The organism is Chryseosolibacter histidinae (assembly GCF_018598225.1).
GTDB classification, from domain to species: Bacteria; Bacteroidota; Bacteroidia; order Cytophagales; family Cyclobacteriaceae; genus Chryseosolibacter; species Chryseosolibacter histidini.
This window is the reverse complement of record NZ_JAHESF010000014.1, coordinates 1-115343: the sequence shown is the minus strand read 5'-3', so window position 1 is coordinate 115343 and position 115343 is coordinate 1. Positions and strand designations below refer to the sequence as shown.

Annotated in this window: 107 protein-coding genes, 2 tRNA genes and 1 other RNA gene (1 of these 110 running past the window's edge); 43 read left to right on the top strand and 67 right to left on the bottom strand. The window is 49.4% G+C overall.

Annotation, left to right across the window (positions count from 1 at the left end; translation table 11 throughout):
* Nucleotides 1-474: the beginning of an Mrp/NBP35 family ATP-binding protein gene (locus KK083_RS15750; protein WP_254164404.1), read on the bottom strand. Its footprint begins 621 nt before the window's first position; 474 of the gene's 1095 nt are visible here — the first part of the coding sequence; the start codon lies at nucleotides 472-474; its stop codon lies beyond the left edge, outside the window.
* 335 nt (nucleotides 475-809) lie between these two features.
* On the opposite strand from KK083_RS15750, the gene dnaG reads away from it, so the two are divergent.
* The 6 genes from dnaG (at nucleotide 810) to KK083_RS15720 (ending at nucleotide 8384) form a co-directional block, all read left to right on the top strand.
* Entirely contained in the window at nucleotides 810-2732 is a 1923-nt protein-coding gene (gene dnaG, locus KK083_RS15745; protein WP_254164402.1) for a DNA primase, read from the top strand.
* 108 nt (nucleotides 2733-2840) lie between these two features.
* Nucleotides 2841-4058, top strand: a complete 1218-nt coding sequence (locus KK083_RS15740) for a bifunctional 3,4-dihydroxy-2-butanone-4-phosphate synthase/GTP cyclohydrolase II (RefSeq protein ID WP_254164400.1) — start codon at nucleotides 2841-2843, stop codon at nucleotides 4056-4058.
* A gap of 5 nt (nucleotides 4059-4063) precedes the next feature.
* A complete protein-coding gene (locus tag KK083_RS15735; RefSeq protein WP_254164398.1) occupies nucleotides 4064-4711 on the top strand; it encodes a hypothetical protein in 648 nt (215 codons plus the stop codon).
* Between the two features lie 74 nt (nucleotides 4712-4785).
* A complete protein-coding gene (gene surE / locus KK083_RS15730; RefSeq protein ID WP_254164397.1) occupies nucleotides 4786-5562 on the top strand; it encodes a 5'/3'-nucleotidase SurE in 777 nt (258 codons plus the stop codon).
* A 394-nt stretch (nucleotides 5563-5956) separates the two neighbouring features.
* A complete protein-coding gene (locus tag KK083_RS15725) occupies nucleotides 5957-6802 on the top strand; it encodes a fumarylacetoacetate hydrolase family protein (protein WP_254164396.1) in 846 nt (281 codons plus the stop codon).
* Nucleotides 6795-8384, top strand: a complete 1590-nt coding sequence (locus tag KK083_RS15720; RefSeq protein WP_254164394.1) for an aldehyde dehydrogenase (NADP(+)) — start codon at nucleotides 6795-6797, stop codon at nucleotides 8382-8384. The genes KK083_RS15725 and KK083_RS15720 overlap by 8 nt, the downstream gene beginning before the upstream one ends.
* A 100-nt stretch (nucleotides 8385-8484) precedes the next feature.
* Here the strand turns inward: KK083_RS15720 and KK083_RS15715 are convergent, their stop codons facing one another.
* From KK083_RS15715 to KK083_RS15695, 5 genes are all read right to left on the bottom strand, one after another.
* Nucleotides 8485-9714 carry a DUF3999 family protein gene (locus KK083_RS15715; protein ID WP_254164392.1) on the bottom strand — a complete coding sequence of 410 codons (1230 nt, stop codon included), beginning with the start codon at nucleotides 9712-9714 and terminating at the stop codon, nucleotides 8485-8487.
* Nucleotides 9701-12046: a DUF2339 domain-containing protein gene (locus KK083_RS15710; protein ID WP_254164390.1), complete on the bottom strand. Its 2346-nt coding sequence runs from the start codon at nucleotides 12044-12046 to the stop codon at nucleotides 9701-9703. Before KK083_RS15710 ends, KK083_RS15715 begins: the two co-directional genes overlap by 14 nt.
* Before the next feature lie 213 nt (nucleotides 12047-12259).
* Nucleotides 12260-14761 (bottom strand): replication restart helicase PriA, encoded by a 2502-nt coding sequence (priA, locus tag KK083_RS15705; RefSeq protein WP_254164388.1) that lies wholly within the window; start codon nucleotides 14759-14761, stop codon nucleotides 12260-12262.
* A gap of 36 nt (nucleotides 14762-14797) precedes the next feature.
* Nucleotides 14798-16831: a thioredoxin domain-containing protein gene (locus KK083_RS15700; protein WP_254164386.1), complete on the bottom strand. Its 2034-nt coding sequence runs from the start codon at nucleotides 16829-16831 to the stop codon at nucleotides 14798-14800.
* Between the two features lie 100 nt (nucleotides 16832-16931).
* A complete protein-coding gene (locus KK083_RS15695) occupies nucleotides 16932-17942 on the bottom strand; it encodes a GSCFA domain-containing protein (RefSeq protein WP_254164384.1) in 1011 nt (336 codons plus the stop codon).
* A 180-nt stretch (nucleotides 17943-18122) separates the two neighbouring features.
* Between KK083_RS15695 and nagB the strand changes: the two genes are divergently transcribed.
* Nucleotides 18123-20027, top strand: coding sequence for a glucosamine-6-phosphate deaminase (gene nagB, locus KK083_RS15690; RefSeq protein ID WP_254164382.1), 1905 nt, complete (start codon nucleotides 18123-18125; stop codon nucleotides 20025-20027).
* 236 nt (nucleotides 20028-20263) lie between these two features.
* Here the strand turns inward: nagB and KK083_RS15685 are convergent, their stop codons facing one another.
* Nucleotides 20264-20809 carry a hypothetical protein gene (locus tag KK083_RS15685; RefSeq protein WP_254164380.1) on the bottom strand — a complete coding sequence of 182 codons (546 nt, stop codon included), beginning with the start codon at nucleotides 20807-20809 and terminating at the stop codon, nucleotides 20264-20266.
* A gap of 119 nt (nucleotides 20810-20928) precedes the next feature.
* Here KK083_RS15685 and KK083_RS15680 point away from each other — a divergent pair, with 119 nt between their 5' ends.
* Nucleotides 20929-22071 carry a tetratricopeptide repeat protein gene (locus KK083_RS15680; protein ID WP_254164378.1) on the top strand — a complete coding sequence of 381 codons (1143 nt, stop codon included), beginning with the start codon at nucleotides 20929-20931 and terminating at the stop codon, nucleotides 22069-22071.
* Between the two features lie 33 nt (nucleotides 22072-22104).
* Here the strand turns inward: KK083_RS15680 and KK083_RS15675 are convergent, their stop codons facing one another.
* The 3 genes from KK083_RS15675 to KK083_RS15665 are packed head-to-tail and all read right to left on the bottom strand — an operon-like array spanning nucleotide 22105 to nucleotide 25485.
* On the bottom strand, nucleotides 22105-23049 hold the full coding sequence (locus KK083_RS15675; protein ID WP_254164375.1) for a transglutaminase family protein: 945 nt from the start codon (nucleotides 23047-23049) through the stop codon (nucleotides 22105-22107).
* 9 nt (nucleotides 23050-23058) lie between these two features.
* Entirely contained in the window at nucleotides 23059-23994 is a 936-nt protein-coding gene (locus tag KK083_RS15670) for an alpha-E domain-containing protein (RefSeq protein WP_254164373.1), read from the bottom strand.
* 42 nt (nucleotides 23995-24036) lie between these two features.
* Complete coding sequence (locus KK083_RS15665; protein ID WP_254164371.1) at nucleotides 24037-25485, bottom strand: circularly permuted type 2 ATP-grasp protein; 1449 nt, start codon at nucleotides 25483-25485, stop codon at nucleotides 24037-24039.
* A gap of 160 nt (nucleotides 25486-25645) precedes the next feature.
* On the opposite strand from KK083_RS15665, the gene KK083_RS15660 reads away from it, so the two are divergent.
* Nucleotides 25646-26329, top strand: coding sequence for an HAD family hydrolase (locus KK083_RS15660; RefSeq protein WP_254164369.1), 684 nt, complete (start codon nucleotides 25646-25648; stop codon nucleotides 26327-26329).
* A 115-nt stretch (nucleotides 26330-26444) separates the two neighbouring features.
* Here the strand turns inward: KK083_RS15660 and KK083_RS15655 are convergent, their stop codons facing one another.
* The gene (locus tag KK083_RS15655; protein ID WP_254164367.1) at nucleotides 26445-27443 is read right to left on the bottom strand and encodes a helix-turn-helix domain-containing protein; all 999 of its coding nucleotides are present in this window, start codon (nucleotides 27441-27443) and stop codon (nucleotides 26445-26447) included.
* 237 nt (nucleotides 27444-27680) lie between these two features.
* On the opposite strand from KK083_RS15655, the gene KK083_RS15650 reads away from it, so the two are divergent.
* Entirely contained in the window at nucleotides 27681-28082 is a 402-nt protein-coding gene (locus tag KK083_RS15650; RefSeq protein WP_254164365.1) for an ankyrin repeat domain-containing protein, read from the top strand.
* Between the two features lie 92 nt (nucleotides 28083-28174).
* Here the strand turns inward: KK083_RS15650 and rplI are convergent, their stop codons facing one another.
* From rplI to rpsF, 3 genes are read right to left on the bottom strand one after another with little or no spacing between them, the layout of a single operon-like run.
* Nucleotides 28175-28618, bottom strand: a complete 444-nt coding sequence (gene rplI, locus KK083_RS15645; RefSeq protein WP_254164363.1) for a 50S ribosomal protein L9 — start codon at nucleotides 28616-28618, stop codon at nucleotides 28175-28177.
* 27 nt (nucleotides 28619-28645) lie between these two features.
* Nucleotides 28646-28897, bottom strand: a complete 252-nt coding sequence (rpsR, locus tag KK083_RS15640) for a 30S ribosomal protein S18 (RefSeq protein ID WP_254164361.1) — start codon at nucleotides 28895-28897, stop codon at nucleotides 28646-28648.
* The gene (rpsF, locus tag KK083_RS15635) at nucleotides 28894-29280 is read right to left on the bottom strand and encodes a 30S ribosomal protein S6 (RefSeq protein WP_254164556.1); all 387 of its coding nucleotides are present in this window, start codon (nucleotides 29278-29280) and stop codon (nucleotides 28894-28896) included. The genes rpsR and rpsF overlap by 4 nt, the downstream gene beginning before the upstream one ends.
* A 197-nt stretch (nucleotides 29281-29477) precedes the next feature.
* On the opposite strand from rpsF, the gene KK083_RS15630 reads away from it, so the two are divergent.
* The 4 genes from KK083_RS15630 to KK083_RS15615 are packed head-to-tail and all read left to right on the top strand — an operon-like array spanning nucleotide 29478 to nucleotide 35837.
* Nucleotides 29478-32207, top strand: a complete 2730-nt coding sequence (locus KK083_RS15630) for a DUF1553 domain-containing protein (RefSeq protein WP_254164359.1) — start codon at nucleotides 29478-29480, stop codon at nucleotides 32205-32207.
* 50 nt (nucleotides 32208-32257) lie between these two features.
* Nucleotides 32258-33727 carry a DUF1501 domain-containing protein gene (locus tag KK083_RS15625; protein WP_254164357.1) on the top strand — a complete coding sequence of 490 codons (1470 nt, stop codon included), beginning with the start codon at nucleotides 32258-32260 and terminating at the stop codon, nucleotides 33725-33727.
* A complete protein-coding gene (locus tag KK083_RS15620; protein ID WP_254164355.1) occupies nucleotides 33727-35139 on the top strand; it encodes a c-type cytochrome domain-containing protein in 1413 nt (470 codons plus the stop codon). Before KK083_RS15625 ends, KK083_RS15620 begins: the two co-directional genes overlap by 1 nt.
* On the top strand, nucleotides 35139-35837 hold the full coding sequence (locus tag KK083_RS15615) for a LamG domain-containing protein (RefSeq protein ID WP_254164353.1): 699 nt from the start codon (nucleotides 35139-35141) through the stop codon (nucleotides 35835-35837). Before KK083_RS15620 ends, KK083_RS15615 begins: the two co-directional genes overlap by 1 nt.
* 133 nt (nucleotides 35838-35970) lie before the next feature.
* On the opposite strand, the gene KK083_RS15610 is transcribed toward KK083_RS15615, so the two are convergent.
* From KK083_RS15610 to apaG, 3 genes are read right to left on the bottom strand one after another with little or no spacing between them, the layout of a single operon-like run.
* Nucleotides 35971-36954, bottom strand: coding sequence for a DUF8428 domain-containing protein (locus KK083_RS15610; RefSeq protein WP_254164351.1), 984 nt, complete (start codon nucleotides 36952-36954; stop codon nucleotides 35971-35973).
* A 51-nt stretch (nucleotides 36955-37005) separates the two neighbouring features.
* Entirely contained in the window at nucleotides 37006-37779 is a 774-nt protein-coding gene (locus tag KK083_RS32660; RefSeq protein WP_254164349.1) for an O-methyltransferase, read from the bottom strand.
* Nucleotides 37780-38166 (bottom strand): Co2+/Mg2+ efflux facilitator ApaG/CorD, encoded by a 387-nt coding sequence (apaG, locus tag KK083_RS15600; protein WP_254164347.1) that lies wholly within the window; start codon nucleotides 38164-38166, stop codon nucleotides 37780-37782.
* A 161-nt stretch (nucleotides 38167-38327) separates the two neighbouring features.
* Here apaG and ung point away from each other — a divergent pair, with 161 nt between their 5' ends.
* Nucleotides 38328-38990, top strand: a complete 663-nt coding sequence (gene ung, locus KK083_RS15595; protein ID WP_254164344.1) for a uracil-DNA glycosylase — start codon at nucleotides 38328-38330, stop codon at nucleotides 38988-38990.
* A gap of 266 nt (nucleotides 38991-39256) precedes the next feature.
* Here ung and lepB read toward each other — a convergent pair whose 3' ends face one another.
* The 7 genes from lepB to pyrG form a co-directional block, all read right to left on the bottom strand.
* Entirely contained in the window at nucleotides 39257-40717 is a 1461-nt protein-coding gene (gene lepB, locus KK083_RS15590) for a signal peptidase I (protein ID WP_317195233.1), read from the bottom strand.
* Between the two features lie 92 nt (nucleotides 40718-40809).
* A complete protein-coding gene (gene dapB, locus KK083_RS15580) occupies nucleotides 40810-41517 on the bottom strand; it encodes a 4-hydroxy-tetrahydrodipicolinate reductase (RefSeq protein WP_254164342.1) in 708 nt (235 codons plus the stop codon).
* Between the two features lie 128 nt (nucleotides 41518-41645).
* On the bottom strand, nucleotides 41646-42230 hold the full coding sequence (locus KK083_RS15575) for a DUF5683 domain-containing protein (RefSeq protein ID WP_254164340.1): 585 nt from the start codon (nucleotides 42228-42230) through the stop codon (nucleotides 41646-41648).
* A gap of 48 nt (nucleotides 42231-42278) precedes the next feature.
* Complete coding sequence (locus KK083_RS15570; RefSeq protein ID WP_254164338.1) at nucleotides 42279-43193, bottom strand: ParB/RepB/Spo0J family partition protein; 915 nt, start codon at nucleotides 43191-43193, stop codon at nucleotides 42279-42281.
* On the bottom strand, nucleotides 43190-43981 hold the full coding sequence (locus tag KK083_RS15565; protein WP_254164336.1) for a ParA family protein: 792 nt from the start codon (nucleotides 43979-43981) through the stop codon (nucleotides 43190-43192). Before KK083_RS15565 ends, KK083_RS15570 begins: the two co-directional genes overlap by 4 nt.
* Nucleotides 43982-44186: 205 nt before the next feature.
* Nucleotides 44187-46043 (bottom strand): membrane protein insertase YidC, encoded by a 1857-nt coding sequence (gene yidC, locus KK083_RS15560; RefSeq protein WP_254164334.1) that lies wholly within the window; start codon nucleotides 46041-46043, stop codon nucleotides 44187-44189.
* A gap of 106 nt (nucleotides 46044-46149) precedes the next feature.
* Nucleotides 46150-47766: a CTP synthase gene (gene pyrG / locus KK083_RS15555; RefSeq protein ID WP_254164332.1), complete on the bottom strand. Its 1617-nt coding sequence runs from the start codon at nucleotides 47764-47766 to the stop codon at nucleotides 46150-46152.
* Between the two features lie 609 nt (nucleotides 47767-48375).
* On the opposite strand from pyrG, the gene KK083_RS15550 reads away from it, so the two are divergent.
* From KK083_RS15550 to KK083_RS15530, 5 genes are all read left to right on the top strand, one after another.
* Nucleotides 48376-52101, top strand: a complete 3726-nt coding sequence (locus KK083_RS15550; RefSeq protein ID WP_254164330.1) for a PKD domain-containing protein — start codon at nucleotides 48376-48378, stop codon at nucleotides 52099-52101.
* On the top strand, nucleotides 52098-53123 hold the full coding sequence (locus KK083_RS15545) for a PorP/SprF family type IX secretion system membrane protein (RefSeq protein WP_317195232.1): 1026 nt from the start codon (nucleotides 52098-52100) through the stop codon (nucleotides 53121-53123). Before KK083_RS15550 ends, KK083_RS15545 begins: the two co-directional genes overlap by 4 nt.
* Nucleotides 53124-53655: 532 nt before the next feature.
* A complete protein-coding gene (locus KK083_RS15540; protein WP_254164326.1) occupies nucleotides 53656-55077 on the top strand; it encodes a CCA tRNA nucleotidyltransferase in 1422 nt (473 codons plus the stop codon).
* Between the two features lie 288 nt (nucleotides 55078-55365).
* Nucleotides 55366-55914: an RNA polymerase sigma factor gene (locus KK083_RS15535; RefSeq protein WP_254164324.1), complete on the top strand. Its 549-nt coding sequence runs from the start codon at nucleotides 55366-55368 to the stop codon at nucleotides 55912-55914.
* On the top strand, nucleotides 55911-56435 hold the full coding sequence (locus KK083_RS15530) for a hypothetical protein (protein ID WP_254164322.1): 525 nt from the start codon (nucleotides 55911-55913) through the stop codon (nucleotides 56433-56435). Before KK083_RS15535 ends, KK083_RS15530 begins: the two co-directional genes overlap by 4 nt.
* A 7-nt stretch (nucleotides 56436-56442) precedes the next feature.
* Here KK083_RS15530 and KK083_RS15525 read toward each other — a convergent pair whose 3' ends face one another.
* From KK083_RS15525 to KK083_RS15510, 4 genes are all read right to left on the bottom strand, one after another.
* Nucleotides 56443-57150, bottom strand: coding sequence for a cell division ATP-binding protein FtsE (locus KK083_RS15525; protein WP_254164320.1), 708 nt, complete (start codon nucleotides 57148-57150; stop codon nucleotides 56443-56445).
* A 21-nt stretch (nucleotides 57151-57171) separates the two neighbouring features.
* Nucleotides 57172-57828: a fructose-6-phosphate aldolase gene (gene fsa, locus KK083_RS15520; RefSeq protein ID WP_254164318.1), complete on the bottom strand. Its 657-nt coding sequence runs from the start codon at nucleotides 57826-57828 to the stop codon at nucleotides 57172-57174.
* A gap of 102 nt (nucleotides 57829-57930) precedes the next feature.
* An RNA gene (ffs, locus tag KK083_RS15515) (signal recognition particle sRNA small type) lies at nucleotides 57931-58025 on the bottom strand.
* A gap of 233 nt (nucleotides 58026-58258) precedes the next feature.
* Entirely contained in the window at nucleotides 58259-58501 is a 243-nt protein-coding gene (locus KK083_RS15510; RefSeq protein ID WP_254164316.1) for a hypothetical protein, read from the bottom strand.
* Between the two features lie 17 nt (nucleotides 58502-58518).
* Here KK083_RS15510 and KK083_RS15505 point away from each other — a divergent pair, with 17 nt between their 5' ends.
* The 12 genes from KK083_RS15505 to KK083_RS15450 all read left to right on the top strand — a co-directional run bounded on the left by KK083_RS15505 (nucleotide 58519) and on the right by KK083_RS15450 (nucleotide 68313).
* Nucleotides 58519-59061, top strand: a complete 543-nt coding sequence (locus KK083_RS15505; RefSeq protein ID WP_254164314.1) for a GNAT family N-acetyltransferase — start codon at nucleotides 58519-58521, stop codon at nucleotides 59059-59061.
* A gap of 308 nt (nucleotides 59062-59369) precedes the next feature.
* Nucleotides 59370-59720, top strand: coding sequence for a hypothetical protein (locus KK083_RS15500; RefSeq protein WP_254164312.1), 351 nt, complete (start codon nucleotides 59370-59372; stop codon nucleotides 59718-59720).
* Between the two features lie 168 nt (nucleotides 59721-59888).
* Nucleotides 59889-60068, top strand: a complete 180-nt coding sequence (locus tag KK083_RS15495; RefSeq protein ID WP_254164310.1) for a 30S ribosomal protein THX — start codon at nucleotides 59889-59891, stop codon at nucleotides 60066-60068.
* Between the two features lie 205 nt (nucleotides 60069-60273).
* The gene (locus tag KK083_RS15490; RefSeq protein ID WP_254164308.1) at nucleotides 60274-61689 is read left to right on the top strand and encodes an anthranilate synthase component I family protein; all 1416 of its coding nucleotides are present in this window, start codon (nucleotides 60274-60276) and stop codon (nucleotides 61687-61689) included.
* Between the two features lie 51 nt (nucleotides 61690-61740).
* Nucleotides 61741-62307: an anthranilate synthase component II gene (locus KK083_RS15485; RefSeq protein ID WP_254164306.1), complete on the top strand. Its 567-nt coding sequence runs from the start codon at nucleotides 61741-61743 to the stop codon at nucleotides 62305-62307.
* Nucleotides 62308-62349: 42 nt separating this feature from the next.
* Nucleotides 62350-63339 (top strand): anthranilate phosphoribosyltransferase, encoded by a 990-nt coding sequence (gene trpD / locus KK083_RS15480; protein WP_254164304.1) that lies wholly within the window; start codon nucleotides 62350-62352, stop codon nucleotides 63337-63339.
* A gap of 18 nt (nucleotides 63340-63357) precedes the next feature.
* Entirely contained in the window at nucleotides 63358-64170 is an 813-nt protein-coding gene (trpC, locus tag KK083_RS15475; RefSeq protein WP_254164303.1) for an indole-3-glycerol phosphate synthase TrpC, read from the top strand.
* 6 nt (nucleotides 64171-64176) lie between these two features.
* The gene (locus KK083_RS15470; protein WP_254164302.1) at nucleotides 64177-64800 is read left to right on the top strand and encodes a phosphoribosylanthranilate isomerase; all 624 of its coding nucleotides are present in this window, start codon (nucleotides 64177-64179) and stop codon (nucleotides 64798-64800) included.
* Between the two features lie 18 nt (nucleotides 64801-64818).
* Entirely contained in the window at nucleotides 64819-66000 is a 1182-nt protein-coding gene (gene trpB / locus KK083_RS15465; protein WP_254164301.1) for a tryptophan synthase subunit beta, read from the top strand.
* Nucleotides 66001-66085: 85 nt separating this feature from the next.
* Nucleotides 66086-66865 (top strand): tryptophan synthase subunit alpha, encoded by a 780-nt coding sequence (gene trpA, locus KK083_RS15460; protein ID WP_254164300.1) that lies wholly within the window; start codon nucleotides 66086-66088, stop codon nucleotides 66863-66865.
* Nucleotides 66866-67876 carry a bifunctional 3-deoxy-7-phosphoheptulonate synthase/chorismate mutase gene (locus KK083_RS15455; RefSeq protein ID WP_254164299.1) on the top strand — a complete coding sequence of 337 codons (1011 nt, stop codon included), beginning with the start codon at nucleotides 66866-66868 and terminating at the stop codon, nucleotides 67874-67876.
* 92 nt (nucleotides 67877-67968) lie between these two features.
* Nucleotides 67969-68313, top strand: a complete 345-nt coding sequence (locus tag KK083_RS15450; RefSeq protein WP_254164298.1) for an ArsC family reductase — start codon at nucleotides 67969-67971, stop codon at nucleotides 68311-68313.
* Here KK083_RS15450 and KK083_RS15445 read toward each other — a convergent pair.
* From KK083_RS15445 to dinB, 5 genes are all read right to left on the bottom strand, one after another.
* The gene (locus tag KK083_RS15445) at nucleotides 68305-69075 is read right to left on the bottom strand and encodes a TIGR04283 family arsenosugar biosynthesis glycosyltransferase (RefSeq protein WP_254164296.1); all 771 of its coding nucleotides are present in this window, start codon (nucleotides 69073-69075) and stop codon (nucleotides 68305-68307) included. The genes KK083_RS15450 and KK083_RS15445 overlap by 9 nt on opposite strands.
* A 77-nt stretch (nucleotides 69076-69152) precedes the next feature.
* Nucleotides 69153-72245: a DNA polymerase III subunit alpha gene (locus KK083_RS15440; protein ID WP_254164294.1), complete on the bottom strand. Its 3093-nt coding sequence runs from the start codon at nucleotides 72243-72245 to the stop codon at nucleotides 69153-69155.
* Between the two features lie 17 nt (nucleotides 72246-72262).
* Nucleotides 72263-74626 (bottom strand): DNA helicase RecQ, encoded by a 2364-nt coding sequence (gene recQ, locus KK083_RS15435; protein ID WP_254164292.1) that lies wholly within the window; start codon nucleotides 74624-74626, stop codon nucleotides 72263-72265.
* 159 nt (nucleotides 74627-74785) lie between these two features.
* The gene (locus tag KK083_RS15430) at nucleotides 74786-75325 is read right to left on the bottom strand and encodes a 2'-5' RNA ligase family protein (RefSeq protein ID WP_254164290.1); all 540 of its coding nucleotides are present in this window, start codon (nucleotides 75323-75325) and stop codon (nucleotides 74786-74788) included.
* 174 nt (nucleotides 75326-75499) lie between these two features.
* Nucleotides 75500-76693 (bottom strand): DNA polymerase IV, encoded by a 1194-nt coding sequence (dinB, locus tag KK083_RS15425; RefSeq protein ID WP_317195231.1) that lies wholly within the window; start codon nucleotides 76691-76693, stop codon nucleotides 75500-75502.
* A gap of 198 nt (nucleotides 76694-76891) precedes the next feature.
* Here dinB and KK083_RS15420 point away from each other — a divergent pair, with 198 nt between their 5' ends.
* Complete coding sequence (locus KK083_RS15420) at nucleotides 76892-77674, top strand: XRE family transcriptional regulator (protein ID WP_254164286.1); 783 nt, start codon at nucleotides 76892-76894, stop codon at nucleotides 77672-77674.
* A gap of 3 nt (nucleotides 77675-77677) precedes the next feature.
* Here the strand turns inward: KK083_RS15420 and KK083_RS15415 are convergent, their stop codons facing one another.
* Nucleotides 77678-79237, bottom strand: coding sequence for a sensor histidine kinase (locus tag KK083_RS15415; RefSeq protein WP_254164284.1), 1560 nt, complete (start codon nucleotides 79235-79237; stop codon nucleotides 77678-77680).
* A 33-nt stretch (nucleotides 79238-79270) separates the two neighbouring features.
* Complete coding sequence (gene hemF, locus KK083_RS15410; RefSeq protein WP_254164282.1) at nucleotides 79271-80182, bottom strand: oxygen-dependent coproporphyrinogen oxidase; 912 nt, start codon at nucleotides 80180-80182, stop codon at nucleotides 79271-79273.
* Nucleotides 80183-80455: 273 nt separating this feature from the next.
* Here hemF and KK083_RS15405 point away from each other — a divergent pair, with 273 nt between their 5' ends.
* Nucleotides 80456-82450, top strand: a complete 1995-nt coding sequence (locus tag KK083_RS15405) for an alpha-ketoacid dehydrogenase subunit alpha/beta (protein ID WP_254164280.1) — start codon at nucleotides 80456-80458, stop codon at nucleotides 82448-82450.
* Nucleotides 82451-82562: 112 nt separating this feature from the next.
* Here KK083_RS15405 and tamL read toward each other — a convergent pair whose 3' ends face one another.
* Complete coding sequence (gene tamL / locus KK083_RS15400) at nucleotides 82563-85034, bottom strand: translocation and assembly module lipoprotein TamL (RefSeq protein WP_254164278.1); 2472 nt, start codon at nucleotides 85032-85034, stop codon at nucleotides 82563-82565.
* A gap of 9 nt (nucleotides 85035-85043) precedes the next feature.
* Here tamL and KK083_RS15395 point away from each other — a divergent pair, with 9 nt between their 5' ends.
* The gene (locus KK083_RS15395) at nucleotides 85044-85775 is read left to right on the top strand and encodes an RNA methyltransferase (RefSeq protein ID WP_254164275.1); all 732 of its coding nucleotides are present in this window, start codon (nucleotides 85044-85046) and stop codon (nucleotides 85773-85775) included.
* Here KK083_RS15395 and KK083_RS15390 read toward each other — a convergent pair.
* The 11 genes from KK083_RS15390 to KK083_RS15340 form a co-directional block, all read right to left on the bottom strand.
* Complete coding sequence (locus tag KK083_RS15390) at nucleotides 85772-86551, bottom strand: queuosine precursor transporter (RefSeq protein WP_254164273.1); 780 nt, start codon at nucleotides 86549-86551, stop codon at nucleotides 85772-85774. The genes KK083_RS15395 and KK083_RS15390 overlap by 4 nt on opposite strands.
* Nucleotides 86552-86645: 94 nt before the next feature.
* Nucleotides 86646-87563, bottom strand: a complete 918-nt coding sequence (locus tag KK083_RS15385) for a ribonuclease Z (RefSeq protein ID WP_254164270.1) — start codon at nucleotides 87561-87563, stop codon at nucleotides 86646-86648.
* A 103-nt stretch (nucleotides 87564-87666) separates the two neighbouring features.
* Entirely contained in the window at nucleotides 87667-88047 is a 381-nt protein-coding gene (locus KK083_RS15380; RefSeq protein WP_254164268.1) for an STAS domain-containing protein, read from the bottom strand.
* Nucleotides 88048-88129: 82 nt separating this feature from the next.
* Nucleotides 88130-89092 carry a phosphoribosylaminoimidazolesuccinocarboxamide synthase gene (locus tag KK083_RS15375; RefSeq protein ID WP_254164266.1) on the bottom strand — a complete coding sequence of 321 codons (963 nt, stop codon included), beginning with the start codon at nucleotides 89090-89092 and terminating at the stop codon, nucleotides 88130-88132.
* 198 nt (nucleotides 89093-89290) lie between these two features.
* Nucleotides 89291-90604 (bottom strand): toxin-antitoxin system YwqK family antitoxin, encoded by a 1314-nt coding sequence (locus KK083_RS15370; RefSeq protein ID WP_254164264.1) that lies wholly within the window; start codon nucleotides 90602-90604, stop codon nucleotides 89291-89293.
* Nucleotides 90605-90684: 80 nt separating this feature from the next.
* Nucleotides 90685-91863, bottom strand: coding sequence for an acetyl-CoA C-acyltransferase (locus KK083_RS15365; RefSeq protein ID WP_254164262.1), 1179 nt, complete (start codon nucleotides 91861-91863; stop codon nucleotides 90685-90687).
* 117 nt (nucleotides 91864-91980) lie between these two features.
* Nucleotides 91981-92844: an outer membrane protein assembly factor BamD gene (locus KK083_RS15360; protein WP_254164260.1), complete on the bottom strand. Its 864-nt coding sequence runs from the start codon at nucleotides 92842-92844 to the stop codon at nucleotides 91981-91983.
* Nucleotides 92841-93809, bottom strand: a complete 969-nt coding sequence (locus tag KK083_RS15355) for a vWA domain-containing protein (protein ID WP_254164258.1) — start codon at nucleotides 93807-93809, stop codon at nucleotides 92841-92843. Before KK083_RS15355 ends, KK083_RS15360 begins: the two co-directional genes overlap by 4 nt.
* A 259-nt stretch (nucleotides 93810-94068) precedes the next feature.
* Complete coding sequence (locus KK083_RS15350; protein WP_254164256.1) at nucleotides 94069-94290, bottom strand: hypothetical protein; 222 nt, start codon at nucleotides 94288-94290, stop codon at nucleotides 94069-94071.
* 27 nt (nucleotides 94291-94317) lie between these two features.
* Complete coding sequence (locus KK083_RS15345) at nucleotides 94318-94500, bottom strand: hypothetical protein (protein WP_254164254.1); 183 nt, start codon at nucleotides 94498-94500, stop codon at nucleotides 94318-94320.
* Between the two features lie 116 nt (nucleotides 94501-94616).
* Nucleotides 94617-95117, bottom strand: coding sequence for a GNAT family N-acetyltransferase (locus KK083_RS15340; protein WP_254164252.1), 501 nt, complete (start codon nucleotides 95115-95117; stop codon nucleotides 94617-94619).
* 158 nt (nucleotides 95118-95275) lie between these two features.
* Here KK083_RS15340 and KK083_RS15335 point away from each other — a divergent pair.
* From KK083_RS15335 to KK083_RS15315, 5 genes are all read left to right on the top strand, one after another.
* Nucleotides 95276-95364: transfer RNA gene (locus KK083_RS15335), tRNA-Ser, on the top strand.
* Between the two features lie 83 nt (nucleotides 95365-95447).
* Nucleotides 95448-95524, top strand: a tRNA-Arg gene (locus KK083_RS15330).
* A gap of 168 nt (nucleotides 95525-95692) precedes the next feature.
* Nucleotides 95693-96817 carry a hypothetical protein gene (locus tag KK083_RS15325; protein ID WP_254164251.1) on the top strand — a complete coding sequence of 375 codons (1125 nt, stop codon included), beginning with the start codon at nucleotides 95693-95695 and terminating at the stop codon, nucleotides 96815-96817.
* A 282-nt stretch (nucleotides 96818-97099) separates the two neighbouring features.
* A complete protein-coding gene (locus KK083_RS15320; RefSeq protein ID WP_254164249.1) occupies nucleotides 97100-97336 on the top strand; it encodes a DUF5678 domain-containing protein in 237 nt (78 codons plus the stop codon).
* A complete protein-coding gene (locus KK083_RS15315; RefSeq protein ID WP_254164247.1) occupies nucleotides 97336-97863 on the top strand; it encodes an aspartyl protease family protein in 528 nt (175 codons plus the stop codon). The genes KK083_RS15320 and KK083_RS15315 overlap by 1 nt, the downstream gene beginning before the upstream one ends.
* Before the next feature lie 137 nt (nucleotides 97864-98000).
* Here KK083_RS15315 and KK083_RS15310 read toward each other — a convergent pair whose 3' ends face one another.
* From KK083_RS15310 to KK083_RS32775, 4 genes are all read right to left on the bottom strand, one after another.
* Nucleotides 98001-98939, bottom strand: a complete 939-nt coding sequence (locus tag KK083_RS15310; protein ID WP_254164245.1) for an AlbA family DNA-binding domain-containing protein — start codon at nucleotides 98937-98939, stop codon at nucleotides 98001-98003.
* Nucleotides 98940-99006: 67 nt separating this feature from the next.
* Nucleotides 99007-99498, bottom strand: coding sequence for a type II toxin-antitoxin system VapC family toxin (locus tag KK083_RS15305; RefSeq protein ID WP_254164243.1), 492 nt, complete (start codon nucleotides 99496-99498; stop codon nucleotides 99007-99009).
* 12 nt (nucleotides 99499-99510) lie between these two features.
* Entirely contained in the window at nucleotides 99511-100287 is a 777-nt protein-coding gene (locus tag KK083_RS15300) for a hypothetical protein (protein WP_254164241.1), read from the bottom strand.
* A gap of 2 nt (nucleotides 100288-100289) precedes the next feature.
* Nucleotides 100290-100484, bottom strand: a complete 195-nt coding sequence (locus KK083_RS32775; protein WP_369074972.1) for a helix-turn-helix domain-containing protein — start codon at nucleotides 100482-100484, stop codon at nucleotides 100290-100292.
* Between the two features lie 157 nt (nucleotides 100485-100641).
* Here KK083_RS32775 and KK083_RS15295 point away from each other — a divergent pair, with 157 nt between their 5' ends.
* Together KK083_RS15295 and KK083_RS15290 are read left to right on the top strand one after the other, a co-directional pair.
* Nucleotides 100642-101259, top strand: a complete 618-nt coding sequence (locus KK083_RS15295; protein WP_254164239.1) for a hypothetical protein — start codon at nucleotides 100642-100644, stop codon at nucleotides 101257-101259.
* Between the two features lie 286 nt (nucleotides 101260-101545).
* Nucleotides 101546-101755 (top strand): hypothetical protein, encoded by a 210-nt coding sequence (locus KK083_RS15290; RefSeq protein WP_254164237.1) that lies wholly within the window; start codon nucleotides 101546-101548, stop codon nucleotides 101753-101755.
* 13 nt (nucleotides 101756-101768) lie between these two features.
* On the opposite strand, the gene KK083_RS15285 is transcribed toward KK083_RS15290, so the two are convergent.
* From KK083_RS15285 to KK083_RS15215, 16 genes are all read right to left on the bottom strand, one after another.
* A complete protein-coding gene (locus KK083_RS15285; protein WP_254164235.1) occupies nucleotides 101769-102017 on the bottom strand; it encodes a hypothetical protein in 249 nt (82 codons plus the stop codon).
* A 44-nt stretch (nucleotides 102018-102061) separates the two neighbouring features.
* Nucleotides 102062-105379, bottom strand: a complete 3318-nt coding sequence (locus KK083_RS15280) for a hypothetical protein (protein ID WP_254164233.1) — start codon at nucleotides 105377-105379, stop codon at nucleotides 102062-102064.
* Nucleotides 105380-105383: 4 nt separating this feature from the next.
* Nucleotides 105384-106562 carry a baseplate J/gp47 family protein gene (locus tag KK083_RS15275; RefSeq protein ID WP_254164231.1) on the bottom strand — a complete coding sequence of 393 codons (1179 nt, stop codon included), beginning with the start codon at nucleotides 106560-106562 and terminating at the stop codon, nucleotides 105384-105386.
* Nucleotides 106559-106741, bottom strand: a complete 183-nt coding sequence (locus KK083_RS32770) for a helix-turn-helix domain-containing protein (protein ID WP_369074973.1) — start codon at nucleotides 106739-106741, stop codon at nucleotides 106559-106561. Before KK083_RS32770 ends, KK083_RS15275 begins: the two co-directional genes overlap by 4 nt.
* A 105-nt stretch (nucleotides 106742-106846) precedes the next feature.
* Nucleotides 106847-107188 carry a hypothetical protein gene (locus KK083_RS15270; protein WP_254164229.1) on the bottom strand — a complete coding sequence of 114 codons (342 nt, stop codon included), beginning with the start codon at nucleotides 107186-107188 and terminating at the stop codon, nucleotides 106847-106849.
* The gene (locus KK083_RS15265; protein WP_254164227.1) at nucleotides 107151-107738 is read right to left on the bottom strand and encodes a hypothetical protein; all 588 of its coding nucleotides are present in this window, start codon (nucleotides 107736-107738) and stop codon (nucleotides 107151-107153) included. The genes KK083_RS15270 and KK083_RS15265 overlap by 38 nt, the downstream gene beginning before the upstream one ends.
* Nucleotides 107739-107915: 177 nt before the next feature.
* Nucleotides 107916-108212, bottom strand: a complete 297-nt coding sequence (locus KK083_RS15260) for a hypothetical protein (RefSeq protein WP_254164226.1) — start codon at nucleotides 108210-108212, stop codon at nucleotides 107916-107918.
* A 24-nt stretch (nucleotides 108213-108236) separates the two neighbouring features.
* Nucleotides 108237-108539, bottom strand: coding sequence for a hypothetical protein (locus KK083_RS15255; protein WP_254164224.1), 303 nt, complete (start codon nucleotides 108537-108539; stop codon nucleotides 108237-108239).
* Nucleotides 108540-108812, bottom strand: coding sequence for a hypothetical protein (locus KK083_RS15250; protein ID WP_254164222.1), 273 nt, complete (start codon nucleotides 108810-108812; stop codon nucleotides 108540-108542).
* A 120-nt stretch (nucleotides 108813-108932) separates the two neighbouring features.
* Nucleotides 108933-109550, bottom strand: a complete 618-nt coding sequence (locus tag KK083_RS15245) for a hypothetical protein (RefSeq protein ID WP_254164219.1) — start codon at nucleotides 109548-109550, stop codon at nucleotides 108933-108935.
* Nucleotides 109551-109731: 181 nt separating this feature from the next.
* Nucleotides 109732-110283 carry a VRR-NUC domain-containing protein gene (locus tag KK083_RS15240; RefSeq protein ID WP_254164217.1) on the bottom strand — a complete coding sequence of 184 codons (552 nt, stop codon included), beginning with the start codon at nucleotides 110281-110283 and terminating at the stop codon, nucleotides 109732-109734.
* 34 nt (nucleotides 110284-110317) lie between these two features.
* A complete protein-coding gene (locus tag KK083_RS15235; RefSeq protein WP_254164215.1) occupies nucleotides 110318-111535 on the bottom strand; it encodes an AAA family ATPase in 1218 nt (405 codons plus the stop codon).
* Nucleotides 111532-111969: a hypothetical protein gene (locus KK083_RS15230; RefSeq protein WP_254164213.1), complete on the bottom strand. Its 438-nt coding sequence runs from the start codon at nucleotides 111967-111969 to the stop codon at nucleotides 111532-111534. Before KK083_RS15230 ends, KK083_RS15235 begins: the two co-directional genes overlap by 4 nt.
* Nucleotides 111970-112021: 52 nt before the next feature.
* On the bottom strand, nucleotides 112022-112285 hold the full coding sequence (locus tag KK083_RS15225) for a hypothetical protein (protein WP_254164211.1): 264 nt from the start codon (nucleotides 112283-112285) through the stop codon (nucleotides 112022-112024).
* 79 nt (nucleotides 112286-112364) lie between these two features.
* Nucleotides 112365-113198, bottom strand: a complete 834-nt coding sequence (locus KK083_RS15220) for a hypothetical protein (RefSeq protein ID WP_254164209.1) — start codon at nucleotides 113196-113198, stop codon at nucleotides 112365-112367.
* Nucleotides 113195-114601, bottom strand: a complete 1407-nt coding sequence (locus KK083_RS15215) for a phage integrase SAM-like domain-containing protein (protein WP_254164207.1) — start codon at nucleotides 114599-114601, stop codon at nucleotides 113195-113197. Before KK083_RS15215 ends, KK083_RS15220 begins: the two co-directional genes overlap by 4 nt.
* A 530-nt stretch (nucleotides 114602-115131) precedes the next feature.
* Here KK083_RS15215 and KK083_RS15210 point away from each other — a divergent pair.
* Nucleotides 115132-115343, top strand: a 212-nt coding sequence (locus KK083_RS15210) for an RNA polymerase sigma factor (protein WP_369074971.1), incomplete at its 3' end; no start/stop codon positions are given.

The window sequence follows — 115343 nt, the reverse complement described above, 5'->3', positions numbered from 1 at the left end:
ATTCACCTGCTTCACATGCGGCTGCTCATGCTCACAGTTGAACATGGTGGGAATGGAGGGACCGAAGATATCGGCATCGATAAGCCCCACCTTGGCACCGGCCTGCGCCAGGGCAACAGCCAGGTTAGACGTTACGGTAGACTTGCCCACACCCCCCTTGCCGGAGGCGATGGCAATGATATTTTTGACCCCGGGCAGCAGCGGGGCGTTGTCGCGAAGCGATGTAACCGAGGAAGTGATATTGATTTGGATAGCCACGGAATCCCCAACCACTTTTCTTACAGCATCCTGGCAGTCCTGGCGGATCTTTTCTTTCAGCGGACATGCGGGTGTGGTGAGCACCACTGTAAAACTGACCTTGCTGGCTTCAACCTTTACATCCTTGATCATATTCAGGGTCACCAGGTCTCGCTTCAGGTCGGGATCTTCTACAGTAGAAAGGGCTTTAATGATATCGGCTTGCGTAAAATTCATGCTATCCTAACAACAATGGGGGGTAAAATCATTCAAATCGGCCGCAAGTTAATGACGAAATGGTATTTCGGAGCTTCGAATCAGGCTTTTTTAGAATTCCCCTGTTTGCCTTGTGATCGCATCTTGTGAGTCCATAGTCGATGGTCCATAGTCCATAGCCGAGCGCAGTAACTGTCACATGCCACCAATATGATCCATTACTGCAGTAACAGGGACTAAAAACAAAACTCGTCCTGCCATGGACCATGGACCATGGACTATGGACTTTTTCTATCTTTGACCCCAGGAGAATAGGGCCGGTGGCTTAATTCTGTGGCTAACACCTTGTATTTCAAATGATCACCCGCGAAACGATAGATGAAGTAAAGAACCGGATCGACATAGTTGATGTGGTGGGCGACTTCGTGTCCCTGAAACGATCGGGTCAGAATTACAAGGCCCTGAGCCCGTTCACCAACGAAAAAACAGCCTCTTTTTACGTAGTTCCCTCCAAAGGCATTTTTAAGGATTTCAGCAGCGGCAAGGGTGGCGATTCCATCACCTTTGTGATGGAGCACGAGGGCATGAGCTACCTCGAAGCCATCCGCTACCTCGCGAAAAAATACGGTGTAGAGATCAAGGAAGATGCAGGCAGAAGAGAAGAGGAGCTGGCCAGCCAAAGCGAGCGCGACAGCCTTTACATCATCATGAACTTTGCCAAGGATCACTACCGCGATCTGCTGATGAAAAGTGATGAAGGCAAAAGCATCGGGCTGAGCTATTTCCGCGAGCGTGGGTTCAACGACCGCACCATCGAAAAGTTCGAGCTGGGCTATGCCCTCAACGAATGGGATAACCTGACCCGCACCGCCACCGGCAAAGGTTACAGTGAAGACATGCTGGAGAAGGCGGGACTGCTCATCAAAAAAGACGAAGGCAGAAAATATGATCGCTTCCGCGGAAGGGTGATCTTCCCCGTGCAGAACCTTTCCGGCAAGGTGATCGCTTTCGGCGCGCGTATTCTCACCAAGGAGAAGGACCAGCCCAAATACATCAACTCGCCTGAAACGGAGATCTACCACAAGAGCAACGTGCTCTATGGACTGTACCAGGCGAAGAACGCCATCCGCAAGGAAGAATTCTGTTTCCTGGTGGAAGGATACACCGATGTGATCTCCATGCACCAGGCCGATGTGGAAAACGTGGTGGCTTCCTCGGGTACGGCCCTCACCGAAGACCAGATCAAGCTCATGCGCAGGTTCACGGAAAATGTGACCGTGCTTTATGATGGCGACGCGGCGGGCATCAAGGCGGCCCTGCGCGGCATTGACCTGGTGCTGAAAGGCGGACTGAACGTGCGCATCGTTCTGTTACCTGATGGCGAAGATCCCGACAGTTTCTCAAAAAAATCGGGCAGCACCGAATTCAAAAAATACCTGCACGACCACACGCAGGATTTTATCTCATTCAAGATCGGCCTGTATTCAAAAGAAGCGTCGCACGACCCGATCAAAAAAGCCGAGGCCATCCGTGAGATCGTGGCCAGTATCAGCGTGATACCCGATCCCATCAAACGTTCGGTCTACATCCAGGAAACCAGCATGCTGCTGAAGATCTCGGAAGCAGTGCTGTTTACGGAGCTGAACAAGATCCTCATCCAGGACCGCGACAAAAAGATCCAGGACCGTTCACGTGTGAGAGCGGAGGAGCCCCTTCCCCCGCCTGTGGTGGACATCGCCCCGGCCTCTAAAACCGATCTCGCTTCAATCATCCTGTTGCAGGAGCGGGAGACCATCCGCCTGCTGCTGAACTATGCGGAGAGTCCTTACGAGGAGCAGCGCCTGGCTGATTTTATGCTTGCCGAGCTGGAGGATGTGGAGTTTACCGACCCTGTACTGAAGGAGATCTACGAGATGTTCAAAAAGGGCATCGAACAGAATGAACGGGTAGATACGTTGTATTTTATGGAGCATGGATCCCCGGCCGTAAAAAGTGCCGTAGCCACCCTCACCACCAACCGGTACGAGGCGAGTAAACATTGGAGTGACAAATACAAGATCTTTTTCTCGCACGAAAAGGAAATTATTCACGATGTTGCCTACGCTAATATTTTGCGGCTGAAGTTCAGACTCATTCAGCGGCTCATGGAAGATAACCTGGTGCAGATCAAACAGGCTACCAATGAGGCCGACCTGGAAAAATATTTTACGATCCACGAGCAGTTGAAGGGCGCAGAGAAAGAGATCGCCGCCATCCTCGGGGTCGTGATTTCGAAATAGAACGGAACTTTAAGCGGCCCTTAAACCTTTTTACAGGGATGACATTCTTTTGAAGGAGGTCATCCCCTGAAACTTTTAACTTTAAACTTTGAATTTCAAACTTTCCCCATGAGCGATATAAAACTGGATACCATTGAAGAAGCTATTGAAGAGATCAAAAACGGCAAGGTGATCATTGTGGTAGACGATGAGGACCGTGAAAACGAGGGCGACTTCATCTGCGCGGCAGAATGCATTACACCCGAGATCGTGAACTTTATGGCCACCCATGGACGCGGGCTGATCTGCGCCCCTCTGATCGAAGACCGTTGCGAAGAGCTGGGCCTCGAGCTGATGGTGGGAAAGAACACGGCGGCTTTTGAAACGCCTTTTACAGTTTCCGTTGACCTCATCGGCCACGGCTGCACCACGGGCATCTCGGCCCACGACCGTTTCAAGACCATCCGTGCGCTGGTAGACCCTGAGACCAACCCCGAAGAGCTCGGCAAACCCGGTCATATTTTTCCGCTGAAAGCAAAACGCGGCGGCGTGCTGAGAAGGGCCGGACATACGGAAGCAGCCATTGATTTCGCACGGCTGGCCGACTTCAAACCTGCCGGTGTGCTGGTGGAGATCATGAACGAAGATGGTAGCATGGCCCGCCTGCCGGACCTCGTAAAGGTAGCCGAACGTTTTAACCTGAAGCTTGTTTCCATCAAGGACCTTATCGAATACCGCATCCGCAAGGAGTCGCTCATCAGTCGCCAGGTGGAGGTAGACATGCCTACCGATCACGGACATTTTAAGTTGATCGCATTTGAGCAGACCAATTCACAAGAAGTTCACCTTGCGCTCGTTAAAGGAACGTGGGCTAAAGATGAGCCCGTGCTGGTGCGGGTACACTCCTCATGTGTGACGGGTGATATCTTCGGTTCGTGCCGTTGTGATTGCGGCCCGCAGCTTCACCACGCCATGGAAATGGTTGACCGCGAAGGCAAAGGTGTTGTGCTGTATATGAAGCAGGAGGGAAGGGGCATCGGCCTGCTGAACAAGCTCAGGGCCTACAAGCTCCAGGAAGAAGGCTGGGATACCGTGGAGGCCAATATGAAGCTTGGATTTGACATGGATGAACGTGATTATGGCGTTGGCGCACAGATACTTCGCGATCTGGGTGTAACCAAAATCAAGCTGATCACGAATAACCCTAAAAAGCGTGTTGGATTGATGGGATACGGACTGGAGATCGTAGACAATGTGCCGATCGAGATCTCGCCCAATCCGCATAACGAAAAATACCTGCTCACCAAACGTGATAAGCTGGGGCACACCATCTTAAGGAACAAATAAACGTAGTGAAGATCTTAACCGATATTGCCACACACCACTTCAGGGCCGGACGATGGGCCGGCATCTTCTTTTTAGTTGTCAGCTTTCATTTTGCACAGGCCCAGAGTTGGCCGTTCGAGCTCTGGCATGAAGGGAAAATAGCACTGGCCTCAGGCGATACGTTGAAGGGGCTTGTGAAGTATGACCTTCAGCAGGATCTTGTACAGTATACCTACCGTGATCAGCAGCCTGAAGTTTTTACGGCGCGCAAGGTCCTGTTTTTCGAGATCTTCGAGGAGGCGATCCACAAATACCGCAGGTTTTATGCGCTGCCCTTCACCACACCCAATGGCTACCGCTCCACCATATTCTTTGAGCTGCTCGAGGAGGGAAAGATGACCCTGCTGGCACGCGAGTTTGTGGAGTACAGAACTTACAGCTCTCCCTATCTTGCGGGCTCCTATTCGCGGCTGGTGCTCGACTATAAATACTTTTTCCTGAAAGAAGATGCCACCATCGAAGAGTTCATCGGCAGCAAGAACGACCTGCTTGACCTGATGGGGAAAAAGAGCGAAGAAGTGGAGAAATACATCAAGGCCAACCGACTGAAGGTTGACGATAAGCAAGACCTCACCCGCATTGTGGATTATTATAATTCTTTGTTCGGCGGTTGACCATATCTCGAGATTTACCGTGTAGATTTACGCGTCGATCTGCACGATCGTTCCCTTAACACCAACTGAATACAATGAGCAGACCTTTGATCCTTGTGTCAAACGATGATGGAATTACATCCAAAGGCATCCTGACACTGGTAAACGTAATGAAGCAACTGGGCGAAGTGATTGTGGTGGCGCCTGACAGCCCGCAATCAGGTATGGGCCACGCCATCACCGTGGGCAACACCCTGCGACTGGAAGAGAACTTTATTTTCGAAGGTGTGAAAGCATGGGAGTGCTCCGGTACACCCGCCGACTGTGTGAAGATGGCCCGTCATTTTGTGCTGAAGGGACAGCGCCAGCCCGATGTGGTGGTGAGCGGTGTGAACCACGGCAGCAATACCTCCATCAGTGTGTTGTATTCGGGTACTATGTCGGCGGCCATTGAAGGAGCCATCGAGGGAACACCCGCCATCGGTTTTTCACTGTCGGATTTTTCGCATAAGGCAGACTTCTCTCATACGGAAGAATACATCCGCAAGATCACACAGCAGGTGCTTGAAAAGGGCTTGCCGAAAGGTGTGGCCCTGAATGTAAACTTCCCTCCGAAGCAGAACGAACCTTTAAAGGGCATTCGCATCTGCCGCCAGGCCAACGCCAAGTGGGTAGAGGATTTCGACCAGCGCCACGACCCCAACGGACGAAGATACTTCTGGATGGTAGGCAACTTTGTAAACTTCGATAAAGGCGAAGACAACGACGAGTGGGCCATCGCCAACAACTATGTTTCAGTCGTACCCTGCCAGTTCGACCTCACCGCCCACGCCGCCATTCCGGTACTCAACGAAGAATGGGAGATACTTTGAGTCCACGGTCCACAGTCGACAGTCCACAGCATGTGGTGTGATGATCGACGAGTCGCCATTCTAGAAGGAGACTGGCTTGAGTAAGCAGGGCAGGTGCACGAGGGATGCAAATTTTGGCAAGTAACAAACGCTCCTGACCATCGTGAGCATTCATGCTGCTTCGTTCAGAGCACAGCTTTTGAAGAGAACCCGGCTGCAGTGGGCTGTGGACCGTGGACTGTTGACTCACCTCATCTTTTAATAGAGGTCACCTTCCGCCCAACCTCATCATTCTTACAAAAGAATTTTTTATTCCGCAGAGCGACGAAAGTATTACGCATTATCGGTTGAATTTCACTGGCCAAAATTTTTATATTCGCTATCTCAAGCGCTGATTTCCACTTGAGCCAACTTCATGAAGCTTTACAAGACAAAAACCGGTGCGGTCATTGAAAAAGACAACGCATTTTACGTAGTGAAAAACGCAGACTGGGACACGTTCCTCAACGACGATGCCTTGTTCGAGAAGCTCACCAAAACGATTAACGGCATGTCACCTGTGGCGGATGCCGCCAGCTTGCTGAAGCAGGAGTTGCAGGCGCCGATCCAGAGTCAGGAAGTATGGGCCAGTGGCGTGACTTATTACCGCAGCAAGGTGGGGCGACAGGAAGAGTCGAAGGAGTCGGGGGGTGGTGACTTTTACGCGAAGGTGTACGAGGCGGAGCGCCCGGAGATCTTTTTCAAGGCAACCGCCAGCAGAACCGTTGGACACGGCGGCAAGGTGCGCATCAGGAGAGACTCAACGTGGAATGTGCCGGAGCCTGAGCTGACGCTGGTGGTCACCTCTTCGGGCAAGATCGTGGGTTACACCATTGGCAATGACATGAGCTCCAGGAGCATTGAAGGCGAGAACCCGCTCTACCTGCCGCAGGCCAAAACCTACGATGGCAGTGCTGCGCTGGGGCCGTGCATTTACGTAACAGAGAAACCCCTTCCGGAAGATACACGCATCGAGATCACCATATCCCGCAAAGGCAAACCGGTATTCAATGGCGATGTTACCATCAACCAGATCAAGCGTAAGTTCAAAGACCTGGTGTCGTTCCTTTATCGTGAGTGCAGCTTCCCGCACGGCAGCTTCCTGATGACAGGTACGGGCATCGTGCCATCGAGCGATTTTACATTGCACGAGGGCGATGAGATGAGCATCACCATCGGCCCCATCGGAACCCTTGTGAATACCGTTGCCACCAATGTTTAACAATGCCATGGAGCTGACAGGAAAAAATTTTATCGCAGGCCAGCGCACCGGTAGTGGCAAGGCCTTTCAGGCAGAAAACCCCGCTACGGGAAAAATGCTGGAGCAATCTTTTTATGAGGCAAGCCAGAAAGAGGTCGACGAGGCCGTTCACCAGGCGGAGGACGCTTTCAATGACTACAATAAAAAAAGCGGGAAGCAGAGAGCAGACCTTCTCGAAGCCATCGCTGACGAGATCATTGCCCTTGGCGACGTGCTGATCCAGCGATGCATGGAGGAGACCGGCCTTCCGGAAGCGCGGCTGACGGGTGAGCGCGGACGCACGGTGAATCAGCTGAAGCTTTTTGCACAGGTGCTTCGCGAGGGATCGTGGGTGAATGCACGCATCGACCTGGCAGATCCTGATCGTAAGCCACTTCCCAAACCCGATGTCAGAAGCATGTACAGGCCGCTTGGTCCGGTAGGTATATTTGGTGCGAGCAACTTTCCTTTTGCTTTTTCGGTAGCTGGCGGTGATACTGCGTCGGCGCTGGCGGCTGGATGTACCGTTGTGGTCAAAGCGCATCCAGCCCATCCGGGTACCTGCGAGCTGATAGCCAACGCCATTCAACGTGCCGTGGAGAAAAGCAACATGCCTGCGGGAACGTTCTCCATGGTGCAGGGACAATCTACTGACGTGGGACTTGCCATCGTCAGGCACCCGCTTATCAAGGCCATTGGGTTCACCGGCTCGTTCAGGGGAGGCAAGGCAATATTTGATGAAGCCAACAAACGTACAGTACCCATTCCGGTATATGCCGAGATGGGCAGCACGAACCCGGTGTTTATTTTGCCCGGCGTGCTGAAGGAGAAGAGGGAGGCCATCGCAAAAGACCTGGCTGCATCGGTCACGCAGGGCGTAGGACAATTCTGCACCAACCCAGGACTGATATTGTTGCAGCAGTCCGAAGATGGAAAAGCATTCAAGGATACGTTGTCAGGAAGTATGGCGGGATCGGCTGCGGGTGTTATGCTCAGCGCCGGTATCAGGAGCAACTATGAGCGCGGCATTGAAAAGCTTAAAGGTGCCACGGGTGTTACCGTTGTAGCCAGGGGAAAAAGTGAGGGAGAGGGTTACCGAGGTGTGCCGTCGTTGCTGGAAGCTACAGCTGACTCGTTCCTGAAAGACCATACGCTTGAAGAAGAAGTGTTCGGCCCGTCAACGCTGATGATCACCGCCAGCACACGCGAAGAGATCATCCGCGCTGCCGAAAAGCTTACAGGACATCTGACGGCAACAATCCTTGGCACCGAAAAAGACCTCGAGGATTATAAGGACCTGATCGCCATCCTGGAGCAGAAGGTAGGCAGGCTTATCTTTAACGGGTACCCCACCGGCGTGGAAGTTTGCCACAGCGTGGTTCACGGCGGACCATACCCCGCCACCACCGACAGCCGGACAACGTCTGTAGGTCCGGCCGCTATTTTCCGTTTTGCACGTCCCGTCTGTTACCAGAACTTTCCGCAAACCATGCTGCCCGACGAGCTGAAGAACAACAATCCGTTAGGGATCTGGAGGATGGTGAATGGAGAGATGAAGAGGTGATCGGTGATTTGTAATCAGTAATAGGGTAATCAGTAACCGGTGATCAGTGATCGGTGGTACATAGCGACCAAACTTCTCAAAACCGATTACCGAATACCGGTTACTGATTACCGGCACCCTTCATCATCCGCAGGGTAAAGAATCCAAGAAGCCCGATCACGACGATCATGATACCCCATAGCCAGAACTTGTTCTCGAACAGGGCGCTGATCTTTGTTTGGGGTGCTGCAATGCTCTGCTCTTCGCCGAGGGTGGCGGTGGCGGATGCCGTTGGGATCTTCTCTTCAAAATGTCTCAGCTCGTAGTAGGGTGCTGACAAGGCACGATTGCCATAGAACAGGTAAGTGTCGCCGGGCTCGAGTTCAGCGACCAGCTCCACTGCGGGGCCATCAACGTCGATGCCGGTTATTTTCAGCGGTTCATTGTCAAGATTGTTGATGATGAGTCGCAAGTGACTGGTTTGTTCGCCGTCCAGCGAGAATTCATTGGGTGTGTAAGAGGTCAGGTATCCTTCATGCACCGTGCCGTAGTTTTTTACCCATCCCTTTTCTGTTTTTACGCTGTCAATGAGCACCGCGATCTCGCAATAACGGTAGTAGTTATTTGAATTGTCTGTTTTGATGCGCAGGTTGCCCAGTGGCTGGTAGTGTTGCAGCGAGATATCGATCACGGTTTGTTTCGTCTTCTTCGAGTCGGTGATGGACCAGCGCGATGGAACGGGTGTGTACTTGCCTTCCGTTATCTGCTGATGGCGGAATACGGCGCGTTCAAAAGTAACCTGTTTGTCAGACCGCACACTCACGCGCAGATACCGGTAATCTGTAATGGGAAAATTTACCTTCGAATATTCGTAGCTGTCTACCGCATTGTCGAGCGAAAAGATGCGCTGATTTTCGCGCAGCATGAACCATTCCTTTTTGTTGTTGCTGCCTTCAATGGTAGCGAAGGCAAAATAGTTGGTCTCCTGAAATGCCAGGCTGATGAAATTTACTTTCAGGTCTTTGGGCAGCTCAAAGGTCATGTAGAGCACATCGCCTTTTTTGCTTTTGTTGATCGCGGTGAGCTCGGCTTCCTGCTCTTTTATTTCTGTGCTTCTTTTCTTGAGCAGGTATGGAACGATCGTGGTATCATTTCCAGCAATGGAATACAGCCTGAGGTCTTTGAGATCCCGGTCGCAATGAATGAAGATGTCGGGCGGTAGTGTAATGGTGTGCCATGCTTTCTGCTGAACGCCGTTTACCTTTCTCCTGTAGCTGAAGCTGTCCTGTGCAAAAACCGGAGTGTTGCCCAATAGTATGATGACGATGACAAAGAGCTTATTGTATTTCATTTCCCGTGGATCTTTTGTATTTGTTGTAAAAGAATGAAGCGGTGAGCAGCAACACACCCAGAATGATCATAACAATGGTTTTGGCGATGGTGCTCATCTCGGCCATATCGTACAGGAACAGTTTGATGAGCGTAACACCGAACAATACGATCGCTGCAAAGCGTACATATTTGAGGTCTCTGATCAATCCCAGGACAATGAGGAAGAGGGCATAAGCACCCCACAGGATGCTGAGCGCGAGCTTGAAGCTGTTCTCGATCCGGTTCATCTCCAGCCAGTGTACGAGCTCGCTGCTTAAAAAGATGAGCACCGCGAGGTGAAACAGGATGCGCTCCACTTCCCTTATTTTTTGCGGGAACATCTCGTGGCGCAGATAATGTTTATTGACGATCACCAATGGAATGATCAACGCGACGCCCAGGTAACGGATCAGGATGTTGTTGAGGTCGCGCACGTAAAACTTGTTGGCGGCATCGTTCAGGTAGCTCGACCGTAAATAGCTGAGCTCCACAAGCCCTGCGGTGAGGAAAACAGTGATAAAGAACACGTTGAGGGCCATGCTTCCGATCATCAGCCTGCGGTCTTTGATAAAACGTATTTGAATAATAGAGAGGACCAGGGCAAAGATGGCCGAGTAGCAGATCAGCCAGAGCGTCTGAAATTTCAGGATGTCGGTGTCGTACTGGTCGTAAAAATCTCCGTACTCAGTCCTCACAACGATCTTGGAAAGGGCATAGCGCTGATTCCAGAACGTTTCTACTTCCTTGAAGATGCCAATGTAAAGCACCACTAGGATCAGCAGGGGCAGGCCGAAGGCAAAGACGTTCGCGGGTAGTGTGTTGGGTTGCCAGGGCGACTGGTAACGCTGCTGTCTTCCCAGCCACATAATGAACCCGAATGCTGCCGCCACGAGCGCCGTGGTAACGAACTGGATATTCAGCAGGAACGTGAGCTTCGCATCAGTGTCGGTATAATAGTAGAAGCTTTGATAGGTGGTGTCCCAGTCATGGAGCAGGCTTCCAAACGCCAGCGCAATGAGCGGATAAGAAAGCTTTTCGTACACGGGAAATGATTTGGTGCGGCCGATCCAGAACAACAGTGCGGCTTCAACGGCCCACACCAGCGTTACCCAGTTGCCTTCTAACTGAACGGGTACTGCAAGCGTGATGAACACCAGCACCATGCCAGCTACAAAATAAAAGATGTCCCTGAACTGGCTTTGTTGCTTGTAGATGATCACACAGGCAATGAAGTGGATCACGGCCACGAACAGGGTAAACAATCCCAGGAGCTGTTCGCCACTTTCCAGGGTATCGATGGTGGAATATCCGTAACCGTAATAGATGAACGAGTTCAGCAGCATAAATGCCAGGTCAGGCTTGCTGAGCTGTTCCTTGCGGATGAGCTTGTACGCCAGGAAGGTGGTGTAGAACGTGAGAAAAAAGATGGTTGAGAAGATGAGGCTTACCGCAATGTGTTTCTCTTCAAAGCCGGCGGCATACCAGGCCATGAACGAAAGCCAGGTGAGGGCGAATGCGAGGTAGTATAAACGCTTCCAGTATTTTTTGAAGGCCAGCACAAGGATGCCGGTGTTGATGATGGTGATGTACGAGAACAGGATCACCACGCGTCCGGAGCCATCGCTCAAAAGAAACGGTACGGCATAGGCGCCAACCAATCCGATGATGCCGATCACCTCCTCGTCATACTGCGTGGCCGCAAAAACGGTGAAGGCTGTAAAGACAACCATCAGCACAAAGGCCATCGTCTGTGGTATGAGCTGGTAGAAGTCATAAGCGGCAAACGTGATGAAGTAGAGTACAGCCATGCCACCGCTCAGCAGCACAGCACTGAAGTTCTTGTGTGTCTTCTTCAGTTTCAGTGCCACCACGATCAGGGCAACGCCTGAAAGGTATCCCAGGATGATGCGTGTCAGCGGATTGATCAGGTCGTGATCAATGGAGTACTTTGCACCGAAACCAATACCGATCACCAGCACGGCGATGCCCACCTTGTTCAACAGGTTGGTGCCGATGAACTCCTCGATCGGTGTTTTTACTTTTTTTACAGGAGGCGGTGGTGGCGCCTGGGGCCGTACAGGTGGAGCGAAATAGACAGGCGGAGCCTCTACTTTTGGTGGTGGTGCTGGTGCCTCTTTTTTTACGGGTTCCGGCTCGATCCTCGGTGCCGTAGCGGGCCGTTCACCCAGGTCAAACTCAAAAACCGCGTTCTGCAGTTTTTGGATCTCTTCCTGGAAAGCCTTCTGTCGCCGTGCCAGGTCTTCGATCTTATCGTGAAGCTCCCGCAGAGCCTTGTTCCTGTCTTCGTCCATGTAAGTGGGGTAGTGTAAAGGGCAAAATAGTAAAAAGGAAGGTACGAAGTACGAGATACGAGGTACGAAGTTTGACCGTCCAGAAGTAGGCAGTAGGCAAAAGCAGTAGGCAATAGGGAGGGGTCAGATTTTCAGGTGATGTTTTGACTTCGAAAAGTAAGTGGTCTTAGTATTCAGAGCTCTTTTGCCTACTGTACCTTGCCTACTGCCTACTTAAACCGGGTCTACATCACAAATAATCCTCGCATTACGGAATATTTTCTCTTTCAGCACCTGATCAATATGCTGCTGGATAATGGTTTTTATTTGTACAAGATCACTTTTGCCGCGGGGGATCTTGATCAGCACGCTCATGAGAAACTGGTTCCTGATCTTGGAGATCATGGGCTCGCCTGGCCCCAGAATTCTGACACCCTGGAGATGCGTGCGAAGCTGTTCCGCCAGCATTACGGCAGCATCGCGACAGGCCTTTTTGTCAATGTGTTTTACCGTGATCTCGATCAGGCGACTGAAAGGAGGGTAGCTGTGCTGCTTCCGGTCATCCACTTCGCGCCTGTAGAATTCCTGGTAATGATGATGGAGAATATGCGTGAGCACCGGATGTTCAGGGCTCGAGGTCTGGATCACCACTTTTCCTTTTTTATCTCTTCGGCCCGCCCGCCCGCTCACTTGTGTGATAAGCTGATAGGCACGTTCGTACGAGCGGAAGTCAGGGAAGTGCATCATGCGGTCTGCGTTGAACACCCCAACAAGACTCACCTTATCGAAATCGAGGCCCTTGGTGACCATCTGCGTACCCACAAGCACCTGGGTCTGACCAGTCTCGAACTGTTCGATGATGGAATCGTAACCTGTTTTCGAACGCGTTGTGTCCAGGTCCATGCGCTGCACACTGGCATCCGGAAAATGAAGCTTGAGCTCTTCTTCCAGCTTCTCCGTGCCATAGCCCACCGTTGTGATCCTGGTGGATGTGCATACCGGGCAATTGCTTTTCAAAGCTTCGCGGTAGCCACAGTAATGGCACACCATGGCGTTTCGGAACTGGTGATACGTGAGGCTCACCGCGCAGTTCACACACTTGGGCACCCAGCCACAATCTTCACAATTCACCATGGGCGAGTAACCCCTGCGGTTCTGGAAAATGATGACCTGCTCTTTCAGCGACAACGCTTCGCCTATATTTTTCAGGAGCAGTCCCGAGAACTCTCCCTTGATGGTTTTTCGTTTTCGCTCTTCGCCCATGTCGGCCAGCACTATTTCCGGTAGCTGGGCGTCGCCAAAACGTTTGTCGAGTCGTACGAGGCCGTATTTGTTCTGCTCCGCATGGTAATAAGTTTCCACGGCCGGGGTGGCTGATCCGAGCAATACCTTGGCATGGTGAAGCTGTGCCATCACCAGCGCCGCGTCACGGGCGTGGTATCGTGGCGCCGGCTCCTGTTGCTTGTAGGAGGCATCGTGTTCCTCATCGATAATGATGAGCCCGAGGTTGTCGAAAGGCAGGAACACCGATGATCGTACGCCCGTCACGAATTTGAGCTTGCCGCTGAGCACGCCATTCCACACCTCTACCCGTTCGTTGTCTGAGAACTTCGAGTGATAGACTCCCATGGCCGGGCCGAATACTTTTTTCAGGCGCTGCACGATCTGTGTGGTGAGGGCGATCTCCGGAAGCAGGTACAGCACCTGTGCATCGCTTTCCAGGGCTTTTTTGATGAGATTGATGTAGATCTCCGTTTTTCCGCTTCCTGTGATGCCGTGCAGCAGGGTGATGTTGTGCTGCTCGAAACTTTTGAAGATCTCACCTTGCGCGCGCTGCTGTTCTTCGCTGAGCAGCACCACGGGCACCTCATGTGCTTCTTCAAAACCGAAGCGCGGCACCACGATCTCGAATTCTTCGAATACGTTGTTCTTGATCAGGGTATGCAGCGATGATTCGGAGATGTCGTCCGTGAGGAGATCTTTTTTTGTGATCCCGGTTTTGTTGTTCGCGTGGTCGTGCAACACGGGTACTTCCTGAAGATATTTCAGCACCACAGACTCCTGCTTGGGTTTGGATGAAAGTGTTTTGAAGAGCTCCTCGAGGGCTTCTTCTTTGTTCATTTCAGCCGTAAGCCTGATGCGCTTTTCCGTGCGGGGTTTGTATTTTTCCTTCACTTCCTCAAAGAGCACAATGGCGTTCTTTCCTGTCAGCGATTTGAGGATGCTGTAGATATATTTAACACCGAGGAACTTCGCGATCTCGGAGTAGGTGAGGGTGTCGTGCTGAAGTCTTTTGAGCAGCATCTGTTCTTTTTCAGAGAACGCGTGCTCACTTTCTTCGAGGCTGAAGGCGGGGTGCAGCTGCACCATCGATTCGCTGGAGAGCTTGAGGCCGGCAGGCAGCGCAGCATTCATCACTTCCCCCATGGTGCACATATAATAATCGGCCATCCACTGGAAGAACTTCAGCTGCACATCGGTAACGGAGGGAAATTCATCCAGCACCTCCAGGATGTACTTGGCTTCGTAATCTTTCGGAGGTGTTTCGTGAACGTTGTAGATCAGCCCCGTAAGCACTTTGCGGTCGCCAAACTGCACGATGGCCCTTTGCCCCGTTCTGACATGGTCATTGAGCTTCGCAGGCACCCTGTACGTGAACAGCTTCGGGATGGGAACAGGCAGCAGGATCTCTGCAAAAAGTGTACTCCTGGAATCCTCGGGCTCAAATATTTCCACAGAGGTAAAACTAAGAAAAAAGATACGAAGTACGAATTACGAGGGACGAAGTTGCTCCAACGCCTCCTCAAGACTATGCACTGGTCGTTGACAGGTCTTGTTAAAACAGACGTAGATCGTAGTCTTGTCCTCAATGGCAACCTTTCCTTCCAGCAGGGGCAGCTCGCTGTGTGTTGTGGTGCCCATGGTGAGCGCAAAGGGCTGGAATGACTGATGAAACCGCTCGTTAAGGCTTTCGATCTCAGCACCCACTAACGACACTTCTGCCAGTCCTTTTTTGATCTCGGTGTAAACAATGGCCCAGTTCGACATATAGTTAGGCTCAGCGGTGATGATGTGCCCCAATGAAAGGGTCATGTTCTCCGCCAGGGTCTTCCATTCTTCACGGTCAAGCATCACGCCAAGGTGCAGGAGGTTGTGTGCCATCACGGAGTTCGATGCAGGGATCACATTGTCGAAGATCTCTTTTTTATCAGCGATCAGCTTCTCGCCATACTTGCCGGAATAGAGGAAGAATCCGTCGGCGCTGTCGAGAAAGTGATCGATCGTATGGACCATGAGCAGCTCTGCACGTTTGATCCAGTATTCGCTGAAGGTAACCTGATACAACCGGATGCAGGCCTGGATCAGGTAGGCATAATCATCGAGGAAGGCCGGGATGTGTGAACGTTTCCCTTTGTAAGATCGATACAAAGTAACGCCCTCGGTCAGCTCCCGCTCGATGAACTCCATGTTCTTCAGGGCGGCTTTCAGGTAACGGCGGTCTCCTGTAGCCTTGAAGGCATCGGCCAGTCCTACCACCATCATGGTATTCCAGGCAGTGATGATCTTGTCGTCAAGGCCGGGAGGGATCCTTTTGTCGCGTACCTCCAGCAACCGGTCTTTGCTCTTTCGCAGCAGGTCCTTCCAGGCAACAGCCGTAAGGTTGTGCTTCTCCAGGAACTTATCGTCTGCCTGTGTACGGAAGAGGATATTGTTGCCATGCTCCCAGTTACCTTCTTCTTTTACAGAATAATATGCATTGATGACGGGAGCATCTGCCTTGAGAATGGCATCGATCTCATCTTTCTTCCAGACGTAGAATTTTCCTTCCACGCCCTCGCTATCGGCATCCAGCGCTGAATAGAATCCACCTTCCGGGTGCATCATTTCGCCCTGCAGCCACTCGAAGGTTTCTTCGAGCACGGTTTTGAATTCTTCATCCCGGGTAACGGCATAAGCCTCCGCATAGAGGCTCATCAGCTGCGCATTGTCGTATAACATTTTTTCGAAATGAGGAGCAAACCAGTATCCGTCAACCGAATAACGTGCAAAGCCTCCGCCGATCTGATCATAGATGCCGCCCATGGCAACGCGCTTCAACGTGAGCAATACCTGCCGCAGAGCTTTTTCGTTGCCGGTGATGTGATGATAACGCAGCAGCCACAACCAAAGGGAGGGCATGATGAATTTGGGCTCCTTCTCAAGTCCGCCCCACACCGTATCAAAGGCTGGTTCCAGTTTTGAATAGATGGCCTCGAGGTCGTTTTTCAACGCTGTTGGCTCCGGTGCCCTTTTGTAGCGACTGGTGTCCTGCTGGGCCAGGTGCTCGGCAAACTGCTGCGCGGATTCTTCCACCTCGCCACGCCGTTGGGTAAAGGCCTTATGCACACCTTCCAGAACCTGTACCCACTGCTGCGGAGGAAAATAGGTGCCGCCATAAAAAGGTTTCTGATCAGGCGTGAGAAAAACATTCAACGGCCAACCGCCATGCACCCCCATGGCCTGTACAGCGTCCATATAGATCTGGTCTACATCCGGGCGTTCTTCACGGTCTACCTTGATGCACACCAGGTATTCGTTCATCATCCGGGCGTACGTGTCTTTTTCAAAAACCTCACGCTCCATCACATGGCACCAGTGGCACGAAGAATAACCGATGCTCACCAGGATGGGCTTGTTCTCCTTTTTCGCTTTCATCAGGGCTTCCTCGCCCCATTCATACCAGTCTACAGGATTGTGCGCATGCTGCAGCAGGTAAGGAGAGGTGGAGTGGATCAGCCGGTTAGCGTTTTGAGTGCCTGTTGTCATAGTTGTTTTTTGGGTGTTTGAAATAAATCGTACCAGATAAGTAGTCGTCGGACCACTGCCATGCGCGCTGCCTTGTGCGCAGTGGTCTGACGACTATCGACTACTGCCGTGGACCGTCGTCCGTGGACTGTGGACTCTTTAGTTGCGCTTTTACCAACGCCATCTCTTCCTCAACATCGATCTTCGGTTTTAGTTCTTCCAGGCGTTTCAATGTTTCGCGCAGAAATTGCTGATGCGCCGGGGAAGCGGGATGGAAAGGTTTATGGGCAAGGGCCGAAAGCAGGGACTTCCATTGTTTCAGGAACGATCTTGTTTCGTTGGAGAAATACCGGTCGCTGAACTTTTGCCAGATGTATTCCTCCGCATCTTCCGTGGGATGCAGCATGTCTGATTTGTAGAAGCGATAGTCGCGAAGGTCGTCCATCATCATCTCATAGGCGGGGAAATATTCAACGTTCGCGAATTCTTCTGTGATGCGGTGCATGGCCACCCGGAGCACAGCTTTGCTTACACTGTTCAGCTCCAGCGTGTCTTTGATGTGGCGTACGGGGCTCAGGGTAAGAATGATCCGGATCTCCGGGTTGATCGATATCAACGCATCATAGAGCTGTTGGAACGAGCCGACGATCTCCTGCTCCGTCATCAGCGATTTGGTAAAGGTTGTGGAAGGCATCTTGTGACAGTTGGCCACGATCTCGCCCGTTTCTTTCCGCTGATACACCCATGCCGTTCCATACGTGATGAAGAGCCATCCCGCGGTTTTGATAAACTGGTGGACCGAGTCGATCCTGTTGCTGATCTCTGCGTGTAAGTTGCGTGTGTCAAGCGCCGAAAGCTCGGAGTGAAAGTCGTAGTTCAGGTTTACCTGCTGGTGCTGGAGGTAGGTGTGCTCCGGCGGTGTTTCATGGCGGATGGCATAACGCAGCACCTTGTGGATGGATGCGGGATTGTAGATCACACCGAAAGGATTGACCATGGATGGGAATTTGTACCGCACCAGGTTTCCGCCAATGGCATCGGCAAAGCACGAACCGACTGTTAAAACCGGGTTTTTAAGGCCGATAACGTGTTGAGAAGGGGTGATACTTACGTCTGTTCGGAAGCTGTTCATAAAAATATGTTACCGCAAACACTTGAAGATTTCGCACATTTTCAGGTACCTTTACCTTCGGTTCAAGGCAGTTGTTCGTTCAAAAATAGGGAAATGCCCGCCAACAGTTGCAGCAGGCAAGGAAGAATAGAAACAACCGCCATTTTGTTATAAGGAAATCAACAACTTAAATATATACTGATGAGTAACGACCTGGCCGCCTTCGAAAAGATTCCAGTAAAGATCTTCAACACGTCAGAACAAGCTTCCATTTTTGTTGCTACTGAAATTGCTGCGTTGATCAAAGCGCGGCAGCAGGAGAACAAACCCGTTGTACTGGGGCTTGCTACCGGTTCAACGCCCACGCGTGTGTATGCAGAGCTGGTGAAGATGCACAAAAAGGAAGGGCTCAGCTTCCGCAATGTTCACACCTTCAACCTGGACGAATATTATCCCATGCAGCCTGATTCACTTCAGAGCTATGTGCGGTTCATGGGTGAGCACCTGTTCGATCACATCGATATTCCGAAACAGAACATCAATATTCCTGACGGCACCCTGCCCAAAGAAAAGGTAGGCGACTTCTGCCGCGATTACGAAAAGAAAATAGACGACCTCGGTGGCATCGATATCCAGGTGCTGGGCATCGGGCGCACCGGTCACATCGGCTTTAACGAGCCCGGTTCGACAGAGCGGTCGCTAACCCGCCTTGTAACGCTCGACCAGGTAACCCGTATCGACGCTGCCAGCGATTTCTTCGGAGAGGAGAATGTTCCCCGCAAGGCCATCACCATGGGTGTTGGCTCGATCATGAAAGCGCGGAAAGTGTTCATGATGGCGTGGGGTGAAGGCAAGGCAGCCGTGATCAAAAAAGCGGTTGAAGGCCCCGTCACCGACCAGATCCCGTCATCGTTCCTGCAAAAGCATCCTGACTGTCTCGTAGTGCTCGATGAAGCATCGTCTTCGGAGCTGGTGCGCAAGAAGACACCGTGGGTACTCGACAGCATCGACTGGAACGACAAACTGATCCGCAAAGCAGTAGTATGGCTCTGCTTCAAGCTGGGCAAACCAGTGCTCAAGCTCACCAACCATGATTACATGGAGCATGGTATGGGCGACATCATTACCGAATATGGCTCTGCATACAAGGTGAACATCAAGGTGTTCAATGACCTGCAGCACACCATCACCGGATGGCCCGGAGGAAAGCCGAACGCCGACGATTCACACCGTCCTGAGCGCGCCAAGCCGTTCCCGAAAAAAGCCATCATCTTCTCGCCTCACCCTGACGACGATGTGATCTCCATGGGTGGAACATTCATTCGCCTGGTTGACCAGGGACATGAAGTGCACGTTGCCTACCAGACCTCAGGCAACATTGCAGTGTTCGATGACGATGCCGTTCGTTTCGCAGACTTTGTACGCGATTTCAACACCGAGTTCGGGCTGAGCAAAGCCGATGGTGAGAAGTTTTATCAGAAAGTGGTATCGTCGATCAAAGGAAAAGGCCCGGGCCAGATCGACAGTGCCGAGGTATTGAAGATCAAAGGATTGATCAGGAGGGGAGAAGCGAAAGCGGGTGGCCGTTACGTTGGCATCCCCGACGAGCAGATGCACTTCCTCGACATGCCGTTCTATGAGACGGGCGCTGTGAAGAAGAAACCCCTTGGTGAAGAAGATATCAAAGTGATTATGGACCTGCTCCAGAAGATCCAGCCTCACCAGATCTATGCTGCGGGTGACCTTTCAGATCCGCATGGTACGCACCGTGTTGCCCTGGCGGCGATCTTCGAGGCTGTGAACCGCCTCAAGAACGAAAGTTGGATGAAAGATTGCTGGGTATGGCTGTACAGAGGTGCATGGCAGGAGTGGGACATCGACCAGATCGAGATGGCTGTACCGCTGAGCCCCGACGAGCTGATGCGCAAACGCAGAGCAGTGTTCAAGCACCAGTCACAAAAAGACAGTGCGATGTTCCCCGGCAGCGACAAACGCGAGTTCTGGATGCGTGCCGAAGACAGGAACCACGCCACCGCCGCCGCCTACAACGCGCTCGGCCTGGCCGAATACGAAGCCATGGAAGCCTTCGTCCGTCACAAGTTTTAATTCATAGGATCCCGATAGCTATCGGGAGGACATTAGGCATTGGGGACCTCCTCAATGCCTTTTTTTATTTTTATTTCAACCCTTTGCCACTCACCCAGTCTCCGAACATCACTCCACAGGAAGATCTCACACCACTCCCTTCTGGCTCCTGGCTTCTGACTCCTGGCTCCTTACTTCTTACTCCTTTACCCTCCCTAGCTTGTGTGGGCCGGTGCGGATGAAGCGAAGGAGGGTTACTACTTACTCCTTACTTCTTTCTTTAATTCGAAAGTCGCTTTAATCCCTCCCTCCGGAACCAGATAACCGATCACCGTTTCTCTGCGCTGCTCCCCGTTAATATCATAAGCAATGGTAATGGCACAATCTCCGGGTATTTTGATCCAAACCGTACGGGAGTCATCGTTTTTCAGGTCTGTGATCTCTTTTTCCTGGCAGCCTTCTATGCGGATGATGCCCAGGTCAGTGCCGGTGGAGTTTTTAAACGTGATACGGGCATAGCTCAGCAGCCACACCATGATGTAAGCATATAAGATCCCTACCGGGATATTGAGCACGGTTACGCCCAGCGATTTCAGCAGCACGGGAATGGAGATCCTGGCTTTCAGGAAATTGAACAGGAGCACGCCGGCATAGATCCAGTTAACGATGATGGCGAGGATGGTGAACTGGTAGGCCACAAACGCAACGAACGAAGAGGGGTTGAAGTAAAACCAGATGAGAATACCTGTGCCGATGATGAAGAGACTGATGGCAAGCGCAGCCGCGAACTTGAAATTAGGCATAAAACACTCCTGAATTGTGCAGCTGGAAGTTATTCATTTCTTCGACAATCAGGCCAGCATAATAGGATAGATTTGTTAATGGTTGTTCCTTTCCCTAATTTCCACAAAAAGCTTTCCTTATGAAATATACCCTCCTTTTGTGTGCCCTGGCTTGTGCCCTGTACGGTGCAGCGCAGAAAACTGAAAGAAACGTAAACCTGATCTGGGAGGCCGATCGCCTTATCGCCAGTTACCGGTTCGATGATGCGTTGAATCTGTTGCAACAATCCACAGACACCCTTGATATCGAGGTAATCCAACGCCAGGGTTATTGTTATTTCAGGATGGGAGATTACGCCAGTGCCATCAGCGCCTTCGAAAGCGTTACAGCGATCGATTCCGCCAATACAAACGCCCTGCATCAGCTTGGGCAGCTGTATTCGAGGAACAACCAGTACAACAAAGCGGTGCAGTGTTACCAACAGATCATTGCGACAGATTCCCTGAACAGTTTCTATTATAAGCAATACGCACAGATAGCCTCTCAGAACAACGACATCAAAACCTCTATTTTTCTTTATCTGAAAGCCGTAAGTCTTAGTCCGAGGGATATTGAGGCGTATATATCGTTAGGCAATGCCTTGCTGGAAGACGAGCTGTATGAAGTGGCGGATAGTATACTCACGCATGCAACACAGATCAATCGCAGTCCGCAGCTCAGGCTGCTGCTCGCCAAGGCACAGCTCGGTGAAAAAAAATACAGGGAAGTGGTGCAGACCACGGAACAGCTGATGTCTAAAGGTGACACCATTCCCGCCTATGCACGGTTGCTGGGCATCAGTTACTTTCAGCTGGATGAGTTCGAAAAGGTGATTCCCTGCATGCGGTTTTTATCTGCAGCAGGTGTAAAAGCGGAGTGGATCTATTATTACCTCGGTGTTTCGTTCCAGCAGACCAACAGACCCGACAGCGCCGTAGCATATCTGAACAAGGCTATTGAAGAAGGAATTTCGGAGAACATCAGCACGTACTATACGCAACTGGCCACGAGCTACGAAAGCCTGAAAGATTTCAAAAGCGCCATCAAATATTATAAGGCTGCTTACGAAAGTTCAAAATCCGATATTCTGCTGTATCACCTGGCCCGCAACTACGATGTGTATTACAAGGATAAGTCGCAGGCCGTTGCCTATTACAAACGGTATCTCAGCTCCGATGATACGATCAGGATTGCACGGGAGTACACGCGGCTTCGCCTTGATGAGCTCTCTGTTTACCGCTAAGCGCGGCAAGGCAGCTTCATTTCTTCGGTTTTACTACTGCTGCATCTGCATTTCCTGATGCTTGCGGAAGGAGTTTCTGCTGATGGAAGAGACTGGAAGAGCGTCTTCCTGCACACCTGCGCTGAGCTGCCCGTTCTCATAAGAAACGGTGACAGCTACTTCAAGCGTGTGATTGGACGTTCCACGATAAGTGCCGCGAACCGGAGAACAGTCTGAAAAGTTTTTTCCGACCGCCAGCCGCACGTGGTTTTCGTTGGCGATACAGTTATTGGTGGGGTCGAGCCCGAGCCATCCATAGTCGGGGATGTAAGCCTCCACCCAGGCATGGGTTGCGCCTTCGCCACGCATACCGTTTTTGTTGGGGCAAATATATCCGCTGACATAGCGGGCCGGGATGTTGAAGAGCCGCAGGATGGCCAACAGAAAATGGGCGAAGTCCTGGCATACACCAGACCGGATCTTCCAGATCTCATCGAGCGTGGTCTCAACGGTGGTGATACCTTTCTTGTACGTGAAGTTCGTGAATACATAAGTGCAGAATTCCTGTGCTGATACCAGGGGCGAGCAGTTCTTGCAGCGCACTTCGTCCATGAGCTTTTCAACTTCGGGCAGGGCTTGAAATGGTTCCAGCCTCAGGAAGTCGATGAAGGGTATCTGGTCCTTTACCTTCTCCAGGGCTTGCCACTGCGCTTCGATGGGCAGCGCATCTTCCGGCAGCTTTTTACTTTTTGTGATCACTTCCAGCCGTGAATCGATCACGAGCTCGCGGTGCGGATGTGAATGGGTGAAAGTGCCCACTTTGTTTCCGAATATGTCGCGATGGATGTCGACATCGGGGTTGCCGGTGACGCTGATGGCATGGAGTGTTATTTCCTGGTGCTCGTCGGTGATGGGATACAACATGATCTGGTTGGCGCTGTCGCGAACGGGAACTTCATAGGTATACCGGGTAATGTGCTGGATCTTGAATTTTGCCATGCTGTACTATCAACTATATGCAAAATAGTACTGGTTCAGCGCATTACCAATGTCTTGCAGGTCGTGATTGAGGCTGGAAAGGAAATTGTGAAGGCCCACTTCCGAAACATGCTGTAAATTAGAGTATTGGATCTTGCTGCGCAGCTTTCCGATCCTGAAATTGATCGCCCGGTATCCTTCCGTGTTCAGGTCGTTCTGCAGGCGGTCGAAATAGCGCTGGAGGGCATTCAGCGAATAGAGCACCGAGCGGGGGAAGTGGGTATTGAAAATGATCTGGTTAACAATGTTGCGCGCCTCGAAGGCCGAGCGGTATGTTTTGAGGTACAGTGCGTATCCGGAGACAGAGAGCAGCAGGTGTTTCCAGTACATGACATCCGCTGTTTTCTCCATATCATAAGAGAGATCGCTGAACCGCACATCGAGGATGTCCACAGCCTGAATGGCACGTTCCAGGTATCGCCCCAGGTTCATGAACGAGAAACCATCGCCGCGGAACATGGTCGACTCAGAGGTGCCGTAATACAGCATGCTCTGGCGGATCAATATATCGAGCGTTGTTACGGGATCGTCATACTGAAGCATGATCGATAGCTTATCCTCCTTGATGAGATGGTAGAACTCGTTCAGGCATTGCCACAGCTCTTTGGTGATGTGATCCTGTACCGAGCGCGCATTCTCACGCGAACGCACCACCATGTTGTAGACGGAGTTCGGGTTCTCCTTGTCGGCCACCATGTATTGGAGCACCACGCGTGTGTCGTCTTGCATCCTGCCGATACCATCGTCGTCGAGGTAAGTGAAGATCTTGAGCACAGGGCGCCAGGTAAATTCCTGGATGTTATCCTGTGAAGAGGCGTAGTTTGTCTTGAGCATACGCATGATGCTGTCGGTGCGCTCCATGTAACGCGACATCCAGTAAAGCGAATCAGCAACGCGGCTTAGCATAGAAATTTATAGTCATACTTGAACTTTCATCTGGCGACGATCTTAAATGGCAAGCACCCACGTGTCTTTGCTGCCACCTCCCTGCGACGAATTCACCACGAGCGAGCCTTCCTTCAGCGCCACCCGGGTCAATCCACCAGGAACAATTTCGATCCCGCCAGGCCCGCACAAGGCAAACGGACGGAGATCGAGCCTTCGCGGCTGAAGTTTGCCGTTGATGTAGCAAGGTGCTGTTGAAAGGCTGATGATCGGCTGGGCGATGAACTGCCGCGGCGCTTTTACGATCTCTTTTTTGTACGCTTCGATCTCCTCTTCCGAGGCTGTATGGCCCATCAGCATTCCATATCCGCCCGATTCGTTGGTCTTTTTGACCACCATCTTCCGGATGTTGGCAAGCACATGCATAAGCTCATCCTGGTTTTCAAGCCGGTGCGTGGGAACATTCTTAAGCAACGGCTCCTCATTCAGGTAGTACCGGATCATCTCCGGAACATACGCGTAAATAGCTTTGTCATCAGCCACACCGTTGCCGAGCGCATTCACGATCGCCACGGTTCCCTTGCGGTAAGCCGAGAGGATGCCCGAGACGCCAAGCGTACTTTCCGGGTTGAATACGAGCGGATCAAGGAAGTCATCGTCAACCCGTCTGTAAATGACATCCACCTGCTGAAGCCCGTCTGTGGTCTTCATGTAAACCTTGTGATTGTCTACCACAAGATCACGGCCCTCCACCAGCTCAACGCCCATCAGGCGCGCCAGCGTGGCATGTTCGAAATAGGCAGAATTGTAAATGCCGGGCGTCAGCAGCACAACGTTGGGATTAGATACCTGCCGCGGCGACAACGACATCAGGTTGCGATGAAGGATGTTGGGATATTGTGTAACCGGTTTTACAAAGTTCTTGGGAATGAGGTCGGGAAAAAGGCGTTTGGTGATCTCGCGGTTCTCGATCATATAAGAAACACCTGATGGCGTTCTCAGGTTGTCTTCCAGTACATAAAAAGTGCCGTCATGGTCCCTGATCAGGTCGATGCCTGCAATGTGAACATAGATGTCATGCGGTACTTTCAGGCCCTGCATCTCGCGCAGGTAATGCGGACAGGTGTAGATCAGGCCGACCGGCACCACGCCATCCTTGAGGATGAACTGCTCGGAATAAACATCTTTCAGAAAAAGATTGAGCGCTTTCAGTCGCTGCTTGATACCCCTGTCGATGAAGTCCCACTCGTGGCCTGTGATGATGCGGGGAATGATGTCGAAGGGGAAGATCTTTTCGATGCCCTCACCGCTGGAGTAAACGGTGAACGTAACGCCCTGGCTCATAAAAAGCCTTTTGGCAAGCTCTTCCTTCTTGCCGAGCTCTTCCGGCGCAATGTGCGACAGGAACCGGTGAACATCCTGGTAATGTTTGCGCACCGCTTGCTGATCATACATTTCATCCCACACGGATGGTATCGAAGGATATTCCCTAAGGAGATCTGGGTTGACCATATAACAGTTCAGGTGAGGTTGCCGCGCACCGGTTTCACGGAGCACAATTCAAAATACTTATTTATGGGAACACTTTTTTAGTGTGGTTCTTTTATTTTCTATGCAATCGAATTCTATGATTGTAAATTGCGTTTAATATTCAAATAGCAGAGACAAACTGATGCAACTGAAAGTGATAGCCTTCGATGCCGATGATACCCTGTGGGTGAATGAGCCTTATTTCCGCGAGACCGAAAACCGCTTCTTTGAATTATTCCAGGATTACCTGCCCCAGCATACCGTAGCCCGCGAGCTCCTGAAGACGGAGATCGACAACCTCACGTTGTACGGATATGGCATCAAGGGATTTATCCTGTCGATGATCGAAACAGCGCTGCGCATATCGGAGAAGACCATTCCGCTGGAGGTCATCGAAAGGATCCTCCAGGAGGGCAAGGACCTGCTGCAGAAACCCGTGGAGATCATCGATGGTGTGGAGGACGTGCTCAACGCGCTGAAGGGAAACTACCGCCTGGTGATGGCTACCAAGGGTGACCTGCTGGACCAGGAACGCAAGCTGAAGAAATCAAAGCTCGAGCATTATTTCCACCACATCGAGATCATGTCAGACAAACGCGAAGACGACTATCGTAAACTGATCAAACACCTCGACATCAAGCCGGAAGAATTTCTCATGATCGGCAATTCCCTGAAGTCAGACGCCCTGCCCGTGCTCAACATCGGAGGCCACGCCATCCACGTTCCGTATCACATCACCTGGGCCCACGAGACCATAGAAACCACGATCGAGAACAAGAATTTCAGGCAGGCGGAGAAGATCAGGGATGTTTTAAAACTGCTGTGATGGTTGCCAGTTGCCGGTCCCCGGTTGCCGGTTCTGGTGAGTTGTCAAAATCGAAGCCTGGAACGTCTAACTATTCTCCGTACTAAACTGGCAACCGGTAACTGGCAACCGGCAACTAGTTCCCTACTTTAAACCTCGCCGGCGTCGTCTTATGTATCTTCTTAAACGCCGCATAAAACGCTGAAGGTGTGTTGAACCCGCTTTCAAAAGCGATGGCCTCTACCGTGTAGTTTTTATGCTGCGGTGACAGAAGCAGTTGCTCCGCTTTTTTGATCCTGTACTGGATGAGCAGCTCCGAAAAACTCTTTTTGAAAAAATAATTGATGGCCCTGGAAAGAAGGTAAGGCTGTACCTTGAGCCTTGCGGCCAGCGATGTAACCGTAAGGTTCGGATCGGTGAAGATCTGTTCTGCCTCCAGCATTTGTCGGATTTGTTTCCCCAGCGCTTCATAAGCTTCGGTATCGGTGGGTTCAGACTTTTGCCTGGGGTCGGGAAGAAAGATCCTCGCGCGTTTGATCGCCCAGAGCGAGAGCGCGTAAAATACCAGGGCTGCCGTGATGACATTGACCGCATAGATCAGGCGTTGATACACGGTGACCTGTAGCACGAACGAGCACCAAAGTAAGCTCACAGCTGCCAGCAGGTTGAGCGCCCATTTCCATTTCAGGTCGTCGGTCCTGAACAGGCTGCGATTACTCCACACCAGCCAGTAACATAGTATAATATAGATCAGCACATGCAGCGTGATGGTATAGTAGGCGGGGCCGAGGACCTTCCATCCCGACAACGGCAAGATGAAGGGAAGGAGGGCAGCGGGTAGAAAGTGCCAGTAGATATTTCTTGAAGGAGGCGACGTTACAAACAGGCTTTTGACCAGGAGCACCAGCACCGGACCGATGGCAGCCATGGCCACCACCCCCACAGCGCTCAGCTCATACACCATACCCGGCAGGAAGAACATGCCCACCACCGATTTGCCCACCCGCAGGGCCAGCAGAAAAAGCAGCAAAGCCAGCAGCCGGTTAGCCCGTTTCTTACCGATGATGAGCAGCGTCAGGGCCATGAACAGGCTGTGCCCCACGGCCAGGGTGCAGATGATGAAGATATAGTCCATTGAAGCTTTACGAATCTAAGCTAAAGCAAGTATGAAATCCCAATTCTGTAGTACTGATTCGCGAATCAGGAGTTGATTTTTCTTTCGGGAGCCTATCCTTGCCTTGTCATCAAACGTCAACCGATTATGAAAACTTCATCCGGCAACCGCAGAACCTTTTTGAAGGTGAGTTTTATCGCAGCAGGAGGGTCACTCATCGCCCTGCCTGTGTACAGCAAACCGTTAATCCACAATCATATGCAAAAAAAAGAACCGATCAAGCCTGAGCTGGTGCGCGAGTTCGTGGCCAAGTCCCATGGCGATCTTGCCAGGGTGAAAGAGCTGCTCGAGCAGGAGCCCAGCCTGCTCAATGCCACCTGGGACTGGGGCGGCGGAGATTTTGAATCCGGTATCGGCGGGGCTGGCCACATGGGCCGTGTTGACATCGCCGAGTTCCTGCTCGAAAAAGGAGCCCGTATGGACATCTTCTGTGCCGCCATGCTTGGTAAATTCGACATCGTGAAAGCCACCCTCGAAGCCTATCCACAGCTCAAAGCATCCAAAGGCCCCCATGGCCTCACGCTGCTCCACCACGCCCGCCAGGGTGGCGACAGATCAAAACAGGTGCTCGACTACCTCACTGAACTTGGCGCATCCTGAATTGGATGCTTATTCTACCAAATAAAAGAGCCGCTCGTTTCCGGGCGGCTCTTCTGTATTTCTCCTTAATTCTTACTTCTTGCTCCTTACTACTATTCTCCTACAACCTTTACTTTGATCTCGTGCTTCACCTCTTTGTGAAGGTCAAGAACAGCGTTGTAAGTACCCAGTTGTTTGGGGCTTTCTTTCAGGACCACTTTCTTGCGGTCGATGTCGAAACCTTTTGCCTTCAGGGCGTCAGAGATCTGGAGGGCTGTAACAGCACCGAAGATCTTTCCGCTTTCACCGGCTTTGGTCTTGAGCTCGATGGTGAGGTCGCCTACTTTTGCAGCAAGAGCCTCAGCATCCTGTTTCACCTTTGCAGCTTTGTGGGCAGCCTGACGAACGTTCTCGTTCACCAGACGCTTATTCGAATCGTTGGCGATCAGGGCAAAACCATTCGGGATCAGGTAATTGTTGCCGTAACCGGCTTTTACCTTTACGATATCGTTCTTATAGCCAAGTCCTGCAACGTCTTGTTTCAAAATTACTTCCATGTTCGTTTGTCTTTAAAGGTTCAACGATTACTTCAATGAATCACCAACATAAGGAAGCAAAGCCAGGTGACGTGCACGCTTTACAGCCTGAGCCACTTTCTTCTGGAATTTCAAGCTTGTTCCGGTGAGTCTCCGGGGCAGGATCTTGCCCTGCTCGTTGATAAACTTCAGCAAGAAATCAGGATCCTTGTAATCGATATATTTGATACCGTTCTTCTTGAAGCGGCAGTACTTGGGTTTGTTCTCTGCGCGCTTGATGGGTTCGTTCATTAATGTCATCGTGAAGTCTCCTCCTCTTTTTTAACAGGTTTTCTGTTTTCCTTGTTTTTGAATTCGCCTTTGCGCCTGCGCTCGTTGTAAGTTACAGCGTGCTTGTCCAACACCGTAGTGAGGAAGCGCATCACAGATTCGTCCCGTCTGTACTCGGTCTCGAGTGTGTTGATGAGGGTAGGTTCTGCCGCAAATTCGATGAGGTTGTAGAAGCCAGTAGACTTTTTGTTGATGGGATAAGCCATCTTCTTCAAGCCCCACTGCTCTGTGTTGAGGATATCTGCTTTACCCTTTTTCAACACCTTCATGAATTTTTCGACAGTATCCTTTGCCTGATCTTCAGACAAAACGGGATTTAAAATGAATACCGTCTCGTAATTGTTCATACTTATTTGTTAAGTTTTTGAGCCTGCAAAAGTAGGAAAACCTTCCGGATATAAAAACCTCACCCCTCGAATTTTAGGGGAAATAACCTCAAAAACAGCTTTTTTGACCTGCAATAGCCCTCCATCGTCATTTTTTCAAAAAAACGCCCAGTTCAAACGTTTTAGCTTTCACTAAACAGCATTTTGACCTATTTTTAAACAATATGATGCTGTGCAGCAGGAAAATATGCCTTTTTAGCCTGATCCTCGTTCTTTTTTGGGGCTGTCGCGAAGAAAAAGTCGATTTCAGTACCCAGGTAAAGCCTATTCTGAACAAACGTTGTATCAGCTGCCATGGCGGTGTGAAGCAGAGCGGTGGTTTCAGTGTGCTGTTCCGGCAGGAAGCCCTCGATACCACTGAATCGGGCAAACCGGCCATCATCCCCGGCCACCCCGAGCAAAGCGAGATGATCCGCCGGCTTACGTTGAAAGATGCCGAAGAACGGATGCCCTATAAAGAGCAGCCGTTGTCTGCCAACGAGATCGCCATCCTCACAAAATGGATCGAGCAGGGAGCCGAATGGGGTGACCACTGGGCTTACATAGCGCCGAAACCGGTAGAGGTTCCTGGCTCCGGAAAATTGCTGTCAGGCTTCGGTACCTCGGGCGAAGAGGGTCAGGGCAACGAGATCGATCGGTTCATCCGTGAAAAGCTTGAAGCCCATCACATGGAACCATCGCCCCAGGCTGACAGGTCCACACTCGTCAGAAGGGTTTACCTTGACCTGGTCGGATTACCACCCACGCCGGAACAGGCCCAGGCATTCATCAACAGCAAAGACCCCGATGCCTATGAAAAAGTTGTGAATGAGCTGCTGGCCTCCCCGCACTTTGGAGAAAAATGGGCTTCGTGGTGGCTTGATCTCGCACGGTACTCAGACACGAAAGGCTATGAGCGTGATGTATACAGGAGCATCTGGCGCTACCGCGATTGGGTGATCAGATCATTCAACGAAGACAAACCTTTTGATCAGTTCACCCTCGAGCAACTTGCAGGCGATATGCTTCCCAATGCTACTGACGAGCAACTGATCGCCACCGCGTTTCATCGCAATACCATGAACAACGATGAAGGAGGCACCGAAGATGAAGAGTTTCGTGTGGCGGCGCTGATCGATCGTGTCAACACCACCTGGGAGGTTTGGCAGAGCACCACCATGGGATGTGTACAGTGTCACAGCCATCCTTATGATCCGTTCAGGCACGATGAGTACTATAAGTCGATGGCCTTCTTCAATAACACCCGTGACGAGGATACCGAAGGAGAGCACCCCAACCTGCGCACATACCAGGAGGAAGACGAAAAGAAATTGCAGCAGATCAGGGACTGGGTGAAACAACACGCGGGCGAAGAAAAGGAAGCTGAAGTGACCCGTTTTCTGAAAACGCTGGAACCGAAATATCATCCGCACGACTTCGACCGGTTTGTGAACGGAGAGCTGATCGATACGAAATGGCTCGGCATCAGGTCAGGTGGAAGCGCCAGGCTGAAGCAGATCAGGCTCGACGGCAAAACGAGTCTGGTCATGAACTACTGGACCAAACACGAAGGCGGTGTGATGGAGATCAGGAAAGACCACCCCGGTGGAGAAGTGCTGGCCAGGGCCCCGCTCAAAAAAGTCGAAGGCCGCCAGGTGATCAGTGTGCCGTTGAAACCGCAGCAGGGACAACATGACCTGTATTTTCTGCTGAACAACACCAGGATCGGTCCGGAACAATCAGTATGTGGTATCGAGTGGTTTGCTTTCCGCGATGACCTTCCCGGAAAAAAGGATCCGGCATTCCCTCCGGTTCAGCAGGCCTTCATGCACCTGCTCAACACCAAAGTGGAGAACACGCCCGTGATGATCGAGAATACGGAAGACCAGGCGCGAACCACGGCGATCTTTGAACGCGGCAACTGGCTGGTGAAAGGAACACCGGTGGCCCCGCAGGTACCCAGGTCGTTGAATGCGTTCCCGGAACAGTTCCCCGCCACCAGACTCGGCTTTGCACAGTGGATGGTGAGCAAGGAAAATCCACTCACCGCACGCACCATCGTGAACCGGTTATGGGAGCAGGTGTTCGGTTACGGCATCGTTGAGACATTGGAGGATTTTGGTACGCAAGGTGCCCCGCCGTCGCACCCCGCATTGCTCGACTGGATGGCGCTGCGTATGATGAGCGAGCACGGCTGGAGCATCAAAAAGATATTGAAAGATATGGTGATGTCTGCCACGTACCGGCAGGATTCGCGTGTAGCCTCAGACGTGTTGCAGAAAGACCAGGCCAACCGTTGGCTGGCAAGAAGTCCGCGTGTGAGACTCACAGCCGAGCAGGTGAGAGATCAGGCGCTCGCTGTGAGCGGATTGCTCAGCAACAAGATGTATGGTCCCAGTGTGATGCCCTATCAGCCCGACGGCATCTGGCAGTCGGTTTGGAATGGAGCGCGTTGGAAACAAAGCGAGGGTGAAGATCAGTATCGCCGTGGTGTGTACACGTTCATCAAACGTACGAGCCCTTATCCTTCCATGATGATGTTCGACGGATCGAGCCGCGAGGTATGTTTGAGCCGGCGCATCCGCACCAATACGCCGCTGCAGGCGCTGGTAACGCTGAACGATCCGGTATATGTGGAGGCGGCGAAGGCTTTCGCGAAACGTATGATGGCTTCCGGCAGCAACCCCGGAGAAAGGATCCGGGCGGGTTATGCGCAGCTGGTATTCAGAGAACTCTCACCTGCGAAGCTGACCGTGCTTGACCGGTTATACCAGGATGCTTTAACCGAATATAAAACCGATCATCAGGCATCAATGGAGCTGATCGGCGAAAAGGAAGCCATGCCCGAGCTGGCGGCAATGACAGTGGTTGCTAACGCGATGCTCAACTTAGACGAAGTTATTACGAAAGAATAGAATTTTATCTGCGTTTATCCGCGGGATCAGCGGGAAATGCATTATCGAAGATGGAGAATTTTGATAAAACCAATCTGCTGCGCAACATCTCAAGAAGACATTTTCTGGCGGAGAGTGCCATGGGCCTTGGTGCATTTGCTTTTGGATCGATGCTGGGTGGTTGTGGTGGCAAAGAAACGCAGGGCTTCAATCTTGCGTCCGACCCGATGGCGCCGAGGCCTCCGCACTTTGCCGGCAAGGCCAAGCGTGTCATTTTCCTTCACATGGCCGGCGCGCCTTCGCAGCTCGAGCTGTTCGATTACAAGCCCGAGCTGAAAAAGCTGAACAACCAGCTTTGCCCACCGTCGTTGCTGGAAGGCAAGCGGTTTGCCTTTATCCGGGGTGTTCCGAAAATGCTGGGCCCGCAGGCGGAGTTCAGGCAGCGTGGACAGGCGGGCGCTTATGTGTCTGATCACCTTCCGCACTTTGCGCAGGTGGCCGATGAAGTATCGTTCTTAAAAGGCGTTTATACCGACCAGTTCAACCATGCACCGGCGCAGCTCTTTGTTCACACCGGCACATCACGGTTGGGGCGGCCGAGCATTGGCTCGTGGGTCACGTACGGGCTGGGCGCAGAGAACAACAACCTGCCTGGCTTCGTGGTGCTTACTTCCGGCGGAAAAACACCTGATGCCGGAAAAAGCATCTGGGGCAGCGGCTTCCTGCCCTCCGTTTACCAGGGTGTGCAGTGCAGATCGGAGGGCGACCCTGTGTTGTACCTCAGCGATCCACATGGTATGGACCGCGACCTCAAACGCAAGACCATCGATGCCATCAACGACATCAACCGCGAGCATTACAACGAGATCAACGATCCTGAAACACTCACCCGAATCGCACAATATGAGATGGCGTTCCGCATGCAGATCTCAGTGCCGGAAGTGATGAACATCAACAACGAGCCCGACTACATTCACCAGCTCTATGGTACAACGCCGGGAAAATCATCGTTTGCCAATAACTGCCTGCTGGCCCGCAAGCTGGTGGAGCAGGGGGTACGTTTTGTACAACTTTTCGATTGGGGATGGGACAGCCATGGCACAGATGAGAACCTGGCCATCGATATCGGCTTCAGGAATAAGTGCCGGGAAATAGACCGTCCCATGAGTGCCTTGCTGCTGGACCTGAAACAACGCGGCCTGCTGGAAGAAACACTCGTGGTATGGGCAGGTGAGTTCGGCCGTACACCCATGCAGGAAAATCGTGAGAATAAGAACAACCCCTTCCTGGGTCGTGACCATCATGTGGAAGCATTCACCATCTGGATGGCGGGGGGCGGAATCAAAAGAGGAATGAGCTGGGGCGAGACCGATGAGATCGGCTACTATCCCATTACTGGCAAAGTTTCCGTGCACGATGTTCAGGCCACCATCCTGAACCAGCTGGGCCTCGATCATGAAAAGCTTACCTATCATTTCCAGGGCAGGCCTTTCAGGCTTACGGATGTTGCCGGAAAAGTGATCAACGAAATTGTAGCGTGATGATACAGCTGTTGGGAAGGTTTCATCCTTTGATCGTGCATTTGCCCATCGGCTTCTTGTTGCTTGCTTTTCTTTTTGAATGTCTTTCGCTCACCGAGAGGTATGCGAAGCTCAAGATAGCTGTTCAGCCCGGGCTCTTCATTGGTGCAGTGTCATCCATTGTTGCCTGCATCACCGGTTATTTGCTTCGGCAGGAGGGAGGTTATGACGATGATCTGGCGGATGCCCATCAATACTTTGGCATTGCCACGGCAGCATTTGCCACCCTGCTTTTTTTCCTGCGCAGGAAATTGAAGACTTTTTATCTCAACCCCGACAAGCGCAAGCAGGTGCGCGTGATGTTGTTTGTGCCACTGGTGGTGCTGCTCTCAGCAACGGGACACTGGGGTGGTTCGCTCACCCATGGGGAAAGTTATCTTTCCTTCACGGAAGCGGAAGATCCTGAAAGTACCGATCCTGCGCATGCGATCGGTGCTATTGCAGATCCGAAGGCTGCCATCTTTTACGGAGATGTGATCAAACCTCTGCTTGAGGCGAGGTGTTACTCCTGTCACAGCGCCAAAAAACAAAAAGGCCAGCTTCGCCTCGATGGCCCTGCGTATATTGAACGCGGCGGAAAGAAGGGAGCCGTGCTCGTGACGGGCGTACCCGATTCCAGCACGTTGTACACCAGGCTCATGCTTCCACCTGATCACGACCATCACATGCCGCCCAGTGAAAAACCTCAGCTCACCTCCACGGAGATCGCCCTGATCGGAGCGTGGATCAAGGATGGCGCAAGCTTCGATAAGCCCGTTGCCGCATTCGCGGATGCCGACAAGATCGCCGGCTACCTGAGCACCTACAAGGCGGGAGGTGTGCAGGAGACGTGGATCCCCGAAGAAGAGATCGGTGCGCCTGATAATAAGATCATTGACCGGCTCAAAGCAGAAGGCGTGCTGGTAGTTCCGGTAAGCGCAACCAGCAATTACCGGATGGTAAATTTTGTGAACAGAAAAAACGTGAGCGACGAAACACTCAAAAACGTGGTGCAGCTCGGTAACCATGTGGTGTGGATGAATCTTGGATTTAGCGCTATAACCGATGAACAGTTGCGCATGGTGAGCCGGTTGTCAAACCTTCGGGTGCTGTATCTCAATAACACAGGTATCACAGACCGCGGTGTGACCAATATCAAAGACCTCAGATCCTTGAAATATCTTAATCTCGTGGGCACGGAAACCACTGATCAAACACTGGCAACACTGGCGGCGATGGACCAATTGAAAAAGGTATATTTATACAGGAACAGGATGAGCCGTCGTGCGGTATTGGAATATCTCCGGCAGACACCCACAGTGGTTGCCGACACAGGAAATTACCAGCTCGAGAAGCTCGCCACCGATACGATCACTTATAAACGAAAAACCTGATGAATCTCAAACCATTATTTGTCATCGCCCTGATGGCAGCACCATCATTATTCTATGCGCAGCAGGTGCCAAAGGGATACAAGCTTGTGTACGAAGAAGATTTCGAAAAAGGCAGCGCCACGCAACAATTCCGGTTTACACAACCTTCCAAATGGATCAGCTCCGCCGGCAAAACAGGCAAGGCACTGGAGTTCACCGGCATCAGTGACTATCAGCCACCGTTCCGTTCTCCACATACCATCGGACTGATCGGCAACACCATGGCCGGCAGTTTTGTGCTGGAAGCCGACCTGCTGCAGACGGGAAAAGAATACGGCCATCGCGATATGTGTGTGGTGTTCGGGTTCACCGATCCTTCGCACTTCTACTACTCACACATCGCCACCAAAATGGATGACAACGCCCACCAGATCATGCTGGTAAACGAGGCTCCCCGCAAAAAGATCAGCACCTTCACCACCGAAGGCGTCGACTGGGGTAACAGCGAATGGCAACACATCAGGATCGAAAGAGATCTCGACCAGGGATCGATCAAGGTATTCTTCAACGGCAAGCTGATCCAGGAGGCCAGCGACAAAACCTTCGGCAAAGGTTACATCGGCTTCGGATCGTTCGATGACTCTGGCAAGATCGACAACATTAGGATCTGGGCAAAAGATTCGGAAAAGAAAGGCGCGACGTTCTTCGAAGCTAAGTGAAAGTTGCCAGTTGCCGGTTTCCGGATGGCCAGTTGGGCGAAGTCCACGGGGTTCACGTTGACGGTTTTATTTCGAAGCCCGAAATGAGTCGCAACTCTGTAAGAACCGGTAACTGGCAACCGGCAACTGGTAACTATTTAACCACAAACTCTCCCCGTCCCATCAAATAGTTATCCGTGTAAACCTCCAGCGTGTAGCTGCCTGACGCATATTCAGAGCCCTTGTCGTAGAGGTAGGTGAGCTTTTGTTTTGTGTTGTCGAAGAGTACCTCCTGGGCGGCGGTGTAGAACTCCTCTTTGCCATTGAAGATAAAGGTTCCGGAGCCGCGCGATACGTCGAACAGCACCTGGTTGTTCTCGTCGATGATGCGCACCATGATCTTCTTGCCTTCAATAGGGGCAACGTTATTCTCAGCGATGTTGAACTCGATCTTCAGCTTGCCTACCTGGCGGCTCTTGAAAGGTGATTCACGTTCTTTACCCCTGTCGTTGAGGGCTACGATCCTGACGTTCTCTACTTTCAGCTGCGAGGCAATGGCTACTTTCGCGGTCAGGTCTTCTTTGGTCTGGCTGAGACGGCTGATGGAGTCTCCCAATTGGTTCTTCTGCGTTTTCAGTGACCGGTTTTCTGTGACGAGCTCCTTGTTCACGTTCTTCAGCTTTTCGATCTCCTCGTCCTTGTTCTTCAGCAGCATCTCATATCCTTCAACGCGGTCTTTCAGCGCCTTGATCTCTTTGCCCGTGGCGCGGATGGAACGTTTCAGCTCATTCTCGATCTCTGCTTTGGCCCGCTCGAGGTCGGCCACATTGCCGCCAAGTTTAGCCACTTCTGCGATCTTCTGATCAAGCTCGGTCCTGATCTCCGTCATGCGCTGCATGGTGGTGGCAAGCTCCTCTTCCGTGGTGGTGAGTTGCGTGCGCACTTCCTGTTTTTCTTTCGTATCGAGGTAGATCTTGATGCCCTGAATGATGATGACAATGGCCATGAGGGCAATGATAATGGCCGCTTTGTTGTTTCTTTTAGGTGTGGTTTCCAGTGATGAGTGTTTCTCAGAGGCGTCGCTCATATCGGTCTTGGTATGGTCGGTGGTGACGTTTTTATTTGAAGCTGAGAGCATAAGCAAAAAGTATTCCGCAAAAATAGGGCTTATACGGCTGTATTTCAACCGCTAAACCTGTAAGATAGCGTGTTGTTTGTTCAGTGATGGATCAAAAAAAAGAATTCCACACCGGTACAGGTCTGCCGAGCCATACACCAGCTTGTGCTTTTTGATCTCGTTCCAGGCTCTCTCCATATCTTTTGAATAGTGGATATCGTCCATCACCATCACGCTGGTCTCCCGGATCCTGGTCAATAAAAGTTCAAAATACTGAAGGGTGGGCTTGTACCGGTGGTTTGCATCCATCAGCACAAAATCCACTTTGCGAACAGACTGAAGATACGAAGAAAGGGTGACATCTATATCCCCCCGGATCAGCTGGATATTACGGGCGCCGGCAAATTCGAAAGTGGTCTGGGCAATGTCAGCAATGGCGGGCGATCCTTCAAAAGTGGCTACGGCCGAATCTTTCCGCTGGGCCAGGTAGAGTGTATTGATGCCGAACGATGTACCCAGCTCCACGATGGTTTGCGCCTTGAAGTGTGTGATGATCCGGGCATACATCTCCGAAAACCGTATGGGACTGATGCTCGTACGGGCAATGGAGGAGATGGTCGACCCGCCAACTCTTCCTGAGCCGGGGTCGCTGCCGGTAATTGGACGTCGGTCAGCGAGCAGTTTTTTCCGGAGGCTTTCAAACGCCTCAACGCCTTTGGTACCCTGTTTCTTTTTAACAACACGTGTATAGAAGTCGAACAGGAAAGGAGAGTGAAGGGAATGCTCGTCTACGGCATCCAGCCAGTAGGAGAGATAAGACTTGATCTGAAAGAATTTATCGGCCACTTAATTGAGGCGTATCGGGGCGATCATGGTAAACTCGGGGATGTTTACCTGCATGCGGGAACCGTCAACAACACGTTCCATCTGGTAAGTGCCTACCATTTTGCCGATGCCTGACTTCAGGTTGCAACCCGAAACATACTGGTGTGTCTGGCCCGGTTCGAGCACGGGCTGCTGACCAACAACACCTTCACCTTCCACCTCGCGCCGGCTGAAGCCTGCGTCGAAGATGTGCCAGTGCCTGCGCATAAGCTGAATAGTATACTCGCTTTGGTTTTCTATAGTAATCCGGTAGGTAAATACATAATGGTATTGGCTCGGACTGGAATAAGCGGGCTGATATTCCGTCTCAACGCTAACCTTGATACCCTGCGTGATTTCCGTTACCATATGTGTCAAAAATATCAATTTTTTGCAATTCCCGTCGGCATTCTTAGTTAATGATTGTAACTACCTGAGAATCAATTTTTTTCTTTTAGTTTCGCCACATTCTTACAAATGTTTTCCGCCCTTCACATCTAATTCTAATTTTGCCAAAAAGCACATGCCGCATGGATGTTAAGATCGCATCAACCTGGAAACATCGCCTATCCAATGAGTTCGATAAGCCCTACTTCACACAACTGACCGACTTCGTAAAAACAGAATACCAGACCGCCACGGTCTACCCGCCGGGCAAAGAGATCTTCAGGGCCTTCGACCGTTGTGATTTTGACGATGTGAAAGTGGTGATCATCGGGCAGGACCCTTATCATGGCCCGGGCCAGGCCAACGGACTCTGCTTCTCTGTGCGCGACGGTGTGCGCATGCCGCCATCGCTGGTGAACATCTTCAAAGAAATACAGCAGGACCTCGGCAAACCGATCCCGCAGTCGGGAGACCTCGAGCGCTGGGCTAATCAGGGAGTTCTGTTGCTCAATGCAACGCTCACTGTACGCGCCAGCACACCCGGCTCACATCAGAACAAAGGATGGGAAACCTTCACCGATGCTGTGATCAGAAAAATATCAGAAGAGAAAGAGAACGTGGTCTTTTTACTCTGGGGATCATACGCTCAGAAAAAAGGAGAGATCATCGATCGCAGCAAACACCTCGTGCTCATGTCAGCACACCCATCGCCCTTCTCCGCCGACAGAGGTTTCTTCGGCAGCAAACACTTCTCCAAAGCCAATCAGTATCTGGCGAGCAAGGGATTGAAGGAGATAGAATGGTGAGAATTAGTTGACAATTGACAACAAAGCAGTTGACAATCAGTCCATAGTCGATAGTCCATTGTCCATGGCATGGAGAGTCAAGTCTGCTTTTTACCTTAATGAAAATTGCATGAAAGACGCCGGTCGCTATCGATAGTACGATTACCTAAGTTCACACTGCACGACCATCGACTATGGACCATGGACTATGGACCCTTAAGCTAAAAGCCGAAACAGCGTCGCAGACTCAAACCGTTGTCAACTGCCCGTTTGTCAACTGTCAACTTTTATTCGATAATCCTAAAAAACCTGCTCCACCTGATCTTATGGATGAAGTCTGCATTGCGATCGATCGAAAGCCATATGAAAAATGCTTTTCCTACGATGTGGTCTTCAGGTACAAAACCCCAGTAGCGGGAGTCGAGTGAGTTATGCCGGTTGTCCCCCATCATGAAATAGTAGTTCTGCTTGAAGGTGTATTCCGTTACTTCCTTGCCATCGATCACCAGCTTGCCGCTGTCGAGCTTCACGTCATCGTTGTGGTCATACAGCTTGATGGTACTGCCGTAGGTGGCCAGTGTTTTTTCGTTGATGGGAATGGTCATGCCCTTGGCGGGGATCACGAGCGGTCCGAAGAAGTCACCGTTCCAGGGAAATGTTTTTGAGTCGGGGAAGATGTTCGGCTCCACTGTTTTTTCAGTGCGGGTGCTGAAGCCTTCGCTGCCATTGTGCGTGGCGATCTTCACCTCGCGTACAAAGTTCAGCTTCTTCAGCTCCTGGGCGAGCTCTTCTGTGAGGAACATCTGGTATACCACGCCGTCGCCGGGGCGGCCCACGATCTCGTAATCGTAGATCTTGTATTTTTTCAGGATCCTTTCACTGATGTCGTTGTTAGCCACCACCAGGTAGCTGTATTGCATCAGCGGAGGGTTCTCTTCCGCTTTTCCGTTGATGTATACCTGGCGGTCTATGATCCGAAGCGTATCGCCGGGTATCGCCACACAACGTTTGATATAATTCGTCTTAAGGTCTACTGGGTAATCTTTATACTCGTTCAGCTCGCGCGGCGGCACATTGAACACCACCACATCGTTGCGTTTTACGTGTGTGATGCCCGGCAGACGGTATTGCGGAAGTTTGATCCACTCCACATACGAAGGCAGGTCCGTGAACCAGATCTTCTGGTGCGTGAGGGGAACCTGGAGCGGTGTTGTTGTGGTGCGAGTACCGTAATGGAATTTGCTCACGAACAGGAAATCGCCCACCAGCAGCGAGTTTTCCATAGAAGGTGTGGGGATGGTGTAGGCTTCCATGATCAGCCAGCGGATGAGCGTGGCGGCTACCACGGCAAAGATGATGGCGTCGGCCCACTCCTGGGTGATGCTCTTCTTTACTTCGGGCAGGGTGTGAAGCTTACCCCGGTATTTTACATCCTTTTGAAAGCTGACGTAGGGCAGGTAAATGAATCCTGCAAAGATCGTAAGCAGCTGGGCTCCGAGGCTCTCCTTTCCGTAGCAGCGCAAAAGGTTAAAGATCAGTACAAAATAGGCGATGATATTCACCACCGGTATCAGCAAGTATACGATCCACCATTTGGGCTTGCCCACCAGGTCCACCGCGATAATATACTCTGAGTAAAAAGGGATCAGCGATTTCCAGCCTTCAATGCCAGCTTTTTCAAACAGTTTCCAGTAACCGATGGTAATACCGATGCGGTAGATAAGGAGTGTAATAAGCGGTGTGCTCACGATGGTTTCAATTTAAAACCTGCAAATAAAGGGAAAATTCTTTAAACCATCGTTACCGCCGGAAGGCTATCCATCAGGGGTTTTGACGGGGCTTAGAACTGGAGAAAATCGTCCATGCTCAGAACGCCTTTCTTGTCGCGGAGCCACTCGGCCACCATCACGGCTCCGGAGGCAAAGCCCTCGCGCGTATGGGCCGTGTGCTTGATCTCGATCTCGTCAACAGCAGAGCTGTACCTGACGGTGTGGGTGCCGGGTACCTGGGCGATCCTTAAAGACTTTATGCCGATCTCTTCCGGGGCTGTGGTATCATGGTTTACCCACGATCTTTTGCCTTTGACGTGCTTCATAACCCCCTCTGCCAGGGTAATGGCCGTTCCGCTGGGCGCATCCTTCTTCTCGGTATGGTGGATCTCCTCCATGCTCACATGGTAGTTGCCGAAGTTGCCCATCATCCGGGCCAGGTGCTCATTGAGCTTGAAGAATATATTCACCCCCAGGCTGTAGTTGGAGGCATAGAAGAAGGCGCCGTTGATATTTTTGGTTAACGCTTCGATCTCGGGTTTGCGGGCAAGCCAGCCGGTGGTACCACATACCACGGGGATCTTCCGCTCGAGGCATCGCTTTACGTTGTTGAAGGCGGCATCGGGATGGGAGAACTCGATGGCAACATCAGCTGTGACCGTGTCAAATTCGTGCTGGTTATGGACATCGATGCGCCCGGCGATCTCGTGACCTCTTTCCAGGGCTATCCGTTCAATGGTCTTTCCCATTTTGCCATATCCGACAAGCAATACTTTCATCTGATGTTCATTTAGGCGTGCAATCTAAATGGAAATGTGCCAATGTTCAATTCGTCCATGGGCAAATTAACAACCGTCTCAGGGTTTCATTGGGTCCGGTAGCCCTCTTGACACTGATCATTTGATCACTAGAACCTGAATACCAGGGCCATTCCCGTCTGTCTGCCGATGAGCGCATCCTGGGTGATGGTAGGTTCCAGGCTTACCCGGAGGTTGGGATTGAGGTCAAATTCCTTGAGGTGGGCATCCACGTGGGCGTCGATGATCTGCAGCAGGTACATGCCGCCCATGAGGATCACCATGAAGTCGCGTTCACGCCGGCTCCGGTCAACGATCCTTCTGAGCTGGTCAGTTGTGTAGTAGGGGTACACCTTGCTTTTGGTGGCGTTGGTCTCCAGGTTGGTGAAGAGCTGGAATTTGTAAGTAGTGTAGATGTCGTTGTAAAAGTTGATCTGGCGGCCGATCAGATAAAAGCCTCCGTATACCAGCGGAAGCTTCCAGTATTTCTTATTGTAGACCTGGCCAAGGCCTGGCACGATCGCGGCCAGCAAAAGCGCCTTGCGTGGGTTGTAACGTTTGGCGTACGATTTCAGCAGCACCGTGTCCTGGTTCTCGATGAAGATAGTATCGCGCTCTACCTTCACCGGTTCCTGGGCGCTGGCGTTAAAAACGATCGTGATGGTTACAAAGCAGGCAAGTAAAAGCTTTTTCATGAACACATTTGAGCCGTGAAGTTAGTGATAGACCCGGAATCCGGGAAATCACACTTTCAGGATGTCCAGGATCCGGTTCAGGTCTTCTACTGACAGGAAGGGAATCTTAATGTCTCCTTTCTTGCCGTCGCTTTTCACTACAACACGGGTGCCAAAGTGTGAAGACAGCCGCGATTGCAGCTGAGAAATTTCTTTTGATGCGCTGGCCGCCGGGGCAGGGGAGCTGGTGCTCTCTTCGGTCTTCTTGTTCGAGAACTCGCGTACAAGCTCTTCCACCTTGCGTACCGAAAGATCTTCGTTCAGCGTTTTTTTGAAGATATAAAGCTGCTGGTCCGGGTTTTCAACGTTGATGATGGCGCGGGCATGACCCATGGAAAGCCTGTTGTCACGCACAGCGATCTGGATATCGGGCGGCAGCTTCAGCAAGCGCAGGTAGTTCGTCACCGTAGCCCTGTTCTTGCCCACACGCTCGCCCAGCTCATCCTGCTTCAGGTTACACTCCGAGATCAGGCGCTGGTAGCTCAACGCAATTTCTATGGCGTTCAGGTTCTCACGCTGGATGTTCTCGATCAGCGCCATCTCCAGCATCTGCTGGTCATCGGCCGAGCGGATGTACGCCGGTATGGTCTTGAGGTCGGCAAGCTTGGAAGCCTGGAAACGCCTTTCACCCGAGATCAGCTGATACTGATTGGCGGTGAGCCTGCGTACGGTGATCGGCTGAATGATGCCGTGCACTTTAATAGACTCCGCCAGCTCGAGCAGGGCATCCTGGTCAAAATGTGTACGGGGCTGAAACGGGTTCACTTCGATCTCTTCTACCGGGATCTCGGCTATGGCGCCCGTGGCAACAGATGGCTGTGGTGCCACCTGTACGGGAATATCAACTTCCAGCTTCTCTTCTACTGCCTCATTATCGCTTAACAGTGCGCTGAGGCCCCTTCCTAATGCTTTTTTCTTGCTCATTTAGCTACTCCGTTAGTCGCTGTTCCGTTATTTTTATCCAGTATCTCATGTGCCAGGTTCAGATAGCTGATCGCACCTTTGCTTTCTGCATCATGAACGATGGCCGGCAGCCCGAAGCTGGGCGATTCACTCAGCTTCACATTCCGGGGGATGATGGTGTTGAAGGTCATTTTCTGGAAATGGGTCCTCACTTCTTCCACCACCTGGTTGCCCAGACTGGTCCGCGCATCATATAACGTCAGCAGGATACCTTCTATTTCAAGTTTGGGATTCAGTCTCGTCTGAATGATCTTAATGGTGTTAAGCAGTTTTCCGAGACCTTCAAGCGCGAAGTACTCACACTGCACGGGAATGATCACGGAGTCGGCTGCGGTCAGCGCATTGATGGTGATCAGGCCCAGTGATGGAGAACAATCGATGATGATGTAGTCATAGTCCTGCTTGATCTTGCTCAACGCATCGCGCATTTTCTCTTCGCGGCGTTCGATGCTCACCATCTCCACTTCGGCACCTACCAGGTCGATGTGCGACGGCATGATCTCCAGGAATTTCAGGTCATTTTTGACAATGGCTTCCTGCGGGGGTACGCCGTCTACCATACATTCATAAATGCCCTGGCTGATGTCTTTCGGGTTCAGCCCTACACCTGAGGTTGAGTTTGCCTGTGGATCGGCGTCGATCAGTAACGTCTTTTTTTCCAGCACCGCGAGACTCGCTGCCAGGTTAATCGCAGAAGTGGTCTTTCCAACACCACCCTTTTGATTCGCAATCGCAATGATTTTTCCCATCGTTTAAAAAATGTAAACCCGGTGCTTCAATCAAATAGTCCGGACCGGGGCTACAAATATATAGGAATTTTATAGGCGCGTGGAACATCGTGGAACGTGTTATCCACAATCGTTGCACAATCTTTAAACATGGAAAACGTCTGGAAAAGGCCGGATTTCCGCTGTAAATTCTTGATAATGAGCCAGAGAGCCCTGGTGGATAAACCTACTTTTTACGCTTGCGCGTTTCTTCGGCTTTCCGCTTGGCTTCTTCGCTGGCCTTCATGGCGTCCTGCAGCTTGGTCATGAACTTGGACTTCTTACCATTACCGGCAGCATTCTTCTTGCGGTTCTCTTCCAGCAGCACCTTGATCTTGTTGTCGTCAACAAACCTGCGGATGATGGCCTGCTGGGCGAACGTCACAAGGTTGGAGATGAAGTAGTAGAAGGTAAGACCTGCCGAGAATGAGTTCAGCACAAAGAAGAAGATCACTGGCATGATGTACGACATGGATTTCATCGGACCCTGAACAGACGACAGCTGGTTGTTCTGCCACGTGTAGATGAGGGTGGAGATGGTCATCAGCAGGGTGAACAAGCTTATGTGATCACCAACACCGAAAGGAATGGTGAACGGAAGCTGGATAAGCGAGTCATAAGTGGAAAGATCTTCCGCCCAGAGGAACGGCTGCTGGCGCAACTCGATGCTGGCAGGGAAGAGGTAGAACATCGCGAAGAGGATCGGCATCTGCAGCAGCACCGGCACACAACCGCTGATGGGGTTAACGCCCACCGACTGGTACAGCTTCAGCTGCTCCTGCTGCACTTTGGTCATGTCTTCACCGTGTTTCTCTTTGATCTCGTCGAGCTCGGGCTTCAGCACTTTCATTTTTGCCATGCTCAGGTACGAGCGGTACGAAAGCGGGGCAAGCACCAGCTTGAGCAGGATCACGAGCACGATGATGATCAGTCCATAGTTCGAGATCACCTTTGTCAGCAGATGGAAGACAGGGAAGATCACAAACTTGTTGATCCAGTACACCGGAGGCCATCCGAGATAAACGTTCTTGGTGAACTCATCCGTTACTTTTCCGATTTCCTGATAGTCGTTCGGACCTACATAGAACTTGAAGTCTTCCGTGCCGTCAGCCAGGGCGTTCTTGGGAATGAGCAGTTTTATTTTCGCGTACTTCACCACCGAGGTATCGGCACCGGGATGGGTTGTCGTTATTTCACCACCCGCGAAATTGTTCTTCGCGATAATGGAAGAAAGGAAGAACTTCTGTTTGATGGCAGTCCATTTTACGGGACCTGTGAAGGCTTCTGTTTCAGTATCGGTAGATCTTGCAGCTAATTCGTCAAAACCTTCAGAAGGTAAATTGTAGCTGATGGTAGTATAGATCCTGGTATCCTGCAGGTCTTTCTCCAACGGTTTGATCTGGTCGTCCCACTGGAAGGTGAGGTTCTCTGATGTGAGATCCTGGTCGAGTCCTTTCTGGCTGATGCTATACCTGATCTCATATCCTTTGGCAGGAATGGTGTAGGTGTGGCGGAGGTAAGCGCCGTTGCTCAGTGTTGCTGAAAATGTAACAACGGTTGAGTCGCCTTTTTTGCTTTGTTCGCTTTTATAATACAGTGCATAGAGGTCGATGTCTTTGCCCTGGTATTTTGAAAGCAGGTTGAACCTGCTGCGGTCTGGCGAGATGAGCTTCAAGTTCTTCTGTGAAGGTGCATCGTAGTCGCGCTCGTTCTTGAAATCTTTGTAGGTCTGATAGTGCTTCAGCTCCAGCGTTTTGATGATACCGCCTTTATTGCTGAAAGAGATGCGAACGTCTTCGGTCTCGATGGTTGAAATATCTTCTTTTCCCTGCGCAAAGGTAGAGAGGTCACCATATGCTGCGGCAAGGGCGCTGTCGCTGGCAGCAGTAACTTGCTGAGCCGTTGTGTCAGGACTGGTTGCCTGAGGCGTTTGTGTTACAGCGGGTCGTTGGGAAGCAGGCTGAGGCTGTGGGGCAAACCAGTAAAAGTAAGCCATCAGCAGCACTGCGATCAACGTTAGTCCAATAGCGGAATTTCTATCCATGAAAAATCTAGTTTCAGATTTGAAGTCCTTAAGTTTAAAATTTGAAGTTGCAAGTTTAAAGTTTTTCAAAGCTGGTCCTACCTCGACGAACTTTAAACTTTAAATTTTAAACCTGAAATTTTTTATAATTCAGCGCAGCCTCTGTAAACTTCACAAACAGCGGGTGTGGATTCAGCACCGTGCTTTTCAGCTCCGGGTGATACTGTACTCCTACAAACCAGGGGTGATCTTTCAACTCAACGATCTCAACCAGGTTCGATTCAGGATTCACGCCGGTCGCCTTCAGGCCAGCGGCTTCAATCTGCTCGAGATACTTGTTGTTGAACTCGTAACGATGCCGGTGACGCTCCTGGATGGTCGGTTCGCCATAGGCGATCTGGGCTTTGCTTCCTTTTTTCAGCTTGCAGTTATAAGCCCCGAGCCGCATGGTACCACCTTTCATCGTGATCTTCTTCTGCTCCTCCATCATATCGATAACCGGGTTCTTGGTGTTGGGGTTCAACTCTGTTGAGCTGGCTTCCAATCCGAGAACGTTCCGGGCGAATTCTACTACAGCACACTGCATGCCGAGGCAGATGCCAAAGAACGGAATCTTGCTCTCACGCACATGGCGGATCGCCTGGATCTTGCCTTCAAGGCCGCGTTCGCCGAATCCGGGGGCCACCAGTACGCCGTGCAGACCCTGTAGCACCGTCTCTACGGTATCTTTGGTTATCTCTTCAGACGAGATCCACTTCAGATTTATTTTACAGTCGTTTTCAGCGCCGGCGTGAACGAAGGCTTCGGCGATGGATTTATAGGCGTCGGGCAGCGATACATATTTGCCCACAAGGCCAATGTTTATCTCCTCAACGGGATTCTTCAGTTTGCCCAGAAAGGTTTTCCACTGATCCAGGTCGGGTTCCGCCTTCGCGTGGATCTTGAGCTTGGCCAGCACCCGCTCGTCAAGCTTCTCCTTCTTCATGAGCAGGGGCACGTCATAGATCGTGTCGGCATCCATGGCCTCGATCACCGAGTTCAGGTGTACGTTGCAGAACAGGGCAAGCTTCTTGCGCAGCTCGATCGGCAGCGGAAGCTCTGTGCGACAAACGAGAATATCGGGTTGAATTCCCTCCGCAAGCAATTCTTTTACAGAATGTTGGGTAGGTTTTGTTTTAAGCTCCTTGGCGGCTTTCAGGTAGGGGATCAGCGTCAGGTGGATCACCAGCGCGTTGTTGGCCCCGAGATCCCAGCGCACCTGGCGAACCGCTTCAATGAAAGGCAACGATTCGATGTCGCCCACAGAACCGCCGATCTCCGTGATCACAAAATCAAATTCACCACTTTCTCCCAGCAGGAAAATGTTTCGTTTGATCTCGTCGGTAATATGGGGCACTACTTGCACGGTTTTGCCCAAATACTCACCCTTGCGTTCCTTGGTGATGACATTATTATAGATGCGACCTGTGGTAATGTTGTTGGCGCGGGAGGTAGGGACGTTCAGAAAACGCTCATAGTGACCCAAGTCAAGGTCTGCCTCGGCTCCATCATCCGTTACATAACATTCTCCGTGCTCATAAGGATTAAGGGTGCCGGGGTCTATATTAATATAAGGATCGAACTTTTGAATTGTGACCTTAAACCCCCTGGCTTGCAGTAACTTACCTAGCGAGGCAGCAATGATCCCTTTACCCAGAGATGAAGTAACACCACCGGTTACGAAAATATACTTGGCAGCAGACATGATTGAGATTGACCCTTTCGATTAACCGGGCACAAAGGTAATTTTTTCACGCTAATTATTTTAACGTTTTGCGATCATGGCCTAAAAAACTTGAAATCAGCAACAAAAAGGCACAAAGTGAACCCAAACCTTATGAAAATCCGGATTTTATATTTATTAGGAGCCGGCGATTCCGATAACCGTCATAATCCACTTCATTGGTCGGAAATATGTCCCGCTGATTACGCTGATAGTCGCCGATAAATATCTGCTCTAAATATCTGCTCTAAATATCTGCTCTAAAAATCTGCGCTCATCTGCGCGATCAGCGGGACCTGCATTTTTTTCTTGATGATCACTCAAGCTGATTCTCACACTCGCTCCTCCTGACTCCTTACTCCTGGCTCCTTGCTTCTTTTCTTCAGTCGCGCGCCCGCTGTAAAAAATTATGCCGCCGCTTGTAGTATTTCATCCACATCGAAGAAAAAAAATCATGATGAAAAATCCATCATCTTAAAATTGCTGCTTATGCCTGATACACTCGCTTCACCGAAGCTTTGACTTTACTGTCGGTTCCCTATAGTAGCTTCGAACCATTAACGGCTTTGTTGTGAACAAGATCAGTCCGGCATGGAAGTGAGAAAGTACGTAATACTGATTTTAATTTTTTTATCGGCTACGGCAACAGTGAAGGCACAATGCAGCGGGCAGATCATGGAGCCCGGCTTCCAGTTCCTGAGCAGTAGTAAAGGCTGCGCGCCGTTCAATTTCTCTATCCGCCTCACGTACTTTCAGTCAGTACCCGGTACACGTTATTATGTGGACTGGGGTGACGGCTCGCCCGCTGAAGTTTTTACACAGGTTGTTGCCGGTCCTAATGGCCCCGATATTTCTCACGTCTATCCCAACGTCTCACAGAATTGTTTCTATCAGGTTACCGTCGATGCGGAGAACGGTTGCAACCCACGGGGCAGTGTTCCGCTGGAGCCTATTTTCGTAACAGTCTGGACCAACGATGAAGTATCCATCGATCCGGGAACATTCAGGGTGTGCCAGGGCTACGCTGCGTCACTGCGTTTTACGGATAATAGTGACTGGAACTGCTTCCCGCATCCCAATCCCGTGCGTGAGAACAACGAAGCGCGATGGATCCAATGGCTCTATGGAACCGGAAGTGCGGCCAATAGGATCCCCGGTATTCGTGTGAACAACGTAACGCCTGGTGCTTTTCCTTACCGTGATCCCGCGCCAGGTAGAAACCCTATTTACCCTGTGAATGCGCCCGGTGAGCAAAGCCTTGCGATCGATGTTCCGGCCACATTGCCTGCTGATATCGGCAAGGAGTTCGAGGTCACCCTCAAGAACTGGAACCAGTGTAATCCTTATGATAATGTGCTGACGGATGGAAATGCTTTCAATCCCGTCAACGGAGATCTCGTCAACGGTGACAATGGTCCGCAGGTGACCACTGCCAGGATCGTGATCGTAGACTCGCCGGTGCCTGACTTCAGAACCCGGCTTGGCAATGCCACGGGGCCGCTGCAGACGATCTTTTGCGCGGGTGACGCCATTTATTTTGAGAACCTGACTCCGGCCATCGCTGGCGCCAACTTCGCCTATTCGTGGCAGTTCTACGACAACAGTGCTGGCACGGGCGCACCGCTCGCAACCAGGTCGGCCAGGAACCCTACATTTACGTATGATTCGCCGGGGCAAAAGCTCATCCGGCTACGCGTGCGTGATACCAACGCTGCCGGCAATTGCGAGGCAATAGTGGAAGCGTTGGTTACCATCTCGCCATCGCTGGTAGCGCAGATCCGCGTGACCGACCTTGCAGGCAATGTCATCACGCCCGAGTTCTGCCAGGAGAACAGTGCTCCCTTCACAACTTTTCAGGCGCGATTCAATGACGCTTCCGTGGGCGTTGCCACAGCTTCAACACGGTGGCGCTGGGAGTTCTATGATCAGAATAATGCGCTGGTACTGGAGGCACCTGTGGGCGGAGGTTTTTCAGCAACCGTGTTGGGACCTTTCGATCGCTTGTTCATCACCCCGGGAATTTATCGGGTCAGGCTGCGCGTCAAGGATAATGTAACCTCGTGCGAGACCAGCGACGAAGCGTTGGTGAGGGTGTCGCGTAAACCGGTGCCCGCCTTCGACTTCAACCGCGTGTGTGAGGGAACAGCAACGGAGTTTACCGATCGCTCAACATTGAATCCTGCGGCAGCAGAACAGATCGTGCTCCGTGAATGGGACCTGGACTATGATGGCGTTACATTCTCGCCTGATCCGGCTTTCGATAACCAAACTACTTTCACATACACATTCCCGACACCCGGTACACACCGCGTGGCCCTTCGTACAACAACCGACCTCGGAGGCTGTGCTGCCATCGTTGATCATGAGGTTACGGTTGATCCGCAGCCCAACGCTGATTTTGTACCCGATAAGAGCTCAGGTTGCAGTGTGCTCACTGTGAACTTCACCAACAACGCCGTCACGGGGCAACCTGTTGCGATCAAAGAATACCGCTGGGAAATAGACGACGGTTCTGGTTTTGAAGTGGACTCCGTGCAGCGTCCCGGCGACCCCGGATTCTCCAATATTTTTACAAGGCCTTTTACCAATTACGGCACCACCAACCTTGTGTACCAGGTGAGGCTGCGTGTTGTTACGGTGAATGATTGTGAGCGCTTATCGGCATCACAGACCATCACGGTATTTCCGGGGCCGACGGCAGGTTTCAATTCACTGAATTACTCTCCCTTTAATAAGAACTGCAGCCCGGTGTCAGTGTCGTTCTCGGTTGATAACCAAACACAAGCGCTGAACCCCGCTGATTACCGGTGGACCATCAGTGATGATGCAGGCGTGATCAGCCAGACCAGCACGGGTACCACGCCTTCGTTTATTTATAATTTTGTCAATGGCACACAAGGCTTAAAAGATTTTTTTGTCACGCTGAGAACAACGCTTGCCAGCGGATGTTTTGGCGACTCCACCCGTGTGATCAGGGTGAGTCCTGTACCGTCATCGGCTTTTGTTGTCGATACGCTCGTATATGAATGCGAGCGCATGGTGCTGAACCTGAATGCGCTTCAGAAAGGGCTTCAGCAATACGAATGGACCATCATCTCCAATGGCGTCACGTTGCTCAGCTCGGTGTCGGAAGGTGATCGGTTCGATTATGAGATCATCCGCTCCGAAGCCGTTGACCAGAATGTGGAGATCCGCCTGGTGACCACCAACCTGGCCAATTGCCAGAGCAATGTCACAACGAAGCAGGTCTTGGTGAAGCGGACAGACATTATCAATGCTATGTTCACAGCAACACCGCCGACGCAAAAATATCCGCAGGCAACAGTCACCATCAGCAACAGCACTACACCTGGCCCCTGGCAGTACCGTTGGGACTTTGGCGACGGAGCTACCGGTACCAGCAACGCAGCAACATTCGATCATACGTATAAGGCGCCGGGAACGTACACCATTACGCTGACCGTATCGAACGGCGACTGCATCAAAACAAGAGCTGTTACGATCCAGATCAGTCCCACGATGCCTGAGCTCGAATTTGAATACGATCCTGCTTTCGGATGTGCCCCGCTCACGGTGAATTTTACCAATCGTTCGAAGTATGCCGACGAGTCGAGCTATTTGTGGCAGTTCGGGATGGATCAGGGAACCTCAAAAGCGGTGAATCCTTCCTATACTTATTATGAGCCGGGTGTATATACCGTTACACTTACTGCTGCGAATGTCGCCGGTGAAACAACGCAGATCACCAAGCAGCTCATCATTGAAGTGTTTGACTCGCCCAGCGCCCGGTTCAACGTGAAACCGAGACAGATCCAGTTCCCGGGGGGGAAGCTCTACACCGACAACCAAAGCTTCGGTGCCACCAGCTACGTGTGGCATTTCGGCGATGGAACTACCTCAACCGATTTTGAGCCTGAACATGTTTACAAAGCCGAAGGCAGCTTTGATGTGATGCTGGTCGCCACCAACGCCGAAGGATGTTCTGATACAACGAAGTTTGAAGCCGGCGTTCAGACTGTGCGGTCAGGGCAACTGCTGATCCCGAACGCGTTCTCGCCCAACCTCTCGGGCCCTGGTAACAGCTTAGGACAGAATGATGTTTTCCTGCCCATTCTCTATGGTGTCACCGAATTCCAGATGCTGGTGTTCAACCGCTGGGGACAACTTCTGTTTGAAACAACGGATGCGGCGCGTGGATGGGATGGATACTACCAGGGCAGGCTCTGCCAGCAGGACGTGTATGTATATAAGATCGTGGCCAAATACAGCAGCGGCGAAACGATCACCAGGGTAGGAGATATTCATTTGATCCGATGAGCATGAAAAGTGTTTTTTGTTTTTTGATTTGCCTTTCAGTGGCACAGCTTTGTTTCGGGCAGGATCCGGAGTTCTCCCAATATTATGCTGCGCCGCTGGTGTTAAACCCTGCGTTTACAGGAACGTCATCAGATCACCGCATCATCGCCAACCATCGCAACCAGTGGCCTAACATCACCAATGGCTTTGTGACCTACGCCCTGTCGTACGATTACAACCTCGAGCACCTGAACAGTGGTTTGGGTGTGATGATCATGACGGATAAGGCCGGCACCGCTAACCTGAAGTCTACTACGCTGAATTTTCAGTATGCCTATAAAGTGAACCTGAATGACAAATGGGTGCTTTCGTCAGGTTTGAATTTCGGACTGGGTTACAGAAACATAGACTTCAGCAAGCTGGTCTTTGGCGATCAGCTGATGTTTGATGCAGACAGCGGCGTACCTTCAGATGATCCCGTCTTTTCGAACCTGCAGAGCACATCCTATTTTGATTTCGGTGGTGGAATGCTTGCCTACAGCCGCAAGTTCTGGCTAGGCTTTTCTGCCTGGCACCTGAACAATCCGAACCGGTCGCTTATCAACGAAGAAGCCCAGATCCCCGTGAAGACCTCCATGCATGGCGGGGTTCGCATACCTTTGTATCATGGCGTGTTTAAAAAAGACAGGGTCGCTGCCATCATGCCTTCGTTCGTATACAAGCACCAGGGTAACTTCGATCAGTTCGACCTGGGCACATACTTCTTCTATGAACCTGTTGTGATCGGGGCGTGGTATCGAGGTATTCCCATCCTCCAGAACAAGGCCGACAACGTGAGCCAGGATGCCGTTGTGGTCATCCTCGGATTTCAGCTCCAGAAGTTCGAGGTCACCTACAGCTACGATGTCACCGTCTCGGAGCTTGGCCCGATCTCCGGAGGCTCGCACGAAGTAGCCCTGAAATTCAAGCTCGACATCGCCACCTCCCGCGCCAAAGTGAAGAGGCAGAAGTATATTCCTTGCCCCACTTTCGTGAAGGATTGAAAAGTCCACAGACCACAGTCGACAGTCCACGGACGAGTCTTTTTTGATCCGTCATTCAGAGAATTTATCCAGCAGAAGGCTGTAGCGATGATAAGAATGACGCGCGCGTTCCTTTTACGCTGGCATTTCAAATTACGAATTTCAGGAGGCTCCTATGGAGCCGATTGGGCAATTGATCTATTCTATAGACAGGGCACTCCTATCGGAGTGAAATGCATTTAGCTCCGGATGGAGCTCCCTGTTTAAGAATGGAATGGTTGGTTCATATTGGGCTCCATAGGAGCCTCCTGATGGCACGTCATTGGGAGCGAGGAGTAAGGGCTGGTTGAGGGGAGCGAAGAATCCCATTAAGATGACGTGCGCTTCGAGACATGTGCTCCGAATTAGGTACGCAGTAGGTTTTCCGGGGATCCTTCGCTCGCACTACCCACGGCGCCCGCCACCGCTCTGGATGACGTCTTCGAAGAGCGGATGCCGTGGACCGTGGACCGTCGTCTGTGGACTCTTCTCTTGATTTTTCTACCTTTGAGCAATGAACTTAGCTTCTTCGCTTGACGGGTACAGCATATTTAAGACCGTAGGAACAGCAGCAGACAAACTTGGACTTGAGGCCTATGTGGTAGGAGGGTATGTACGCGATATACTGCTCAAGCGACCATCGAAAGACATCGATTTTGTGGCCGTGGGCAGTGGCATAGCGCTGGCCGAAGCAGTGGCAGCCGAGCTGGGGCCTTCCGTTAACGTGGCCGTATTTAAGAATTTTGGAACGGCGCAGATCAGGTTCGACGACATGGAGCTGGAGTTTGTCGGGGCCCGCAAAGAGTCTTATCGCAGCGATTCCAGAAAACCTATCGTTGAAGACGGCACCCTGGAAGACGATCAGAAACGCAGGGACTTCACCATCAACGCCCTGGCCATCAGCGTGAACCAGAAGACCTACGGCGAGCTGATCGACCCCTTTGATGGCATCGGCGATATGAAGCGAAAGATCATCCGCACGCCGCTGGATCCCGCCATCACGTTCTCCGACGATCCGTTGCGTATGATGAGGGCTGTGCGCTTCGCCTCGCAGCTCAATTTTGATATCGAGGCAGATACCTTCAGCTCGCTCATGGAGCAGGCACCCCGGCTCAAGATCGTATCGCAGGAGCGCATTACCGACGAGCTCAACAAGATCATCATGAGTCCCGTGCCGTCGTATGGGTTCAAGCTGCTTTTCCACAGCAAGCTGCTGAAGGAGTTCTTTCCCGAGATGGTGGCATTGCATGGCGTCGAGTACATCGGCAACAATGCGCATAAGGATAATTTCTTTCACACCCTGCAGGTGCTCGATAATGTATCGAAAGTCTCTGATGATCTCTGGTTGCGGTGGGCTGCCATCCTTCACGATATCGCCAAACCTGCCACGAAGCGGTACGATAAAGTGCACGGCTGGACTTTTCACGGGCATGAAGAGAAGGGCGCGCGTATGACCCCCGGCATTTTCAGGAAGCTGAAGTTGCCGATGGATGAACGTATGACATTTGTGCAAACACTGGTGCGGCTTCACCTTCGCCCGATACCGCTGGCCAAAGAAGTTACCGATTCGGCTATCCGCAGATTACTTTTCGATGCCGGCGATGCCATCGATGCATTGATGAAGCTTTGCCGCGCAGACATCACGTCGAAGAACCTGCAGAAGGTAGATAAGTTCCTGAAGAACTTTGACCTGGTGGAGCAGAAGATGAAGGAAGTGGAGGAGAAGGATCACATCCGTAATTTCCAGCCGCCGGTGACAGGCGATGAGATCATCAAAATGTTCAACCTTCCGCCCAGCCGCATCATCGGCGATCTCAAGGAGCGGATCAAGGAAGCAATTCTGGAAGGGGAGATCCGTAACGACCGTGAGGAAGCCCTTGCCCTGTTGATGAGGATCGCTAAAGAGAAAGGACTAGAGCCCGTACAAACGGACTGAATTCAGGTCCACCCTTAAATACAGTTCAGGCAAGGGCTTTGAAAAGCGCGCTCTTCACGCTGAAACCGGTATCCTGAGCGATGCAGGTGTGGAGGCCTGCGGGAGCGAAGGATCTCGGGTTAGCGTGCTGTGTGCGTAAGTCGTGAGCATGGTGCTTTGTAAATCCATTGTTTTTGAAAATTATTCAACTGATTACCAGTTGTTTACATGTGCCCCCTGATGATTGAAGCATCCCAGCGCAACCTTTTAATGCTTATCTTGTCATTTATAACGAATTCCGCGATTTTTTTGGAGCGACAGTTGCTGAACATTCATGAGGAATTGATCACCAGGTGCAAAGCGGGTGACCGTGACGCGCATTTCAGGCTTTATAAGCTTTACAAGAAAGCCATGTTCAATGTCGGCTACCGCATCACCGGCAGAGAAGAAGACGCCGAAGATGCTTTACAGGAGGCGTTCATCAGCGCCTTCCGGAACCTCGAAAACTATCGCGGCGATGCGGCCTTCGGTGCATGGCTGAAACGGATCGTGGTGAACAAGGCGATCAATATCCTGAAGAAGAGAAGGCACGAAACCATGCCCGACAACGAGCAATGGGATGTTGCCGAGGAAGAAGCACCGGTGGAGTATAAGGAAGAGTTGACCGTTGATCGGGTGAGAAAGGCTATCGGCCAGTTGCCTGATGGATACAGAGCAGTGCTCTCGTTATATTTGCTGGAAGGCTACGATCACCAGGAGATCGCCGAGATCATGCACATCAGCGAATCTACTTCGAAGTCGCAGCTGAACAGGGCCAAGAACAAGTTGAAGGAAATACTAACGACCATAAACGTATGAGAGAAGATCGGCTGGAAGAGTTTGTACGTCAGAACAGGGAGGCCTTTGACGATAAAGAGCCTTCAGGAAAAGTATGGAACAACATTGAAAGCTCCCTGTCATTTACGAAGAGCAGATCGTTATGGAATTCTGTGACGTTGTGGAGAGCTGCCGCCGTTGTCTTCATGGCCCTGTCTGCCTATCTGCTGATCCCCAAAACACAAACAATAAAGCAAAACGATATTGCGCTAAAAGAATTCAGCGACGTTGAGGCATTCTACGTACAACAGATCTCTGAAAAAGTAGAGCTGATCGGAGAATTCCAGCGCAGCGAAGGTCTGAATGGTTTCACACACGATTTTCAGCAACTCGAAGCCATGTACATGGTGCTGAAAGAAGAAATGAAGAACCGCCCGAGCCAGAAAGTGAAAGATGCCCTGGTGCTGAACTTACTGGTACAGATAGACCTGCTTAATCAACACATTCACAAGCTCGAGCTGGAAGACAAACCTAAAGAAGAGAAACCGAAAGCGAATACGTGATTGGTTATCAATAATCGTGTGTTAGCTCAAAATTCTCCTTCGCTGAATCCAATACCTGGCCTTCTTCACATTTCAGTATTCGTGCAGGAAATCTTTTGATCAGTCCGTAGCTGTGCGTGGCCATCAGGACGGCGGTTCCACTTTTATTGATCTGCTGGAAGATGCGCATGATGCCGTTGGAGACTTCAGGGTCCAGGTTTCCCGTGGGCTCGTCTGCCAGCAGGATCTGAGGTTCATTCACCAGCGCCCGTGCGATCACCACACGCTGCTGCTCGCCGCCCGACAGCTGATGTGGCATTTTCTTTTCAACGGAACCCAACCCCACTTGCATCAACACTTCCGAGAGCCGGGCCTTCATCTTGGCGCTGTCTTTCCAGCCGGTAGCTTTCATGACAAACAGCAGGTTGTCACCCACGGTGCGGTCGTTGAAAAGCTGAAAATCCTGGAAGATGATGCCGAGCTTCCTCCTGAGCATCGGAACGTCGGCGGCTTTGATACCACGGATCTTATGCCCGGCGATCTGAACATCGCCCAGGCGTAGTGAAAGATCCGCATATAAGGTTTTTAGCAGCGATGATTTTCCGGATCCTGTTCGCCCAACGAGATAAACGAATTCACCTTTTTCGATCTCGAAATTGATATTGCTCAGCACCGTATGATGATCATGAAAGATGCTGGCGTCGTTTACCTGAACTACAGGATCGGATGAGAACATAGTCGGTCGTTAAGGATCACATTAACCGTTCACCTTCTTGTGGTCGGCAAGGAATTTCTCCAGTCCCGCGTCGGTCAGGGGATGTTTCAGCAGACCTGTGATCACGTTCAGCGGACAGGTAACAATGTCGGCTCCGATCTCAGCGCACTGGATCAGGTGGATCGTGTGGCGTACCGAGGCAGCTAGGATCTCGGTATCGAACGCGTAGTTGTCATAGATCTGACGCAGCTGTGCGATCAGGTCCATGCCGTCGTGAGCGATATCGTCCAGGCGTCCGATGAAAGGCGATACGTAGCTCGCGCCAGCCTTGGCAGCCAGAATAGCCTGCCCGGGAGAGAACACCAGTGTACAGTTGGTACGGATGCCTTCGCTGGAGAATTTCTTGATGGCTTTCACACCGTCTTTGATCATCGGCACTTTCACTACGATCTTGTCGTCGATCTTGGCCAGCTCTTTCCCTTCCTTGATAATGTTATCGAAGTCGGTGGCGATCACTTCGGCGCTCACGTTGTTGTCTACAATATTACAGATAGCCTTATAGTGTGCTTTGATATTGTCAGTGCCCTTGATACCTTCTTTGGCCATCAGCGACGGGTTGGTGGTTACCCCATCCAGTACACCGAGGTCATAAGCTTCCTTGATCTCGTTAAGATTTGCAGTGTCGATGAAAAATTTCATGTTCAGTTAAGTGGTTTACCCGGTAAAAATAGTCAAACTAGGTTCTCCCAAATTGTTTATAGGCAGATTTTTGCAGGAGATTTTCCGAAGAAGGGAATAAAAAAAGGCAAACCGAACATCGCACCGCTACAACCGCCTACCCTTGCTACCTTCCGGTCCTGGGGGAGTTCAGCAGGAGCTGGTCGTGCCGGCTTGCCGGGGGGCAAAGATACAGCACTGGAGTTCAAACGCAAGTAATAGACCAGGATTTGTTGGATTTACAGGATGGATAATAGGATTAGCAGATACAGGATAGGAGCAGAATGTTAATCCGTACCGGCTATAAACACTTGAACCGTCAATTGCAAAGACGCTGTCATGTTGCCGCAAACTCAATAATCCTGTTTATCCTGTAAATCCTTAAATCCTGGTGGTCATCCTGTAAATCCTGTCAATCCATTAATCCTGAGTAATAAAGATTGAATTCCAGCGGACTGGCCTCTGTAAAACCGTCGGCTTTCAGGTCTTCGAATATCTCATCATCGAACTCGAGCTCACGAACTTCCGGCTGCCCGTCTTTGGAAAGTGTGATCTCCATACCTTTCAGCTGGATGGGGTTGACCCGGACCAGGATGGTGAGGTCTTCGAGCTCCTTTCTAAAATATTGATGAACGATATTGCTGTCTTTTGGCATTGTTGCTTTCTTTGACCATGGGTCTACTGAACTTCCCTGAAAAAATTGAGACCGAACGGTTATGGCTCCGGCGGCTAAGGTACGAAGATGCCGAAGAAATTTTCTATACCTACGCCAGCAAACCTGAGGCTACAAAGTTCATGGCGTGGCCAACGCATCAACGGTTGGAGGATACGCGGGGCTTTCTGCAGTACGCTGTTCATAGTTGGAGAGAGGGCACAGACTATTCTTTCTCGATCCGGTTGAAGGAGAGTGAAAAGATGATCGGGTCTATCGGTGTTATGCATGACCAGGGCAAGATCCAGTTTGGTTATATTCTGAGTCCCTCTGCATGGGGCAACGGTTATGCTACCGAAGCATGTACAAGTATGATGGCGTTGCTGCGAACCTTTCCGTCGCTGTTCCGAATCGGTACTTTTGTCGACCTTGAAAATACGGCCTCTATTAAAGTACTGCGTAAGAGCGGATTAGTGGAAGAAGCCCGCCTCGAAAAGTGGTTCCGCTTCGTCAACCAGGAAAATCAGCCTAAGGACTGCGCCTTGTTCAGGCTACCACTTTGATTTTCATACTACCTCTTAGTCCCACCGAGACACTAAGATTCTGAATAAGCCACGAAGTGACAAATACCTCTCGTGGTTTCAATATGTATCGCTATCGATCGTTAGGTGCCAGCTACCCAACTTACTCCTTAATTCTTACTCCTTACTTCTTCTTCTGACTTCTGACTCCTGGCTTCTGGCTCCTTTTTAATAGTTTCCTCTCACATTGGGAATCGTGCCGCCGGCATTTCGCCCATTTCACGCATGATGGATCACGTAATTCGTTTTGGTACGGTATTAGAGAATTGCCCTCCCAAACCTAGAAGGGAATGCTTACATCATACAAGACAGCCTGGCTGATAGGACTGTACAATAACGATCTCGAACATCGGATCAAAAACCTGGGCTACAAGCTCACACGATTTTACCCCGATCTTAATTTTGACAATAAAACGGAGGAGCCACCGCTGCTCATTGCCTTTTCGGAAGACCAGTTCAGCGATCCGGAGAACATAGAAAAACTACGGGATATGTATCCTAAAACAGTGATGATCAAGCTGCCGCTCTATCCTCCGTCCGATCATCCCTCATACCATAACCCGTCGCAAAACAGTGCACGCCATGCCGTGATCCGCCTGATCATGAAGATCAATGAGCTTGAAAACAGGTGGGATAATTGAAAAGTAAAAAAATGCATTTCCCGCTGATTACGCTGATTTTCGCAGATTTTTTCAGCGTAGATCCGCGCGATCTGCCGGAACCTCGAGCATACCCTGTCGCTTAAATTCTGAAAGAAAATTTGTAATGAATAAAGACTTTGTTATTATTGCCCCATCAAATATTAATTCATGGGAAGAGGAGACAAAAAATCCAAAAAAGGAAAAATAACCAAAGGCTCTTACGGCAATGCAAGAAACCGTAAGGCTATCAAGGCTAAACTTAAAAGAACTGCCTCAAAGAAAACTGCAGCGCCTGCTGACGGTGCTACAAAACAAAAAAGAACAATTAAGAAAAAAGCGGAAGCTTAATTCATGATGAGATTTACAAACATAGCTTGGTGGTGGCATAAGTCGAGATTCGATTTGTGAACAGCCTTGTTATGATTTTCCAATAAGCCGAAGGCCTGCTGTTCACAGCAGGCCTTCTTTATTTTAACGTCTCCACTCTCCCTCTCCATACAATGGAGAGGGTGTCAGCGCAGCGAGACGGGTGAGGTGGGTGAACAAACAAACTATGAAATATAAAATTTCAACATTCTCGAAAAAGCTACTGGCCGATACGCTGACGCCGGTGAACATCTATCTGAAGCTAAGAGATGTTTTTGCCGGAAGTATCCTGCTGGAAAGTTCAGATTACCATGGCCATGAGAACAGCCTTTCCTTCATCTGCTGCGATGCCATCGCTTCATTCGAGGTGAAAAACAATGTGATCGAAACCCGTTTTCCCGACGGCAAGGCTATGCAGCAAACGATCTCCGGCACCGGACAGGTGATCGAAAGCCTCGAGGCCTTCAAGAACTCATTCGAGATCACTGCACCCGCTGCGACAAAATATGTGAACTGCGGACTATTCGGCTACTTCGCTTATGACTCTGTCCGGTTCTTTGAAGATGTGTCCATTACAGCGCGACAAACCTTTATCCCCGACGTACTTTACAAACTGTATCGCTACATCATTGTGGTGGACCATTTCTCTAATGAGCTGAGCCTGTTCGAGCATAAGGTCGAGAATGGCGCAGGTCTCAAAAATGAAGCCGATGGCCTGTCCAGGATCGAGCAGATCATCTTCAGCAATCGCTTCTCTACCTATAAATTCTCACTCACCAATGGTGAGGAATCAAATTTCTCTGACGATGAGTTTCTCAGGATCATCGAAAAAGGGAAAGAACATTGTTTTCGTGGCGATGTTTTTCAGATCGTGTTGTCGCGAAGGTTTACCTGCGGATTCAGGGGCGATGAGTTCAACGTTTACAGGGCGCTTCGTTCCATCAACCCTTCGCCGTACCTGTTCTATTTCGACTATGGCAGCTTCAAGCTTTTTGGGTCTTCGCCCGAAGCCCAGCTGCAGGTGAATCAGAACATCGCCAATATCTATCCCATAGCCGGTACGTTCAGAAGGTCTGGTAATGACCAGGAAGATGCAGAGCTCGCAAACAAGCTTGCCGCCGATGAAAAAGAGAATGCGGAGCACGTCATGCTGGTGGACCTTGCCCGCAATGACATGAGCCGGAACGCTGCGCACGTGAATGTGGAGGTGTTCAAGGAGATCCAGTTCTACTCGCATGTGATTCACCTCGTTTCAAAAGTCACCGGAAAAGTGAAGGATGATTCATCCGTGATCCGCATTGCCGCCGATACCTTTCCCGCGGGTACACTTTCAGGCGCTCCCAAACACATGGCCATGACGTTGATCGATAAATACGAGAATGTGAACCGTGGTTTTTACGGAGGGGCTATTGGCTTCCTGGGATTCGATAACTCCTTCAATCATGCGATCATGATCCGTACCTTCCTGAGCCACGGTAACAGGCTGATCTATCAGGCCGGTGCCGGCGTTGTAGCCAAGTCAAAAGCCGAAAGCGAGCTGCAGGAAGTGAATAACAAACTCACAGCGTTGCGAAAGGCTGTACACATGGCCGAAAAACTCTAGTCGTAACCTCGTACCTTAAAACAGACGTGAAAGTCAAAAAACAAAACTGAAATGAAAATACTGGTTCTCGATAATTACGACTCCTTCACCTACAATCTCGTGCATATCATCCGTGCGTTGGGTTATGCGATGGATATTTACAGGAACGACAAGATCGCGCTGGAGGAGGTGAAGAAATATGACAAGATCCTTTTGTCGCCAGGCCCCGGTATCCCTGATGAAGCAGGCATCATGAAACAGGTCATTCGCGAATACGGCCCTTCCAAAAGTATCCTGGGCGTATGCCTGGGGCACCAGGGCATAGGAGAGGTCTATGGTGCCAGGCTGTTCAACATTCCCAAGGTGCTGCACGGCGTAACCTCCACGGTTGAAGTCAAAGATGCTGATGAATACCTGTTCAAAGGTGTATCCGGAAGATTTCAGGCTACGCACTATCACTCCTGGGCTGTGGTACCGGAAAGCATCAACGGCAATCTGAAAGTGACTGCCGTGAACGACGAGGGGCTCGTGATGGGACTTCGCCACCTGAGCCACGACGTTAAAGGTGTGCAGTTTCATCCTGAGTCTATCATGACCCCTGAAGGTCCGCGGATGATCGAAAACTGGCTGCGAAAATAGATATCAGGATGTAGTAAGTATCAGCAAACGCAACAACGAGTTATGAAAACCATATTGAACGAGCTTATCGACCACAAGTCACTGACCAAGGATACGGCACGCCAGGTGCTGGTAGACCTTGCGTCGGGAAAATATAATCCCAGTCAGACAACAGCCTTCATGACTGTTTATATGATGAGGAGTATCACCGTGGAGGAACTCCAGGGGTTCAGGGATGCTATGCTTGAGCTTTGCGTTCGCGCGGAATTCGATCAGCCCGTAATGGATGTGTGCGGCACTGGCGGTGACGGGAAGAATACATTTAACATTTCCACACTCTCGTCGTTTGTAGTCGCTGCCGCAGGGCAACCGGTAGCCAAGCACGGCAACTATGGAGTATCGTCAGCGTGCGGCTCTTCGAATGTGCTGGAGCATTTTGGCTATAAGTTTACTAACGATATCGACGCCCTGAAGCGCAGCCTCGACCGAGCCAACATCTGCTTCATGCACGCGCCGCTGTTCCATCCGGCCATGAAGAACGTGGCGCCGATCCGGAAAGACCTGGGGGTAAAAACTTTCTTTAACATGCTAGGCCCCATGGTGAACCCTGCCTTTCCCAAGCGGCAGCTTGTTGGTGTCTTCAGCCTGGAATTGGCACGACAATACGGTTATCTGTATCAGAACACTTCGAAGGATTTTCTCATCCTCCATTCCATCGACGGGTATGATGAGGTTTCACTGACTGGACCTGTCAAGTTCTTTCACAACGATGGCGAAAAGATCATCGAGCCCGCGGATTTCGGCTTGCCGAACCTGAAGTACGACGATATCCGCGGAGGTCAATCGGTAGAAGAATCCGCGAAGATCTTTATGAGCGTACTCGAAGGTAAAGGAACCGAAGCGCAGAACAGTGCAGTGACAGCCAACGCAGCCATGGCGCTTTATGCCGCCAACAGGAAAGATGGACTGGGCGCGGCGGTTGTCAAGGCACGTGAGGCCCTGATCTCAGGCAAAGCACTGAACGCTTTTAAGAAGCTGATCGAAGAACAATAATTGATACCAATATACAACATGAATATCCTGGACGAGATCATAGCGCACAAACAGAAGGAAGTAAGTGAAGCGAAAAGTCTTTACCCTGTGAAGCTGCTGGAGCAGAGCATCTACTTTTCTTCTCCTACAGTTTCGCTGAAAAAATATGTCAGGCGTGAAGATAAGACCGGCATCATCGCCGAGTTCAAGCGCAAGTCGCCTTCGAAGGGAGTGATCAATGCCCACGCGTCTGTTGAACGTACCACGATCGGTTACATGCAGGCCGGTGCTTCCGCGCTTTCTGTGCTCACCGACAAAAAGTTTTTCGGCGGCAGCAACGAAGACCTGAAGGTGGTGCGGAAATATAACTTTTGCCCTGTGTTGCGAAAGGATTTCACCATCGATGAATACCAGATCATTGAAGCGAAATCCATAGGTGCTGATGTTATCCTGCTCATTGCCGCTGTGCTGGAACCTAAAGTGACCAAATCGCTGACAACCTTTGCTCATAGCCTGGGGCTGGAAGTGTTGCTGGAGGTGCATGACGAAGACGAGTTAAAAAAGCATCTTGATTCCGGAGCAGACCTTATCGGTGTCAATAACCGTAACCTGAAAACTTTTGAAGTGAGCATCGAAGTATCGAAACGGCTGTCGGCACTCATCCCCAAAGAAGTTGCCGCAGTATCTGAAAGCGGGATCTCTTCTCCTGCGGCCATCGTTGAGTTAAAGAAGTTCGGCTACGAAGGTTTTCTGATCGGTGAGAACTTTATGAAGCACAGCAGGCCCGAAGAAGAAGCCAAGATATTTATGGACGAGCTGCGGAAGCTGGAGAATAAAAAACAGAAAGTTTAAGATCGTATGATGAAGCTTAAGATCTGTGGTATGCGGGACGAGAAGAATATTCTCGCGGTAGCGGCGCTGCATCCGCAGTACATGGGCTTTATTTTTTATCCGAGATCGCCCCGGTATGTGGGAGACGATTTCAAGGTCCCCGCGCTTCCATCGTCGATCAGCAGGGTAGGGGTTTTTGTGAACGATCCGGTATCCCTGATCATGGAAAAAGTTGATCGCTATGCGTTGAAATATGTTCAGCTGCATGGAGGTGAGACCGTTGCACAGTGCAAAGCCCTTCGCCAGGAGGGTGTTGGCGTGATCAAGGTGTTTTCTGTAGACGACGATTTTGATTTTAACCAGACCCGGCCTTACGAAGAAGTAGCAGATTTTTTTCTGTTCGATACAAAAGGAAAATATTACGGCGGAAACGCCACCGCTTTTGACTGGAAGGTGCTGGAACAATACAATCAGAAAGTGCCCTTTTTTCTCAGCGGTGGTATAGGTCCTGATAATGTGGAAGCTATTCAAGCGCTCAAAGGAATGAACATCCACGCCATAGATATCAATAGCGGCGTGGAAGAAAGCCCTGCAATGAAGGATACGCAAAAGATCGGTACCATCATTCATGTTCTAAATTCTATCTCCTAAATTCTAAATTCTTAAACTATGAACTATACGGTCGACGCGCGAGGTTACTACGGAAAATTTGGAGGGGCCTATATCCCCGAAATGTTGTATCCGAATGTGGAGGAGCTTAGAAATAATTATCTGCGGATAATCCAGGGCGAGGAATTTCAAAAAGAGTTTCATGGTCTCCTGAAAGACTACGTAGGCCGCCCCACACCATTGTACTATGCAAAGCGATTATCCGAAAAATACAAGGCTCAGATATACCTGAAGCGCGAAGACCTTTGTCATACCGGGGCGCACAAGGTGAACAATACCATTGGGCAGATCCTGCTGGCTAAGCAACTGGGCAAGCAAAAGATCATCGCGGAAACCGGCGCCGGTCAGCACGGTGTTGCCACGGCCACGGTATGTGCTCTGATGGGCATGGAGTGTGTGGTGTACATGGGGAAAGTGGATATGGAGCGTCAGCGTCCTAACGTTGAGCGTATGCGTATTCTGGGGGCGACGGTGGTGCCTGCCGTAAGCGGTAACATGACCCTGAAGGATGCCACCAACGAGGCTATGCGCCACTGGATCAATCATCCTACTGATACACACTACATCATCGGTTCGGTGGTGGGGCCACATCCTTACCCAGACATGGTAGCGCGGTTTCAGTCCGTGATCAGCGACGAGATCAAAAAACAGCTCACAGAAGCGCAGGGAAATCCGTTTCCCGACTACGTATTCGCTTGTGTTGGTGGCGGCAGCAATGCAGCGGGAGCATTTTATCATTTTCTTGAAGACGAGCATGTGAATCTTGTAGCCGTGGAAGCTGCCGGAAAGGGTGTCGATTCCGGTGAATCCGCAGCGACCACCGCCTTGGGTAAACCGGGCGTATTGCATGGCAGCAAAACCTTACTCATGCAGACGGACGATGGTCAGGTAATAGAGCCATATTCGATCTCCGCCGGTCTTGATTACCCGGGTATCGGCCCGATCCACGCGCACCTCTTTGACGTAGGGCGCGTAAAGTTCGTGAGCGCTACGGACGACGAGGCGATGAATGCAGGCATAGCGCTGAGCAGGCTTGAAGGTATTATCCCGGCAATCGAGTCTGCCCATGCCGTTGCCGTGTTGTCTCAGTTCGAGTTTGATGCCGATGACGTGGTGATCATCAACCTCTCAGGCAGAGGAGACAAGGATCTCGAGACCTACATCCGCTGGGGAAAATATTGACGCACGTGTATTTATGTACTTCGTACCTCGTATCTCGTACCTTAAAGATTCTTTGATTAAACACAGAAATTACTAAAGCAGGATCATGAAAAACAGAATTACCGATTTGTTCAGAAGCAAAAAAGGGGAGGTCCTTTCAGTTTTCTATACTGCTGGGTTCCCCTCCCTGAACGACACTGTTCCCATCGCCCTGAACCTGGAGAAGGCTGGCGCCGATATTATTGAAATAGGCATCCCATTCTCCGACCCGGTGGCAGATGGCCCTACGATCCAGCAAAGCAATAAAACAGCCCTTGACAATGGTATGAACCTGCGATTGCTGATCGAGCAGGTAAAGGAGATCCGGAAGCAGGCGAAGGTTCCGATCATTCTTATGGGATACCTGAATCCTGTGATGCAGTATGGCGTGAAAGAATTTGTGAAAGATGCCGCGCTTGCCGGTGTGGATGGTTTGATCATTCCAGACATGCCGTTGTATGAATACGAGGAGCAGTACAAAGACCTGTTTCGGGCTGCAAATCTTTGTAACACTTTTCTTATTTCTCCCACCACGTCAGAAGACCGTATTCGCCGGATCGACGCTGTGAGTGACGGGTTCATCTATGCCGTGTCTGCGTCGAGCACTACAGGCGCAAAAGGCGATTTCACTTCAGAGCAGGTGGATTACTTCCGGCGTCTTCAGGGCATGCAGCTGAATAATCCGTTCCTCATCGGTTTCGGCATCTCGGATCGTTCCACTTTTTCGAAAGCTTCAACCTATGGAGCGGGAGCGATCGTGGGCAGCGCGTTCATCAACCTGCTCAAAGAGTCGAAAGATCAGAAGAAAGATATCGAAGTGTTCGTGAAAAATTTAAAAGGAAACTAGATGATCATACAGCTTGCACCCGAAGTAACGGCCTCCGAAAAAGAAGCCATCGTGGCAAAGATCAAAAGCCTCGAATACAAGACAACAGAGGTGACCACACACAAGAGCAGGTACCTGGTAGGCATCGGTAAAAAGGAGTTTGACATCCGTCAGCTCGGTCATATGCCCGGCATTGTTGATATTCACCGGGTATCGGACGATTACAAGCTGGTGTCAAGAAAGTGGAAAGTGGGAAGAACACAGGTGGAACTGGGTGACGGTGTGGTGATCGGTAATGGCAGTTTGTCGATCATGGCAGGCCCCTGTTCCATCGAGAACGAGCAACAGGTCAGGCTTACGATGGATCACCTTAGGCAGAACAATGTGCGTATCATGCGGGGTGGCGTATTCAAGCCGCGAAGTTCACCTTATGCCTTTAGGGGGCTGGGTGTGGAAGGTTTAAAAATGTGGTATACGCTGGCACGCGAAGCAGGTATCAAGATCATCAGCGAAGTGATGCAGGTAAGCCAGATCGAAGCCATGTACGACTATGTGGATATCTTCCAGGTTGGTGCGCGAAATACACAGAACTTCAATTTGCTGGACGAGCTCGGTAAGGTAGACAAGCCGGTGATGATCAAACGTGGTATTTCCGGTACCATAGAAGAGCTGTTGTATTCGGCAGAATATGTTTTTTCTGCGGGCAATGAAAAACTGATGTTGTGTGAACGGGGTATCCGCACCTACGAAAAGGCGAGCCGAAATACCATGGATGTGAACGCCATTCCCATCCTGAAAGAAAAAACACACTTGCCTGTGATTGCAGACCCATCGCATGGCATCGGTATTCGTGAGTTTGTGGAACCCGTTGCCCTGGCTGCGGTGATGGCTGGAGCCGACGGGATCATTTACGAAACACACCAGAAGCCGGAAGAGGCAGCTTCCGATGGGCAGCAGACGCTGGACTTCGATGAATCTACCCGGCTGATCCGCAGACTGACGAAAGCCTTCGAATTGAAGAATAGTTTTTGAGCATGGGGATTCCATGGACTGTGGGCCATAGACCATGAACCATGAACTGAATAGAACACAATTCACCAAAGATCTAATCAAACCAACAACACATGACCGTTTACGGGATCAAGAACTGCAACACTGTGAAAAGTGCCCTTGACTGGCTGGAAAAGAATGCCGTTGAGATCGAGTTTCACGATTACAAGACTAAGGGTATTTCGGAAGCCAAGCTGAAACAGTGGAGCAAGCAGGTGGGGTGGGAGAGTCTCGTGAATACAAGAGGTACTACCTGGCGCCAGCTGGATGAGTCCATGCGGGCGAAAGTCACGAATGAGGCCGCAGCCATCGCATTGATGATGGAAAAAACCAGCGTGATCAAAAGACCACTGATCGAAAAAGATAATAAAGTATTAGCCCTTGGCTTCGATGAAGCGGCGTACAAAAAGCTATTGTGATGCGATCGTGAGCTCTTTCTCCACAGGCAGGGGTTGTTGCGTTACGGTCGGTTCCGGCTTCGGCCCGATATTCCAACGCAGGAATCTCCGGTAAAGACGGGTGAGCTTGTTTTGCGGATAGCCCATGCGATGCATCAGAAACACCAGCGTATGAATGGCTTCCGTACGCAAGATGCCCGAACGCAGATACCGGGTAGCGGCACAGGTAATGTTGCCTTTCATGAGCGCAAAATTTGTATAACGTTTAAGGCGTTGGATCATCTCCTGGTTAGCCATTACCAGGTGATCTTCCCGCATGCCGCCGGTTTTTTCGAAAAGCTCTTTTGTAACAAAGAAGCCCTGGTCGCTCAGGCATACCGGTGAAGATGCTTTGTTGGCATACCAGCACAACATGTTCAATAGCCAATGCCTGTAATTGAATTTCATGGGAAATGTTCCACAGGCGTAACCTTTGGAGAATGCTTTCGCGATTTCGCTGATAAAACCCTCGGGAGGAAGTGCGTTGGCCTGAAGAAAGTACAGGATCTTGCCCGAAGCCTGTTCCGCACCATAGTTGAGCTGTGCTGCCCGTCCCTTGCGAGGGGAGAACATGACGGTGGCGCCCGTTTTTTCGGCTTCGGCTACAGTTTTGTCTGTGCTGCCCCCGTCCACCACAATCACTTCTTTCAGTAATCTTTTGTAAGGTGTATGCGCATAGAGATAATCGATGGTGTTGCGGATTGTCTTCTCTTCATTGCATACTGGAATGATGATGCTTATCATATCTTACCCGTTTAACTCCTCCTTAACCAACTTGTATGGAAAGCAGACATGCTCGCTAAAAATGTTATGCCCGGCTGTTAGTCACGCGTTGGATGTCCGGATACAGCCGCTGGCCCATTGTACGGGGCGGACTCCCGCATGAATTCTTCGGCGCGTTTATGGATCATCGGAAGCTTTTCCATAAAGCTTACTTCGATCGTAGCCACGCCAAAATCTTCCGTCACTTTTCCCCGGATCATATAAAAACCCCTGCCCCTGAAAGGATATCGGCTGGCGACCTGAGGGAAATGAACCGTGTCAAATACTTCTCCGTTGCGATCGAAGAAGGTACCGAAGTGCATGGCTTCATTGCTTTTTGTACGCGCATCTTTTGTGGTAACAACGTATCCGATGATGTGTACCTGTTTTCCCACCTTATGCATCAGCTCCCTGGCGATGGTGTTGCCGCGGTCGGAAGTAGCCAGAAGTTTAAAAGGATCGCAGAGCGGAAACCCGAGCAGTTCCAGCTCGTCAAACGCGTCTTCCATCTCGTTTCGGGTAAGGGTGGGCAGTGGATATTCACGCGGCTCTGTTTCGAAAAGTTCTTCGGCTCTGTTCCGGGATTTCATGTTGCTGAAAAAAAGCAGGGCTTCCCACAAGAGACGTTGTTTGCTTTTTCCTGTGAAGCGGAATGCCCCGATGCGGATGAGAATGCGCAGTTGCTCCAGGGTGATAACAGTTCTGTGGAGAAAATTATCCAGGCTTTTGTAGGGACCGTTTTTTTCACGCTCGACGCCTATGGTGCTCGCGACCTTTGCCTCCAGGCTTTTGATGTGGATAAAACCTATGTATATGCGGTCGCCGTAAATGGTGGTGAGATGTTCACTGTTATTCACACAAGGGGCTTCAATCCGCCCACCGTTCATCCGCGCTTCATGAAAATAAAACTCGGTTTTGTAAAACCCACCGAAGTTGTTGATCACGCCCACCATAAATTCCAGGGGATAATGCGCCTTTAGAAAAAGGCTTTGGTAACTTTCAACGGCATAGCTTGCGGAGTGGCCCTTGGCAAAAGAGTAACCTGAGAAGCTTTCGATCTCGTACCACACCCTGTCAATAACGTGTTGTTCGTATCCACGCTTCCGGCATTCCTCGAAGAAGCGAGCCTTCACACGCTGAAACTCTTCCCGCGAACGGTACTTACCCGACATCCCCCTGCGCAGCACGTCAGCTTCTGTGAGTGTGATGCCGGCGAACTCGTGCGCCACCTTGATCACATCTTCCTGGTAGACCATCACGCCGTAGGTCTCTTTCATGAGCTCATCCATTTTTTCATGAATGGCCTTGTAAGGTTTTCCGTTGCGTACGGCGTGATACCGCTCAATATACGAACGCATCATTCCCGAGCTGGCCACGCCCGGCCTGATGATCGAGCTCGCCGCTACAAGCGTGAGGTAATCGTCACACCGGAGCTTGCCCAGCAGCATGCGCATGGCCGGGGATTCAACATAAAAACATCCGATAGCACTGCTGCCCCGCAGAAGCGCTTTGATCTTTTCATCTTTTTTAAAATCATCGAACCGGTTCACATCCACGTCGATCCCCTTGTTGCGTTTGACGTGTTTCACGGTCTCTTTGATGTGACCCAGGCCGCGCTGGCTGAGGATGTCAAACTTGTAGATCCCGAAATCCTCCGCACTGTGCATCTCGAAATGTGAAACGGGATACCCCTTCGGTGGAAGATCCGTAGCCGTATAAGCATAGATCGGTTTTTCGGTGATAAGAACGCCGCCCGCATGAATGGAGAGATTGGCCGGCAATTCTTTTGCGATGATGTATTTGGCGTAGTTGATAACCATTTCCGTAATGTGGTCACGCGCGCCATACCTGCCCGGATCGTCAACGAGCTCATCGATCTCTTCTTTCGGCAGACCGAAAACCTTAGCCAGCTCACGTACAATGGACCGGCTCTGGTACGTTACATGAGTGCCCAGCAGGCAAACGTGGTCATAGTCATACGTACGGAAAATGTAGTCGTAAATGGCATCACGGTTGTCCCATGAAAAATCGATGTCGAAGTCAGGTGGTGTAACCCGCTCCTCGTTCAGGAACCGTTCAAAATACAGGTTCAGCTCAATAGGGTTAACGTTGGTAATACCCAGGCAGTAGGCTACTGTACTGTTGGCACCGCTGCCCCGGCCCACAAACTCGAAGCCGTTTTGTTTGGCATAAGTGATGAGGTCGTAGGTGATGAGGTAATATGCGGTGAATGATTTTCGTTCGATCACGGCTAGCTCCTTTTCAATACGCTCATGCCATATAATGTCGTTGTCTCCGAAGATCTTCCGGTATCCTTTCAATGTTTCTTCCCGCAGGAATTCCAGGTCCTTCTCCTTGCTTCCTTTAATGAACTTTTTGTTCTTATCCTCACCCTGCTTACACGCGATGGAACATTGTTCGAGTAAAGATTTAGTATTAGCAAGCAATTCAGGATAACCTTCGAAGTATTGAACGAGCTCGTCTTCGGGAATCATGAACTCATCGCGGTGAGCCTGTTGATGTTCCGGCAATTTGCTGAGCAGCGTATTGTTGGCGATGGCGCGCAGCAGCCGGTGTGCATTGAAGTCTTTGTTCACCGGCTTGCCTTTTTTTTCTTCTGGCGGAAGAAAAGTGACAGGATGAAGGATCACAAATTTGTTGGCCGTGTCTTGCTGCGAGCGGTGAATGGCATACTGGTTTAGCTGATGTCTGCGAACGCCGATGTATTCATGGCTGCCGAGCTGTTCAGGATCAATTTTTCCCAGGGGATAGATCACGAAGGTATCGTCGATCTTCGGCGCCCGCAAAGGGAAGTTTTTTTCTTCCCGGTTGCAGTATGACAGGAACCGGTTCAGTTTTTCAAACCCCTCGTTGTTTTTGGCGATGATGATGTAAAGCAGCTCATGGTCTCTCCTGAACTCAATACCCACGGCAATCTCCAACGCATGAGCTTCCTCCCCGAATTTGGTGAGGCCATTCTCACTGGGTGCGTTTTTTGCGCATATCCGCAGCATTTCCATATAGGAAGCGGTATTGTTTATTTCAGTGAGCACTAGCTTCGTTACGCCGCAGCGTTTTGCTTCTTCAAAAAGTTTCCCCACGGGTAACGTCCCGTATTTGAAACTGAAGCCGGTATGACAGTTGAGATACATCTGCTGTTCATTGATGATTATGCGGCGATCGATCTTGTTCTACTTCCGGCATACCCGGCAGCATTGGATAGGTGCAATACCTTGCGGCCTCCGCGTGTTCCCTGCACGGTGATGCCTTGAACGTTAAGTTGATACTTCAACCGGTATCCGGCATAGATGCCTTGTGGCTCCAATACCAGGCATGAGAACCCTGAATAGCCATAGGACGGCGGGTAAGCGTATTCTACCGGTTCCTCGAGCTTCATGTGTTCGATGTGTGCCATCACGTATCTGATCTCGGCAAAGGAGTAATTTTCGCCGAGCGATTCTTTGATGGGCGTCAGCGCTTTCCCGCCGGTATCCTCGATGGCCTTGCGGATCACAGGGATCTTTTCCACATCGATCAGCTGCGCGATCGTAATTTTACCTTGCTGAACGTAGAAAGCGAGATGAGATTCAATGGTGGTGTGACTCAGGTTGCGTTGTGCCGCGATCATTCCCACGGAATATCCCGCTTTGAATAGTTTATAAGTTTCCTGTTTGGTAAGGTTGTCACGTTCATATCGCTCCTTGCGCGGGCGTTTTGGGGACTTCAGATGAATGCGCGACTGCAGTTGATGTTCAAGACAGTAGGCGTTTACTACATCGCAGAACGACTTGCCATACCTTTCAAGTTTCATTTGGCCAAAACCGGAGATCCTGCCCATACCTTCTTTTGTGTGAGGCAGGTAAGTGGCAATTTCCAGCAACGAGGCATCGGAGAGCACCACATAGGCAGGTGATTGTTCTGCCGCGGCCAACTGCTTGCGAAGATTTTTGAGCTGCAGCAGAAGCTCTTTTTCGTAAACAAGCTTTTCCGTAGCTTCAGGCGCCGGCTTTTCCTTGAACCTTGTGAGAATTACTTTTTCCAGGCCTTCCAGAACACGCTGGCCCCTTGCGGTGATCTTCAGCTTGGGATAAGACCCATGCAGTTTGATCAGGTATCGGCGTGACACCAGGTCGTCAATGATCCGTTGCCATTCTTCTCTGGCGATATCCGCACCACAGCCATATGTGCTCAACGTCATATGCTGCTCTTGCATCCTGGAAGAGGATGCACCGTGCATAAAATCGATCAGGTAGCCAGCGCCGAATTTTTCCTGCAGCTGCGATAAGGCAGCAAGCACTTTTTGCGCCAGCGGTGTCTCGTCGAATGATTCAACCTGGCTGAGGCAGATATCGCAGTTGCCACAATGTTCAGGGGCCTGTTCCTCGAAATAGTTCAGCAGATACTTTCTGCGGCAGGTGCTGAGCTCGCCGAACTGCCCCATCTGTTCCAGTTTTTTCAGGGCGATCTTCGTTTGGTCTGCGTTGTCATCGATCACAACAAAGTGCTTCAGCCGGGCCAGGTCGCCGGGTGAATAGAACAACAGCGCTTCACTGTCGAGCCCGTCACGGCCAGCACGCCCTGTTTCCTGATAGTAACTCTCGATGCTCTTCGGAAGGTCCATGTGCACCACATAACGCACATTTGATTTATCGATCCCCATGCCAAAGGCGATGGTTGCCACCATGATCCTGACATCTTCGCGCAAGAACATTTCCTGATTCCTCGCCCGTTGCTCCCGCTCCATGCCCGCATGATAGGGGAGGGATTTAAAACCATGTCGCGAAAGATCGTCAGCAAGTTTTTCCGTAGATCGTCTGGACAAACAGTAAATAATACCTTGCGCTTCTTTACGCGGCTCAAGGAAACGGAGCAGCCTTTCAAAGCTTCCCTGTTTAGGCTCCACGGTGTACCGGATATTCGGCCTGTTGAAGCTGGAAATAAAAACAGCGGGGTCTTTTAATTCCAGCTTCTCGATGATATCCTTTTGGGTAAGTTGATCTGCCGTAGCTGTGAGCGCGATCATCGGCGCGTTGGGAAACGCCTTTTTCAGTTGCGCCAGCATGAGGTACTCGGGCCTGAAATCGTGCCCCCATTGAGAAATGCAGTGTGCCTCGTCAATGGCGATAAGGCTGATGCTGAATGTTTGAAGTGTTTCGAGCAGAGAAGTGTGCTTATCACTGCTCAACAACTTCTCCGGCGCGAGGTAAAGCAGCTTCAGCTTCTTTTCCCTGGCCTTGTCCAGAATTGCCTTTTGCTCCTGAGGCGATTGTGTTGAATTGAGATAGGCCGCCTCGATGCCGTTCACACGCAGCGCATCCACCTGATCTTTCATGAGCGCGATCAGTGGAGATATCACGAGAGAGAGGCCGTCAAAAAGCAGCGCCGGTATCTGATAGCAGAGCGACTTCCCACCACCTGTAGGCATGAGCACAAAAGTGTCTTTCTTCTGCAGCACATGATTGATAATCGCTTCCTGCTTCATTCTGAACGAAGCATAACCGAATTGTTTTTGAAGAATATAGAGAGGGTACATATTATAGTTTTTAAAAAATGTAAAAATGAATACCTGCCAATACATCACGACCAACATGGTGTATGCGATGTGCGGAGCAATGCTGCAGGCTGGCCAGCATTGCAGCGGTGCATCGAATAAATAAGCACCTCAGTACGACATGTAGCGGGCTTGGACGACTTATTGATCGAACAGGATGTCCTTATAATGCATCCATTTTTGATCGGTCCTCGCCAACACCGTAATCCTGTCGCAGAGAAAGTGCTGGTTGCTGTAGTTCAAACCCTTCAGGTATGGCCAGCATCGGAGAAAATCATCCATAGCCAGGTTTCTGGCGATCGAAATGTGCGGCGTATACGATGCATTTTCTTTTACCAGCTTTTCAAAGATGTCTTGGATAGGGTATTTATTGACGATATCCATATAAACACATCGCTTCGAGCCATTATAAAAGACTCCGAAGCCCTTTAAGAAGATATTGAACGGTTTAAAATGTGCAGCCTTGTCTTCCACATGCTTAACGATGTCATGAAGATGCTCATCATTATACTTGAATAAGGAGATGTGAGCAATGGCGTGTCGGTCCTCCAGCTGACGACCAATGAGATAATGCACGTCATCCTTCAACACGGATACGTCACTCATGATGTGCCGGGGAGGAGAGATGAGAAAAAAAAGCTCCTTTACGGATGGTTCGAAATTGACGATGGATGTCTTCATATGCATAAACTTTTATTCTTTGATACTGATCTGACTCTTTTACTATTCACATTTGCCAGGTACTGCTCCATGCGATCCTCGAACAGATGTTTGTATCGCAATATCCTCCGATTCTCGCCGCTGTAGACAAAGCTTCTGCGACCACCCTGTCAGCCAATGCGGATGTATTAATATTCATCTTATTGTCCCTTTAAACATGTTGAGCTCCATCCTTACGCGTTTGTTTACGTCAATGGTATTGGCACGGATGAGCTTCTCAACGCCGTGTTTGTGTTTGATGTGGTCAATCGCCTGGTAAAGGTTGATGTTCTCGGCAGTGTCGTCAAAAAGGCTGATCTGATGATTGCCATGCACCAGCCCGCTTAGCCGTACCCCCACCAGCCGCAACAGCATGCGTCGGCTATAGAGCTTCTCGAACAACTCCGAGACAACGCGCAGCAGCACATGATCAGAGGAGGTGTATGGGATTTGTACCTGCTTGGTCTCCGTATCGAAGTTCGCATAACGGATCTTCACCGTGACACACGATGCCAGCTTCTTCTGATCGCGCAGGTTGAAAGCAACCTTCTCGACCATGGCGATAAGGATGTTCTTTAACTTCTTTATATCGATGGTATCGTTCTCGAAAGTGCACTCTGTAGAGATCGATTTTTGCTCACTATAAGGTACAACGGGAGAGGTATCGATACCACGCGCTTTATTCCAGAGCGAAAAACCATTTTTGCCAAAGGCGCTTACCAGGAACTGGATCGGCATCTCGCGTAATGTGCGCACTGTGCGAACCCCCATATCATAAAGGAAGGAAGCTGTCTGCTTTCCAACCATCGGGATCTTTTCAACAGCGAGAGGATCCAGGAAATCTCCTTCTTTGCCAGCAGTGATATGCGCTTCTGCATTAGGTTTATATTCTGCCGTAGCCACCTTGGAAACAAGCTTGTTCACAGACATCCCCAGGGAGATGGGAAGACCGCTTTCTGTTGCAATTTTTTTTCTAAGCTCTTTCGCCCATTTGAAAGCGCCGAAGTAGCGGTCCATGCCACTGGCGTCAATGTAAAATTCATCGATGGAAGATTTTTCAAAGGCAGGTGCCTGTGCGGCAATGACCTGAGTCACTTCGTGCGATGCCTGGCTGTATGCCTCCATATCTCCGGAGATGACTTTTGCATCAGGGCAAAGCTGCAACGCCAGGTACATGGGCATGGCTGAATGAACACCGAACTTCCTGGTCTCGTAACTGCAGGCCGCCACCACGCCCCTGCGGCTGCTTCCACCGATGATCAGTGGTTTCCCCTTCAGCCGCGTATCCCGCTTGCATTCCACCGCCACAAAAAAGGCGTCCAGATCCAGATGTATTACATTTCTTTCCACACCCAAATATCTAAATTTATTAGTATTCTCCTTGCATCATCAACTAATTTTTTTAGTTTTGTAACGTTGTTTGCCATAGCAACCCTTTATCTCTACAGGTAAAGGTTTTGGGTTTAGTTGTGATTACTTTTGTGACCGTTCCGCTGGTATTGCGGAACGGCACAGGTAATTTTATGTGCTTGGCAAAAACTAATATTCATGGCTATCGTAAACCGGAATCTCAAATTCTTGCGCGTCCAGCAAGGACTGACTCAAAAACAGCTCGCTGAAAAATTGGGGCTAAAGCAGGCCGCCGTAGGCGCCTATGAAGAAGAACGCTCCACACCACCCGTATCCAGTTTGGTGGAGATCTCTAAGATCTTCAATGTGAGCCTGGACCACCTTGTTAATAAAGACCTTAGTCTTTTGCCGCAGAAAGAGTGGAAAGCAAAGACCGCTGGCCGGGGCAAAGAGATCCTCGCCATCACGGTAGATCAGAATAATAAGGAGAATGTCGAACTGGTCACTCAGAAGGCTTCTGCAGGTTATTTGTCCGGTTATCAGGACCCCGAATATGTGAAAGACCTGCCCAAGATCAGCCTCCCGGTTTTACCGAAGAACAGAACTTACCGCGCCTTCGAGATCCAGGGCGAGTCCATGCTCCCCGTGCAACCCGGCAGCATTATTTTCGGAGAATATATCGAAGACACCAAGACCATCAAAAATGGAAAACTTTATGTGCTGGTGACCAGCCACGAGGGAATCGTTTTTAAACGCGTTTTCAATTTTGCAGATCAGCAGGGAAAGTTGTTACTGGTGTCCGACAACCGCTCATACGAACCCTTCTCCGTCAAGGCAGAAGATGTACTGGAGATCTGGGCGGCGAAAGCTTACTTTTCTCAACAGTTCCCAGAACCCGAGTCCGGCCCGGCGTCACTTGTAGACCAGCTCGCGTTCCAGGTATTCCAGCTGCAGGCAAAAAATAAGACCAAAGACAAATAGCGGTCAGCGGATTTCTGTTTTAAGCGGAAGACGTATCCGGAAGGTTGATCCTTCATCCGGCTTACTGTCAATCTCGATCTGTCCGTTCAGTTTTTCCACTTGCTGTTTTACAAGGTACAGACCCAATCCTTTTCCCTGTGTGTGGGTATGGAATCGCTTGTAAAGTTTGAACATCTCTCCGCTGAATTTGCTCAGGTCGATCCCCAGTCCGTTGTCCGACACTTCCAACAGCAAGTGTCCATTTACGGTCCGCGACGAGATCCGCACCTGCGGCTTACGATCAAATGACCTGTACTGGATCGCGTTGCTGATGAGATTGTAAAGAATACTGTTAATATAGGCTTTGACGGAGATAATCCGATCTATCTCGAAATGGCTGTCGATCTCTGCTTCGTTGCCCCTGATAAAAGGGTTGAGCGTTTTTTTGATGAGATTCAGTTCCTGGTCCAGTGAGAACTCTTCAAAGATCGAGAACTTGTCATTGCGGATGTCGATGATCTTATTCAGGTCCCTGATCACGGTCTCAAGCGACTCGGTCGACTGTTGCAGCAGTGTCAGGATCTGTTTGCCCTCCTCTTCGGTATTGGCGTGGTGATAAATGTTGATCAGGCCCAGCATGCTGGCAACCGGTCCGCGCAAATTGTGCGAGATGGTATAAGAAAATTGCTGCAGTTCATTATTGTGCGCCACAAGCTGCTGGTTGGTCAGCAAGAGGTCCTTACTTTTTTCATCCAGCGATTTCGACAGCAGCTCATTCTGCTGCTCGAGCTTCAGGTTCTGGCGTTCTATCTGGCGGTTTGCCAGGATCAGGCTGTCCTGGCTCTGGATCAACTCTTCACTCTGTGCCTGGATCTCTTCATTCTGGGTTTCGATATTCTTGTTCAGCTCGTGCAGCTCCTGGTTGGCCTGGGCAAACTCATCGTTCTTTTTGTTCAGGTTTTGGATGAGCTGCGCATTTTTAAGCTCGTATTCGTCGGTGATCTCTTTCAACGACATCACACTGCCCACCAGCAGCGCGTAGGTGATCAGCATCGAAAGGTTGGCCGTGATGTATTGGTTGACGGTAGGCACTGCGTGAAGCACACTGTAATAACGCAGCAGTACATCGAGCGAAGCAAAAAGGATAAAGTTGATGGCCAGGCAGCTGAACATCAGCCTTTTCTCACGGGTAGAAAAGATCAGTACCGGTATCACGGCCGTGGTAAGAACAACACAGAATATTCCAGGACTGCGTATGTAAGTAAATCTTTCAGGCTGCTGGAAGCGCACCAGCATCAGGATTGCTATGCTGGTTACTGGGAGTACCAGGGGAAGCAGGAACCTGCTGATATTGGTCATCCCGAGGAAATTCAAAAGCGGGATGCTCGACATCACGACGATGGCGAAGAGAATGATCGAATCATTCGTTCCCCATCCGTTCATGGCATAATAAACGAGGAAAACGGACGAGAGCGTGACGGCTATAAGGGCGATCGTATTGCAGAGAATAATAGCCCTTGCGCGCGATTCAGGTGTCGTTGCTGATACGCCCGCATGGAGCACCAGCTTGAGTGTGGGGTTCATCTTTTCAATTAAGCTGTAATATGCGGTGGAGGTTTAGGCCACCCAATCAATCCCTTTTTTCAGGAGTGACAATGTTTTCTGCTCTGGAGAACCTGGAGCTACCTTATGACTATATACCCATTGTGCCTGTGGTGGTAAGCTCATCAGGATGGATTCCGTTCTGCCATCGGTCTCCAGCCCGAACTTCGTGCCGCGGTCCCAAACCAGGTTGAACTCAACATACCGGCCCCTTCGTAAATACTGCCATTGTTTTTCCTGTTCACCGTAGGGTAACGATTTGTTCTTTTTCATGTAATGTGTGTAGATCGGCGCGAACGCAGATCCTACGCTCTGAACAAAAGCGAACCTCGAGCGTTTTGTAAAGCCATGATCATCTTTCAGGTGATCGAAGAAGATACCGCCGATACCCCGTGTTTCCTGTCGGTGCCGGATAAAAAAATAATCGTCGGCCCACTTCTTAAATTCCGGATAATAGGAAGTGTGATGCTGGTCACAAACAGCCTTCAGCTTGTGGTGAAAATACTGTGCGTCGCCTTCATCCACATAGTGAGGGGTAAGATCAATGCCACCGCCAAACCACCACGTGCCGTTAGACATCTCGAAATACCGTACGTTCATGTGGATAATGGGAACCATCGGACTGAAAGGATGTAACACGATGGAAACCCCGCAGGCAAAAAAGTCAGGGTGAACTCCTGGTGGGAGATTCAGTGTCTTTAAGGTAGGCTCGGGTGTTTTTCCCCAGACAGCCGAAAAATTCACGCCGCCTTTTTCAATGACGTTGCCCTCCGTTAAGACCCGCGAAATACCGCCACCCCCGCCCGGACGCTCCCATGCGTCGCTGATGAATTTGCCTTTTCCGTCGGCATGCTCCAACTGCTCGCAGATCTCCTGCTGCAGCGTTTTAAACCATTCCTGGATCTCTTCTTTATCGGGACCGTTCATTTCTGGTGGCTGAAAATGATGATACAACCTGGCGCAAAGATGCCACGAATCATTGTATCTGCCAATAAACCGCAGCGCCGGGTCATAGCCTGAAAACGTTTTTCAATCGTTTGAATTTCCAAAATGCATTATCTTTAGGCCGAGACCAAATTTTGAAAGATGGCTATTGCTCAGCGCGCAAAATCACAAAATAAGAGATTAAGACCCGGTAAGCCTGAACTGCCTCCGGATATTTTATTAAGAGCGTATGAGCTTATGTGTACGGTAAAACGGATGGCTGATATGTACGACGAGAACCGCGAGGTCTGTAGCCGGTACGTTCACAGCACTTCACGCGGCCATGAAGCAATACAACTGGCGGCAGGTATGCAATTGAAACCCTGCGACTACGCTTCACCTTATTACAGGGATGAGTCGATGTTGCTGGGCATGGGCCTCGAGCCCTATGAGCTCATGCTTCAGCTGATGGCCAAGCGCGACGATCCTTTCTCCGGTGGACGAACCTATTATGGACATCCCAGTCTGAAACGTGAGGGCTTTCCCACCATTCCGCATCAAAGTTCAGCTACAGGTATGCAGGCCATCCCCGCCACTGGCATGGCACATGGCATAGCCTACCTTGAATCACAGGGAATACTGAAATCAGATGAAAACCCTCTGGTGCTTTGTTCCCTGGGCGATGGCTCCGTCACAGAAGGCGAAGTAGCGGAAGCCTTTCAGATGGCCGTACTGAAAAAATTACCGGTGATCTATCTTGTTCAGGACAACGATTGGGGGATCTCTGCAACAGGAAAGGAAATGCGCGCCATGGATGCCTATGAGTATGCCGCGGGTTTCAAAGGAATGGAGCGCATGGCTGTAGATGGTGCCGATTTTGTCGACTCCTACCTCGGTATGAAAAAAGCCATCGACCATGTGAGGAAAAAAAGAAGCCCGATACTGGTGCACGCAAAATGCCCGTTGCTGGGCCACCATACCTCAGGTGTGAGACGGGAATGGTACCGTGGTGAAGACCTGGAGTTGCACAGAAAATCGGATCCCATTGAAAGGCTCAGGCAATATTTGTTGGAGACAGGAGAGTCGGAAGAAGTGCTGGAGCAGGCACAAGAACGGGCCACAGCACGAGTGACCAAAGATTATGAGAGAGCCATCAGTGCGCCATCGGCCGACGTGGATGATTTCGACACCCATGAGTTCGCACCTGCAACCATCACAGAGGAGAGCGGAGTGCGGTCACCACAGAATGGCGAGAAGGTTGTTATGGTCGATGCCGCCCTGCATGCCGTGGATGAGCTGCTGAAGAAACACCCCGAAGCGCTTTTTTATGGACAGGATGTAGGCCGCAGGTTGGGAGGTGTATTTCGCGAGGCTGCAACACTCGCGCAAAAATATGGAGATGAACGCGTTTTTAATACGCCGATCCAGGAAGCCTACATTGTCGGGTCTACCGCGGGAATGTCCGCGGTGGGAGCGAAGCCCATCGTAGAGATCCAGTTTGCAGATTACATCTGGCCGGCCATGAATCAGCTGGTGGAGGAGCTTTCAAAAAGTTGTTACTTATCAAAAGGCAAGTTCCCCATTCAGTCACTCATCCGTGTGCCCATCGGCGCCTATGGTGGAGGTGGTCCCTATCATTCAGGAAGTGTGGAGTCTACCTTGCTTACCATCCGCGGTATCAAAGTCGTTTATCCCTCTAATGCTGCAGACATGAAAGGACTTTTGAAGGCCTCCTTTTACGATCCTAACCCCGTGGTGCTGCTCGAGCATAAAGGACTTTACTGGTCAAAAGTGCCCGGTACAGGCGAAGCTAAGACCGTGGAGCCCGATGAAGATTATATCATTCCGCTGGGCAAGGCAAACATCGTTCAGCAGGCATCAGAAGAAAACATAGCTGCAGGAGGGGCAGCTGTGGTCATCACTTATGGCATGGGTGTATACTGGGCGAAAGAAGCCTCCAGGGATTTTTCAGAACAGATCACGATCGTTGATTTGCGTACCCTGAACCCCATCGACTGGGATATCATTGCCAGTGAAGTAAAGAAACACAATCGCGCTTTCGTGCTCACAGAAGAACCATTGCTCAACTCCTTCGCTGAATCACTTGCCGGCCGGATCTCGAAAGAATGTTTTCGCTACCTCGACGCACCCGTATGGACGTTTGGTGCCGCCAACCTCCCGGCTATTGCACTCAACGCCGACCTCGAAAAAATGATGCTGCCCAACGCAGACAAAGTGAAGACCGAGCTCCGAAAATTGCTAACATTCTGAAGAACAGTAGGCAGTTGCAATAGGCAATCATCAGCAGATAATGGGTAGAACACGATCGTACCTCGTAAATCGTACCTCGTACTTATAACTCACTCGCCCCAACCGGCAACCATTAAAAAGGATATCCTATCCCAATATTATAGATCACCGGTTCTTTAATGTTCAGATACCGGGTATTCTCGCCTTCGCCCACTTTTCTCGCATAAGGTTTAAAGAACCTTACTTTGTCGAGCACAAACCGGTCTCCCGGATCGCGGGCAGGATCGTATGCCTTGATGCCCACATCGAAGCAAAGGATGAGGAAGGTGAAGTCAAAACGTAGTCCGAAGCCCGTGCCGATACCCAGCTCCTTGTAAAAACTACCACCTTTGAATTGTGAGTTACCCGTTCCGGTAGCTTCTTTTTGCTGCTTGAACGTCCATACATTGCCAGCATCTACGAACACAGCGCCGTCAATGAATCCTACCAGCTTGGTTCGAAGCTCGAGGCTTCCTTCCATCAGGATCTCGCCCGGTCTTTCGAACTGGTAGCTGAAGGTACCGTCCACAACGGGATTGGCAGCCAACGGTGGAGGTAGGCTTCCAAGCCCGAGTCGTCTTGGCCTCCAGGCGCGCACGCTTCTGCTTCCACCGGCAAAATAGTACTTTTCATAAGGCAGCGAGTTGTTCGATCCGTACGAGTAGGCGATCCCTGTATTGAACCGGTAGGCCAGCTGCGCCCATTTGTTGAGGATCCTCACACGCCTGACATCAAAGCTGAACCTGAGGTATTTGAAGTACTTCAATCCCTGATCCGTGATGATGTCTGTGTCGATCAGGTTGAGTGTGGTTCCGCCGGTTTCGAACTGCGACCGGATGAAGATCGAGTGTTTGTCAAGGCTTCCATAGTCACGGTTCCAGGTGATGCTAAAGATCATGCTGCTCACGAATGAAGGATCGAAAGAACGGGCAAGGTTATAGTTGCCGAGACTGTCGAGCTCGTGGAGGCGTTGTTTAAAGCCAGCAGAGATATTTTTGGAATCGATCAAACTGATGTTGGTCAGCGCAAGCGAGTATTGTGTGGTCCGCTGGTTTTGCCACGTATAGGTATTCGAAAAGGTGGTGCTGGTTCGCCGGTACTCCGGCCGGTCGGTATAGGTATATCCGAGCGATAAACGGGTTTTGGGGTTATACTTGCCGAGCCTGATCTGGGTTGCCTCCCGGAACGGCCAGATAAATTGTGGAAAGATGAGGGCGGCGTTGGCGCTGGCTTCTATGCTCTTGTAAACGTTGAGCTCTTCCGTAGCCGATGCTACGCCTTCCACGCCGAACCTCCCGCTCAGCTCCAGGTTTTCTAGCCCCCTGAAGATGTTGCGTTTTTTGAGACTGACGCTGTAAAAAGGACCGGGATATCCCTGCGTAACGTTCACACCCAATTCATTCGTCCATTCGTACCGTTTCAGCGGACTGGCAAAGATGTTAGCAATGAACTTCCCGCCCGATGTATCGTAATTGATGTTCACAAATTTGAATGCATCGAGGTTGGCGAGCTGCCTTTGCGATTCGTAGGTCTTTGTAAGGCTATACAGATTTTCAGGGGAGAGGAAGAGGCGTTGGCTGAGGATCTTGAGGCTGTAATAATCGTGATACGAGCTATACTGCACATCGCGGTAAGTGCGGGTCGTGCGTTCAAATCCCGGGTTTGTCACCCCTGCATCTGCCGTGAACCGCACTGAATCTATGCGGAACTGCTTGTGGTAGCCGCGTTTGGCCGGGTCCAGCACTTCGATCATCACCGCCACCTTTCGATTGCCCCGCATGGCTGTGTCGATAGAAAAATCCACATACTGCCTGCTGAAGTCAAAGTAGCCGTTGTCTTTTAAGAGCAGGTCTAAACGTTCGCGTTCTTTCTCAAAATCCTCCTGCCTGTACCGGTGGTTTTTTCTGATATAGCTCTGTGTCCCGGAATTTTTGATCAAACGATAAACGGAGCTGTCGGAGATCCGGTAGAAGATAGTGTCGATCATGTATGGGGCAGAGGCTTCAACCCGGTACGAAACGCTCACGAATTTGCCCAGCGACGTGGTTTTGGTAGTCACGTGATTGTGAAAATAACCTTCGGAGAACAGGTAATTCCTGAAACGGTTGATGGTGGTTTCCACCAGTCCGCTGTCGAACACGGCCACCTGCTCACCCCACTGCATAAAATGGTTGCCATTCTCAATGAACGAGTTCAGGCGGTCCATCTTCTTCTGCTTCCGGAACTGGTAGTTGTTGATCTTACGCTGCGATGAGGTTCCCGCGATCTTGGCATTGAACTTCTGCTCTACCTTTTCCTTTTTGCGGACGTATTTTTCGCGGTCGTAGGTTTTTTCGCCCCAGTAGTAGATGCCTACCAGGTGATAGATCGGCAGTCCCAGCAGCCGGCGGTTTGGACGCTGGGCGTAAAGATTGCGCAGCGCTTCGTGATCAATGCCCTCGGGAGCCTTTACACTTTGCTGGATCAGTCGCTTTTGACCTTCTTTGAGATGCTGGGTGCCTAAACAGCCCGTGAGCAGCACAGGCACCAGAATTAAGATAAAATATTTACTTTTCGTCGTAATCAATCTTTGTAAATGCTGTCGAAAGCGAACGCAAAATTCATCAAATCCCTGCAAGTAAAGAAATACCGAAAACAGGAGCAATGTTTTATGATAGAAGGAGCGAAAAGTGTGCTAGAATTGTTACGCTCTGATTTTGAGGTAGTTCAGGTACTAGGAACCCGCGATTTTCTGGAAAGCATCCCGCATGGCGCGCCTGGTGAGCGCATCGAGGTCTCTGACGCCGAGCTTCAGGGGCTGGGGGAATTTCAGACCAACAATTCGGCCCTGGCCATCGCCCGCATGAAGCCCAACAATATCATCAGCGTTGCCGACCAGGAATTTGCGTTAGTACTCGACGATATCCGCGACCCTGGCAACCTGGGTACCATCATCCGCACGGCAGACTGGTACGGTATCCACAAGATCATCGCTTCCGCGGAGACTGCCGATTTTTACAATCCCAAGGTGATCAGTGCCACCATGGGCTCATTCACCCGTGTAAACGTCTTTTATACCGATCTGCCTCAGTACCTGAATGGAGTCCGGCATAAGGTCTTCGGTGCGTTCCTCGATGGTAAGAACATCCACGACGTCAGCTTCGCATCCGGTGGCCTGGTGGTGATCGGGAACGAGTCGCGCGGCATCAGCCCCACCCTCGACCGGTATATCACAGACAAGATCACCATTCCCCGTTATGGCGAGGCCGAGTCCCTCAACGCCGCCATTGCCACCGCCATTATCTGCGATAACCTCAGAAGAGGTTAGAAGAAACCTTTACTGTTCTCTGCAGCATGCGCTGCGATCTTTTCCGCATTCTCCTTGCCCAGGTAGTTATCGATGAGGGAATGGCCGAGGTAGATCAGCGGTGTGAGCAACACGGCCACGGCAAATTTGTAGATGTAATTGGTGATGCCGATAGCAATGATCTGCTGGTTGGAGAACACACCGTAGAACGCAATGAATAACACCACAAAACTGTCTACCAGCTGCGATACCAGCGTGGAGCCCGTGGCACGAAGCCAGAGTTGCTTGTTGCCCGTAACCCTTCGAAGCTTCTGGAAGACAAAAACATCCACCAGCTGCCCGATGATAAAAGCGGTGAGCGAGCCGATGATGATGCGCTGGCCCTGGCCCATGATCTTGTTGAAGGCAATGTCCATATTCACGTCGTTGCCATTGGCATCTTTGCCCGTCACCCACCATTCCGCAGGGGGCAGCTTCATGGAAAGGTACATGACTACGAAGGCATAGGTGATCAATAGCGCCGTGAAGTAGCTGATACGTTTCACCCCGGGTTTGCCAAAATATTCGTTGATCAAATCTGTGGTGATGAACACTACCGGCCAGATCAACGCTCCCGCTGTCAGGTTGAAGTCCATTGTAAAACCAAGAATGTTGAGGTTGGCGGGTTTCAGCCCGGCCATGGCTTCGGCCGAAAAGATCTTGACGCCAATGATCTCCGCCAGCAGGGTATTCGTGATGAAGATGCCACAAAGAATGATAAAAAGCCTGTTGCGCTTCCGGTCTAGGGTGATTTCCATCTGACAAGTTTAAGCTTAAAATTTAAAGTTTAAAGTTTAAAGTTTAAAATCCAGTCGAGTTGTGTGCTCCAACTCAACTTTAAACTTCAAACTTTCAATCTTTAACTGTGAACACGCCTCCCTCAATCGCCAGCTCGCAGTTTTCGAAGACCTTCTTCGCTTCTTCCAGTATCGGGGCCAGGTCTTTGTATCGGGCAGAGAAATGGCCTACCAGGAGTTTGGTTACTTCCGCTTTTTTGGCGAAGAGCGCCGCCTGTGCCGCCGTGCTGTGCTGCGTTTCAATGGCTTTTGCTTCTTCGTCTACAGTGAAGGTGGCTTCGTGGTAGAGCAGATCGATATTTTTAAGCTGGTCGATGATCAGCTCGTTGTAGGCAGTGTCGGAGCAGTAGGCGTAACTTCTCGACCTGCGGGGTGGATAGGTGAGGTCTTCATTCTTATACAGGATATTCCCTGTTTCGTCGATCACGTCGTAACCTTTCTTGAGGTTGGCGATCTGCTTCAGCAACAGTCCCTGTGGCAGCTTCTCCTTGTTCACGCGCCTGGGTTTTATCTTCTCACGAAACAGGAACCCGGAGCAGTGAAGCTTGTGTAACAAGGGAATGGTCTCAACGGTCAGGGCATCGTCTTCATAGATGATCTCCTGGGCACCTTTTTCGAGGCGGTGAAAGATCATTTTGAAATTTGGCGCAGACCGCGAATGCCGCAGCTGTGCCGTGATGATCTCATCGAGGCCGGCGTGGCTGTAGAGGTGGAGGTCGTTGGTTCTTCGCAGCAGGTGCATGGTGAAGATCAGGCCCATGAGACCGAGGTAATGATCGCCATGCAGGTGGCTGATGAAAATGTGATTGATGCGGTGCAGGTTCGCCTGGAAACGCATGAGCTGCATCTGCGTTCCTTCCCCGCAGTCAACCAGAAAATGCCGGTTCTGGATCTCTACAAGTTGTGCGGAGGGAAACCTTCCGTAAGCCGGAAGTGCGCCGCTGGAACCGAGTATGGTGACGTTGAAGCTCATGCCATGGAACTCTTCTCAAATAACGAACAAAAAAGAAATGACCAAAACGCAGGTTCCGGTCATTGGCAAATATTGTGCGAATATTGTGTGATACGGGATCAGCTTAGTTCCCGTCGCTGTCTTTCAGATCCTTTTCGATCTCGTGCATGAACACCGCGTCGATGGCTTCCTCTACTTTGGGTAGGATGTTGAGTACGCTGTCGAGCTGAGATATTTTGATCAGCTTGGTGGTGTGATCAGAGAGACAGGCCAGCACAAAGATGCCGCCATCCTCTTGAACAATCCGGTTGCCCACCAGCAGGGCACTGAGGCCCGAAGAGTCGGTATACTTAACTTCCGAAAGGTCGAGAATGATGTTGCGAACGCCCTCTGCATGCAGGGTGATCAGTTCGGATTTCAGGTTCGGGGCTACGCTCGAGTCCAGTTTTTCCTCATGAAGGCGTAGTAAACTGTATTTTTCCTGCTTGTCGATGGTATATTTCATGTATTAAGAATTCACTGGTCCTGGAAAACCGCCGTTTTAACCTAAAACGTAAGCATTCCACCCGCAATATAAATGCAATTTCTTATTTTTTCAGCGTTTGTAAGTTAATGGAATTTATCGAATTAATGACGTTCCGCTCGACCCGGGGAAGGATGGCGGCGTAGTCTACCGGGTCCAGGGATTCACCGCGCACCTGCTGGTAAAGCTCCTTATAACGTGCTGATATTGAGGATACTATTTCGTCAGTCATCAGCGGAACCTGTTGGCCGTCTTTGCCCTGGAATCCGTTTTCGATCAGCCATTGACGCACAAATTCCTTCGACAGCTGCTTCTGGGCTTCACCCGCTTTCTGCCTTGCTTCATAACCTTCTGCGTAAAAATAGCGCGATGAATCGGGTGTATGCACTTCGTCGATCAGGTAAATGGTGCCATTGTGTTTTCCGAACTCGTACTTGGTGTCCACGAGAATAAGATTCCGTTGGGCTGCCAGCTCTGTTCCTTTTTTATACAACTTCAGCGTATAGTCTTCCAACATTTTGTAATCAGCCTCGCTTACAAGCCCTCTTTTCAGGATCTCTTCGCGCGAGATATCTTCATCGTGCCCTACCTTGGCTTTGGTAGTGGGGGTGATGATCGGGTGGGGGAGCTTGTCGTTTTCCTTTAAACCTTCAGGAAGCGTAACACCGCAGAGTGTTCTTTTTCCAGCTTTGTATTCGCGGGCGGCATGCCCGGCAAGGTATCCGCGTACCACCATTTCTACCGGAAACGGCTCGCACTTGAAGCCTACCGTTACATTCGGGTCGGGTGTGGCAATGACCCAGTTCGGAACGATGTCCTTCGTCGCCGAAAGATTGAAGGCGGCGATCTGGTTCAGCACCCTTCCCTTATCAGGAATGGCACGGGGCAGGATCACATCAAAAGCAGAGATGCGGTCAGTGGCCACCATCGCCATGAGGTCGCCAAAATAATAGACGTCACGAACCTTCCCGCTGTAAAAACCTGTCTGACCGGGAAATTTGAAATTTGTCTCCTTGATAGCTTGCATAGTACTGATCAAGGTTCAAATTAACGGTTTAAAAAATGAACTTTAAAATCTTTTTCCCGGAAGGCAAAGTCTTTCTTCTCACACCTCAGCATATCCATACCGGACGTCGGTCTATCTTACTTCGATCGCCGTAGCTTCAGCGGAGGTAATGGCCTGGCATGGGCGCAGGCCGGGATGGATACGCTGAGCTCACCCTGTCTACTTCGTATTAACAAGGATCCCTGCCCGGTAAAGCAGCGTTCGCGTCAGATTCCCCTGCTCATCGTACTCCTTCCATTCCTTGTGCTTCTTGTCAGCGATATACTCGCCCTGCTCTTTGATCTTTCCATTGGGATAATATCCCGTATAAAGCCCATGCTTGCGGTTCGAACGGTATTCACCCACCGACTCCTTGCCTCCGTCTTCATAAAATGTTTTAAAGGGGCCCGCCAGCAGGTTGAACTTGAACTCCTCCTCCCGGGCGAGTTTGCCATTGCTGTAATAAGTGTAACGTGTTCCCGTGAGCTTCCCGTTTTCGTAGGTCTGCTTTTGCTTCACGGTTTTGGTTCCTTCGAAATAAAAGACCCAGGTGCCATGAGGTTTTTCTTCCCGAAATCTTTTTTCAGAAGTCAGCATTTCGTTCTCGTCATAATTGTATTGGGTGATCTCCATGCCGTTGGCTGAAGCAACCTCCTTTACACTGGTCTTCCCGTTGGGGTGGTAGGTGTAATTCGTTCCGGATTTTTTTCCATCCTTATACAGGAAACGATGGGCCACTGCACCGTTGGCGAAGTAGGCGAGATTGTCACCTTCGAGCTTGCCATTGAGAAAACTGCCTTCCAAAATGAGATGTCCTTCGCGATCGTAATTCTTGTACTGGCCGTTCTTGGATCCCTCCTGCATGGTAGACACGGTTTCGAGCTGCCCGTTGGTGTAATAGGTTTTATAAAATCCCTTCAACACACCGTTTTCGTAGTTGGCTTCTGTTTCAACCTTGCCGTCGGCGTAGAAGCTGCGGGTGATGCCGTTGGGTTTCCCTTTCTTATAGTGCATCTCCTTTTTTAGCTTCCCGTTAGGATAATACTCCTTCACCAATCCTTCAGGTTTCCCTTTTACAAAATAGGTTTCGCCTTTGATGTCGCCGTTATCGAAGAACGATTGAATGCTATCGGTGAGAATGTCGTTCTGATAATACGCTTTCTGTACGGCAGCGCCTTCATCGTTGTATACTTCCACCACCCCATGGCGGAGCCCGTTCACATAGTTCAGCTTGCGCGCCGGCTTTCCATTCTCGTGGAACTCGGTGAACTGCCCTGATTTTTTGCCGTCATCGAAGAAGCCTTCCACCATGAGATTACCATTTTCGTAGAAGCGTTTGTATTTACCCACGTACACGGAGTTGTCGGCATTGGAGACGAAATAACTCTCCTGCGGCTTTTTTTTCTGCGGATCGTAATAGGTGCGCACTTCCTTCTGGCAGAAGGCCGCAAACGTTACGAGGGTGAGCAGGCACGATGCTGCAAATCTCTTCATACTAACTTTCGGGTTCATCTTAAAAATAAAACAGCCATGCGGATAACGCAAGGCTGTCTGGATTGTTGTACGATCTGTTTCTATAGCATTTCAATCACCATGGCTGATGCGCCGCCACCGCCATTGCAGATCCCGGCTACACCAATGGCTGCATTGTTTTGCTTTAGCACGTTTACCAGCGTGGTGACGATCCTGGCACCGGAAGCGCCCAGCGGATGTCCCAAAGCCACTGCGCCGCCATTAACATTGGCTTTCGCCGGATCGATGCCCAGCTTCATGTTGTTGGCAATGGCAACAGCCGAAAATGCTTCGTTGATCTCGTAATAGCCGACGTCTTTCTTATCCACGCCTGCAAGCTTCATCGCCTTGGGTATGGCGATCGAAGGGGTAGTGGTGAACCACATGGGGTCCTGCGCCGCATCTGCAAAACCTCTGATCCTGGCGATGGGTTTAAGGCCAAGCTCCTGTGCTTTTTCCTTGCTCACCAGCATCAGCGCAGAAGCGCCGTCGTTCAGGGTAGAGGCGTTGGCGGCGGTTACGGTTCCGTCTTTCGTGAAGGCGGGTTTCAGACCCGGGATCTTATCGAAAAATACATTCTTGTACTCTTCGTCTTCCGCAACAGCAGTAACGTTTCCCTTGCGGTCTTTGATCTCTACGGGAATAACTTCGTCTTTGAATTTGCCGGCAGTCCACGCACTGGCCGACCGCTTATAAGAGTTGATGGCGTAATTGTCCTGATCCTGGCGGCTGATGTTCATCTCTTTGGCTGTGTTATCGGCACAAACGCCCATGGCACAGTGGTTATAAACATCCGTCAGGCCATCGTACTGAAGGCCGTCGATCAGTTCGCCGTTGCCGTACTTGTAACCTGTACGCGCTTTCAAGAGGTAATAGGGCACGTTGCTCATGCTCTCTGTCCCACCCGCTACAACCACATCGTTGTGCCCGAGCATGATTGATTGTGCACCCATCATCACGGCCTTCATGCCCGAAGCGCAGACCTTGTTGATGGTGGTGCAGGGGATCTCATAACCCAACCCGGCGCCTACCGCTACCTGCGTGGCGGGAGCCTGACCAAGACCAGCAGAGATCACGTTGCCGATAAACACCTCCTGGATCAGTTTAGCATCTACCTTCGATCTTTCTATAGCACCTTTCACTGCCGCTGCTCCCAGCTGAATGGCCGTCAGCGAAGCCAGGCTTCCTCCAAAGCTTCCGATAGGTGTGCGCACGGCAGAAACGATATATACCTCTTTCATGATTTAATGGATTTCAAACGATTTAACGGCGGTAAAAATAGGGAAAAGTCGATAGTCCATAGTCAATGGTCCATGGTATTTTAACCGTGGACTATGGTCCGTGGGCTGTGGACCATTCTACCAGTCTGGTTTGGTCCGGTCTCGGGACTTAGTGGCCTTGCGTTTATTTTGCTGCAGGTATTGTTTTTCCTGGTTCTTCATGGCTTCCAGGATCATCCGGGCCTTTTCTTCACTGATCTTCATTTGTTCAAGCTTTTGCTTGTCCAGGTTCTGATCTTTTTTTTGCTGGTCTTTTTGATCCTTTTCCTGTTGCTCTTTTTCCTGCTGCTCTTTCTGTTCCTGTTCTTTTTGTTCTTTCTCCTGCTGCTCTTTTTGCTGTTGGTCTTTTTTCTGCTGATCCTTATTCTCTTTATTTTCCTTGTTCTCTTTGTTCTCGTCCTGTTTGTTCTGCTCGTTTTTCTTATCCTGCTCGTTCTTCTGTTCTTCCTTGTTCTGCTCTTTATTCTGCTGGTCTTTGTTCTGATCCTTGTTTTGTTGTTGCTCCTGTTTCTTCTTCTCGTCCAGTTTTTTCTTCAGCATCTCGTAATTGTAGCGCGCATCGTTGTTGGTGGGATCCGCTTTAATGGCCTGCTTGAAATAGTTCAGTGCCTGTTCGGCCTTGTTCTGGCTGTTTGTGATCAGGCCCAGTTGCTGGTTGGCCTTGGACGACACCTCCTTGTTGATGCTCTGCGTCAGGCGCTGGTATTGCGTGGCAGCGTTGGCGGTATCTTTCATCAGATAGTAGGCATGGGCGCGGTTCAGCAACACCTCGTCTTCTTTTACGCCCATCGAATCTATCAGGTATGTGTATTTGTCAGCAGCCGCCTTATAATCGCCCGACTGAAATGCTTTTTTAGCATCCGCTTTGGCGGAATTGATCCGGCTGATCTTCACCGGGTCGTTGATCAGCAATGCAAGCAAAATGACCAGCGCGTACTTCATATCCTTACGGTTCTGATGTTAATGAGAATATCCAAGGCAAAGAGCAGTGCGGCAGCGGCCAGGAAATAAATGTATTTGTTGGCCGTCACATCCACGTACCGGGCATCCCGCAGCTCACCTTCGATCTTGCTTATCGTATTGATCAATCGCGAAATATCATTTTTAGTTTCGTTGATCTCAAAATACTGTCCGCCCGTTTTATTGGCGAGCGATTTCAGCGAGCTGGAATTGAGCTTCGTGAGCACGGCATTGCCTTCGCGGTCTTTTTTAACGCCGGTGCCCGCATAGATGTTCCCGCCTCTTTCGGTGCCGATGCCCAGCGTGAACAGCTTGATGTCCTGCTGATCTATGTCCTTGGCAATATCGTTCGTTTCTTCCCCAAAATCTTCACCATCGCTGATGAGAATAATTACTTTCGATTTGGCCTGCGAGGCATTTTCGGCTTCGTCCTGGAGCTTTTTCAGAGCCATACGCAGGGGAGGACCGAAGTCTGTACCGGAAGCCGGCACCAGGCTGGTGTTCATGGTCTCGATGAAGAGGTTCAGCGCATTCTGATCGTAAGTGAGGGGACATTGCATGAATGCCTCCGCCCCGAAGATGATCACGCCGATGCGGTCTGAGTTGAAGGCCTGCACGAGCTTTTTCATTTCGTGTTTGATCTTCTCCAGGCGCGTGGGCTGGATATCGTAGGCATCCATCGACTTGGAGAGATCGACGCAGATCATGATGTCCTTACCGATCGATTTTACCTCTTTTTTCGAACCTCCGAAAGAAGGTCCGAGCATGGCAATGAGCAGCAGCGCAAAATAGAGGGTGCGGAGGAACAACTTGATAAATACGGTTGCAAAAGGAGTCTTGAGCCGCTTGGCGATGCCGATCACCCGCGTGAGATACAGCATGTAGAAGACCAGAAAAGCTGTTATGAACACAATTTCCGTTATACCAAAACTCCTGTACCAGTTCACATTTTTAAGTTTATTCCGCAATTAACAATTCACACGGGGTTTCTGCAATACCGAAAAGGTTGCCGGTTGCCAGTTACCGGGTAGCCGGTTTAGTTAGAGAGCCTCAAATACTAGGTGAACTGACTATTCAGGGCGGATAGGTCCAAAGTGCTATAACACAACGCTGAACTGGAAACTGGTATTAAAGTGGAGAAAATCGGCCTAAATTTCAAAAAACAACGGAGACGACTCCCCAGGGCCATCTCCGTTGAATATTCAGTCAGGTACCAGGCGTCACCTGCTTACCACCGCCGGTCTTCTTTTTCGATACGTCCGTCTTATGTACACGGTTCCTCTCTCGGTTGGCCTGCTCTGGTGGCAACTTATCGGAGCCGTGTTGACCTTTGATTCTTTCTTTTTTTGCTTCATCCGTGGTGCGTTGAAGATTTACAAAATCAGCTCCGTCGCCATGATCTTCCCTTCTTACATTTGATTTTGCCATATGCTTGTAATTTTTGATTTTTCAATACTATGTCTGGCGGTCACCTCTTCCGGCTTCAGCATTGTGCTGGTGACCAATGTTTCCCTGCCTGCTGCCCCCCTCGCTATCAGGATGTCCGGAAACAGCCTGACCTGCGCTTTTACTTTTCTTGCCGGCATGCGGAGGGCTCGCCGCTGCATCCTGATTTCCACTATTTTTCTTGGGTTTCATAACAGGCCTGGTGCCAAAAAATAATGCCCCAGCCTTCCGCCCGCAGGCAATTGATGGCGCCATCTGATTTTCTCACTGGAAAATTAAACTAAGGAGGTTTGCCGGAAGCTGGATGCTTATACCTCCAACTGCAGACGCATGATGTAATCGTTCATCCAATACGGGCCAATGGGCACGTCCTCTTCGCCGATCACCTGGAAGCCGATCTTTTCATAGAAGGATTTCGCTTTATTATACCGGTTCACATTCAGGTCGAGGGTATTTATCTTCAACGCCAGGGTCCTTTTTTTGACTTCGTCGATCAGCAATTTTCCGTAGCCTTTGCCATGATTGTCGGGCAGCACATAGATCTTGTGAAGTTTGATCACATCCGCACTACCAGGTTTGGGACCGTAGGAGGCGAACCCCTGGGGACCTCTTTCATCGTGAAGGATAATAAAGGTTTGGGAGCCGTTTTCCATTGTGCGCTGCAGGGCTTCGGCAGAATAAATGGCGTCAAGCATGTACCGGATCTGTTCAAAGGTTAAGATGGGCGAGTACGTCGGCCACCAGGTCTCTTCGGCCATTGATCGTATAGCCGGGATGTCGTTCGGGGAGGCTTGCAGAATTTTAACCACGCTTAAATTTAGAATTTAAACCGATTTCCTAGGCAGTTTGTTTTCAACCTTTATATTTGCACTTCGTTTTCCGGGAATAGCCTGGCCGGACGGCAAAATCGTCTGATCCGGAGACCAGGTTAATGATTTCGGAAGAAGAAATTTAAGTTTTAGTCATTGGAGAGGTGGGTGAGAGGCTTAAACCAGCAGTTTGCTAAACTGTCGTACGCCTTAAAACGTACCGGGGGTTCGAATCCCCCCTTCTCCGCTTTCATCCGTCGTATCCGCCAACAGGCGGAGCAAGGCGGGCTGCGCATCTAACAATCCGTGGTTCGAACGGACTACATTTTCGGTCCGATAGCTCAACTGGATAGAGCAACAGCCTTCTAAGCTGTAGGTTCGGGGTTCGAGTCCCTGTCGGATCACCACTGTAAAGTGGCAAAAGCCTGGTAATCATAGTATTACGGGCTTTTTTCTTTTCTGCTCAACCTTTAGGAATCAGTATGGGTGTGAGTAAATAACAAATATCATTTACTTCTCTCAAGCGGGCTTGCGGTCATTGAAGATCTCCTTGCGCGAGTTTTGTATTTTCCGTAATGGAAAAGATCACCCTTAATCGTCAAGAATTATATGAGCTGGTCTGGTCTGAACCAATGCTTACTATTTCAAGAAAGTATAAGATCTCAGACACCGGCATCAGAAAGATGTGTTTGCGTTTAGGTGTACCGACACCTTATCCCGGTTACTGGCGAAAAATAGAAACCGGAAAGAAAGCCAAAAGAGCACCGCTATCAGGAAACTTTATTGGCAAGCAATTAACTATCACGTTGCAAAAGCGTGTGGACGGGGAGAGTTTGCTAAGCCCGTTGACACTTTTACAGCGGCGAATTGAAGAAGATCATGCAGCGGATCTGCGAATCCCTGAGAGACTGATAAAACCTCATCCATTAACACTTGAAACCAAGCTTGCATTTAAGGAAAGGAATTATGACCAGACAAGACAGCTACTTCGAACCGGTACAATTTACAACACCGGCAAGCTATCAATAGAGCTGGCTCCGCGAAATGTCAGAAGGGCGTTAATATTTTTCGACTGCCTATTCAAATTGTTTTTGAAAAGAGGACACGAAGTCCGCGAAAGCAGCTTTGCTGTGAACGGTGAAATCCGGCGGTTTCGATTATCTGAAATAATTGAATCACAAGAAGGAGAGGGGGGTCGTGTAAAAAGCAATCCTACCGGGAAATTTTTCTTTGAAGTTGAGGGCACTAACGGGTGGCGTCGCTTTATTGATGGAGAAAAGCGCATTGAGCAAAAACTTTCTAAAATAGTTGCCACTGTTGAAGAGGACATTAGGCTCTTACTTGAAGTCCGCGAACGAAATCGCAAATATCGCGAAGAGTGCGAGCGAATAGAGCGTGAGGCCCGAGAAGTCAAAGAGCGGAAACAAAGAGAGCTGTTAGATTTTAAAAGACTTCTTAATGCTGCGAGCCGAGAATTTGAAGCGAGGGTTATCCGCAATTACATTGACAAGGTTGAGGCCAGCGCACTCAGCCAGGATCGATTGACCGATGAGCTTAAAGTTTACGTTGAATGGGCGCGAAAGAAGGCAGACTGGTATGATCCTCTGATTGAGGCTGAAGATGAGCTACTGAAAGAGGTTGACAGAAGCAGATTGGCCTTTTCGGATCCCCCAGCCAGTACTGGTTCTTGGATGACGTGATACCCACTCTCTTGACGATATCACGGAAAGAGCTTATATTTAGTCTATATGGAGCCCATCCATTCTGCCCTAACCAGGCGGATGGATGGGTTTTGTATTTTTTGCTAGGCAGAATATTCAACGTGGATACATTATAACATTATGTGGAAATACAGCCCCATCTTACAAAAAAAGGCCTGTTTTTAGGTGAATTTCGAGGGGTCGAATTTTTTTTGACTATGGACTGAAACGCCGAGCGTTTATCAGATATCTTTGTGGTTGCCCTTTCTAAAAATGCACGTTATGCTGGAACAAGAATTCAAATACTACCTGACACATCAAAAAGAGTTGGTGGAAAAATATAAAGGTCAATTTATTGTCATTGTGGGGGAGAAAGTGGTTGGAGCCTACGATTCTTTTGAGAAAGCTCTTTCTGAATCTCAGAATAAGTTTGAAGCTGGTAAGTTTTTGATTCAAGAATGTCTTCCTGGTGAAGAAGCTTATACCCAAACTTTTCATACCCGAGCTATATTTAATTGATGCAAGTTACTGTCCATGCCTTAACTCGAGCCAACAATGGCATAGCCAGGGTTATTGAATCACCCATTGATATTTACAACACGCTTACCAACCAAAAGGAAAGCACGAAAGCTATCTGGGATACTGGAGCGACCGGATCTGCGATCACAAAATCCTTAGTTCAGAAACTTGCATTGATACCGGTAACCAAGACAAATGTTAAAGGGGTCCATGGTGTTAAAACAGGAGTTCCCGTCTATGCTGTAAAAATAGTTCTCAATAATCAGAATGTTTCTTTTACTCTACCCGTAACAGAATGTGAAGAACTTAGTGATGATGCCTCCGCCGGCTTTTTGCTTGGGATGGATATCATAACTAAGGGAGACTTTGCAATTTCAAATGTTAATGGACAGACGGTAATGACATTTCGCGTCCCTTCAATAGAGAGATTTGATTTTGTGAAGGATTTGGATATTCACCGGCAGCAAAAAAAGAACATCAGTCGCAAGGAAGAAATAAAAAACCTGTACAAAGCAAAGAAAAAATAAACCTCTCCTGATACTGGTCTTCCTTGCTCACGTAATCTTTGGCCCTTACCCCTTTATCAATCTATTGTCAATAGCCCATTTTATAAGCTCGGCGTTTTTTTACTCCGGCTTTTGCTTGTCCTGAAGACTGATGATTTCTACATGTGTTTGTGCTCAATATCAGCAAGAGTTAAATTCTTTGTAACTGGGGCGGCATTGTCTGTATAAACGGTCCAGGAAATAGGAACTTTTTGTCGTCTTAATAATTGCAATTGATGCGTGACTATGGGAAATGACCTCTCAAAAAAACTACGTTTTGGAAGTATCGGGTGGTATCGGCCAGGGCCGAATTTCGCTTCCTGGCCCTGTGTCGTATTAACAACATCCAATAAATCCCGGACCATATTTTGCCCCGATATTTCAAGCATGTGAATGCCTTGGATAATTTTTTGTCTGTAGCCGTCGGGCTCCAACAACAGCGCAGAAGGTATTACTAAATCGTAGTTAACATAGTTGGCAAGGACCGTGCCCTCATTTTCCAAAAAGATTTTCAAACCAACTCCGGTTATTACTCTATTATGAATACTTGTATGTGTAATCTCATCAATTTCTAAATGTAGGCGGATTTTTGGATGCCTTACTCGATTCATTATGTCCCGAATCTCATAATCCTGCATTGGGAGTTTTTGAAAGTTATACCTCCTATAGTATCTAAAATCTGATGCTTGATGTGCTGTCTCACCTTGCGGAACAGTAACCACATAGACCACGTGCAGATCATCGATCTCTAAAGGTTCTATCTGAACTATGGCTTTAGGGAATATATTGGAATTAATTATTTGCTCAAGTGTTTCTTTTGAAAAGTCTTTACGAACGATTGGATCAATGCGTTCGGGAAGGTGCTTATTTTCCTTGGATTCTTTTATCCCATAGATAATTACGCCACCGCCCGCATTTGCAAAAGATGAGACATCAATGGATATGCTCTCTTTGTCTTCAATCGCTTTAGCAGCCTTATACTCCAAATGGGTGCTTTCCTCGACATGATCGCTGATAAGGTTAATGACTTTTTCTATCGACCAGTTGTCTGTTCTCATTTAGCTATTGATTAATTCCTTCGGATTTACCCCTAAAGCTTCCGCGATCCTGAACAGGGTTCGGTTTTCAGAATAACTCTCTTTGTACCGCTATATCTGGCAAACTTTGAGTATCTATATGTTTGCTGCAAATGCCTCGAAGGCGGGCATCATTTGAATAAAGGCAGTAGACATTCCTGGTTATGGCAATCCCAGCGATTAGTATATCGTACTTAAACCTATTCCTTAGACCTTCTTCTTCTGAAGAGCCGTAGATTTCCTTCCAGCTATCTTTGTTTTCGTTCCATATTTCTCCAGCCTTTATGGCAGCCATCGTATCCAAGGGCGCAATCATAAAATGTTTTGTTATCGATGACATTAGTCCTGCCCTTTGACTTATGTCAACTGGGCAGAGAATTTCTGTAATGACTGGAGCAGGTATTATTATTTTTGTATTCTGTGCATCCAATGATTTTAAGAAAGCCTCGGTTTTTGCTACCATGAACTCTTGACCTTGCGTAGCTTTCTTTTTTATTCCCCATACACAAATCATTGAATCAATACATACGAGGTTAGCCATCAGTTGGTGGGTTTATTCTAAGGATAACATCTGTTCAATATTTTCTATTTCATCCCAATATTTCCCAACTCTATTTCTTAACTCGGAAAATGCCTGAATGTTTGGCACCTCCTCATAATCGAGTATTCCGCTTACCTTAAACGATAGTATTTTATTATCATTCGGCGACCATGTAGCTAGTCCTGTCAATCCAACAGCAGTATAAAGTCTCGAGCCTACTTTTCTGGCTATTTCTTCAGTTACATCAATACTTAAAGATTCACCATTATGTTGTCTTAGGAATATTTTCGGGACAACACCTCCAACACGCTGAATCACTCCGTAAAGAACTGTCTCGCCAGTGACATGCCCATAGTCAGGAACTTCAATTTTTGTCGACGGCTTTATTTGTGATATTCGCTCCTGACCAGATACAAATGAGCCAACACAATTAGGTTTTTGTATGATAATTTTTTGGAGATCTTTTAACCCTTCGATTGCCCTCAAAGGAAGTCGTTCATATGATTGATCCTGAACACAACTTGCGAGTATTAAGAATGCTCCCCCAAGTTGTTTAACACTAGGAAAAAAACCTAACCCATTGCTCTCCCTTTTTACATGAACTAGACTTATGAAAAGCTGCTCAGGGTCTAATTCGGGGTTTTCTTTAATAGCAATTGCCTTTAAAGATTCTTCTAGGCTTAAAATAATAGTAGCGATTTCCCTGGCCTTAAATGCTTCAGGCTTAATATTAGGCCCACCTTCAAGTTTGAACTCTATAATACTCGGTATATCTATTTTAAGTTCCATCTCTAAAAGTTAATCAAATCCCTGCCCTTTACTCCAAGACTTTCAGATATTCTTTTGAGGGTTTCTAACGTTGGCTGTCTCAAATTCTTAATATAAGCACTAATCAGCGCATAAGTAATCCCTGTGTCCTTGTGCAGCCGATAAGCTGTTATCCCTTTCTTGTTTATTACTTCCTGTATCCTATTCAATTGATCCATACATCAAATATACTATATAAACTAATAATAAAATATAGTATATTTTAGATATATACTAAGTATATACTATATTTGCTCACAAGAAAGGGGCCGCTCGTGTCTGGAAAACTTTGGCGGCCCCTTAGTCAATGTTCAACACACTAACCACAACAAAGTTATGAAAAAGAAACAAAGCCAGGATTTATCAGGAAGGGAGAAACTCGAGCTTGCTGAAAAAACGATTATACAGATTTTGGAGCAATTCCATTTCGTGGGGCACACCCTTTCCAAATTTTTATACACAGTCAGAAAACGCGAAAAAGACACGTTTTTCATTCTTGAAAAAATAGACGGGGGTATTAATAAATGGCCTAGTGGCAGTATGAGGAGTGACATAGATAGAGCCTTGGCCAGAGTTGACAGAATGAACCTTACTCAAGTCCCCTCAATGATCGGTGCTTTTTTGATGGGCAAAGGAACAAAAGTTAATGGATGTCGCCTGAATGCCGAGGATGTGAAGGGCGATGGTGCAAAAGAAGCTAGAGATATACTCCAATTGTGCTTCATCCAGATGATCGCACTAGATAGCCAAGTGGAATCGAAGCATTTTCAGGAGTACAGATCTGTGGTAAAACTACTTAGGAACGCTTTAGAGTTGAGCAGGATGGAATTGCATCTTAATAACCTACCAACCTACACACCACCAATAAAGCAGGCAGATCTATTTGTCTGGATATTAGAAGAGCGAGTGAGAATATGGGATTCGGTCAGTCGAAAGAAATCCAAAGCAAAATAAAGTGCTCATTCCTGTGGAACACACGCGATTAATAGACATACTTAAAATAAACGGCATTAAGCCGGAGCGCTTGCGTGACTACCTGAAAGTGAATCAGGAAGTGAACTGGGAAATTTTTGAACTTATTAGATCAACGCTGCCACAATCGGAAGCTAATAAACGAGAAATAGAACTGCTCAATGGTGATATTTTTTATTCAATAATTTCTCGCGGTTGCCTTTAAGAAGGGCAACCAAAAGCCCCGATAACACGGGGCTTTTTTTATCTTCCTGAAAATCCAACTTTTATGAAATCACTCCCTCCACAACTAGAAGCAAGGATAGACGAAGTAAAGTCCTGGCTGTTCGACGGTGATCAGGACAAGGTGGCCTCTAAATCAAGAAAGTCTCGCGCGTGGGTAAATAAAGTGCTGAACAAGAAAGCCTTTAATGCCCAGATCCTGGTAGCGGCGATAGAAGTAATGAACGAAAATAAAGCCCGGTTCGGCTGTATGTAACAGGCTTTACCTCCTAAACTGTTTTATCAAGACCGAGAAGCTCTCTTACTTCAGCTTCAAAGGCTGCAGTTCGCTGCGTGATGGATGCGGTCACCGCTTTGTTGATGTCGTTCCTCGCCTTCAATGACATTTTCAATACCGGATCTGTGATCTTTTCCAGGTCCTCATCCGCCATGATTTCAAAGCCAGCAGGCAGGACATTGCTGTGCGTTTTACTGAAATACTTCTGAGTATCAGAATAACCAATAGATACTGTTAGCATAGATTCTTTAGTTTATGTATTAAAATCAAACCCGAATAAGTCTTTCATATGTAGTTTACAAATGTGAAACCAATCGTCTGTGTTGGTTTTGTTTTCAAGATCAACTGCCTGAATTCATCCTTTCTATCTGCATCCACATTGACGAATGATGGACTTCTGCCATATGTTGAGGTCATCACCCGATCTCCAGCCCCTGAGTTGGCAACAGCAACAAATATATTGTTCGCGTACAATACAGACCACCATTGGTTGTCGGCCGGGCTTGTTGTGATGCTCCAGGATATTCCGTCATTAGAGAACATTATTCTATTGCCTGTTCCAGTGGATGCAACAGCTACAAAAACACCAGCGCCATAAGTAACACTTCGCCAAGCGTTGTCAACGGCGCTTGTCCGAGAAGTCCAAGTTATTCCATCGGGGCTGGTCATTACTCTGTTTCCCGTGCCTGATGCGGCTACGGCGACAAAAAGCCCATTGCCATAAGTGACCGATTGCCAACTATTATCCGCTGCACTTGTTCGGCTTGTCCAGGTGATGCCATCTGGTGAAGTCATGACACGGTTGCCAGTGCCTGTTTGAGCTACAGCTACGAAGAGACCTGCGCCATATGTTACGGATCTCCAGGCTAAATTAGCAGACCCGGTTCTCTGCGTCCACGTTATTCCGTCTGATGAAGTAATAACGCGCGTTCCGTCAGATGCTCCTTCAACTACGACGAACAACCCATTACCATAAGTGACCGCATACCACGATCCACTGACTGGACTTGTTCTTGAGGTCCAGGTTATTCCATCGGTAGAAGTCATTATAGCAGAATTACCACCGACCGCAACAAAGATCCCGTTACCAAACGTCACGGATCTCCATAACTCATCACTCCCTGCCGCTGTTCGCAATGTCCAGGTTATGCCATTCGGTGAAGTCATGACATGATCATTTCCTGGTCCGTTCTCTGAAACAGCGACAAATACTGAATTCCCATATGCAACTGAGTTCCATATGCTATCTGCAGCTGACGTTCTCAAAGTCCAACTAAAAACATTGTTAATTTCATCAGCTATTAAAAAAGATGTCTTTAGGTTATCCTGGTCTAAAAGCAGAAACAAAGAATCTATTTGTGTATCAATGTGATTTGCGCATATGTATTGATTGGTTAAAGTATATGTCATTGCGCCATTTCCAGTTCCGAATGCGGCGACAGCCACGAACAGGCCAGTGCCATAGGTGACCGACGTCCACGTGACTGCGAATGGGATATTCTGACTTATCCAATTAATTCCATCTTGAGAAATCATAACGGCATCTGTTGTGACAGCGCCTGCGCTCACAACAACAAACCAACCAGCACCAAAAACTATTGATCGCCAATCTTTATCTGCAATACCTGCGACAGTCGTCCAAGTTATTCCGTCCGGACTAGTCATCATCCTGGTTCCAGTTCCAGTGTTTCCAACTGCAATAAATTTCTGCTTTGCAAAGCAAACGCTGGTCCATGATATAGCAGAGGCTGCATTTCTTAATGTCCACGTGATACCGTCCGGTGAGGTCATCACGCGCCCAAATCCTGACACTGCATTACCAACAGCTACAAAGAGACCATTCCCATAGGTAATTGAATTCCATTGTATGTCCGCTGCGCTGGTTCTTGAGGTCCAGTTAATTCCATCCGGACTTGTCATCACTCTGTTGCCCGTGCCTGACGGCCCTGATACAGCGACAAATAGTCCAGCTGCATAGGTCACTGAACTCCACTCGTTATCAACAGGGGTGGCCCTGCTGGTCCAATTTATTCCGTCTGGCGAAGTCATAGCGCGAAACCCTGTACCTGAAGCGGCGACTGCAACAAAAATATTATTTGCATAAGTGACAGATCGCCACGCAATATCTGCAGCGCCAGTTCTACTCGTCCACGTGATCCCGTCCGGACTGGTCATCACACGGTTGCCCGTGCCCGTCGCAGCCACCGCTACGAAAATACCATTCCCAAAAGCGACAGATTGCCATTCGTTATCCGCCGCGCTTGTTCGTGAAGTCCAAGCCGGTATATTAATAAGACCTCCAAATATCTCTGTGGTGTACCCACCTAGCCCACTTGGGAATCGATTCTCAAATACATTTACATTGAAACCAGCAGCTTGAAGTTGCCCCTGCAGATACAAATAGTGTTGTCTTGCCTTTACACTTCCGGGATGTTGCATCTTCCGCTTAATAGCGAGCTTCCGATCCGACAACGAAACTGATGCATTCGTTATCAATCCAAGGCGACGTTCCCATTGCGTAGCGTCGTCAGCTGTGAAGTTATCATTGTCCGGAAGGATGCTATCTAAAATAGAAACCGAATCTCTGTAACTGCGAGCTTCACTCCGTGCCAATCCTTTATGAAGGCGCTCCAAGAATCCACCTGCACCTTGATTGGTCATTACTCGATTTCCTGTGCCACTTGAAGACACCGATACAAACAACCCTTTTCCGAAGGTCACCGAATTCCAACTATTATCCGCTGCACTTGTTCGGCTTGTCCAGGTGATGCCATCTGCGCTGGTCATCACGCGGTCACCAGTTCCTGAAGATGCCACAGCTATGAAATTTCCGGATCCATACGCAACAGACCGCCAGGCATTACCAGACGCGCTCGTTCTTATCGTCCACGTTACGCCATCCGGCGAGGTCATCACACGGTTGTTACTTCCAGAATTAGAGACAGCAACGAACAGACTGTTGCCATACGTTATCGATTGCCAGAAGTTATCTGCAGCACTTGTTCTCGAGGTCCAGGTTATGCCGTCTGGACTGGTCATTACACGATTGCCGGTACCGGATATAGCAACCGCTACGAAAGTCCCATTACCATATGTGACTGATTGCCACTGATTCGCTGCGGAGGCACTTCTACTCGTCCACGTGATCCCGTCTGGCGACGTCATGACGCGATTGGCTCCTCCGTCAGAGACGGCAACAAATAGCCCGCTGCCATAGCTAACTGAATTCCAGCCATTATCGGCCGCGCTCGACCTTGATGTCCAGGTAATCCCATCAGGCGAAGTCATCACTCGGTTCCCTGCGCCTGTCGAGGATACGGCAACGAACAAGCCGTTTCCGTAGGTCACTGAGCGCCACAAGTTACTAGCGGCGGCTGTTCTGAGCGTCCAAGTTATGCCATCTGATGACGTCATTACGGTGCCATTTAATGACACAGCCACGAACAGATTACTACCAAAGGCAATTGAATTCCAGCTATTGTCCGCGGCAGAAGTACGAGAAGTCCAGCGGCCACCTGAAACGCTAACAGCAGGCATTTTAAATGCCCTCCCCGTTGGATAGAGTTGCTTTGTGAGCTTTAGTATGGTGTCTTCTAATGCCATCGTCTTAAGGAATGGTTACAGAATTTAAGAATGGTATTTCCCCGTCGGTAAAAAGGTATGTACTAGCTGGCGATCCGCCGACGTTTAATGCTACTGTACCAAATACGCTTCCAGGCCTTGCCTCAAGAATGATGGATATTACCTTGTTTATAGCAAGGATGTCGTTCTTGTTTTCGGTAATATCTGCGCCTGCTATAAATGGCCTTATATTGCTAATGGCCAACTCAAGTGCATTTTCAATCTGAGCCAAAATAGATGGCGTAATTCCAACGAATCCAGAAACGTTGATATCGACATTTAACGGAGTAATTGGTAAGTAGTGAACTTGGAAAATTCCTATCGGCCTTCTGCCTCTCTCGTCTAAAGATTTTGTTGTATCAGGGTCAAACTCTACAACCTCTTTCACATCAGCCAGTAATCCAGCAGATGGCGTCCCTTTGCCGTCTGTTGAATCTGCTGTTGTGGCTTCAATGTAAAGATTGATCTCGGCTGTTACACCTGGCTTGGCGTAAGGATAGGCTTGTTTTACACCTTGCGCATCTTTTGCCCACAATCTGAAATCGGATGGCGCTCCACCTTGGGGCTCAAGCTGATAAGCGTCTATTGAAGCTTGTCGATAATCTTCTGTAGTCTCCGCTGAAAAAGGTTCCACAACTTCTGATACCACCTCGGCACTTCTATTTACTCCTGCGATGGGCGCAGTAGCCGTTAGTGTATCTCCGATATCCAACTGGCTATCCAATCCGGCTTCCAATGCACGAACGTTGCAGGTGTCTGGATTGGTCACCAGAGTAAAGGGACTATCCAGGATGTACAGCTTTCCAGGACTGTTCGATGTGTCATCGCTCTTGAATGTGGTGAGTGCGTTGATCACTGATCCGGGTGTTCCGGTAACTTGGATTTCGTATTGGCCCGCACGGGCTGGGAATGGGTTTCGTCCGAGCTTGATGCGTCCAAACCTCTCCAGAGTGCCTCCGGCGGATTCCGGATCAGCTGTATCGACGAAGATATTTTTCTGAAGGTTGGCATGGCTGAGATAGTAAAGTTTCAGCTTCATCGCTTGCACTGCAGCCAGCCCGCGCAGAAAAACTTTCCCAAAGGAAGGAATGCTTTCGCCATACTCAGATTCGAGATCAGCTATGATGTCTTCATACAGTTGTTTGACGGTTGGAATTGTAATCATCGTCCGGAAATAAGTTTCTCTACAGATTGGGATGTGATGAAAACCCTACGCTTTCCGGGGATTGTAATTTTTTGGAATATGCCCGACTGGACCCAGTCCCTAAAGGTTGGCGCGGAGATATTGAAAATAGTCCTCACCTCTTCCGGCGTGTATACTTTGGGTAGGGGTGCTGTGTCCATCTCTTTCAACTGTTCCATCACAAGTGAATTGATACAGCAAAGATTGGAAAGAGAGGCTAAGAGAAGAAAAGTAATGGAAAGGAAAACAAGTAGATGTTGCTATATCTACTTGTTTTCTTCACTGAGATATTTTAACCGGTACTTGGCCGCGGTCTTCTCAGAGATTGGGAACCCCTTTGTTGTGATGATAGTCGCAAGATTTAGCTGTGCAGTGGTTTTGTAATTTTCAAAATCAAAACCGCTTTGAGCGGCCCAAACTTTGAATCTTTGGTATGCCTGATCACCTTTGGATTTTCCTCCTTTGCTCCTGTTTGCAGTCAGCCGGCTAACAGACCTTAGAAGATTTGCATACAGCTTGAGCTGCTCCGGCGTAAACTTTTCGCACAGGCTTACGATCTCTGCAGCGTTCTCAATTCCCTGAGTTGCCATGGTCTTCAAGTATTCCATCAATCGTTTCCTCCATCTCACGTCGGCAGCCGTCAATGTGCTCCCTGGCTATCTCCGTGAATTCCTTCAGGAGCTTACTTTTCTCTGCGCGACTGGTTCCCATTCCGTATTGCGCTCTTAACGCTATCTCACGCGTTAAGAGCACATTGATGACTTCTACAACCGCACCGGCGCTCAGGTTGTGGGCTAAGTCTACTGGTATGGCCCGCATAGGCGTACAGCTCGTCTGAACTTGTTTCATAAGGCCGGCGAGTAACTTTTCCGATTCAACGTGGTAAACACCCTGATCTGTAAATTGCCAAAAATCAACCTCCAACTCATTGAGCTGATCCGGGCGGCGACCGGAGTTCATGGGAGCAGGCTCCGGCGTCTCGGTTTCTGCCCGTTTCTTCAACAACCAATCTTTGTTTTGCGGATGTGAAATATCAATCTTGCCGTCCAGCTCGATAATATTTCCTCGTTTGACCCACATTGAGATTTTTGCTCTCGAGGCATCATTCCATTGATGCCCACATGATTCTATAAATTCCTTCCTTGTGTAGGTTATCATAATGGATCTGATTTCAGATGTTAACTTTAATGACTTGTTAACATTCTTACCATGTTAACAGAAAATTGAAATACCCCTGTACAATCTATTTTTCGCAGCTTCGCATACATTGCACGCTGATGAGGTTCGTCCCGGAGTACCTTTTGCATTTTTGGCAGGCAATTGTACATTCTTGTGTCATTGCCGCGAGCTCTTCTTCCTAATTCTCTTACTTCCCCAGGTCTTTACTACCCCCACCAGCTCAGACTTCAACCACACTCTTATAGAAGTACCAGGTACATAGTGGCAGGGGATGATGTCATCCTTTGAAAGCCTCTCTAACATCCGTACACTGATCCCGGATAAGTATGCTGCCGCCTCTTCCTTGTTCATGATCTCCCGGGCTTTGATTCTGGTCTCCAGGGCATATAACAGCGTGTCCACATCCTTGATTGTGAAGGACGCTGGAATGATTTCGAGTTGTATTGTTTTCATAAAGAGCTTGGTTATTTCAAATCATCAGTTCTTCTTTAATGGATTGTATGATTTCTTGCTCTTCCCGGCTTCCCTTATTCCCTCAACTATCTGGTCAGCGAAGTACACCGGATCTCCGTTGGGGTCTGGTCTGTACTGTTTGATAACCCCCAGTGAAACCCAGCGGTAAAATGTGCTCTCCCCTCTGCCGGTGAAGGCTATTGCCTCCTTACCGTTCATTGGCCTCACCACTACTAGGTACTTGTTCAGTTTGCCGACCAATGCAATGGCTAACCGCTCTATTTGCTCATCACTAAGTGGATTCGTTTCCATAGTTACTTTTGTCAATTAGTTCTTTTTTATCGCTTCAATGATCTCGGACATTAGATAGATTGGATGGCCGTACTTTTTGCAGTGGCCCTTGATCACACCGGCTTTTACCATCCGGAAGAATTTATCGTGTGACCAGCCCAGCCAGGCGCAGGCCTCTTCGGCGAACATTGGCTTTTCAACCGGCTTGCGGACCAGGAGTTCATTTTCCACAGATATTTTAAGCTGGGCAAGTATTACTTCCATTTGATGGATAAAGTGTTGCGCCTGTTCTTCATTGGTTGTCTTCATAGCATTCGTCATTTAGTTTGTTTTGAAGACAAGGTAACCGGTTTTAGGGAGAGCCGGTATCCCTCAGCATAGGTAAAACCTCCGCAGGTATGACCGCACCGCGGCAAAACAAACCCCATGCTAGATGTTATTAAACTCCCTTCTTCTGGATTGATAGAACCAGGTGTTGGGGCTTACCTTTCCTTCGTCGACAGCGAACAGCGCTTTGTACACAGATTCCTTCGTGATTGTCGAGCCCATAGGTTGGAGTAAAGCGTTCAGTTTGTTCAGCGCCTCTGCGGCTGCATTGTGAGCCTTCCAAAGCTCTACCTGTCCGGACGAGCTCGCGGTCATGGAATAGCCATCTCTCAGCCGGTCGATCTGTTCCTGGTTGATGCTGACATCTTTCCCGGAGATGTTGAGGTGGACGCTATAGTCCAATCGACAATCCGCGCAAAAATCTATTAATCGGTTTACTGCGAATAAGTCCAGCTCGATCAACTCCACCGCCTTTTTCTTGGATACCGCAAACATTCCGAACTTTGGAACTTCGACAATATCCTCAAGCCGTTTGCGCACGTATTCATCCCGGCCTGCTATCAGGTCTAATAGCTCTTGGATGCTGGAGATCTTGAACAGTTTCATCTTGTTGAACTCAGTAAGAAGATCCTGGAAGCAATCCCTCACTTTTTCTAGGGCCTGCAGGTCATTGTTGAACGAAGCTTCATCGAAGCTGATAGTGTTTTTAGTAGTACTCATGGTTTGTTTATTGTTTATGATTAAGAAATAGTTCTGAGACGTGCCTTCAATGCTCGTTTCCGCTTCAACCACCACAGCTTGAAATGAACAGTTAATATTCTATTCCAGGTGATCGGTCCTGTAGTTAACCTTTTTAGCAGCTCCACTTCCTCAAGGGATTGTTCGGAATTCAATGTCTTCTTCATAGTCTTTTGCTTTTATCGTTTAACATGATTTGTGAATCTCTTTTTTCTCGTAGCACGAAATTATTCCACCATCGCAGGAACTCATCAAAGGTTCGAGCAACAATGTAAACGCCTCCGCACTGTTCGATCGCCTCTTGCGTTTTGTGCTGTGCCGGGCTCATTCGATCACGACCAATCTTTACCTCAATGGAGACATGCCGGCCATTGATTATGGCATGAATGTCCGCGGTGCCATTCCGGGTCGTTCCGGGAATCCAGGCTCCCTTCATCACCCGAGCACGGCCTACGGCATCAGTAATCGTGTTGCCCTTCAAGAACCGGCCCGTGGTATTGATCCTGGTCGCCCAGCACCCGTTCAAAGTCAGCCAGGTGATTATTGCCTTTGTGAGACCGTTGGCAGTGGTGTCGGTGAACTTAGAATTAGGAAGGCAATGATCAGGTACGTTCGGATACCGCTTCTTCTTATCGTTCTGGTGAAGGTCTTGCAGTTCTTTCAATGCGTTCATCGGGTCTTGATTCGGGTATTGTTGGGTTAAAATTTTGCTCATTCGGGTATCTGTTTAATTGGGTATCATTCGGGTATCAATCCCAATCATTCGGGTATCCTTTACCATTAATGCGGGTGTCATTCGGGGATTTGGCATCCTGGCTCTCTGATTCGGGTATCGCGCCCTTATATATATAGGGCGCGTCAATACCCGAATGAGATGTGGAGGACAGATTCCAGTCAGAAGCAGGAAGGTAGCATGTTGCTTTTCCTTCCCCGGATTGGATTAAGAGCCCATCTTCGACTGCCTTTAAAATGTGTTTCTTTGCTGTCTCCGGCTTTACCCCGGCGAGATGGCAATACTTCTCCTTCAGGACTGCCGATGGGATCTGGTTGTGATTCAACCGCAATTCCATCACAGCCTGTTTGAGAAAGTTGATCTTATAGGTAGGAGGCGCCGGCGCTTGGCAGGTGGTCATCATGCCTGCGCTGGGATTCCAACTGAAGTATATCGGTTCAAATTCTGCGATATTTGCATGGCTAAGTTTAGCAAACGGAAAATCAGCAGTGACTTCCTTAATATTCTTGTCGGAAGTTGAGCGGAGCAGTAAAAGAAAACGGCACCATCGATACAGGAATGCACCAACATGCCCGGCAGGACTATCCGTTCCTTTATTTGGGTGAATGGTAGTTACGATGAGGCAATTATATTTTACCGCCAGCGCTCTAATCCATTTAATAACCTTCATTGCGTCTTTATCGTCCAGCATTGATATTGTGAAATCGAGAATGCCATCGAGTATTACCAACTCGTATTCTCCAGTTCCAACATATTCCTCTAGCGTCATTCGAAGTTTTTTCACATCTCCGATCTCTGCCATTACAAGGTGGGTGAGGTCTTTGATGTGCTGGTGATCATCCGAGAGAATTGACGTTGGGCTTCCAAGTCGCTTAAAAAGGTTGTTATAAGTTTTACTACAATCGCCTTCTGTTCGTTCCGTATCACCCAATAAGCATTTGCGCCCGACTGAATTGTATTTAATGTCAAAACAGTCAACGTTCTGTAAACTATATCGTGAAGCAAAGAAGGCGGCCACCAGGCCCTCATTGGTAAGGCATGTTTTACCAACACCGGGTAGCGCCATAAATGCTCCCACTTCTCCGCGGTATCCGCATATTGATCCATTTACGGATAAAGCTGGTACTTCTTGCTTTGTCTGGTAAGCGAAGGACATTTCAGGGCAACTGCCTATCAAAGATTTGGCCTTAGAACTTTTACTTTCGATCACTCGCAGTTCATCCGTCAAACTCATGCGGCAGTAATTTTTAAGATCCTGTCCTTATTCCATTTATGGAGCTCTGCTCTCCATCCATCAACCAAGAGGTCCCGCTGTTTTTGGAGATTTGATAAAGTTGCCTTTAGGAATAGATTTTCATCTGCGAGCTTTTGTCCATTGAAAACCGTGTTCCAGTAAACATTATCAATGCTGCTGATGCCATCTACGATGCGATCGACAAAATCGTTTTGCAGGTCAATGTATTCGGATGTGGCCTTGAGAAATTTCTGGAAGGCATCCAGTCTCTGGATTACGTTCAGGTCATCGGTTGTTGATAGCCGAACATCTGCGTCTTCGAACCGTTCCAAGATTGAACTCTTCACTGGTTCAAATTGGGTTCTCAAGATATCTCGAGAAGAAATTATGCTCTCTCGGAATGAGATTATATCAACAAGTGTTATCTTTGTCATCACTTTAAGTTCTTCAATGTCATAAAGCCTTGGCCTAGCCGCCGGGCTTTTTTTATGCTTGCTGTGGTTGGCGCTGGTATTTGGATTTAACAAGGATGGAATCAGAGATGACGAAATTCCGACCACCAATTTTTTCCATTTTAATTAGGCCACGATCGGCCCACGCATACCCGGTAGGTCGGGTAATATTCTGGCTCTTACAAAACTCAGTGAAAGTGATTCGAGACGGCTGGCAGGGGCCGTTCTTTTTTAATTCAGCAACGTCCTTAATTAGAGTGTCTAATTTCTGAGTAATTTCTTCGAACGGATTTTCCATATCCTTTGCGTTTGTTTACACAACAAAGGAGCAACAGGATTTTTTTGCATTTTTTGCATGCAAAAAGAAAGCAAAAAAATTATTTGGCCGTACTGGTCTTTATTTTGTCGGCGTGTGCATTAATCTTGGCCTTGAAGGAGGGATCATCTTTTAACTTAAAGTTGTGATCAAATGATTGATGAGTATAATGTTTGCTTAAAAAATAACCTACAGCCTGACTAAGGGCACTTATATTGTTAAGTGCACCCTGGACAAGCATATTTAATTTATCCAATGCGAACAGCATAAGTACTGCATCCTGTGGTTTTGCCGATTGGTATGTTTTAGACAGGAATGGAATCACTTTTTTTCCAGTGCCGTTCAAAAAAGATTCAAAATTTAAAAATTCGGGTGTCTCAATATTTTGAGGCTCCGCAACAGGTATGGAATCCACATGCTCTATGCCTGCAATATCTTCAAGATACTCTACCCATTGCTTTAGAATAGGGAACCAGCCGAAGTATTTAGACTGAGTTGTTCTAAGGTCCTTAGATTCATATTCTGCAAATCGTTTTTCCGTGATAAATCCCTTATACGTTTTTCCTTCATTGAATCTTATTTCAAAGAGACCTTTCAATTCCTCTTCCCTTGCCTCGTAAATACGTTCAATTGATAGTGAGTTAGTCCGCCATGCTTGCTTCTCTTCAACCTTTTTATTTTTATCGTTTGGTCTAATGATGTTTTCGTTAATCATCACAATGTCTTCTTTAGCCTGTTGCAAATAGTGGTCATTGCCAGTAAAGAACAATTGGATTTTGACCGGATCATTGAAATAACTTACAATGCCCATCTTCATATATAGATCGTTTAATGTTTCTCGATTTTTAAGTACGATCGTGTCTTTTGTATTATTCTTTGCAGGCTTTTTGCTCATGCTATTTTCATTTCAGGTGTCAAATCAAAATACTCCAGCGCTTTTGCGTCCAGGTCTTTCTCACTTGCTCCGATATAGATCATAAAAGATTTTTCTGACTTATGTCCTGTATATCGCATGCAAAAACTTGCCGGCATTGGTTTGGAAAACCAACCATAAAAAAGGCTACTGGCGAAAGTACGTCGCGCGCTGTGTGGACTTATTGCCTGCCACTTCAGTTTGTACTCGGGCTTGCCATTCCTGATCTTTGTGATAACCCGGTCATTTAACTCTGCAGCTTTGCAAATGTCCTTCAAGTGCGCTCGGAAATTTTGCTCACTTATCATTTTTGGAAATTCTCCAGCGCGCTTGTTAAGGATTTCCTGGACGATAGGATGTACCGGGATCTTTACGCGTGTACCGGTCTTTTCTTGAACATATTCAAAGTATTGCACTCCAGCGTTAGTAAACAGGCTCTCTTTGCGGAGGTTTTTGAAGTCGCTTATTCTAGGACCGAGGAAGCATGCCATCACGAATATGTCTCTCACGTCATTCAGGGTGTTTGACAAATCTTTGCCGTTGATTTTCGTGAGATTATTGATTCCCAATAGTTCCTCCTTACTGAGAGCAACGACTTCGTTTTTTTCCTTGGTAACAGGCCACATCTCAAACCGCGTATTTGTCATCAAATCATTGGCGTATGCTAATCTCAGCACAGCCTTGATTTCCTTTATGTGCCGTCCCACAGTATTAGGATCAAATCGAGTGGATCCATCCTTGTTCTTCTGATCAGCCATCCAGCCGGTGAATGTGTTGTAAAACCTCATGTCCATTTTGTCAAAAGAGGCGAGGGGATCAAATTCTTTCAGGACAATCATGGACTGCCGTTTTGCAGTTATAGTCGATTTACGAAGCTTTTTACCGTGCCTGGGTTTTATTTGTCCGTCGATGATTCCTTGCCAGAAACCAAACAATTCATTTTGACCGGCGTTCAGGTGAGCATCGATGATTTTTTTGAAATCAGGCCTTTGTTTCGAGAGCTCGACCCGCAGTGCCTTTTCCAAAGACAGCCGGTTAGTAGTGTCAGGAATAGGGAAGTGGTGCACGCTGGAGCCATCCCATGTCAGAAGTTCGTTACCTGCCCAGGCGATCCGCGACCGAATCAGTTCTATCCGCTTTTTCAAGGTATCATTGTTCACAGGCTGACCGTCCTTGATCAGTGATTCGTGTGCTTCCTCGCCAGCACGCAGAATTCGTTTTAACGCTGCTCCCGGGCGGGCCGCGTCAAATCCCTTGGCCCTCACCTTAATGCCGGTAGACGAGATAAATCGATGATTCTTGAATGCTTTATTGTAGGCAACAAGGAAAGCCAAGGCAGTATCGGATCCGCCTTTTAACTGGATTTTAAATTCCAGATTTTCCATGGGATTTCAGGTGTGAGTTCAGGTGTCAGTTTTTGAATTATTACCCGAGGTGTGAGTTCAGGTGTGAGTAAAGTTAAATAATAACTTTATTAAAAAATAAGCCTTTTTGCGTGTATTTATTTAGGTTTTACGTTTACTGTAAACATGCTGTAAAGTGTTTGTATTAACATTCGAGTCCCTGTCGGATCACACGGAAGGGACTGAACGAATGATCTCGTTGCAGTCCCTTATTTTTTCATGGCTGAAAGACCTCAGCGCCCTCCACAAAAAACACTTTCAAAGCATTCGCTTTCAGCAATCTACAACCGGCAAATCGTGCCCGGCAATCCCCGTTATGGGTATCAATTTCATCATAGTTAAGGCATAATTCATAATACATTTTTTCAATTCTTGTTTACGAATTCGGTATTATTTTTTATGTTTTTGGGATTATTATGAGTAAATTCATTTATAATTAACCCGATTTAGGGTGGAGGAATCCTGGATTTGGTTATAAAAACTTCATAGAAAGTAATAAGAATAGCCCGCTTATGAACTCTCAGAACAGAAATGATTATGATGAAGCCAGAGCCCTGAAGCTTTTGAGTCAGGGAAACAGGGAAGGTTTCAAAATGATCTATGACCGGTACGCCAGGGGCATCTATGCGTCCGGGTTGAAGATGCTGCAATCCAGGGAGCTGGCACAAGACCTTGTTCAGGATGTTTTTACGGCGATGCTTCGAAACCCTGCGCCCTTTTGTAA

What these genes read in the sequence shown, in the direction of transcription:
- dnaG (WP_254164402.1), top strand. Translation starts at nt 810, where the DNA reads ATGATCACCCGCGAAACGATAGATGAAGTAAAGAACCGGATCGACATA.
- KK083_RS15740 (WP_254164400.1), top strand. Translation starts at nt 2,841, where the DNA reads ATGAGCGATATAAAACTGGATACCATTGAAGAAGCTATTGAAGAGATC.
- surE (WP_254164397.1), top strand. Translation starts at nt 4,786, where the DNA reads ATGAGCAGACCTTTGATCCTTGTGTCAAACGATGATGGAATTACATCC.
- KK083_RS15725 (WP_254164396.1), top strand. Translation starts at nt 5,957, where the DNA reads ATGAAGCTTTACAAGACAAAAACCGGTGCGGTCATTGAAAAAGACAAC.
- KK083_RS15720 (WP_254164394.1), top strand. Translation starts at nt 6,795, where the DNA reads ATGTTTAACAATGCCATGGAGCTGACAGGAAAAAATTTTATCGCAGGC.
- KK083_RS15715 (WP_254164392.1), bottom strand. Translation starts at nt 9,714, where the DNA reads ATGAAATACAATAAGCTCTTTGTCATCGTCATCATACTATTGGGCAAC.
- KK083_RS15710 (WP_254164390.1), bottom strand. Translation starts at nt 12,046, where the DNA reads ATGGACGAAGACAGGAACAAGGCTCTGCGGGAGCTTCACGATAAGATC.
- KK083_RS15700 (WP_254164386.1), bottom strand. Translation starts at nt 16,831, where the DNA reads ATGACAACAGGCACTCAAAACGCTAACCGGCTGATCCACTCCACCTCT.
- KK083_RS15695 (WP_254164384.1), bottom strand. Translation starts at nt 17,942, where the DNA reads ATGAACAGCTTCCGAACAGACGTAAGTATCACCCCTTCTCAACACGTT.
- nagB (WP_254164382.1), top strand. Translation starts at nt 18,123, where the DNA reads ATGAGTAACGACCTGGCCGCCTTCGAAAAGATTCCAGTAAAGATCTTC.
- KK083_RS15685 (WP_254164380.1), bottom strand. Translation starts at nt 20,809, where the DNA reads ATGCCTAATTTCAAGTTCGCGGCTGCGCTTGCCATCAGTCTCTTCATC.
- KK083_RS15680 (WP_254164378.1), top strand. Translation starts at nt 20,929, where the DNA reads ATGAAATATACCCTCCTTTTGTGTGCCCTGGCTTGTGCCCTGTACGGT.
- KK083_RS15675 (WP_254164375.1), bottom strand. Translation starts at nt 23,049, where the DNA reads ATGGCAAAATTCAAGATCCAGCACATTACCCGGTATACCTATGAAGTT.
- KK083_RS15670 (WP_254164373.1), bottom strand. Translation starts at nt 23,994, where the DNA reads ATGCTAAGCCGCGTTGCTGATTCGCTTTACTGGATGTCGCGTTACATG.
- KK083_RS15665 (WP_254164371.1), bottom strand. Translation starts at nt 25,485, where the DNA reads ATGGTCAACCCAGATCTCCTTAGGGAATATCCTTCGATACCATCCGTG.
- KK083_RS15660 (WP_254164369.1), top strand. Translation starts at nt 25,646, where the DNA reads ATGCAACTGAAAGTGATAGCCTTCGATGCCGATGATACCCTGTGGGTG.
- KK083_RS15655 (WP_254164367.1), bottom strand. Translation starts at nt 27,443, where the DNA reads ATGGACTATATCTTCATCATCTGCACCCTGGCCGTGGGGCACAGCCTG.
- KK083_RS15650 (WP_254164365.1), top strand. Translation starts at nt 27,681, where the DNA reads ATGCAAAAAAAAGAACCGATCAAGCCTGAGCTGGTGCGCGAGTTCGTG.
- rplI (WP_254164363.1), bottom strand. Translation starts at nt 28,618, where the DNA reads ATGGAAGTAATTTTGAAACAAGACGTTGCAGGACTTGGCTATAAGAAC.
- rpsR (WP_254164361.1), bottom strand. Translation starts at nt 28,897, where the DNA reads ATGACATTAATGAACGAACCCATCAAGCGCGCAGAGAACAAACCCAAG.
- KK083_RS15630 (WP_254164359.1), top strand. Translation starts at nt 29,478, where the DNA reads ATGATGCTGTGCAGCAGGAAAATATGCCTTTTTAGCCTGATCCTCGTT.
- KK083_RS15625 (WP_254164357.1), top strand. Translation starts at nt 32,258, where the DNA reads ATGGAGAATTTTGATAAAACCAATCTGCTGCGCAACATCTCAAGAAGA.
- KK083_RS15620 (WP_254164355.1), top strand. Translation starts at nt 33,727, where the DNA reads ATGATACAGCTGTTGGGAAGGTTTCATCCTTTGATCGTGCATTTGCCC.
- KK083_RS15615 (WP_254164353.1), top strand. Translation starts at nt 35,139, where the DNA reads ATGAATCTCAAACCATTATTTGTCATCGCCCTGATGGCAGCACCATCA.
- KK083_RS15610 (WP_254164351.1), bottom strand. Translation starts at nt 36,954, where the DNA reads ATGCTCTCAGCTTCAAATAAAAACGTCACCACCGACCATACCAAGACC.
- apaG (WP_254164347.1), bottom strand. Translation starts at nt 38,166, where the DNA reads ATGGTAACGGAAATCACGCAGGGTATCAAGGTTAGCGTTGAGACGGAA.
- ung (WP_254164344.1), top strand. Translation starts at nt 38,328, where the DNA reads ATGGATGTTAAGATCGCATCAACCTGGAAACATCGCCTATCCAATGAG.
- dapB (WP_254164342.1), bottom strand. Translation starts at nt 41,517, where the DNA reads ATGAAAGTATTGCTTGTCGGATATGGCAAAATGGGAAAGACCATTGAA.
- KK083_RS15575 (WP_254164340.1), bottom strand. Translation starts at nt 42,230, where the DNA reads ATGAAAAAGCTTTTACTTGCCTGCTTTGTAACCATCACGATCGTTTTT.
- KK083_RS15570 (WP_254164338.1), bottom strand. Translation starts at nt 43,193, where the DNA reads ATGAGCAAGAAAAAAGCATTAGGAAGGGGCCTCAGCGCACTGTTAAGC.
- KK083_RS15565 (WP_254164336.1), bottom strand. Translation starts at nt 43,981, where the DNA reads ATGGGAAAAATCATTGCGATTGCGAATCAAAAGGGTGGTGTTGGAAAG.
- yidC (WP_254164334.1), bottom strand. Translation starts at nt 46,043, where the DNA reads ATGGATAGAAATTCCGCTATTGGACTAACGTTGATCGCAGTGCTGCTG.
- pyrG (WP_254164332.1), bottom strand. Translation starts at nt 47,766, where the DNA reads ATGTCTGCTGCCAAGTATATTTTCGTAACCGGTGGTGTTACTTCATCT.
- KK083_RS15550 (WP_254164330.1), top strand. Translation starts at nt 48,376, where the DNA reads ATGGAAGTGAGAAAGTACGTAATACTGATTTTAATTTTTTTATCGGCT.
- KK083_RS15545 (WP_317195232.1), top strand. Translation starts at nt 52,098, where the DNA reads ATGAGCATGAAAAGTGTTTTTTGTTTTTTGATTTGCCTTTCAGTGGCA.
- KK083_RS15540 (WP_254164326.1), top strand. Translation starts at nt 53,656, where the DNA reads ATGAACTTAGCTTCTTCGCTTGACGGGTACAGCATATTTAAGACCGTA.
- KK083_RS15530 (WP_254164322.1), top strand. Translation starts at nt 55,911, where the DNA reads ATGAGAGAAGATCGGCTGGAAGAGTTTGTACGTCAGAACAGGGAGGCC.
- KK083_RS15525 (WP_254164320.1), bottom strand. Translation starts at nt 57,150, where the DNA reads ATGTTCTCATCCGATCCTGTAGTTCAGGTAAACGACGCCAGCATCTTT.
- fsa (WP_254164318.1), bottom strand. Translation starts at nt 57,828, where the DNA reads ATGAAATTTTTCATCGACACTGCAAATCTTAACGAGATCAAGGAAGCT.
- KK083_RS15510 (WP_254164316.1), bottom strand. Translation starts at nt 58,501, where the DNA reads ATGCCAAAAGACAGCAATATCGTTCATCAATATTTTAGAAAGGAGCTC.
- KK083_RS15505 (WP_254164314.1), top strand. Translation starts at nt 58,519, where the DNA reads ATGGGTCTACTGAACTTCCCTGAAAAAATTGAGACCGAACGGTTATGG.
- KK083_RS15500 (WP_254164312.1), top strand. Translation starts at nt 59,370, where the DNA reads ATGCTTACATCATACAAGACAGCCTGGCTGATAGGACTGTACAATAAC.
- KK083_RS15495 (WP_254164310.1), top strand. Translation starts at nt 59,889, where the DNA reads ATGGGAAGAGGAGACAAAAAATCCAAAAAAGGAAAAATAACCAAAGGC.
- KK083_RS15490 (WP_254164308.1), top strand. Translation starts at nt 60,274, where the DNA reads ATGAAATATAAAATTTCAACATTCTCGAAAAAGCTACTGGCCGATACG.
- KK083_RS15485 (WP_254164306.1), top strand. Translation starts at nt 61,741, where the DNA reads ATGAAAATACTGGTTCTCGATAATTACGACTCCTTCACCTACAATCTC.
- trpD (WP_254164304.1), top strand. Translation starts at nt 62,350, where the DNA reads ATGAAAACCATATTGAACGAGCTTATCGACCACAAGTCACTGACCAAG.
- trpC (WP_254164303.1), top strand. Translation starts at nt 63,358, where the DNA reads ATGAATATCCTGGACGAGATCATAGCGCACAAACAGAAGGAAGTAAGT.
- KK083_RS15470 (WP_254164302.1), top strand. Translation starts at nt 64,177, where the DNA reads ATGATGAAGCTTAAGATCTGTGGTATGCGGGACGAGAAGAATATTCTC.
- trpB (WP_254164301.1), top strand. Translation starts at nt 64,819, where the DNA reads ATGAACTATACGGTCGACGCGCGAGGTTACTACGGAAAATTTGGAGGG.
- trpA (WP_254164300.1), top strand. Translation starts at nt 66,086, where the DNA reads ATGAAAAACAGAATTACCGATTTGTTCAGAAGCAAAAAAGGGGAGGTC.
- KK083_RS15455 (WP_254164299.1), top strand. Translation starts at nt 66,866, where the DNA reads ATGATCATACAGCTTGCACCCGAAGTAACGGCCTCCGAAAAAGAAGCC.
- KK083_RS15450 (WP_254164298.1), top strand. Translation starts at nt 67,969, where the DNA reads ATGACCGTTTACGGGATCAAGAACTGCAACACTGTGAAAAGTGCCCTT.
- KK083_RS15445 (WP_254164296.1), bottom strand. Translation starts at nt 69,075, where the DNA reads ATGATAAGCATCATCATTCCAGTATGCAATGAAGAGAAGACAATCCGC.
- KK083_RS15440 (WP_254164294.1), bottom strand. Translation starts at nt 72,245, where the DNA reads ATGTATCTCAACTGTCATACCGGCTTCAGTTTCAAATACGGGACGTTA.
- recQ (WP_254164292.1), bottom strand. Translation starts at nt 74,626, where the DNA reads ATGTACCCTCTCTATATTCTTCAAAAACAATTCGGTTATGCTTCGTTC.
- KK083_RS15430 (WP_254164290.1), bottom strand. Translation starts at nt 75,325, where the DNA reads ATGAAGACATCCATCGTCAATTTCGAACCATCCGTAAAGGAGCTTTTT.
- KK083_RS15420 (WP_254164286.1), top strand. Translation starts at nt 76,892, where the DNA reads ATGGCTATCGTAAACCGGAATCTCAAATTCTTGCGCGTCCAGCAAGGA.
- KK083_RS15415 (WP_254164284.1), bottom strand. Translation starts at nt 79,237, where the DNA reads ATGAACCCCACACTCAAGCTGGTGCTCCATGCGGGCGTATCAGCAACG.
- hemF (WP_254164282.1), bottom strand. Translation starts at nt 80,182, where the DNA reads ATGAACGGTCCCGATAAAGAAGAGATCCAGGAATGGTTTAAAACGCTG.
- KK083_RS15405 (WP_254164280.1), top strand. Translation starts at nt 80,456, where the DNA reads ATGGCTGATATGTACGACGAGAACCGCGAGGTCTGTAGCCGGTACGTT.
- KK083_RS15395 (WP_254164275.1), top strand. Translation starts at nt 85,044, where the DNA reads ATGCTGTCGAAAGCGAACGCAAAATTCATCAAATCCCTGCAAGTAAAG.
- KK083_RS15390 (WP_254164273.1), bottom strand. Translation starts at nt 86,551, where the DNA reads ATGGAAATCACCCTAGACCGGAAGCGCAACAGGCTTTTTATCATTCTT.
- KK083_RS15385 (WP_254164270.1), bottom strand. Translation starts at nt 87,563, where the DNA reads ATGAGCTTCAACGTCACCATACTCGGTTCCAGCGGCGCACTTCCGGCT.
- KK083_RS15380 (WP_254164268.1), bottom strand. Translation starts at nt 88,047, where the DNA reads ATGAAATATACCATCGACAAGCAGGAAAAATACAGTTTACTACGCCTT.
- KK083_RS15375 (WP_254164266.1), bottom strand. Translation starts at nt 89,092, where the DNA reads ATGCAAGCTATCAAGGAGACAAATTTCAAATTTCCCGGTCAGACAGGT.
- KK083_RS15370 (WP_254164264.1), bottom strand. Translation starts at nt 90,604, where the DNA reads ATGAAGAGATTTGCAGCATCGTGCCTGCTCACCCTCGTAACGTTTGCG.
- KK083_RS15365 (WP_254164262.1), bottom strand. Translation starts at nt 91,863, where the DNA reads ATGAAAGAGGTATATATCGTTTCTGCCGTGCGCACACCTATCGGAAGC.
- KK083_RS15360 (WP_254164260.1), bottom strand. Translation starts at nt 92,844, where the DNA reads ATGAAGTACGCGCTGGTCATTTTGCTTGCATTGCTGATCAACGACCCG.
- KK083_RS15350 (WP_254164256.1), bottom strand. Translation starts at nt 94,290, where the DNA reads ATGGCAAAATCAAATGTAAGAAGGGAAGATCATGGCGACGGAGCTGAT.
- KK083_RS15345 (WP_254164254.1), bottom strand. Translation starts at nt 94,500, where the DNA reads ATGAAACCCAAGAAAAATAGTGGAAATCAGGATGCAGCGGCGAGCCCT.
- KK083_RS15325 (WP_254164251.1), top strand. Translation starts at nt 95,693, where the DNA reads ATGGAAAAGATCACCCTTAATCGTCAAGAATTATATGAGCTGGTCTGG.
- KK083_RS15320 (WP_254164249.1), top strand. Translation starts at nt 97,100, where the DNA reads ATGCTGGAACAAGAATTCAAATACTACCTGACACATCAAAAAGAGTTG.
- KK083_RS15315 (WP_254164247.1), top strand. Translation starts at nt 97,336, where the DNA reads ATGCAAGTTACTGTCCATGCCTTAACTCGAGCCAACAATGGCATAGCC.
- KK083_RS15310 (WP_254164245.1), bottom strand. Translation starts at nt 98,939, where the DNA reads ATGAGAACAGACAACTGGTCGATAGAAAAAGTCATTAACCTTATCAGC.
- KK083_RS15305 (WP_254164243.1), bottom strand. Translation starts at nt 99,498, where the DNA reads ATGGCTAACCTCGTATGTATTGATTCAATGATTTGTGTATGGGGAATA.
- KK083_RS15300 (WP_254164241.1), bottom strand. Translation starts at nt 100,287, where the DNA reads ATGGAACTTAAAATAGATATACCGAGTATTATAGAGTTCAAACTTGAA.
- KK083_RS32775 (WP_369074972.1), bottom strand. Translation starts at nt 100,484, where the DNA reads ATGGATCAATTGAATAGGATACAGGAAGTAATAAACAAGAAAGGGATA.
- KK083_RS15295 (WP_254164239.1), top strand. Translation starts at nt 100,642, where the DNA reads ATGAAAAAGAAACAAAGCCAGGATTTATCAGGAAGGGAGAAACTCGAG.
- KK083_RS15290 (WP_254164237.1), top strand. Translation starts at nt 101,546, where the DNA reads ATGAAATCACTCCCTCCACAACTAGAAGCAAGGATAGACGAAGTAAAG.
- KK083_RS15285 (WP_254164235.1), bottom strand. Translation starts at nt 102,017, where the DNA reads ATGCTAACAGTATCTATTGGTTATTCTGATACTCAGAAGTATTTCAGT.
- KK083_RS15280 (WP_254164233.1), bottom strand. Translation starts at nt 105,379, where the DNA reads ATGGCATTAGAAGACACCATACTAAAGCTCACAAAGCAACTCTATCCA.
- KK083_RS15275 (WP_254164231.1), bottom strand. Translation starts at nt 106,562, where the DNA reads ATGATTACAATTCCAACCGTCAAACAACTGTATGAAGACATCATAGCT.
- KK083_RS32770 (WP_369074973.1), bottom strand. Translation starts at nt 106,741, where the DNA reads ATGGACACAGCACCCCTACCCAAAGTATACACGCCGGAAGAGGTGAGG.
- KK083_RS15270 (WP_254164229.1), bottom strand. Translation starts at nt 107,188, where the DNA reads ATGGAATACTTGAAGACCATGGCAACTCAGGGAATTGAGAACGCTGCA.
- KK083_RS15265 (WP_254164227.1), bottom strand. Translation starts at nt 107,738, where the DNA reads ATGATAACCTACACAAGGAAGGAATTTATAGAATCATGTGGGCATCAA.
- KK083_RS15260 (WP_254164226.1), bottom strand. Translation starts at nt 108,212, where the DNA reads ATGAAAACAATACAACTCGAAATCATTCCAGCGTCCTTCACAATCAAG.
- KK083_RS15250 (WP_254164222.1), bottom strand. Translation starts at nt 108,812, where the DNA reads ATGAAGACAACCAATGAAGAACAGGCGCAACACTTTATCCATCAAATG.
- KK083_RS15245 (WP_254164219.1), bottom strand. Translation starts at nt 109,550, where the DNA reads ATGAGTACTACTAAAAACACTATCAGCTTCGATGAAGCTTCGTTCAAC.
- KK083_RS15240 (WP_254164217.1), bottom strand. Translation starts at nt 110,283, where the DNA reads ATGAGCAAAATTTTAACCCAACAATACCCGAATCAAGACCCGATGAAC.
- KK083_RS15235 (WP_254164215.1), bottom strand. Translation starts at nt 111,535, where the DNA reads ATGAGTTTGACGGATGAACTGCGAGTGATCGAAAGTAAAAGTTCTAAG.
- KK083_RS15230 (WP_254164213.1), bottom strand. Translation starts at nt 111,969, where the DNA reads ATGACAAAGATAACACTTGTTGATATAATCTCATTCCGAGAGAGCATA.
- KK083_RS15225 (WP_254164211.1), bottom strand. Translation starts at nt 112,285, where the DNA reads ATGGAAAATCCGTTCGAAGAAATTACTCAGAAATTAGACACTCTAATT.
- KK083_RS15220 (WP_254164209.1), bottom strand. Translation starts at nt 113,198, where the DNA reads ATGAGCAAAAAGCCTGCAAAGAATAATACAAAAGACACGATCGTACTT.
- KK083_RS15215 (WP_254164207.1), bottom strand. Translation starts at nt 114,601, where the DNA reads ATGGAAAATCTGGAATTTAAAATCCAGTTAAAAGGCGGATCCGATACT.